Source organism: Streptomyces sp. NPDC002676 (genome assembly GCF_053592455.1).
The window spans coordinates 135923-247108 of record NZ_JBSFVT010000001.1 but is presented as its reverse complement, the minus strand read 5'-3'; the positions used below and the strand labels follow the sequence as shown (position 1 = coordinate 247108).

At 70.7% G+C, this 111186-nt stretch carries 106 protein-coding genes, 5 tRNA genes and 4 pseudogenes (1 of these 115 running past the window's edge); 60 read left to right on the top strand and 55 right to left on the bottom strand.

Features of this window, described 5'->3' with window-relative positions; all coding sequences use genetic code 11:
• Positions 1–1482, bottom strand: partial view of a purple acid phosphatase family protein gene (locus ACWD3E_RS01170; RefSeq protein ID WP_451385451.1) — the 5' portion only. Its footprint begins 87 nt before the window's first position; the window shows 1482 of its 1569 coding nt (coding positions 1–1482); the start codon lies at positions 1480–1482; its stop codon lies beyond the left edge, outside the window.
• 165 nt (positions 1483–1647) lie between these two features.
• On the opposite strand from ACWD3E_RS01170, the gene ACWD3E_RS01165 reads away from it, so the two are divergent.
• Both ACWD3E_RS01165 and glmS read left to right on the top strand, forming a co-directional pair.
• Positions 1648–1905, top strand: coding sequence for a hypothetical protein (locus ACWD3E_RS01165; RefSeq protein WP_451350429.1), 258 nt, complete (start codon positions 1648–1650; stop codon positions 1903–1905).
• 13 nt (positions 1906–1918) lie between these two features.
• Positions 1919–3736, top strand: a complete 1818-nt coding sequence (gene glmS / locus ACWD3E_RS01160) for a glutamine--fructose-6-phosphate transaminase (isomerizing) (RefSeq protein ID WP_451385450.1) — start codon at positions 1919–1921, stop codon at positions 3734–3736.
• A gap of 69 nt (positions 3737–3805) precedes the next feature.
• Here the strand turns inward: glmS and ACWD3E_RS01155 are convergent, their stop codons facing one another.
• Positions 3806–4366 carry a GPR1/FUN34/YaaH family transporter gene (locus ACWD3E_RS01155; RefSeq protein WP_451385449.1) on the bottom strand — a complete coding sequence of 187 codons (561 nt, stop codon included), beginning with the start codon at positions 4364–4366 and terminating at the stop codon, positions 3806–3808.
• 147 nt (positions 4367–4513) lie between these two features.
• Positions 4514–5041 (bottom strand): universal stress protein, encoded by a 528-nt coding sequence (locus tag ACWD3E_RS01150; RefSeq protein ID WP_451350228.1) that lies wholly within the window; start codon positions 5039–5041, stop codon positions 4514–4516.
• 317 nt (positions 5042–5358) lie between these two features.
• Here ACWD3E_RS01150 and ACWD3E_RS01145 point away from each other — a divergent pair, with 317 nt between their 5' ends.
• The 5 genes from ACWD3E_RS01145 to ACWD3E_RS01125 all read left to right on the top strand — a co-directional run bounded on the left by ACWD3E_RS01145 (position 5359) and on the right by ACWD3E_RS01125 (position 8767).
• Entirely contained in the window at positions 5359–5616 is a 258-nt protein-coding gene (locus ACWD3E_RS01145; RefSeq protein WP_451385448.1) for a hypothetical protein, read from the top strand.
• A 402-nt stretch (positions 5617–6018) separates the two neighbouring features.
• Positions 6019–7233, top strand: coding sequence for a helix-turn-helix domain-containing protein (locus ACWD3E_RS01140; protein WP_451385447.1), 1215 nt, complete (start codon positions 6019–6021; stop codon positions 7231–7233).
• Positions 7234–7383: 150 nt separating this feature from the next.
• Positions 7384–7986, top strand: a complete 603-nt coding sequence (gene orn, locus ACWD3E_RS01135) for an oligoribonuclease (RefSeq protein ID WP_451385446.1) — start codon at positions 7384–7386, stop codon at positions 7984–7986.
• A gap of 115 nt (positions 7987–8101) precedes the next feature.
• A tRNA-His gene (locus ACWD3E_RS01130) sits at positions 8102–8174 on the top strand.
• A 71-nt stretch (positions 8175–8245) separates the two neighbouring features.
• Positions 8246–8767 carry a GNAT family N-acetyltransferase gene (locus tag ACWD3E_RS01125; protein WP_451385445.1) on the top strand — a complete coding sequence of 174 codons (522 nt, stop codon included), beginning with the start codon at positions 8246–8248 and terminating at the stop codon, positions 8765–8767.
• Between the two features lie 15 nt (positions 8768–8782).
• On the opposite strand, the gene ACWD3E_RS01120 is transcribed toward ACWD3E_RS01125, so the two are convergent.
• Entirely contained in the window at positions 8783–9838 is a 1056-nt protein-coding gene (locus tag ACWD3E_RS01120) for a LacI family DNA-binding transcriptional regulator (protein WP_451385444.1), read from the bottom strand.
• 394 nt (positions 9839–10232) lie between these two features.
• Between ACWD3E_RS01120 and ACWD3E_RS01115 the strand changes: the two genes are divergently transcribed.
• The 4 genes from ACWD3E_RS01115 to ACWD3E_RS01100 are packed head-to-tail and all read left to right on the top strand — an operon-like array spanning position 10233 to position 14951.
• Complete coding sequence (locus ACWD3E_RS01115; protein ID WP_451385443.1) at positions 10233–11564, top strand: ABC transporter substrate-binding protein; 1332 nt, start codon at positions 10233–10235, stop codon at positions 11562–11564.
• Positions 11561–12586: a carbohydrate ABC transporter permease gene (locus ACWD3E_RS01110; protein ID WP_451385442.1), complete on the top strand. Its 1026-nt coding sequence runs from the start codon at positions 11561–11563 to the stop codon at positions 12584–12586. Before ACWD3E_RS01115 ends, ACWD3E_RS01110 begins: the two co-directional genes overlap by 4 nt.
• Positions 12583–13470 (top strand): carbohydrate ABC transporter permease, encoded by an 888-nt coding sequence (locus ACWD3E_RS01105; RefSeq protein ID WP_451385441.1) that lies wholly within the window; start codon positions 12583–12585, stop codon positions 13468–13470. Before ACWD3E_RS01110 ends, ACWD3E_RS01105 begins: the two co-directional genes overlap by 4 nt.
• 53 nt (positions 13471–13523) lie before the next feature.
• The gene (locus ACWD3E_RS01100) at positions 13524–14951 is read left to right on the top strand and encodes a GH1 family beta-glucosidase (RefSeq protein WP_451385440.1); all 1428 of its coding nucleotides are present in this window, start codon (positions 13524–13526) and stop codon (positions 14949–14951) included.
• 56 nt (positions 14952–15007) lie between these two features.
• Here ACWD3E_RS01100 and ACWD3E_RS01095 read toward each other — a convergent pair whose 3' ends face one another.
• The 4 genes from ACWD3E_RS01095 to ACWD3E_RS01080 all read right to left on the bottom strand — a co-directional run bounded on the left by ACWD3E_RS01095 (position 15008) and on the right by ACWD3E_RS01080 (position 19440).
• The gene (locus ACWD3E_RS01095) at positions 15008–15589 is read right to left on the bottom strand and encodes a hypothetical protein (RefSeq protein ID WP_451385439.1); all 582 of its coding nucleotides are present in this window, start codon (positions 15587–15589) and stop codon (positions 15008–15010) included.
• A 161-nt stretch (positions 15590–15750) separates the two neighbouring features.
• A complete protein-coding gene (locus tag ACWD3E_RS01090; RefSeq protein WP_451385438.1) occupies positions 15751–17223 on the bottom strand; it encodes a glycoside hydrolase family 18 protein in 1473 nt (490 codons plus the stop codon).
• 109 nt (positions 17224–17332) lie between these two features.
• Entirely contained in the window at positions 17333–18736 is a 1404-nt protein-coding gene (locus ACWD3E_RS01085) for a sensor histidine kinase (protein WP_451385437.1), read from the bottom strand.
• Complete coding sequence (locus ACWD3E_RS01080) at positions 18733–19440, bottom strand: response regulator transcription factor (RefSeq protein WP_451385436.1); 708 nt, start codon at positions 19438–19440, stop codon at positions 18733–18735. The genes ACWD3E_RS01085 and ACWD3E_RS01080 overlap by 4 nt, the downstream gene beginning before the upstream one ends.
• Positions 19441–19563: 123 nt before the next feature.
• On the opposite strand from ACWD3E_RS01080, the gene ACWD3E_RS01075 reads away from it, so the two are divergent.
• A complete protein-coding gene (locus tag ACWD3E_RS01075; RefSeq protein ID WP_451385435.1) occupies positions 19564–20088 on the top strand; it encodes a hypothetical protein in 525 nt (174 codons plus the stop codon).
• A 63-nt stretch (positions 20089–20151) separates the two neighbouring features.
• Here ACWD3E_RS01075 and ACWD3E_RS01070 read toward each other — a convergent pair whose 3' ends face one another.
• The 3 genes from ACWD3E_RS01070 to ACWD3E_RS01060 all read right to left on the bottom strand — a co-directional run bounded on the left by ACWD3E_RS01070 (position 20152) and on the right by ACWD3E_RS01060 (position 21953).
• A complete protein-coding gene (locus tag ACWD3E_RS01070; RefSeq protein WP_451385434.1) occupies positions 20152–20502 on the bottom strand; it encodes a hypothetical protein in 351 nt (116 codons plus the stop codon).
• A gap of 154 nt (positions 20503–20656) precedes the next feature.
• Positions 20657–21526, bottom strand: a complete 870-nt coding sequence (locus ACWD3E_RS01065; protein WP_451385433.1) for a spermidine synthase — start codon at positions 21524–21526, stop codon at positions 20657–20659.
• 55 nt (positions 21527–21581) lie between these two features.
• Entirely contained in the window at positions 21582–21953 is a 372-nt protein-coding gene (locus ACWD3E_RS01060; protein WP_451386470.1) for a hypothetical protein, read from the bottom strand.
• 265 nt (positions 21954–22218) lie between these two features.
• Between ACWD3E_RS01060 and ACWD3E_RS01055 the strand changes: the two genes are divergently transcribed.
• Positions 22219–23688, top strand: a complete 1470-nt coding sequence (locus ACWD3E_RS01055; RefSeq protein WP_451385432.1) for a hypothetical protein — start codon at positions 22219–22221, stop codon at positions 23686–23688.
• A gap of 28 nt (positions 23689–23716) precedes the next feature.
• On the opposite strand, the gene ACWD3E_RS01050 is transcribed toward ACWD3E_RS01055, so the two are convergent.
• A complete protein-coding gene (locus ACWD3E_RS01050) occupies positions 23717–24313 on the bottom strand; it encodes a histidine phosphatase family protein (protein WP_451385431.1) in 597 nt (198 codons plus the stop codon).
• A 202-nt stretch (positions 24314–24515) separates the two neighbouring features.
• Here ACWD3E_RS01050 and ACWD3E_RS01045 point away from each other — a divergent pair, with 202 nt between their 5' ends.
• From ACWD3E_RS01045 to ACWD3E_RS01015, 7 genes are all read left to right on the top strand, one after another.
• Complete coding sequence (locus ACWD3E_RS01045; RefSeq protein WP_451385430.1) at positions 24516–25481, top strand: phosphatase PAP2 family protein; 966 nt, start codon at positions 24516–24518, stop codon at positions 25479–25481.
• Positions 25366–26577: a hypothetical protein gene (locus ACWD3E_RS01040; RefSeq protein ID WP_451385429.1), complete on the top strand. Its 1212-nt coding sequence runs from the start codon at positions 25366–25368 to the stop codon at positions 26575–26577. The genes ACWD3E_RS01045 and ACWD3E_RS01040 overlap by 116 nt, the downstream gene beginning before the upstream one ends.
• The gene (locus ACWD3E_RS01035; RefSeq protein ID WP_451385428.1) at positions 26568–28175 is read left to right on the top strand and encodes a hypothetical protein; all 1608 of its coding nucleotides are present in this window, start codon (positions 26568–26570) and stop codon (positions 28173–28175) included. Before ACWD3E_RS01040 ends, ACWD3E_RS01035 begins: the two co-directional genes overlap by 10 nt.
• Positions 28172–29509 carry an AAA domain-containing protein gene (locus ACWD3E_RS01030; RefSeq protein ID WP_451385427.1) on the top strand — a complete coding sequence of 446 codons (1338 nt, stop codon included), beginning with the start codon at positions 28172–28174 and terminating at the stop codon, positions 29507–29509. Before ACWD3E_RS01035 ends, ACWD3E_RS01030 begins: the two co-directional genes overlap by 4 nt.
• 298 nt (positions 29510–29807) lie before the next feature.
• Positions 29808–30179: a hypothetical protein gene (locus tag ACWD3E_RS01025; RefSeq protein WP_451350251.1), complete on the top strand. Its 372-nt coding sequence runs from the start codon at positions 29808–29810 to the stop codon at positions 30177–30179.
• Positions 30180–30324: 145 nt separating this feature from the next.
• A complete protein-coding gene (locus ACWD3E_RS01020) occupies positions 30325–30903 on the top strand; it encodes a bifunctional DNA primase/polymerase (RefSeq protein ID WP_451385426.1) in 579 nt (192 codons plus the stop codon).
• Positions 30894–30967, top strand: a tRNA-Lys gene (locus ACWD3E_RS01015). The genes ACWD3E_RS01020 and ACWD3E_RS01015 overlap by 10 nt, the downstream gene beginning before the upstream one ends.
• A 139-nt stretch (positions 30968–31106) precedes the next feature.
• Here the strand turns inward: ACWD3E_RS01015 and ACWD3E_RS01010 are convergent.
• On the bottom strand, positions 31107–32315 hold the full coding sequence (locus ACWD3E_RS01010; protein WP_451386469.1) for a M6 family metalloprotease domain-containing protein: 1209 nt from the start codon (positions 32313–32315) through the stop codon (positions 31107–31109).
• Between the two features lie 376 nt (positions 32316–32691).
• Between ACWD3E_RS01010 and ACWD3E_RS01005 the strand changes: the two genes are divergently transcribed.
• Positions 32692–34530 (top strand): putative bifunctional diguanylate cyclase/phosphodiesterase, encoded by a 1839-nt coding sequence (locus ACWD3E_RS01005; protein WP_451385425.1) that lies wholly within the window; start codon positions 32692–32694, stop codon positions 34528–34530.
• On the opposite strand, the gene ACWD3E_RS01000 is transcribed toward ACWD3E_RS01005, so the two are convergent.
• The 3 genes from ACWD3E_RS01000 to ACWD3E_RS00990 all read right to left on the bottom strand — a co-directional run bounded on the left by ACWD3E_RS01000 (position 34509) and on the right by ACWD3E_RS00990 (position 37219).
• Positions 34509–35597, bottom strand: coding sequence for an LLM class flavin-dependent oxidoreductase (locus tag ACWD3E_RS01000; protein ID WP_451385424.1), 1089 nt, complete (start codon positions 35595–35597; stop codon positions 34509–34511). The two genes, ACWD3E_RS01005 and ACWD3E_RS01000, sit on opposite strands and share 22 nt — an antisense overlap.
• Before the next feature lie 96 nt (positions 35598–35693).
• Complete coding sequence (locus ACWD3E_RS00995; RefSeq protein WP_451385423.1) at positions 35694–36425, bottom strand: maleate cis-trans isomerase family protein; 732 nt, start codon at positions 36423–36425, stop codon at positions 35694–35696.
• Complete coding sequence (locus ACWD3E_RS00990) at positions 36422–37219, bottom strand: maleate cis-trans isomerase family protein (RefSeq protein WP_451385422.1); 798 nt, start codon at positions 37217–37219, stop codon at positions 36422–36424. The genes ACWD3E_RS00995 and ACWD3E_RS00990 overlap by 4 nt, the downstream gene beginning before the upstream one ends.
• 141 nt (positions 37220–37360) lie before the next feature.
• On the opposite strand from ACWD3E_RS00990, the gene ACWD3E_RS00985 reads away from it, so the two are divergent.
• Both ACWD3E_RS00985 and ACWD3E_RS00980 read left to right on the top strand, forming a co-directional pair.
• Complete coding sequence (locus ACWD3E_RS00985; RefSeq protein WP_451385421.1) at positions 37361–38332, top strand: D-2-hydroxyacid dehydrogenase; 972 nt, start codon at positions 37361–37363, stop codon at positions 38330–38332.
• Between the two features lie 16 nt (positions 38333–38348).
• Complete coding sequence (locus tag ACWD3E_RS00980) at positions 38349–39743, top strand: amidase (protein WP_451385420.1); 1395 nt, start codon at positions 38349–38351, stop codon at positions 39741–39743.
• A gap of 157 nt (positions 39744–39900) precedes the next feature.
• On the opposite strand, the gene ACWD3E_RS00975 is transcribed toward ACWD3E_RS00980, so the two are convergent.
• Complete coding sequence (locus tag ACWD3E_RS00975; protein WP_451385419.1) at positions 39901–40152, bottom strand: hypothetical protein; 252 nt, start codon at positions 40150–40152, stop codon at positions 39901–39903.
• Between ACWD3E_RS00975 and ACWD3E_RS00970 the strand changes: the two genes are divergently transcribed.
• Complete coding sequence (locus ACWD3E_RS00970; RefSeq protein ID WP_451385418.1) at positions 40142–40387, top strand: hypothetical protein; 246 nt, start codon at positions 40142–40144, stop codon at positions 40385–40387. The genes ACWD3E_RS00975 and ACWD3E_RS00970 overlap by 11 nt on opposite strands.
• A gap of 124 nt (positions 40388–40511) precedes the next feature.
• Here ACWD3E_RS00970 and ACWD3E_RS00965 read toward each other — a convergent pair whose 3' ends face one another.
• A complete protein-coding gene (locus tag ACWD3E_RS00965) occupies positions 40512–41006 on the bottom strand; it encodes a DUF3830 family protein (protein WP_451385417.1) in 495 nt (164 codons plus the stop codon).
• Positions 41007–41053: 47 nt separating this feature from the next.
• Here ACWD3E_RS00965 and ehuB point away from each other — a divergent pair, with 47 nt between their 5' ends.
• From ehuB to ACWD3E_RS00935, 6 genes are all read left to right on the top strand, one after another.
• Positions 41054–41980 carry an ectoine/hydroxyectoine ABC transporter substrate-binding protein EhuB gene (gene ehuB, locus ACWD3E_RS00960; RefSeq protein WP_451385416.1) on the top strand — a complete coding sequence of 309 codons (927 nt, stop codon included), beginning with the start codon at positions 41054–41056 and terminating at the stop codon, positions 41978–41980.
• Positions 41977–42699, top strand: coding sequence for an ectoine/hydroxyectoine ABC transporter permease subunit EhuC (ehuC, locus tag ACWD3E_RS00955; protein ID WP_451385415.1), 723 nt, complete (start codon positions 41977–41979; stop codon positions 42697–42699). The genes ehuB and ehuC overlap by 4 nt, the downstream gene beginning before the upstream one ends.
• Positions 42696–43346 carry an ectoine/hydroxyectoine ABC transporter permease subunit EhuD gene (ehuD, locus tag ACWD3E_RS00950; RefSeq protein WP_451385414.1) on the top strand — a complete coding sequence of 217 codons (651 nt, stop codon included), beginning with the start codon at positions 42696–42698 and terminating at the stop codon, positions 43344–43346. Before ehuC ends, ehuD begins: the two co-directional genes overlap by 4 nt.
• Positions 43336–44133, top strand: coding sequence for an ectoine/hydroxyectoine ABC transporter ATP-binding protein EhuA (gene ehuA, locus ACWD3E_RS00945; RefSeq protein WP_451385413.1), 798 nt, complete (start codon positions 43336–43338; stop codon positions 44131–44133). The genes ehuD and ehuA overlap by 11 nt, the downstream gene beginning before the upstream one ends.
• 190 nt (positions 44134–44323) lie before the next feature.
• Complete coding sequence (locus ACWD3E_RS00940) at positions 44324–45076, top strand: IclR family transcriptional regulator (RefSeq protein WP_451385412.1); 753 nt, start codon at positions 44324–44326, stop codon at positions 45074–45076.
• A gap of 106 nt (positions 45077–45182) precedes the next feature.
• Positions 45183–45256: transfer RNA gene (locus ACWD3E_RS00935), tRNA-Lys, on the top strand.
• Here ACWD3E_RS00935 and ACWD3E_RS00930 read toward each other — a convergent pair.
• The 6 genes and pseudogenes from ACWD3E_RS00930 to ACWD3E_RS00905 form a co-directional block, all read right to left on the bottom strand.
• A pseudogene (locus ACWD3E_RS00930) lies at positions 45222–46879 on the bottom strand (AMP-binding protein). The gene ACWD3E_RS00935 and the pseudogene ACWD3E_RS00930 sit on opposite strands and share 35 nt — an antisense overlap.
• 48 nt (positions 46880–46927) lie before the next feature.
• Positions 46928–47392, bottom strand: coding sequence for a DUF3592 domain-containing protein (locus ACWD3E_RS00925; protein WP_451385411.1), 465 nt, complete (start codon positions 47390–47392; stop codon positions 46928–46930).
• Between the two features lie 77 nt (positions 47393–47469).
• On the bottom strand, positions 47470–47727 hold the full coding sequence (locus tag ACWD3E_RS00920; RefSeq protein ID WP_451385410.1) for a hypothetical protein: 258 nt from the start codon (positions 47725–47727) through the stop codon (positions 47470–47472).
• 103 nt (positions 47728–47830) lie between these two features.
• Entirely contained in the window at positions 47831–48436 is a 606-nt protein-coding gene (locus ACWD3E_RS00915; protein ID WP_451385409.1) for a lytic polysaccharide monooxygenase auxiliary activity family 9 protein, read from the bottom strand.
• Between the two features lie 176 nt (positions 48437–48612).
• Positions 48613–49809, bottom strand: a complete 1197-nt coding sequence (locus tag ACWD3E_RS00910; RefSeq protein WP_451385408.1) for an SPFH domain-containing protein — start codon at positions 49807–49809, stop codon at positions 48613–48615.
• A 29-nt stretch (positions 49810–49838) separates the two neighbouring features.
• On the bottom strand, positions 49839–51161 hold the full coding sequence (locus tag ACWD3E_RS00905; protein WP_451385407.1) for a peptidoglycan-binding protein: 1323 nt from the start codon (positions 51159–51161) through the stop codon (positions 49839–49841).
• 187 nt (positions 51162–51348) lie between these two features.
• Here ACWD3E_RS00905 and ACWD3E_RS00900 point away from each other — a divergent pair.
• Together ACWD3E_RS00900 and ACWD3E_RS00895 are read left to right on the top strand one after the other, a co-directional pair.
• Positions 51349–51422 (top strand) — tRNA-Lys (locus ACWD3E_RS00900).
• An 87-nt stretch (positions 51423–51509) separates the two neighbouring features.
• Entirely contained in the window at positions 51510–52199 is a 690-nt protein-coding gene (locus ACWD3E_RS00895; RefSeq protein WP_451385406.1) for a FadR/GntR family transcriptional regulator, read from the top strand.
• On the opposite strand, the gene ACWD3E_RS00890 is transcribed toward ACWD3E_RS00895, so the two are convergent.
• The 3 genes from ACWD3E_RS00890 to ACWD3E_RS00880 form a co-directional block, all read right to left on the bottom strand.
• A complete protein-coding gene (locus ACWD3E_RS00890) occupies positions 52180–52848 on the bottom strand; it encodes a class F sortase (protein ID WP_451385405.1) in 669 nt (222 codons plus the stop codon). The genes ACWD3E_RS00895 and ACWD3E_RS00890 overlap by 20 nt on opposite strands.
• A gap of 11 nt (positions 52849–52859) precedes the next feature.
• Positions 52860–53660: a hypothetical protein gene (locus ACWD3E_RS00885; protein WP_451385404.1), complete on the bottom strand. Its 801-nt coding sequence runs from the start codon at positions 53658–53660 to the stop codon at positions 52860–52862.
• A 106-nt stretch (positions 53661–53766) separates the two neighbouring features.
• Positions 53767–54546 (bottom strand): HAD-IIA family hydrolase, encoded by a 780-nt coding sequence (locus ACWD3E_RS00880; RefSeq protein ID WP_451385403.1) that lies wholly within the window; start codon positions 54544–54546, stop codon positions 53767–53769.
• 782 nt (positions 54547–55328) lie between these two features.
• On the opposite strand from ACWD3E_RS00880, the gene ACWD3E_RS00875 reads away from it, so the two are divergent.
• The 6 genes from ACWD3E_RS00875 to ACWD3E_RS00850 all read left to right on the top strand — a co-directional run bounded on the left by ACWD3E_RS00875 (position 55329) and on the right by ACWD3E_RS00850 (position 64679).
• Positions 55329–57863, top strand: coding sequence for a lantibiotic dehydratase (locus ACWD3E_RS00875; RefSeq protein WP_451385402.1), 2535 nt, complete (start codon positions 55329–55331; stop codon positions 57861–57863).
• Positions 57864–58019: 156 nt separating this feature from the next.
• The gene (locus tag ACWD3E_RS00870; RefSeq protein ID WP_451385401.1) at positions 58020–60656 is read left to right on the top strand and encodes a lantibiotic dehydratase; all 2637 of its coding nucleotides are present in this window, start codon (positions 58020–58022) and stop codon (positions 60654–60656) included.
• Entirely contained in the window at positions 60653–61876 is a 1224-nt protein-coding gene (locus ACWD3E_RS00865) for an MFS transporter (protein ID WP_451385400.1), read from the top strand. The genes ACWD3E_RS00870 and ACWD3E_RS00865 overlap by 4 nt, the downstream gene beginning before the upstream one ends.
• A 45-nt stretch (positions 61877–61921) precedes the next feature.
• Positions 61922–63031, top strand: coding sequence for a hypothetical protein (locus ACWD3E_RS00860; protein WP_451385399.1), 1110 nt, complete (start codon positions 61922–61924; stop codon positions 63029–63031).
• Entirely contained in the window at positions 63028–63765 is a 738-nt protein-coding gene (locus ACWD3E_RS00855; protein ID WP_451385398.1) for an HAD family hydrolase, read from the top strand. The genes ACWD3E_RS00860 and ACWD3E_RS00855 overlap by 4 nt, the downstream gene beginning before the upstream one ends.
• Entirely contained in the window at positions 63762–64679 is a 918-nt protein-coding gene (locus ACWD3E_RS00850; protein ID WP_451385397.1) for an aminoglycoside phosphotransferase family protein, read from the top strand. The genes ACWD3E_RS00855 and ACWD3E_RS00850 overlap by 4 nt, the downstream gene beginning before the upstream one ends.
• Before the next feature lie 300 nt (positions 64680–64979).
• On the opposite strand, the gene ACWD3E_RS00845 is transcribed toward ACWD3E_RS00850, so the two are convergent.
• The 9 genes from ACWD3E_RS00845 to ACWD3E_RS00805 all read right to left on the bottom strand — a co-directional run bounded on the left by ACWD3E_RS00845 (position 64980) and on the right by ACWD3E_RS00805 (position 73733).
• On the bottom strand, positions 64980–66035 hold the full coding sequence (locus ACWD3E_RS00845) for a 2-aminoethylphosphonate ABC transporter substrate-binding protein (protein WP_451385396.1): 1056 nt from the start codon (positions 66033–66035) through the stop codon (positions 64980–64982).
• A gap of 85 nt (positions 66036–66120) precedes the next feature.
• Positions 66121–66918 (bottom strand): ABC transporter permease, encoded by a 798-nt coding sequence (locus tag ACWD3E_RS00840; protein WP_451385395.1) that lies wholly within the window; start codon positions 66916–66918, stop codon positions 66121–66123.
• On the bottom strand, positions 66905–67723 hold the full coding sequence (locus tag ACWD3E_RS00835) for a 2-aminoethylphosphonate ABC transporter permease subunit (protein ID WP_451385394.1): 819 nt from the start codon (positions 67721–67723) through the stop codon (positions 66905–66907). Before ACWD3E_RS00835 ends, ACWD3E_RS00840 begins: the two co-directional genes overlap by 14 nt.
• The gene (locus ACWD3E_RS00830) at positions 67716–68762 is read right to left on the bottom strand and encodes an ABC transporter ATP-binding protein (protein ID WP_451385393.1); all 1047 of its coding nucleotides are present in this window, start codon (positions 68760–68762) and stop codon (positions 67716–67718) included. Before ACWD3E_RS00830 ends, ACWD3E_RS00835 begins: the two co-directional genes overlap by 8 nt.
• A gap of 1 nt (position 68763) precedes the next feature.
• Positions 68764–69486 carry an HAD family hydrolase gene (locus ACWD3E_RS00825; RefSeq protein WP_451385392.1) on the bottom strand — a complete coding sequence of 241 codons (723 nt, stop codon included), beginning with the start codon at positions 69484–69486 and terminating at the stop codon, positions 68764–68766.
• 8 nt (positions 69487–69494) lie between these two features.
• The gene (locus ACWD3E_RS00820; protein ID WP_451386468.1) at positions 69495–70580 is read right to left on the bottom strand and encodes a TIGR03364 family FAD-dependent oxidoreductase; all 1086 of its coding nucleotides are present in this window, start codon (positions 70578–70580) and stop codon (positions 69495–69497) included.
• Between the two features lie 180 nt (positions 70581–70760).
• Entirely contained in the window at positions 70761–71516 is a 756-nt protein-coding gene (locus ACWD3E_RS00815) for a GntR family transcriptional regulator (RefSeq protein ID WP_451385391.1), read from the bottom strand.
• A gap of 50 nt (positions 71517–71566) precedes the next feature.
• Positions 71567–72445 carry a hypothetical protein gene (locus ACWD3E_RS00810; protein ID WP_451385390.1) on the bottom strand — a complete coding sequence of 293 codons (879 nt, stop codon included), beginning with the start codon at positions 72443–72445 and terminating at the stop codon, positions 71567–71569.
• 130 nt (positions 72446–72575) lie between these two features.
• Positions 72576–73733 (bottom strand): ROK family transcriptional regulator, encoded by a 1158-nt coding sequence (locus ACWD3E_RS00805; protein WP_451386467.1) that lies wholly within the window; start codon positions 73731–73733, stop codon positions 72576–72578.
• Positions 73734–73852: 119 nt separating this feature from the next.
• Between ACWD3E_RS00805 and ACWD3E_RS00800 the strand changes: the two genes are divergently transcribed.
• The 3 genes from ACWD3E_RS00800 to ACWD3E_RS00790 all read left to right on the top strand — a co-directional run bounded on the left by ACWD3E_RS00800 (position 73853) and on the right by ACWD3E_RS00790 (position 76406).
• Positions 73853–74920 (top strand): Gfo/Idh/MocA family protein, encoded by a 1068-nt coding sequence (locus ACWD3E_RS00800; protein WP_451385389.1) that lies wholly within the window; start codon positions 73853–73855, stop codon positions 74918–74920.
• Positions 74920–75420 (top strand): heme-degrading domain-containing protein, encoded by a 501-nt coding sequence (locus ACWD3E_RS00795; protein WP_451385388.1) that lies wholly within the window; start codon positions 74920–74922, stop codon positions 75418–75420. The genes ACWD3E_RS00800 and ACWD3E_RS00795 overlap by 1 nt, the downstream gene beginning before the upstream one ends.
• Before the next feature lie 116 nt (positions 75421–75536).
• Entirely contained in the window at positions 75537–76406 is an 870-nt protein-coding gene (locus ACWD3E_RS00790) for an LLM class F420-dependent oxidoreductase (protein ID WP_451385387.1), read from the top strand.
• A gap of 94 nt (positions 76407–76500) precedes the next feature.
• Here the strand turns inward: ACWD3E_RS00790 and ACWD3E_RS00785 are convergent, their stop codons facing one another.
• Positions 76501–77358 carry a fumarylacetoacetate hydrolase family protein gene (locus ACWD3E_RS00785; RefSeq protein ID WP_451385386.1) on the bottom strand — a complete coding sequence of 286 codons (858 nt, stop codon included), beginning with the start codon at positions 77356–77358 and terminating at the stop codon, positions 76501–76503.
• A 153-nt stretch (positions 77359–77511) separates the two neighbouring features.
• Positions 77512–78039 carry a winged helix-turn-helix transcriptional regulator gene (locus tag ACWD3E_RS00780; RefSeq protein ID WP_451385385.1) on the bottom strand — a complete coding sequence of 176 codons (528 nt, stop codon included), beginning with the start codon at positions 78037–78039 and terminating at the stop codon, positions 77512–77514.
• A gap of 68 nt (positions 78040–78107) precedes the next feature.
• On the opposite strand from ACWD3E_RS00780, the gene ACWD3E_RS00775 reads away from it, so the two are divergent.
• Positions 78108–79514, top strand: coding sequence for an MFS transporter (locus ACWD3E_RS00775; protein WP_451385384.1), 1407 nt, complete (start codon positions 78108–78110; stop codon positions 79512–79514).
• A gap of 19 nt (positions 79515–79533) precedes the next feature.
• Here the strand turns inward: ACWD3E_RS00775 and ACWD3E_RS00770 are convergent, their stop codons facing one another.
• On the bottom strand, positions 79534–80376 hold the full coding sequence (locus ACWD3E_RS00770; protein ID WP_451386466.1) for a class E sortase: 843 nt from the start codon (positions 80374–80376) through the stop codon (positions 79534–79536).
• A 166-nt stretch (positions 80377–80542) separates the two neighbouring features.
• Here ACWD3E_RS00770 and ACWD3E_RS00765 point away from each other — a divergent pair, with 166 nt between their 5' ends.
• On the top strand, positions 80543–81559 hold the full coding sequence (locus ACWD3E_RS00765; RefSeq protein WP_451385383.1) for a hypothetical protein: 1017 nt from the start codon (positions 80543–80545) through the stop codon (positions 81557–81559).
• Between the two features lie 389 nt (positions 81560–81948).
• The gene (locus ACWD3E_RS00760; protein WP_451385382.1) at positions 81949–82416 is read left to right on the top strand and encodes a very short patch repair endonuclease; all 468 of its coding nucleotides are present in this window, start codon (positions 81949–81951) and stop codon (positions 82414–82416) included.
• Here ACWD3E_RS00760 and ACWD3E_RS00755 read toward each other — a convergent pair.
• The 4 genes from ACWD3E_RS00755 to ACWD3E_RS00740 all read right to left on the bottom strand — a co-directional run bounded on the left by ACWD3E_RS00755 (position 82396) and on the right by ACWD3E_RS00740 (position 87825).
• Entirely contained in the window at positions 82396–83697 is a 1302-nt protein-coding gene (locus ACWD3E_RS00755; RefSeq protein ID WP_451385381.1) for a DNA cytosine methyltransferase, read from the bottom strand. The two genes, ACWD3E_RS00760 and ACWD3E_RS00755, sit on opposite strands and share 21 nt — an antisense overlap.
• 176 nt (positions 83698–83873) lie before the next feature.
• Complete coding sequence (locus tag ACWD3E_RS00750) at positions 83874–85691, bottom strand: DEAD/DEAH box helicase (protein WP_451385380.1); 1818 nt, start codon at positions 85689–85691, stop codon at positions 83874–83876.
• Positions 85688–87115, bottom strand: coding sequence for a hypothetical protein (locus ACWD3E_RS00745; protein ID WP_451385379.1), 1428 nt, complete (start codon positions 87113–87115; stop codon positions 85688–85690). The genes ACWD3E_RS00750 and ACWD3E_RS00745 overlap by 4 nt, the downstream gene beginning before the upstream one ends.
• Before the next feature lie 17 nt (positions 87116–87132).
• Complete coding sequence (locus tag ACWD3E_RS00740; RefSeq protein ID WP_451385378.1) at positions 87133–87825, bottom strand: hypothetical protein; 693 nt, start codon at positions 87823–87825, stop codon at positions 87133–87135.
• A gap of 235 nt (positions 87826–88060) precedes the next feature.
• Here ACWD3E_RS00740 and ACWD3E_RS00735 point away from each other — a divergent pair, with 235 nt between their 5' ends.
• The gene (locus ACWD3E_RS00735) at positions 88061–88936 is read left to right on the top strand and encodes a hypothetical protein (RefSeq protein ID WP_451385377.1); all 876 of its coding nucleotides are present in this window, start codon (positions 88061–88063) and stop codon (positions 88934–88936) included.
• A gap of 308 nt (positions 88937–89244) precedes the next feature.
• Here ACWD3E_RS00735 and ACWD3E_RS00730 read toward each other — a convergent pair whose 3' ends face one another.
• Positions 89245–89877 (bottom strand): ATP-binding protein, encoded by a 633-nt coding sequence (locus tag ACWD3E_RS00730; protein WP_451385376.1) that lies wholly within the window; start codon positions 89875–89877, stop codon positions 89245–89247.
• A 214-nt stretch (positions 89878–90091) separates the two neighbouring features.
• Here ACWD3E_RS00730 and ACWD3E_RS00725 point away from each other — a divergent pair, with 214 nt between their 5' ends.
• The 3 genes from ACWD3E_RS00725 (at position 90092) to ACWD3E_RS00715 (ending at position 92159) form a co-directional block, all read left to right on the top strand.
• Positions 90092–90937, top strand: a complete 846-nt coding sequence (locus ACWD3E_RS00725) for a helix-turn-helix domain-containing protein (RefSeq protein WP_451385375.1) — start codon at positions 90092–90094, stop codon at positions 90935–90937.
• The gene (locus ACWD3E_RS00720; protein ID WP_451385374.1) at positions 90938–91150 is read left to right on the top strand and encodes a DUF397 domain-containing protein; all 213 of its coding nucleotides are present in this window, start codon (positions 90938–90940) and stop codon (positions 91148–91150) included.
• A 154-nt stretch (positions 91151–91304) separates the two neighbouring features.
• A complete protein-coding gene (locus tag ACWD3E_RS00715) occupies positions 91305–92159 on the top strand; it encodes a hypothetical protein (RefSeq protein WP_451385373.1) in 855 nt (284 codons plus the stop codon).
• Here ACWD3E_RS00715 and ACWD3E_RS00710 read toward each other — a convergent pair.
• From ACWD3E_RS00710 to ACWD3E_RS00695, 4 genes are all read right to left on the bottom strand, one after another.
• Positions 92147–93004: an aldo/keto reductase gene (locus ACWD3E_RS00710; protein WP_451385372.1), complete on the bottom strand. Its 858-nt coding sequence runs from the start codon at positions 93002–93004 to the stop codon at positions 92147–92149. The genes ACWD3E_RS00715 and ACWD3E_RS00710 overlap by 13 nt on opposite strands.
• Complete coding sequence (locus ACWD3E_RS00705) at positions 92938–94134, bottom strand: JmjC domain-containing protein (protein WP_451385371.1); 1197 nt, start codon at positions 94132–94134, stop codon at positions 92938–92940. The genes ACWD3E_RS00710 and ACWD3E_RS00705 overlap by 67 nt, the downstream gene beginning before the upstream one ends.
• Before the next feature lie 87 nt (positions 94135–94221).
• Positions 94222–94389: a hypothetical protein gene (locus ACWD3E_RS00700; protein WP_451385370.1), complete on the bottom strand. Its 168-nt coding sequence runs from the start codon at positions 94387–94389 to the stop codon at positions 94222–94224.
• Between the two features lie 464 nt (positions 94390–94853).
• On the bottom strand, positions 94854–95345 hold the full coding sequence (locus ACWD3E_RS00695; RefSeq protein ID WP_451385369.1) for an ATP-binding protein: 492 nt from the start codon (positions 95343–95345) through the stop codon (positions 94854–94856).
• Positions 95346–95597: 252 nt separating this feature from the next.
• Between ACWD3E_RS00695 and ACWD3E_RS00690 the strand changes: the two genes are divergently transcribed.
• The 5 genes and pseudogenes from ACWD3E_RS00690 to ACWD3E_RS00670 all read left to right on the top strand — a co-directional run bounded on the left by ACWD3E_RS00690 (position 95598) and on the right by ACWD3E_RS00670 (position 99584).
• The gene (locus tag ACWD3E_RS00690; RefSeq protein ID WP_451385368.1) at positions 95598–96941 is read left to right on the top strand and encodes a transcriptional regulator; all 1344 of its coding nucleotides are present in this window, start codon (positions 95598–95600) and stop codon (positions 96939–96941) included.
• A 74-nt stretch (positions 96942–97015) separates the two neighbouring features.
• Positions 97016–98188, top strand: a complete 1173-nt coding sequence (locus ACWD3E_RS00685; RefSeq protein ID WP_451385367.1) for a serine hydrolase domain-containing protein — start codon at positions 97016–97018, stop codon at positions 98186–98188.
• 427 nt (positions 98189–98615) lie between these two features.
• On the top strand, positions 98616–98918 hold the full coding sequence (locus ACWD3E_RS00680) for a hypothetical protein (protein ID WP_451385366.1): 303 nt from the start codon (positions 98616–98618) through the stop codon (positions 98916–98918).
• Between the two features lie 73 nt (positions 98919–98991).
• Positions 98992–99381, top strand: a pseudogene (locus ACWD3E_RS00675) (DUF5753 domain-containing protein); the annotation flags it as partial.
• An 8-nt stretch (positions 99382–99389) separates the two neighbouring features.
• Positions 99390–99584, top strand: a complete 195-nt coding sequence (locus ACWD3E_RS00670; RefSeq protein WP_451385365.1) for a hypothetical protein — start codon at positions 99390–99392, stop codon at positions 99582–99584.
• Positions 99585–99642: 58 nt separating this feature from the next.
• Here ACWD3E_RS00670 and ACWD3E_RS00665 read toward each other — a convergent pair.
• Both ACWD3E_RS00665 and ACWD3E_RS00660 read right to left on the bottom strand, forming a co-directional pair.
• Positions 99643–99783, bottom strand: a pseudogene (locus ACWD3E_RS00665) (IS982 family transposase); the annotation flags it as partial.
• Between the two features lie 29 nt (positions 99784–99812).
• On the bottom strand, positions 99813–100337 hold the full coding sequence (locus ACWD3E_RS00660) for a MepB family protein (RefSeq protein WP_451385364.1): 525 nt from the start codon (positions 100335–100337) through the stop codon (positions 99813–99815).
• Positions 100338–100526: 189 nt separating this feature from the next.
• Between ACWD3E_RS00660 and ACWD3E_RS00655 the strand changes: the two are divergent.
• Both ACWD3E_RS00655 and ACWD3E_RS00650 read left to right on the top strand, forming a co-directional pair.
• Positions 100527–100799: pseudogene (locus ACWD3E_RS00655) on the top strand (IS982 family transposase); the annotation flags it as partial.
• A gap of 137 nt (positions 100800–100936) precedes the next feature.
• A complete protein-coding gene (locus ACWD3E_RS00650) occupies positions 100937–101239 on the top strand; it encodes a hypothetical protein (RefSeq protein WP_451385363.1) in 303 nt (100 codons plus the stop codon).
• 71 nt (positions 101240–101310) lie between these two features.
• On the opposite strand, the gene ACWD3E_RS00645 is transcribed toward ACWD3E_RS00650, so the two are convergent.
• Complete coding sequence (locus ACWD3E_RS00645) at positions 101311–102267, bottom strand: GlxA family transcriptional regulator (RefSeq protein ID WP_451385362.1); 957 nt, start codon at positions 102265–102267, stop codon at positions 101311–101313.
• A 157-nt stretch (positions 102268–102424) separates the two neighbouring features.
• Between ACWD3E_RS00645 and ACWD3E_RS00640 the strand changes: the two genes are divergently transcribed.
• Positions 102425–102907 (top strand): DUF2269 family protein, encoded by a 483-nt coding sequence (locus ACWD3E_RS00640; RefSeq protein WP_451385361.1) that lies wholly within the window; start codon positions 102425–102427, stop codon positions 102905–102907.
• A gap of 27 nt (positions 102908–102934) precedes the next feature.
• On the opposite strand, the gene ACWD3E_RS00635 is transcribed toward ACWD3E_RS00640, so the two are convergent.
• Positions 102935–104323: an SGNH/GDSL hydrolase family protein gene (locus ACWD3E_RS00635; RefSeq protein ID WP_451385360.1), complete on the bottom strand. Its 1389-nt coding sequence runs from the start codon at positions 104321–104323 to the stop codon at positions 102935–102937.
• A 290-nt stretch (positions 104324–104613) separates the two neighbouring features.
• Between ACWD3E_RS00635 and ACWD3E_RS00630 the strand changes: the two genes are divergently transcribed.
• Both ACWD3E_RS00630 and rdgB read left to right on the top strand, forming a co-directional pair.
• A complete protein-coding gene (locus ACWD3E_RS00630) occupies positions 104614–105927 on the top strand; it encodes a DUF445 domain-containing protein (RefSeq protein WP_451385359.1) in 1314 nt (437 codons plus the stop codon).
• 48 nt (positions 105928–105975) lie between these two features.
• Positions 105976–106578, top strand: a complete 603-nt coding sequence (gene rdgB, locus ACWD3E_RS00625; protein ID WP_451385358.1) for an RdgB/HAM1 family non-canonical purine NTP pyrophosphatase — start codon at positions 105976–105978, stop codon at positions 106576–106578.
• 4 nt (positions 106579–106582) lie between these two features.
• Here the strand turns inward: rdgB and ACWD3E_RS00620 are convergent.
• Both ACWD3E_RS00620 and bcp read right to left on the bottom strand, forming a co-directional pair.
• Positions 106583–106669, bottom strand: a tRNA-Leu gene (locus ACWD3E_RS00620).
• A 39-nt stretch (positions 106670–106708) separates the two neighbouring features.
• On the bottom strand, positions 106709–107176 hold the full coding sequence (bcp, locus tag ACWD3E_RS00615; protein WP_451385357.1) for a thioredoxin-dependent thiol peroxidase: 468 nt from the start codon (positions 107174–107176) through the stop codon (positions 106709–106711).
• 93 nt (positions 107177–107269) lie between these two features.
• Here bcp and ACWD3E_RS00610 point away from each other — a divergent pair, with 93 nt between their 5' ends.
• A complete protein-coding gene (locus tag ACWD3E_RS00610) occupies positions 107270–107602 on the top strand; it encodes a DUF3618 domain-containing protein (RefSeq protein ID WP_451385356.1) in 333 nt (110 codons plus the stop codon).
• 112 nt (positions 107603–107714) lie between these two features.
• Positions 107715–108017 (top strand): GroES family chaperonin, encoded by a 303-nt coding sequence (locus tag ACWD3E_RS00605; protein WP_076089203.1) that lies wholly within the window; start codon positions 107715–107717, stop codon positions 108015–108017.
• A gap of 85 nt (positions 108018–108102) precedes the next feature.
• On the opposite strand, the gene ACWD3E_RS00600 is transcribed toward ACWD3E_RS00605, so the two are convergent.
• The gene (locus ACWD3E_RS00600) at positions 108103–110808 is read right to left on the bottom strand and encodes a transglycosylase domain-containing protein (RefSeq protein ID WP_451385355.1); all 2706 of its coding nucleotides are present in this window, start codon (positions 110806–110808) and stop codon (positions 108103–108105) included.
• Positions 110809–111186 lie beyond the last annotated feature (378 nt).

Below are 111186 nucleotides of genomic sequence, written 5' to 3'. Positions count from 1 at the left end.
CGTGGGCGCGGGCGTGACGTCCACGCGCAGGAACGAGTAGTTGAGGTAGCGCACCCGGGACCACTCGACGGTCTCGGGCTGCCTGGCGCCGTCCTTGAGGCAGATGAACGAGGACACGGAGTCGACCTCGTTCTCGTGGCCCTCGTAGGAGTCCGGGGCGGTGAAGGCGTACAGGCTGCGGCCCGCCGCACCGGCCGTGACGTACACCACACCCTCGGTCTCGGGGTAGGCCGTGCCGCCGATCGGCAGCTTCTTGGTGACCTCGTTGCCCTTGATGACATCGGTGCGCTCGTACTGGTGGTTGTGGCCGTTGATGACGAGGTCGACCTGGTACTTGTCGAACAGCGGCACCCACTCCTGGCGCACACCCCCCTCCGAGGCGTGCGCCTTGGACGTGCAGTACGCGCAGTGGTGGAAGAACACGACGATGAAGTCGATGTCGTCGCAGGCCCGGAACTTCCTCAGCTGGCCCTCGAACCATGTGGTCTGGGTGCCGCCGGAGATGCCGAGGTTGGCCGGGATCTCGAAGGAGATGTCGTTGGGGTCCAGCGAGATGATCGCCGTGTTGCCGTAGACGAAGGAGTAGACGCCGGGCAGGTTCTCCGGGTCCGGGCCGTTGTCCGGGAGGGTCCAGCGGGCCTCCTCGCCGCCGTAGCCGTTGGGCGAGTACCAGGCCTCCATGTCGTGGTTGCCGTACGAGACCATCCACGGGATCTGCTTGGCCACCGACTCGGTCTGGTACAGGAACTGGTCCCAGGTGCGCGAGTCGAAGCCGGTGTCGGTGGTCTTGCCCTGGCCTGCCGGGTCGCCGTAGGCGATGTCGCCGGCGTGCAGGTGGAAGGCCGGGTTCTGGCCGAGGATCAGGCTGTCGTTGGCCAGCGCGTGGTAGCTGACGCCCTGGTCGCCGAAGGCCGTGAAGGTGAACGGCGCCTTGTGGGCGGGGGCGGTGGTGAAGGTGCCCAGGGTGCCGATCAGGTGCGGCTCGGCCGGGTCGAAGCCGTCATGGCCGACGCCGTAGTAGTACGTCCTGCCGGGGCGCAGGCGGGTGAGCTGGGCGTGCAGGTAGTACTGGGTGTGGTCGCCGCTCGCGCCGACGCCGGCCGGGGTGTAGAGGGTGCGGACCTCGGCCTCGATCTTGCGGGACAGGTCCCAGGGCGCGGCGCCGATGCGGATGAACGGGTTCTTCACGGCGACCGGGACCTGCCACGAGATGGTCATCTCGGTGCGCGGGTCGGCGCCGTAGGCGAGGTGGCGGCCGAAGGGCGCGACCATGGCGCCGTCGACGGTCTCGGTGGCGGCGGCAGTGCGCTGCGTCGGAACGGCGGCCTGGGCGGTGGCGCCCGTCACAAACGCGCCGCCGGTGACGGCGCCCAGCGTGACCGCGCCGCCTCTGATCATGGTGCGCCGAGAGAACTTGGCGCGCAGGTACTCATGCTGCTCAGCCATGCTCATGCGCTCGGCGAGCTTCTCCGGTACTCCCATACGAGGAATGTCCATGACGCCTGAAACTCGTCCTGTTGAGCAACAGCGCGCAAGACACAGGATGGACAGCTTGCAAACAAGATCCCAAAGGAGTCTCAATCTGCGCTTGCCCGGAATCGGGCAGGATTCTTGCGAAACTCGCTCCCGTACCTCAGGATCTACCGGGTGCACGACGAACTTGTTGATCATCTGACGCAGTCCACGCCCCTGAGCCGGGGCGAGGCGCTGCGGGTGGTCCAGGACGTGCTCGCGTACTTCGACGAGACGACCCAGGACTTCGTCCGTCGCCGCCACCGTGAGCTCCAGGCCCAGGGCCTGGTGAACTCGGAGATCTTCGAACGGATCGAGGCGGACCTGAAATACCGGGCGGTCGCACCGCCGGAGCTGACGCTCCGGCAGCTGCGCCGCATGGTCTACGGCTGAGGAATACCTATATATGTGCGGAATTGTCGGATACATCGGGAAGCGTGATGTGGCGCCGCTGCTCCTGGAGGGCCTGCAGCGCCTGGAGTACCGCGGGTACGACTCCGCGGGCATCGTCGTCACCTCCCCGAAGACGGCCGGCCTGAAGATGGTCAAGGCCAAGGGCCGGGTGCGCGACCTGGAGGCCAAGGTCCCCGCGCGCTTCAAGGGCACCACCGGCATCGCGCACACCCGCTGGGCCACCCACGGCGCCCCCTCCGACGTCAACGCCCACCCGCACATGTCGGCCGACAACAAGGTCGCCGTCGTGCACAACGGCATCATCGACAACGCCTCCGACCTGCGCCGCAAGCTGGAGGCCGACGGCGTCGAGTTCCTCTCCGAGACCGACACCGAGGTCCTCGTCCACCTGATCGCCCGCTCCCAGGCCGAGAAGCTGGAGGACAAGGTCCGCGAGACCCTCCGGGTCGTCGAGGGCACCTACGGCATCGCGGTGATGCACGCCGACTTCTCCGACCGCATCGTGGTGGCCCGCAACGGCTCCCCGGTCGTCCTCGGCATCGGCGAGAAGGAGATGTTCGTCGCCTCCGACGTGGCCGCGCTGGTCGCCCACACCCGCCAGATAGTCACGCTGGACGACGGCGAGATGGCGACGCTGAAGGCCGACGACTTCCGCACCTACACCACCGAGGGCACCCGCACCACCGCCGAGCCCACCACCGTGGAGTGGGAGGCGGAGTCGTACGACATGGGCGGCCACGACACCTACATGCACAAGGAGATCCACGAGCAGGCGGACGCCGTGGACCGCGTGCTGCGCGGGCGCATCGACGAGCGCTTCTCCACCGTGCGCCTCGGCGGCCTCAACCTGGACGCCCGCGAGGCGCGCCGGATCCGCCGCGTGAAGATCCTCGGCTGCGGCACCTCGTACCACGCGGGCATGATCGGCGCCCAGATGATCGAGGAGCTGGCCCGCATCCCCGCCGACGCCGAGCCGGCCTCCGAGTTCCGCTACCGCAACGCGGTCGTCGACCCCGACACGCTGTACGTCGCCGTCTCCCAGTCCGGTGAGACCTACGACGTCCTCGCCGCCGTGCAGGAGCTGAAGCGCAAGGGCGCCCGCGTCCTCGGCGTGGTCAACGTGGTGGGCTCGGCGATCGCCCGCGAGGCGGACGGCGGCATCTACGTGCACGCCGGCCCCGAGGTGTGCGTGGTCTCCACGAAGTGCTTCACCAACACCACGGTCGCCTTCGCGCTCCTCGCGCTGCACCTCGGCCGCACCCGCGACCTCTCGGTCAGCGACGGGAAGCGGATCATCGAGGGCCTGCGCAAGCTGCCCGAGCAGATCACCGAGATCCTCAAGCAGGAGGACGCGGTCAAGGAGCTGGCCGAGCAGTACGCCGACGCCCGCTCGATGCTCTTCATCGGCCGCGTCCGGGGCTACCCGGTCGCCCGCGAGGCCTCCCTCAAGCTGAAGGAGGTCTCCTACATCCACGCCGAGGCCTACCCGGCCTCCGAGCTGAAGCACGGCCCGCTGGCCCTCATCGAGCCCGCCCTGCCGACGGTCGCGATCGTCCCCGACGACGACCTGCTGGAGAAGAACCGCGCCGCCCTGGAGGAGATCAAGGCCCGCAGCGGCAAGATCCTCGCGGTGGCCCACCAGCACCAGGAGAAGGCCGACCAGACGATCATCGTCCCGAAGAACGAGGACGAACTGGACCCGATCCTGATGGGCATCCCGCTCCAGCTCCTCGCCTACCACACGGCGAAGGCCCTCGGCCGGGACATCGACAAGCCGCGGAACCTCGCGAAGTCCGTGACGGTGGAGTAGCCCACCTCGACAGAACAGACCCCCACGTGTGCCACCTTTCACGTGGGGGTCTCTTCAGTGCTGCACGTTTCAGCCGGCGGCCGTCACCCCCCGGCCGGCAGCACGCCGAGGAAGTACCGTCGGCCAGTGGGCCAGCGCGGCCGTCGCCGCGTACCAGGCCACCGCGCCGGAGGCGACGGCGACCCAGCCGCCGGTCTTGGTGAGACCGGAGCTGTCGGCGAACTGGGCGACCGCCAGCACCGCCATGGCCACGAACAGCAGCCCGTTCATGAGCTGCCCGAGGCTGTCGCCGCCCGCGAGGGTCAACGAGAGCGCCACGAGGGCGAACAGAAGCAGGAACAGTCCGGCCGCGTTGGCCGAGGTGTGTGCCGCGACGGCCCAGGTGAACCACAGGGCGCCGAGGGCCGCGAAGGACGTACCGGAGGCGGTGTCACCACCGCGGAAGGCCAGCAGGCCGACCAGGAACAGGGCGACGCCGCCCACGTAGTGAGCCAGCGACACGGCGTCGGAGGCCCCCACGCCGTCGATCACGCCGGTCGTACCGAGACCGAACGCCAACAGGGTTATCCCCAGGGCGAGTCGGCCCACGACGGTGGTGCTTCCGCTTCCCGCAGAGACGTCGGTGTCCACGGCGGGCTCCCTTCATGCATGTGCTGATGCGCAGTGACCGATATATGCCCTTCACAAGGGCACAAACACCTCTACGCGCGAGTAGTTTCCCGCTGTACAAAGGGAGTTGAGAGGGAGGCCGAGGACGGCTCGGAAGGCTCGGGAGACTCAGGGAATGACGACCACGGGCCGCTGCGCGCGCTTGGCGAGCCGGCCGGCGACGGAGCCGAAGATGCGTCCGACGATCCCGTGCGTGGACCCGACGACGATCGCGTCGGCCTCGTACTCCTTGCCCACCTCTTCGAGTTCGTGGCAGATGTCCCCGCCGCGCTCGACCAGGATCCAGGGCACCTCGGCCAGATAGTCCGCGCAGGCCAGTTCCAGACCGAGCACCTCGGTGCGGTGGTCCGGGACGTCCACGAACACGGGCGGCTCGCAGCCGGCCCACACGGTGGTGGGCAGCCGGTTGGCCACATGGACGATGATCAGACCCGAGTGGGAGCGGTGGGCCATGCCGATGGCGTACGCGAGGGCACGCTCACTGGACGTGGAGCCGTCGAAGCCGACCACGACTCCGTGCCGGAAGGCGGGATCGCAGGAAGGGCGTGTCTCTTCCGCCGCCTGCGGTTCTGCCGCCGTGGGATCGGCGACCGGCCGCTTGCGGTCCGCGGGGTCGAAGAATTCGTGACCGGCCATGGCTGTCTCGGCTTGGTGATCCTTGATCGGGTTCGGGACGACAGTGTGCGACGGAGCTGTGTCCGGGAAACATCTTCCCAAGCCCATACCCCCAAGGGTACGGCGGCACGCCTCCCTGGCCCAGATACCGCGCACGCTCCGTAAGCAGCCCCCCGGACTCCCGTAGGGGTTCACCGGAGCATGCACGAGCCGCGCCCGTAACGCAATGGTTGCTGCCCCGTACAGGCGGTTTGCACGGGATTCACAGGTGCACGGCCGGTGACCGAGTGATCGAACGGGCGTTGAACGGGGTGAGCCACCGCCACAGGGAGTACCCGATGCCCCGACCGCGATCCACGACCGAGCCGCAGCCCGCACCGGACACCGCGAGCGAAGTGATCCGCTGGGCCGCCTTCAGCTGCGTCCTCGTCCCCGTGGTACTCGTCTGGTACGGCACCTCACTGGCCGGCGCCGCCGGCGCCGCGCTCGGGCTCGCCGCCGTCACCGCCGTCTGCCGGATCCTGCTCCGCCGCTCCGAGCGTTGCGCGACGCAAAGAGGCGCACGTCACACAAAAGGGCAGTCAACGGTGGACTGACCGGCGCTGCACCGGTCAACTGACCGGTTTCCGCGCCCCTGAACGCTTGTTTTCGGCCAACTTATGGATGCCCTTCAGGAGGGGTCGGAACCACCCCCCAACCCCCGTTCCACCTGCACGGACAGGGTCCAGGCGGCCCTGCGCACCCTACGCGGATTGGCCACTGCGACGAGGCGCACTTCCCTGCACGCCCCACGAGTGCAACCCTTCGTGATCGAATGCTTCACGCCAAGTTGTCATGTCGACAATGCACCGCGTGCGGAACTGGACACCCGTGCCAGCGCGGGAACCAGTAGATTCGATCTTGACTTTTTACGGCGGGGGACTCGTGCAGGACCAAGGGGAAACGTGCAGGAGCGACACAACCGAGGAGCCGCGACCACCGAGGGGGGCTTAGCAGTAATGAGCCACGACTCCACTGCCGCGCCGGAAGCCGCGGCCCGGAAACTCTCCGGGCGACGTCGCAAGGAGATCGTCGCGGTGCTGCTGTTCAGCGGCGGCCCCATCTTCGAGAGTTCCATACCACTGTCGGTGTTCGGGATCGACCGCCAGGACGCCGGCGTGCCGCGCTACCGACTGCTGGTCTGCGCGGGCGAGGAAGGCGCGCTGCGGACCACGGGCGGCCTGGAACTCACCGCGCCACATGGGCTGGAGGCGATCTCACGCGCCGGCACGGTCGTCGTACCGGCCTGGCGTTCGATCACCTCGCCGCCGCCGGAAGAGGCGCTCGACGCGCTGCGCCGAGCACACGAGGAGGGCGCCCGCATCGTCGGGCTGTGCACCGGCGCCTTCGTGCTCGCGGCGGCAGGAATGCTGGACGGCCGCCCGGCCACCACCCACTGGATGTACGCACCGACGCTGGCCAAGCGCTATCCGTCGGTGCACGTCGATCCACGGGAGCTGTTCGTCGACGACGGCGACGTCCTCACGTCGGCGGGTACGGCGGCCGGGATCGATCTCTGTCTCCACATCGTGCGGACGGACCACGGCAGCGAGGCGGCCGGCGCGCTCGCCCGGCGCCTGGTGGTCCCGCCGCGCCGCAGCGGCGGTCAGGAGCGCTACCTCGACAGGTCTTTACCAGAGGAGATCGGCGCCGACCCGCTCGCCGAGGTCGTCGCCTGGGCGCTGGAACACCTCCACGAGCAGTTCGACGTGGAGACGCTGGCGGCACGCGCCTATATGAGCCGCCGTACGTTCGACCGCCGGTTCCGTTCGCTGACCGGCAGCGCTCCGCTGCAGTGGCTGATCACCCAGCGGGTGCTGCAGGCGCAGCGGCTGCTGGAGACGTCGGACTACTCCGTGGACGAGGTCGCGGGCCGGTGCGGGTTCCGCTCGCCGGTCGCGCTGCGCGGGCACTTCCGCCGCCAGCTCGGCTCGTCCCCCGCCGCCTACCGGGCCGCCTACCGGGCCCGCCGGCCGCAGGGCGACAAGCCGGGTGACCCGGAGCCGCCCATGCACCTGTCCGGCCCGGCCGGCGCCCCCGTCGGCCTGTCCGGTCCCGGCCCGATGGGCCCCGCGCACCCGGGCCTGCACCCGGACACCGGGGTACCGATGCAGAGCCGCCGCACGCCCGCGGGCGCGGTGGGCCTGCTGCCGGGGCCACGCGCGGGCAGCTGAGCGAGGCGCGAGAGCGTGGGAAAGGGGGACGGGGCTCACACCCGCCCCCCTTCTCTTTCTCTCTTCCACTGCCTCTTCCACCCAGGTCGGCCGCATGCGAGGCCCGTACCGGGGCACCCTAAAAGCCGACGTCAGCTTTAGGGTGGTCGCATGAACGATCGCATGGTGTGGATCGACTGCGAGATGACCGGCCTCTCGCTGTCCGACGACGCTCTCATCGAGGTGGCCGCCCTCGTCACCGACTCCGAGCTGAACGTGCTCGGCGAGGGGGTGGACATCGTCATCCGCCCGCCGGACGCGGCGCTGGAGACGATGCCGGAGGTGGTGCGCCAGATGCACACCGCGTCCGGGCTGCTGGACGAGCTGGCCGGCGGCACCACGCTGGCCGACGCCGAGGAACAGGTCCTCGCCTACGTCCGCGAGCACGTCAAGGAGCCCGGCAAGGCCCCGCTGTGCGGCAACTCCGTCGGCACCGACCGCGGCTTCCTGCTGCGTGACATGCCGACCCTGGAGGACTACCTCCACTACCGGATCGTCGACGTCTCCTCCATCAAGGAGCTGGCGCGGCGCTGGTACCCGCGGACGTACTTCAACAGCCCGGAGAAGAACGGCAACCACCGCGCCCTCGCCGACATCCGCGAGTCCATCGCCGAGCTGCGCTACTACCGCGAGGCCGTCTTCGTCCCGCAGCCGGGCCCGGATTCCGACACGGCGAAGGCGATCGCCGCCAAGTACGTCCTGCCCGCTCAGTAGGGCCCGCGGGTCCGTTCGGGGGCCCGCACGAAAACCCGTGCGCGAGCACCCCTTCGGACCCTGTAGACTTCTTCTCGGCCGGTCGGGGAAACGACAAGTTCAACCGCCGGTCGTGGTGGGTGTAGCTCAGCTGGCAGAGCACCTGGTTGTGGTCCAGGATGTCGCGGGTTCAAGTCCCGTCACTCACCCTGATGATCAGCCGGTGACCGCGTCGAAAGACGGGTCACCGGCTGATTCGTTTTCCCGTAATGTCACCGCGGTGACCCCAGCCCCGCTGCTCGCCGAGCCGATCACCACCGCCCGTCTGGAGCTGCTGCCGCTCGGCGCCGAGCACGCCCCCGAGATGGCCGCCGCCCTCGCCGACCCGGCCCTGCACACTTTCATCGGCGGCACCCCCGCGACCCCCGAGGCGCTGCGCGCCCGGTACGAACGTCTCGTCGCCGGTTCCCCCGACCCGGCCGTCTCCTGGTGCAACTGGGTCCTGCGCCCGCGCGAGGCGGGGCGGCTGATCGGCACCGTGCAGGCCACCGTCACCGGGGCGGGACGGGACCTCGCCGAGATCGCCTGGGTCGTCGGCACCCCCTGGCAGGGCAACGGGTACGCCACCGAGGCGGCCCGAGGGCTCGTGGGATGGCTGCGGGAGCGCGGGGTGCGTACGGTCCTGGCGCACATCCACCCCGGCCACCACGCCTCGGCCGCCGTCGCCGGTGCGGCCGGGCTGTCCCCGACCGGGGAGGAGCAGGAGGGCGAGATCCGCTGGCGGCTCACCACCGCCGAGTGACCCCCGGCACCCGCCCTACGACGACGCCCGCGTCACCAGTTCCGCCGGCAGCACCGCCTGCCGCCGCTCCAGGCCCCGGGAGGCGGCCGGACGGCGGTCGGCGATCTCCGTCAGCAGGAGGTCGATCATCGTGCGGCCCATCTCCTCGATGGGCTGGCGGACGCTGGTCAGCGGCGGATCCATGTGGCGGGCGATGACCGAGTCGTCGTAGCCGACCAGGGCCACGTCGTCCGGGATACGGCGGCCCGCCTCGCGCAGCACCTGGCGGGCGCCGGCCGCCGTCACGTCGGAGCCGGCGAAGACCGCGTCCAGGTCGGGGTGGCGGGCGAGCAGCGCCGACATCGCCCTCCGGCCGCCCTCCTCCGTGAAGTCGCCCTCTTCGATGAGGAGTTCGTCCACCTCCCGGCCCGCCTCGCGCAGCGCGTCGCGGTAGCCGTCGACGCGGCGCTGGGCGCCGTAGACGTCCGGGCGGCCGGTGATGTGGGCGATCCTGCGGCGGCCCCGGGCCAGCAGGTGCTCCACGGCCGAGCGGGCGCCGCCGTAGTTGTCCGAGTCCACCGAGGTGAGCGTCTCTGCGGCCGAGCGAGGGCCGCTGATCACCGCCGGGATCTCCAGCTGGGCCAGCAGGTCCGGGAGCGGGTCGTCGGCGTGCACCGAGACCAGCAGGACGCCGTCGACGCGATGGGCCGCCAGATACTGGGCGAGCCGCTGCCGCTTCTGGTCGCTGCCCGCGAAGATCAGCAGCAACTGCATCTCGGTGTCGGAGAGTTCGGCCCCGACCCCGCGCAGCATGTCGGAGAAGTACGGCTCGGCGAAGAAGCGGGTCTCCGGCTCGGGGACGACGAGCGCGATGGCGTCGGTGCGGTTGGCCGCGAGGGCGCGGGCCGCGGTGTTGGGGACGTAGCCCAGCTCCGCGACGGCGGCCTCGACCGCGGCGCGGGTCGCCTCGCTGACCCGGGGCGAGCCGTTGATCACCCGCGAGACCGTGCCCCGGCCGACCCCGGCCCGGGCGGCGACCTCCTCGAGCGTGGGCCGGCCACCGCTCCGGCCCCGCGCTCCGTGGCTTGCCATGGGCTCCGCCTCTCTCCGCCGCGAATCTAGGGTCTGTCCGGCGGATCTTGCCGCAGACGCGGGGCCCATGAGGTGCCGTCGATCTCCTGCGACCTGATCCGCCGGACAGACCCTAGCTGGCCTGGAATCCAACAGTGCCGCCGAGACCCGCCTCGGCCTTTGTCACCTGCGGCCGGCCAACGACCCAACAACCGAACGCGGTTGCCGCTGTCCGCTCCCTTGACACCCCGCCGCGAACCGACGACTCTTCAACACATCACTGGTGGGAGCGCTCCCACAGTACCTGACACCTACACATCCCGCACGTTCCCCGCCCGAGCCGCCGCGCGTACGAACGGGCCCAGATGCATGCAGATGGCCGGGGGTCGGCACGTCAGGCAACAGGAGGACGCACATGCGCACGAGCATCCGCCGGTCCCAGCGGCTGATGGCCCTCGCGGCCGTAGCCGCGCTGACCACGGGGCTGCTGGCCGGCTGCGCCAAGGACTCGGACGACGGCTCGTCGGACAACCCGGGCGGCGGCGACGGAGGCGGCAAGGGCAAGATCACGCTGACCGTCGGGACGTTCGGCGTCTTCGGCTACGAGCAGGCCGGCCTCTACGACGAGTACATGAGGCTCCACCCGGACATCCGCATCAAGGAGAACGTCACCACCCGCACCGACGTGTACTGGCCGAAGGTGCTCACCCGCCTCCAGGCCGGTTCCGGCACCGACGACGTCCAGGCCATCGAGGTCGGCAACATCACCGAGGCCGTGCAGACCCAGGCCGACAAGTTCGTCGACCTCGGCAAGGACGTCGACAAGTCCCAGTGGCTGGACTGGAAGCTCGCGCAGGCCACCACCAAGGACGGAAAGACCATCGGCCTGGGGACCGACATCGGGCCCATGGCCATCTGCTACCGCAAGGACCTGTTCGCGAAGGCCGGGCTGCCCACCGACCGGACCAAGCTCGCCGAGCAGTGGAAGGGCGACTGGTCCAAGTACGTCGACCTCGGCAAGCAGTACATGCAGAAGGCGCCCAAGGGCACCAGGTTCGTGGACTCCGCCTCCTCCGTCTACAACGCGGCGGTGGGCGGCGCGAGCGAGCGGTACTACGACCAGGACGGCAACGTCGTCTGGGACAGGTCCGCGGGCGTGAAGAAGGCCTGGGACGTCGCCATGACCGCCGCCACCAGCGACATGTCGGCCAAGCTGAAGCAGTTCGACCCGACGTGGGACCAGGGCTTCGCCAACGGCACCTTCGCCTCCCTCGCCTGCCCGGCCTGGATGATCGGCTACATCGAGCAGAAGTCCGGTGACTCCGGCAAGGGCAAATGGGACGTGGCGGCGGCGCCGGCGGCGTCCAACTGGGGCGGTTCCTTCCTCGGTGTGCCGACGGCGAGCAAGCACCAGAAGGAGGCGGTCGAGCTGGCCAAGTGGCTGACCGCGCCCGCGCAGCAGGCGAAGGTGTTCGCCAAGCAGGCCAGCTTCCCGTCGACCCCGTCGGCGTACGCGAGCCTGACGCCGCAGGCCGACACCACGGCGTACTTCTCCGGCGCGCCGCTCACCCGGATCTTCTCCGACGCGGCGAAGACCATCCCCTCGCAGCCTCTCGGCCCCAAGGACAAGCCGATCGACAACGCGATCAGCGACGTCGGCATCCTCCAGGTCGAGCAGAAGGGCAAGTCGCCCGCGCAGGGCTGGGACGCCGCGTCCAAGGAGATCAAGGACGTGCTCGGCCAGTGAGCGTCTCGAAGCAGGCTCTCGCGCACCCCGCGTCGAGCGCCGAAGCCGCGCCCGGCACCCCGCCGGGCGCGGCCCGGGGCGCTCACGGTCGCGGTACGCCGGCGGGCGGCGACTCCTGGCGCAGCCGGCTGTACCGCTGGGACATGAAGGCGTCGCCGTACGCGTTCGTGGCCCCCTTCTTCGTCCTGTTCGGGGCGTTCACGCTGGTCCCGCTGCTGTACACGGCCTGGTACTCGCTGCACCACGTGCAGCTGTCGGCCCTGGACCACCAGAGCTGGGCGGGCCTGGAGAACTACCAGAACCTGTGGTCCTCGGAGTTCTTCTGGAACGCCCTGGAGAACACGTTCAGCATCGGGCTGATCTCCACCGTCCCGCAGCTGCTGGCGGCGGTCTGGCTCGCGCATCTGCTGAACTACCGGCTGCGCGGCTCGACCGTGTGGCGGGTCGTGATGCTCACCCCGTACGCCACCTCGGTGGCCGCGGCGACCCTCGTCTTCACGCTGCTGTACTCGTGGGACGGCGGCATGGTCAACTGGATCCTGCACTTCTTCGGCGTGGATCCGGTCAACTGGCGTGAGTCGGACTGGGGTTCGCAGTTCGCCGTGTCGTCCATCGTGATCTGGCGGTGGACCGGGTACAACGCGCTGATCTATCTGGCGGCCATGCAGGCGATCCCGGCCGACCTGTACGAGTCGGCGGCGATCGACGGGGCCAACCGCTGGCAGCAGTTCCGGCACGTCACGGTCCCGCAGCTGCGGCCGACGATCCTGTTCACCGTCGTCGTCTCGACCATCGGCGCCACCCAGCTCTTCGGCGAGCCGCTGCTGTTCGGCGGGGTCAGCGGCTCCAAGGGCGGCTCGGAGCACCAGTACCAGACGCTCGGCCTGTACATGTACGACCAGGGCTGGATCATCGGCAACCTCGGCAAGGCGTCCGCGATCGCCTGGTCGATGTTCCTGATCCTGCTGATCATCGCCGCGGTCAATCTGCTGCTCACCCGACGGCTGAGGAAGTCCCCATGACGACCAGTGAACTGACGCTGCCCGCGACGAAGGGGAAGCGTCGCCCGCGGATGACCGGCGCGGGCAAGCAGCTGCACGCGGGCCCGGTGACGTACGTCGTGCTGACCGTCTTCGCGCTGGTCTCGCTGGCCCCGCTGGTGTGGACGGCGATCGCGGCCTCGCGCACCGACCGGCGGCTCGCCCAGACCCCGCCGCCGCTGTGGTTCGGCGGAAACCTGTTCAAGAACCTCCAGACGGCCTGGGACCAGGCCGGGCTCGGCACCGCGATGTTCAACTCGGTGCTCGTCGCGGGCACGATCACGGTGAGCACGGTGCTGTTCTCCACGCTGGCCGGGTTCGCCTTCGCCAAGCTGCGCTTCCGCTTCTCCGGCCTGCTGTTGCTGCTGACGATCGGCACGATGATGATCCCGCCGCAGCTCGCCGTCGTACCGCTGTACCTGTGGATGTCGGACCTCGGCTGGTCGAACCAGCTGCAGACGGTCGTCCTGCCGAGCCTCGTCACCGCCTTCGGCACGTTCTTCATGCGGCAGTACCTGGTGCAGGCGCTGCCGTCGGAGCTGATCGAGGCGGCCCGGGTGGACGGGGCGAGCAGCCTCCGGGTCGTCTGGCACGTGGTCTTCCCCGCCGCACGGCCCGCGATGGCCGTGCTCGGGCTGCTGACCTTCGTGTTCGCCTGGAACGACTTCCTGTGGCCGATCATCGCCCTGAACCAGCAGAACCCGACCGTGCAGGTGGCCCTGAACTCGCTCGGCACCGGTTATGTCCCGGACCAGGCGGTCATCATGGCGGGCGCCCTGCTCGGCACGCTGCCGCTGCTCCTCGCCTTCCTGCTGTTCGGCAAGCAGATCGTGGGCGGGATCATGCAGGGCGCGATCAAGGGCTGACACCCCCCTCATTCACTTCGCCGGTCTCCTACGACCCCTATGGGAGCGCTTCCATGCCTGACTCCGTTTCCTCCGTCACGTTTCCGCCCGCCTTTCTCTGGGGCGCGGCCACCTCCGCGTACCAGATCGAGGGGGCGGTGCGGGAGGACGGCCGTACCCCCTCCATCTGGGACACCTTCAGCCATACGCCGGGCAGGACGGCCGGCGGGGAGACCGGTGACATCGCCGTCGACCACTACCACCGGTACCGCGACGACGTGGCGCTCATGGCGGAGCTGGGCCTGAACACGTACCGGTTCTCGGTCTCCTGGCCGCGGGTGCAGCCGACGGGCCGGGGGCCCGCGGTCCAGGTGGGCCTGGACTTCTACCGGCGCCTGGTGGACGAACTCCTCGCCCACGGCATCAAGCCGGCCCTCACCCTCTACCACTGGGACCTGCCGCAGGAGCTGGAGGACGCGGGCGGCTGGCCGGAGCGGGACACCGCCGCGCGGTTCGCGGAGTACGCGCAGCTCGTCGGCGAGGCGCTGGGCGACCGGGTGGAGCACTGGATCACCCTCAACGAGCCCTGGTGCAGCGCGTTTCTCGGCTACGGCTCCGGTGTGCACGCGCCCGGCCGCACCGACCCGGTGGCCGCCCTGCGCGCCGCCCACCACCTCAACCTCGGGCACGGGCTGGCGGCTTCGGCCCTGCGCGCGGCACTTCCGGCCCGCGGCCAGATCGGGATCAGTCTCAACTCCGCGGTTGTACGGCCCCTTTCGCAGGACCCGGCCGATCTGGCCGCGGCCCGCCGGATCGACGACCTGGCCAACGGGATCTTCCACGGCCCGCTGCTGCGCGGGGCGTACCCGCAGACGCTGCTGCGCTCGACGGCAGCGCTGACCGACTGGTCGTACGTCCTCGACGGCGACCTGCGCACGATCCACGCGCCGCTGGACGCGCTGGGCCTGAACTACTACACGCCGGCGCTGGTGTCCGCCGCGTCCGGGGAGGTCAAGGGCCCGCGGGCGGACGGACACGGGGCGAGCGCGCACTCGCCCTGGCCGGGCGCCGACGACGTCCTGTTCCACCAGACGCCGGGTGAGCGCACGGAGATGGGCTGGACGATCGACCCGACGGGCCTGCACGAGCTGATCATGCGGTACACCCGGGAGGCACCCGGCCTGCCGCTGTACGTCACGGAGAACGGCGCGGCCTACGACGACAAGCCCGACCCGGACGGCCGGGTGCACGACCCCGAGCGCATCGCCTACCTGCACGGCCATCTCTCGGAGGTCCGCCGGGCCATCGCGGACGGCGCCGATGTGCGCGGCTACTACCTGTGGTCCCTGATGGACAACTTCGAGTGGGCGTACGGCTACGGCAAGCGGTTCGGGGCGGTGTACGTCGACTACGCCACGCAGGCGCGGACACCGAAGTCGAGCGCCCGCTGGTACGGCGAGGCGGCGCGGACGGGGACGTTGCCGGCGGTGACGGCCGGCTAGCAGGAACCGGCCCGCGGGCGGGCGCGGCACCCTGGGGGAGTGCCGCGCCCGTCCGGTCAGGAGCCGAACAGCTCGGTCATCTCGGTGATCTTGCCGTCGCTGCCCACAGCGATGTCGAAGAAGTTCTCGCCGTAGCAGTCGCTGGTGTCGGCCTTCTTCTCGGAGGTCTCCTGCGCGTAGCCGTTGACGCAGATGCGGATGTGCTCCAGGCCACCCTTGGCGGCGGTCATCTTCGCCGGGCCCTTCTCCTTCACGTGCAGGACCGTGATGGGGGTGTCACCGGACTCGACGAGGTACTCGTGCTCCTTGCCGTTCGCCTCGTAGAAGGCGCCCTCGTCGGGGTTGCAGTTCTGCGTGGCGTCCTTGACGGTGAGCGTGTTCATGGCGCCGGAGACGCTCTCGACCAGGACGTACTTGTGGCCCGGAGCGAGGGTGTGGCAGGCGCTCTTGGCGCTGGGGCTCGCCTTGGCGCTGGGGCTCGCCTTGCCGCCGGGGCTCGTGGAGGCGGCGGGCGCACCGGCGGTGGAGCTCGCGGAGGCCGAGGCGGCGGGAGGGGTGCTGGCGCCGTCGGCGGCGCCGTCGTCGCCGGGCTGGCAGGCGGTCAGGGTGAGTGCGGCGCAGCCCAGTACGGCGGTCACAAGGGCATGGCGGATGGACGGCATTGTTCCCCCGAAAATAGCGGCCCGGGGCGCGAACGGCCCGGGTGATGACAGATGAAGCGGGCCGAAGATCAACCCGGGCCGGAACTATATAGGCATGATCATGCCCAGTCAGAATGGGGCTCGCCGCGCCTGCACTCCTACTTGTACGCCCCGAACGCCTTCGAGAAGGCGGACTTGTCCTGGACGATCGAGCTGCACGTGGGGTCGGCGTAGCTCTTCGCGCCGCCGTCGCACTGCTTGTCGCGGGTGGCGGACCACATGGACAGGCCGCCGAGGCCCTTGGACTTGGCGAAGTTCACCAGCTGGGTGGCGTCGTCCACCTTGAAGACCTCGGCGGAGACGTCGTTGACGCCGATCATCGGGGTCACCGCCACGGCCTTCCAGGCGGCGGAGTCGGACAGCCCCAGCACGCTCTTGACCTGCGCCTGGGTGGCGGTGGCGGCCTGCTGGGCGTAGTCGCCCATGTCGCCGTTGTACGAGGCGCCGTAGTCCATCGCCATGATGTTGACGGTGCCGGTCTTCACCCCGTTCGCCTTGGCGTTGGCAAGGAGGTTCACGCCGTCCTGGGTCAGGCCCTCGGGCATCACCGGGAGGGTGAAGGAGACGTCCAGGCCCGGGTGCTGGGCCTGGAGCTTGGCGATGGCCTGCGCGCGGCGGGTGTTGGCGGCCGTGTTGGGCAGCGCGCCGCCCTCGACGTCGAAGTCGACCTTGGTGAGCTTGAAGGCGTCGACGACCTTGCCGTACGCCGCCGCCAGCGCGTCCGCCGAGGAGCAGGTGGTGGCCAGCTCGGAGCCGGAGGCGCCGCCGAAGGAGACCCGGACGTCGCCGCCCTTGGCGCGCAGGGAGCCGATCTGGGCGGCCACGCCGTCGCTGTTCAGGTCGGTGACACCGCCCCACTTGGGGGTGCAGCTCCCGCCGTCGGTGATGAAGGCGAGGTTGTAGTTCTTCACGCCGGTCGCGTCCGCGGCGGCGAGCAGGTCGAAGGCCGGGTAGAGGGAGGTGTCGACGTACGGGGCGAAGCCGGCGGAGGCGGTGCTGCCGCTGCCGGTGCCCGTGCTCTGGGAGGGCGTCGGGGTGGGGGTGGCGGTCGGGGTCGGCGACTGGGTCGCGGTCCGGGTCGGACTCGGGCTCGGGCTCGGCGACTGGGTCTGGGTCGGTCGCCCGCTGGGCTCGGGGGTGGCGCCGCCGTCCGCTGAACACTGGCTGCCGTCGATACGGCAACCCGTCGGATCGCCGCTGCCGTTGACGACGAAGCCAACGGTCACCGACTTGCCCGGGGCGAGGCCGTCCGTGTCCCAGGTCGCGGGCTTCACGGTGACATGCTGACCGCTGACGCTCGACTCGCCGTTCCACAGGGAGCTGAGCTTGGTGCCCGACGGGAGGTCGAACTCCAGCGTCCAGGTCTTCTCCGTCTCGCCGCTGTTGTTGGTGACGACGTACTGCGCGGTGTAGCCCGACGACCAGTCGCTGGTCTTGGTGTACGCGGCGTTCACCCCGGCCGCGTGCGCGGTGCCGGTGAGCAGGACCGCGCCACCACCGACCACGGCGGCGGCCACCAGGCCGCCTATCGCCTTGTTCCTGCCACTGATCCTGCGCCGGTGCGTACTCATGCGCGTGCCTGCCTTCGCTGCTCACGGGGTGGGGTGCGGCAGCACGCTAGCGATCCGGAACCGGACAAAAGGCCTGACAGGGACGGTGATCGGGGTTCTTGAGCTGCGCTTAAGGAAGGGATCGGGGACGGTTAAAGGTCGAGACCACCTTGCGCGATCGTCTCCGGCGTACGGCCCCCCGGTGCCCCCTGCCCTCCGGCTTCCGCCCGTCCAGCTGGAACCAGATCCGCACCTCGGTGCCGCCCAGTACGGAGGCGCCGATGCGGACGTCACCGCCGGTGGACTCGGCGAGGCGGCGGACGATGTCGAGGCCGAGGCCGGTCGAACCGTCGCTGCCGGAGCCGCGGCCCCGGGCCATCGCCGCCTCGGGGTCTGGTATGCCGGGGCCCGCGTCGGAGACCAGCACGATCACCGCGTCCTCCCCGTTGTGCACGTCGACCGCGAAGGCGGTGCCCTCGGCGGTGTGCCGGAAGACGTTGCCGAGCAGGGCGTCGAGCGCGGCGGCCAGGTCGGCGCGGGCCACCGGTATGCGCACCGGGCGGTCGACGCCGGCCACCCGCCACTTGCGGCTCTCGTCCTCGGCGAGCGCGGACCAGAACTCCATGCGCTCACGGACCACTTCGGCCGCGTCGCACCCGGCGCCGGGCCCGGCCGCGGCGGTCTGCGGCTTGGCCTCCCGGGCCGTACGGATGATCGTGTCCACCTCCCGCTCCAGCTGGGCCACCGCCGCCCGGGTCTGCTCGGCGACCGGACCGGCGCCGAGGGAGGCCGCGTTCAGCCGGAGCACGGTCAGCGGGGTGCGCAGGCGGTGGGAGAGGTCCGCGGCCAGCTCGCGTTCGTTGGCGAGGAGCTGGACGACCTGGTCGGCCATGGAGTTGAACGCGACCGCCGCGAGCCGCAGTTCGGTCGGCCCGTCCTCCGGCACCCGGGCGCCCAGCCTGCCCTCGCCCAGCTCGTGCGCGCCCTCGACCAGCCGCCGCGCGGGCCGCACCATGCGCACCCCGAGCCGGTCGGCGACCGCGACCGAGCCGACGATCAGCGCGAGACCGACGGCGGCGAGCACCGCCCAGGCCGTGCCCACGCCGTGGGTCACCTCGGACTCGGGGACGTACACCTCGACCACCGCGATCGACCCGGAGCCGAGCGCGACCGGCTGGAGCAGCGTGGAACCGCCGGCGACGGACGTGGTGGAGGCGCGGCCGAGTCTGCGCACGGTCTGGATGTCGCGGCCGGCGGCGCGCTGCCGGCCGAGGTCGAGCGCGGCCCGGCCGCCGTCGGCGGGCAGGTGCAGGGCCATCCCGGAGTCGGCACCGGCGGAGGCGACCACCCGCTCCAGCTGGTCCCGGTCGGTGGTGATGGACAGCGCGGGGGCCACCGCGGCGGCCTGCCGCTCGGCGTTGGAGAAGGCCCGGTCGCGGGCCATCTCCCGGACGACCAGGCCGAGCGGGACGGCGAAGGCGACCACGACCATCGTGGTGACCGCCAGGCAGACCTTGACCAGGGCCCATCTCATCGCGGCCCCTCCCCGTCCGCAGGAGGTTCGAGCTTCACCCCGACCCCGCGCAGGGTGTGCAGATAGCGGGGCCGGGCGGCCGTCTCCCCCAGTTTCCGGCGCAGCCAGGACAGATGGACGTCGATGGTCTGGTCGTCGCCGTACGACTGCTGCCAGACCTCGGCGAGGAGTTCCTTGCGCGCGACGACCACTCCGGGGCGGCCGGCGAGGAAGGCGAGCAGGTCGAACTCGCGGCGGGTGAGGTCGAGCCGGACGCCGTCCAGTTCGGCCTGGCGGCGCTGCGGGTCGACCGTCAGGCCGCCGACGCGGAGCACCGACGAGGGCGGGGCCTCACCTGCACCGGAGCGGGCCCGGCGCAGTACGGCCGCGATGCGCGCGGACAGGTGCGCGACGGAGAACGGCTTGGTCAGGTAGTCGTCCGCCCCGGCGTTCAACAGCCGCACGATCTCGGCCTCGTCGTCCCGGGCGGTGGCGATGATGACGGGCACGTCGGTGAGGCCGCGCAGCATCTTCAGGGCCTCGGAGCCGTCCAGGTCGGGCAGTCCGAGGTCCAGGATGACGACGTCGAAACGGAAATGGGCGACCTCGCGCAGCGCCTCCAGTGCCGTACCGACGCTGCGCACGGTGTGGGCGGCGTCGGTCAGATGCCGGATGAGCGCCGAGCGGACGAACTGGTCGTCCTCGACCACGAGCACACTTGCCATGCGCCGCACCGTACGCCATGCGGGCGATACGGATCCGGCGCCTGTGGACAAGTCCAGTCTTGTGGACAACTCATGGAAGACGAGCGGGACACGGGCGGGACACCTGGGGCAGGATGGCCCGCGATGCGCAGAGGACTCGTACACGTACTGGCGTGGCTGCTGGCGACCGGAGCGGCCGTCACGCTGTCGTGGTGGGGTGTGCACACGGTGCTGGCGGGGACGGTGTACGACCCGCCGCGTGCCCTTCCGGTCACGGCGGCCGACGCGACCGCACAGGGTTCGAAGGCGCTGGCGTCACCGACGCCGACTCCCCCCGCCCCGAGCCGGTCCGTCCACCGGTCGGCTTCGGCCACGCCCACCCCGTCGTGGACGCCCACGCGCACCCCGTCTCCGTCCCCCACCGCCGCTGACTCCGCGTCCGGCTCGGGCCGGATCAAGGCCTACGACACCGACGGTGGCCGGGCCGTCTTCGACCTGGGGCCCGCCGACGCCACGCTGGTCTCGGCGACGCCGGGGGCCGGCTGGTCGATGCAGGTGTGGAAGACGGAGTCGTGGATCCGGGTGGAGTTCAGCAGGAGCACGGACCGTGTGTCGGTGTTCTGCACCTGGCACGACGGCCCGCCGCACGTGGAGGTCGAGACGTACTGACGCCCGCTTCGGATCGGCGGGCGTCAGGGCACGTCAGTGAAGGTCAGGAGAGGTCGAGGGGCATCAGGATGCGCAGACGACGTAGATGCTGCCGCTCGCCGCTCCGCCGGTGGCCCGCTGCCGGATGTCGCCCTTCCAGCCGACCGGCTTGCCGGCGGAGTTCTTGATCGGCTCGGTGCGCGAGACGTACATGCTGTTCGGCCAGTCGACGCCGACGCCGCCGCCGGTGGCCGTCCAGCCGGACGGGCAGGAGATCGTGGTGGCGCCGGTCGTGAAGTACTTCGATCTGACGACGGAGTTGGTGACCGCGGCATCGGCCGGGGACGAGGTGAACGAGTTGAACGCGACCAGGGCGAGAAGGACCGCGGCGACCGCGCCAAGGGCGTAGGCGGTCCGTCGGACAGCAGCGCTCATGACCGTTTCCTTCCGGTGTGATGGGTCACCAGATCAGCACCAGTCACGAAAGGACACGCGAACGCCTCCTGAAATGGCCCAAGTTGAGCCAAAAGGGATCGTTCACGACAGATCCTGAACGGTCGGCGACCGGCTCGGATCGGGGCGCGCGGCCCTACTGGAACACCGAGGGCGGTGGGGCCGGGGAGGACACCGCCGCATCGTCCGTCACGGGTACCGCGCCGCCGGTGAAGTCGGTGAGCTGCCTGCCGTGTTCGACGCGGCCGGGGTGCGGGTCGGAGGCGGCCCGGCGGGTGAGTTCGGCGAGCGGGAGCGGGGCGTCGGAGGCGACCAGGATCGCGTTGCCGAAGCGCCTGCCGCGCAGCACGGCCGCGTCCGCGATCAGCGCGAGTTCGCCGAACCGCGCGGCGGCGGTGGCGATCTGGCCGCGCAGATGGGCGAGCGGCGGGCCGTCGGCGAGGTTGGCGGCGTAGACACCGGCAGGCTTCAGGGCCCGGCGGACCTCGTCCAGGAACTCGGTGGAGGTGAGGTGGGCGGGGGTCCGGGCGTCGCTGAAGACGTCGGCGATGACCAGGTCGGCCCAGCCGTCCGGCACCTTGGCGAGCCCCTCGCGGGCGTCCGCCGAGCGCACCCGGATCCGCGCGCTGGGGTCCAACGGCAGCTCGCGCCGGACCAGTTGGACGAGGGCCGCGTCCCGCTCGACGACCTGCTGGGTGGAGCGGGGGCGGGTGGCGGCGACGTAGCGGGCGAGGGTGAGCGCGCCCCCGCCGAGGTGCACGGCGTGCACGGGCCTGCCGGGCGGGGCGACGAGGTCGATGACATGGCCGAGGCGGCGCTGGTACTCGAAGGAGAGGTACGCCGGGTCGTCCAGGTCGACGTGCGACTGGGGAGCCCCGTCGATCAGCAGCGTCCAGGCCCGGCTGCGCTCCGGGTCGGGGACGAGCTGCGCCAGCCCGCCGTCGACCGCCTCCACGACCGCCTCGATGGCGGCGCCCCTGCGCCGCGTGCTCCTGGACCTGCCCACCGGTCCATTCTCGCAGGTGGCACGGGCACCCGCCGTACGGCGGCCCCGCGGCGGCTCACCGGCAGCTGTCCGCCGCCTCGATCAGCCGGGCCGCCTCCCCCAGGGCCCGGCGCAGCACCACCGGGTCGGTGGCGAGGTCGGCCTCGTCGGGCGGCAGCAGCCAGTCGGAGCCCTCGACGGGCGGATCGGGGTTCAGCCGCAGCCCGCGCCCGCTCGTCCGCGTGCAGGTGCTGCCCGGTACGTCCCAGCAGGCGGCGGTGCCCGCCGGCACCACGAAGCCGAGGGTGTCGCACCCGTCGTCGTGCAGTACGGGCCCCACCGCCTCCCCGGCGCCCCGCCGCAGGATGTCGACGGCCTCCAGCCCCTGCCGGGCCGGTACGGTCACCAGGTCGCATGCCGTGTCATCGTTGCTCTGGCTGGTCTCCATGCCGGCCTCCACCACGCTGCCCTGCCAGTCCGCTGACTCCAACGACGCGAGTTCGTCAACGGCTACGGCACAAGTGCGCCGCAAAGGATGGCAGTTCATGGCAGATCGTGGATGAGATATCCGGTTTGTAGCCAAACACAGCGTGGCGAGTCCAACACAGCAGGTACTTTCTTGCTCGCCGGAACCAGGGTGTCACACGGGCAACTCACCCCAAAACCGCCCCGGATCCGGCATGGTTCGACGGTTCGCACGAGAGGACCCGGCCATGGCGTCGTCAACCGAGACCGCGTCACAGCCCGAACGGCCACCCCGGCCGAACCTCGCTTTCCGGAGGCTGCGCGGCCCCCGCTCACCGGCCGAGTTCGCGGCGCTGGTGCGACGGGCGGCGCACGAGATCGGTGAGCGGGTGAGCTGTGACGCGCGCTACGTCGGCCGGGTGGAGGCGGGTGAGATCCGCTGCCCGAACTACGCGTACGAACGGGTGTTCCTGCATATGTTCCCCGGCCGCACCCTCACCGACCTCGGTTTCGCGCCCCGCTCGGCCGTCCGCGGACGCGCGGCGCGCGAGACCGCGGACGCACCCGGAGCCCCCGACTCCGGTGAGTCACAAGGCCCCCTCGAGCCGTATGAAACGCAGGACCTGTATGACACGCAATGCCCGTACGAACCCCACGAGCCGTACGCGAAAGACCCCCTGAACCACGAGGAGAGCGACGTGCTGCGTCGCGCATTCATGACCGGCGGAGGCGCCACGATGGCCGCCGTCACGCTGAGCCCGCTGGGGCTCACCATCGACGCCGCGGCGGCCGAACGCCCGCTGCACCGCCCCGGCATCCCCGAAGCCGTCGCCCTGGAGGAGGCCGTCCGCCGCATCCGGCTGCTCGACGACCGGCACGGCGCGGACGGCCTGTACCGGCGCGCGGCGGCCCCGCTGCGCGCCGCCTACGCGCTGCTGGATGCCGGCGCGACGCGGCAGACCACCGCGGACCGGCTGCACTCGGGTGCCGGTGAACTGGCCATCTCCGTGGGCTGGCTGGCCCACGATTCGGGCCGGTTCGACGACGCCCGCTCGCACTACGCGGAGGCGCTGGCCACCGCCCGGATGACCGGCGACCCGGCCCTTGAGGCGCACGCCTTCTGCAACACCTCGTTCCTGGCCCGCGACGCCGGCCGCCCCAGAGAGGCGGTCCGGGCGGCCCAGGCCGCGCAACGCGTCGGCCGCGCCCTCGGCTCCCCCCGCCTGCTGTCCCTGCTCTCCCTGCGCGAGGCGGGCGGCTGGGCCGGGCTCGCCGACCGGACCGGCTGTGAACAGGCGCTGGTCCGCGCGAAGACCCTCTTCGAGCGAGGCCACTCGGACGCCGACCCCGAGTGGATGAGCTTCTACGGAGAGGCCGAACTGGCGGGCCTGGAGGCCCAGTGCTGGTCCACGCTGGGCGACTGGCGCCGGGCCTCCCGGCACGCGCGCCTCGCCGCGCGCCTCCAGGACCCGCACTTCACCCGCAACATCGCGCTGTACATGGCGGAGCTGGCGGACGACCTGGCGCGCGAAGGCCGTCCCGATGAGGCTGCGGAGGCGGGGCTGCAGGTGCTGTCTCTGCTCAGCCAGGTCCAGTCCTCGCGCATCCAGACGATGCTGTCCGGGACCGCGAGGGTGCTGTTGCCTCACCGGCGGGCGTCGGGGGTGTCGGAGTTCCTTGACCGGCATGCGTCGATGCCGAGGATCGGAAGGGCGTAGTCGGAAGATCGTAGGGGTGCAGTGCGCGCTACCCCGCCAAGTGCCCCAGGTCGTTCCAGCTCTCGATCGCCGGCTCCCCGTACGCCCAGCCCAGCACCGACAGCGAGGTCGGGTTCAGCCGTATCCGCGCCGCGAAGTCCAGCGGCAGCCCGAGCCACCGCGCCCCGATGGACCGCAGGATGTGGCCGTGGGCGAAGACCAGGACGTCGCGGTCGGCCGAGCGCGCCCATGCGACGACCTCGTCCGCGCGTGCGGTCACGTCGGCCAGGCTCTCGCCCTCGGGGACGCCGTCCCGCCAGATCAGCCAGCCCGGCCGTACGGCCTGGATCTCGGCCGGCGTCATGCCTTCGTAGGCGCCGTAGTCCCACTCCATGAGCGTGTCCCAGGTCTCGGCGCGCTCACCGAACCCTGCCAGCTCGCACGTCTCACGCGCGCGGGACAGCGGGCTGGTCCGCACCTCGGCCCCCGGCAGCCCGTCCAGCGGAGCGCGATGCAGGCGCTCGCCGAGCAGCTTGGCCCCGCGCCGGCCCTCTTCGAGGAGGGGGACATCGGTCCTGCCGGTGTGCTTGCCGGACAGCGACCACTCGGTCTGTCCGTGCCGGGCCAGCAGGATGCGCGGTGCCATGGGGGGCCTTTCGAAGAGAGGTACGGGAGGCGCAAATGTGCCGCTCCCATCATCGCGCACCCCCTCGACGGGCAACCTGGTGGTCGACCTCGGCGTCTTTGAGGACCGGAGTGCCCGCATGAGCGATATGCGGACGCCGTAAAGTGGCACGGTCGCCCGGCCGGGCGTCGCACAGCAGAACCAGAAGGGGGAGGGCGATCGGATGCCGCAGACCGAGACACCGGGCACCGAGGTGGCCCCGCGTACCCGGCTGCGGTGGTGGACCGAGCTGCCACTGATCCTCCTGGTGTACGGCTGCTACTCGGCGGGCCGTCTGCTCGCGCGCGGGGACGTTCAGTCCGCCGTGGACCACGGCCTGGCGATCCTGCGCTTCGAGAAGGCCCTGCACATCGACGCCGAACACCCGCTCAACCGGCTGTTCCGGCACGAGGCGTGGCTCGGGGTGCCGGCCGACTTCTGGTACGCGTCGCTGCACTACCTGGTGACGCCCGCCCTGCTGATATGGCTGTTCCGGGCCCGCACCGAGCACTACCGGACGGCCCGCACCTGGCTGATGACGTCCACGTTCATAGGCCTGATCGGCTTCACGCTGCTGCCCACCTGTCCGCCCCGCCTGCTCCCCGGGGTCCACGGGTTCGTCGACACGATGGCCGAGTACAGCTCGTACGGCTGGTGGGGCGGCGAGGCCAGCGCGCCGCGCGGCATGGGCGGCATGACCAACCAGTACGCGGCGATGCCGAGCCTGCACGTGGGCTGGGCGCTGTGGTGCGGGGTCATGCTGTGGCGGTTCGGCGGCACGCGCCTCACGAAGGTGCTGGGCGTCGCCTACCCGCTGCTGACCGCCCTGGTGGTCATGGGCACCGCCAACCACTACTTCCTGGACGCGGCCGCGGGCGTCGTCGTCATGGGCGTCGGCCTGCTGCTCGCGCCCCGCGTGATGCGCGGTCTGGATCTGGTCCGGGCGCGCCTGCGGCCGGGTCGCACGACGGTCGTGGCGGGCTCGGGCGGCGACGGTTCCCCGATTGTCAGTGCCGGATGCCAGACTTCCGCGGGTGAGCGAATTCCACGGCAGCGCGAGTCCGGGCCGGACGCCGGGGCCGAACCGGACGCCCCCGACACCGACGCGGGCGAAGGGGCCGGCGAAGGGGCTTCGGCAGCGGCTCGCTGAGCTGCGCGGTCCCGAGGTACCGGCCAAGGCCCTGGACGCGCGCGCCCTCGCGGCACTCGCCGCGAACCCGGGGTGCCGCCGGCGGGCGATCCTGGACGGCGCCGGGGTGGACAAGGTGGCGCTGGCGAGCGCGCTGGGCGCGCCGTCGGGCTTCGGTCAGTCGCAGTTCGCACTGACCCGGGGCAACGCGTTCGAGGCGCGGGTCAAGGCCGACGGCGGCGCGGAGCTGCTGCGGCTGGTTCACTCCCGGCTCGACCCGGGCGCCGAGCCGCCCGCGGGGGCCGCCGTGCCCGACCTGTCCGCGCAGGGCCCCGAAGGGCGTACGGCCCGTACGGCGCTGGCGCTGCGCGAAGCCACGCACGCGGGCGGCTGGACGCTGCTGGACCACCCGATGCTGGCGCTGGACGTCGCGGGCTCGCTCGCGTTCCTGGAGCCGGACGCGGTGGTGGTGCACCCGGACGGCAGCTGGACGGTGGTGGAGATCAAGTCCTTCCCGATGCTGGACGGCTCGGCCGACCCGGCGAAGGTGGGCGCCGCCGCCCGGCAGGCGGCGGTCTACGTACTGGCCCTGGAGGCGGTCGCGGCCCGTCTCGCCGATGAGGGCGAGACCGCCCCCCGGGTACGGCACCGGGTGCTGCTGGTGTGTCCGAAGGACTTCTCCAACCTGGCCACCGCCTCGGCCGTCGACATCCGCAAGCAGCGCGCGGTCACCGCCCGCCAGCTGGCCCGGCTCACCCGCGTCGAGGAGATCGCCGACTCCCTGCCGGACGGCACCTGCTTCGCCCCCGACCGGCCGGCCGAGGAGCTGACGGCGGCCGTCGAGGCGGTCCCGGCGACCTACACGCCCGAGTGCCTGTCCGCGTGCGAACTGGCCTTCCACTGCCGGGAACGCTCCCGCGCGGCGGGCGCCGTGACCCGCCTCGGCCGCCCCGCGCGTGCCGAACTGGGCGGCCTGACCACGGTCGAGGACGTCCTGGCCGCGGCCCGCGGCGAGCACGGCGACCCGGACGACCCGGCGGTGCAGGCGCTGCGCCGCGCGGCGGCCCTGCGCACGGAGGCGCTGGCCGCCCGCCAGGAGGTGGCCCCTTGTCGCTGATCACCACGCTCGCCCGGCTGGAGGCGGTCAGCAGCGGCCGGGCCCAGCCCGCCGCGACCGTCCGGCACCGGCATCTGTCCGCCCGCCCGCTGGTGTTCGTGCCGCTCACCACCGCCGGCGAGGCGGGCGCCCCGCTCGGCGCGCTGGTCGGCACCGACCGGGACGCGCCCCGGCTGCTGGTCGTTCCGCAGCCCCGCGACCGCGACCTGCGCTTCGCGTTCCTCGCGGAACTCGCCGACGTGGTGCTGCCGTACGTCGACGCATACACGGAGTCGGTCGAGGCGGCCGAGCGCAGCGAGACCGACCCGGAGACCGGAAAGCGGGTCAAGGTCGAGGTGGAGCTGTGCGCGGACGCGCCCCAGCTGATCGTGCCGAGCCGCGCGGGCCTGGACTTCGTACGGCTGCTGGGCCGCTCGATGCGCTTTCGGCGCACCGCCGAGCAGGACCCTGAGGCGCCCTATCCGGCCCCGCCCCGGGTGCCGCTGCTGGGCCGCTGGCTGACCCACTTCGGGGAGCGGTCCCGGGTCCCCGGCTCCTCCCTGCTCCTCGCCCTGACCGACGTGCTGTCCCGGCACTGGGCGACCGGCCAGTCGAGCGTGGAGGACCAGCACCTGGGCGCGCTGCTCGCCTGGATAGACCCTCCCGAGGGCAGCGACGGCGCCGAGGCGGCCGTCCGCGCCGGGCTCGCCCGGGACGCCGGCGGGCAGCTGCTGTGCCCGCCCGCCGGTCCGGCCACCGACCCGGCGTTCGACAACAAGCTGCTCGCGCCCGCCATCGAGCGCTACGACCGCGCCCGCACCGCCCTCGCCGCCGCCGAGGACGCCCTGGAGGCGGACGACCGGATGGCCGCGCTCACCGCGGCCGAGCGGGAGCTCCGCGACCTGGTGGCGAGCGTCGCCCGGCCCACCTGGGACGCGGTGTGGCGGGGCCTGGACCTGCTGCGGGAGCTGCCGTCGGGCGCGCATGTCGAGGAGCGCTGGACCCGGGACCGCTGGTCGTTCACCGGCCACCGTGACCGGGTCCTGGCCGGCGAGCCCCCGCAGCCGCGCCGCGACGACGCGGTGACGGCGGCGAACAAGCTGGCCACGCGCGAGCGCGAACAGGCCCGTCTGGAGGCGCAGGAGGCGCTGGACGATCCGCTGGTGATGGCGGGGCGGCGGCTGGCCGGGGAGGCGTTCGCGGGCGAGGTCACCGATGTCGTCATGGCGTACAGCGAGGGCAAGCGGCCGAGCCCGCGCCCGCTGGTGACGGTCCGCACGGACGACCGGCCGCACCTCCCCGAGCGGGCGAAGGCGTGCCGCTCGCTGGGCGGCAAGCCGCAGACGGCGGAGTTCGTGGGCTACGAGGGCGCTCCGGAGGAAGGCGGCAGCCTCCTCGTCGTCCTGCGCGTCGTCGACAAGATGGGCCGGGGCAAGGAGCCGGAGCCCGGTTCGGTGCCGGAGAAGGGCGACGCGGTGGTCTTCACGCTCTTCGAGCACGAGCAGCGCGGCGGCGCGAAGCTGCCCGACCCGGAGGACACCCCGTGGACGCACGGCGGCCCGCCCGGGGAGGCCGCACCGGAAGCCCCCGACACCGTGACCGAGGAGGACGTGCTGTGACGACGGTCGACTTCGACCCCGGGACCGCCGCCGCCCGCGCCACCGACGCGATCCTGCACGACACCCTGCACGGCACCGAGCGGGGCGTGGTGGTCGACTCCCCGCCGGGCGCCGGCAAGTCCACGCTGGTGGTCCGGGCGGCCCTGGAACTGGCCGAGGCGGGGCGGCCGTTGATGGTGATCGCACAGACCAACGCGCAGGTGGACGACCTGGTCCTGCGGCTGGCCGAGAAGAACCCCGAGCTGCCGGTGGGCCGCCTGCACAGCAGCGACACGGACGCCTACGACAAGGCGCTCGACGACCTGTCGAACGTCCGTACGTCGGCGAAGGCGGCCGACCTGAACGGCCTCCCGGTGGTGTTGTCGACGGCCGCGAAGTGGGCGCACGTCAAGGTGGACGAGCCCTGGCGGCACGCGATCGTGGACGAGGCGTACCAGATGCGCTCGGACTCGCTGCTGGCCGTGGCCGGCCTGTTCGAGCGGGCGCTGTTCGTGGGCGACCCGGGCCAGCTGGACCCGTTCGCGATCGTCGGCAGCGAGCAGTGGGCGGGCCTGTCGTACGACCCCTCGGCCTCCGCGGTGACGACCCTGCTGGCGCACAACCCGGACCTCCCCCAGCACCGCCTCCCGGTCTCCTGGCGGCTGCCCGCCTCGGCGGCGCCCCTGGTCTCGGACGCCTTCTACCCCTACACCCCGTTCCGCAGCGGCACCGGCCACGGCGACCGCCGTCTCAGCTTCGCGATCCCGGCGGACGGCTCCGGCCCCGACCGGGTGATCGACGAGGCGGCGGAGTCCGGCTGGGGCCTGCTGGAACTGCCCGCCCGGCACACCCCGCGCACGGACCCCGAGGCGGTACGGGCGGTGGCGACGGTCGTCCGCCGCCTGCTGGACCGGGGCGGCGCGGCGGTCTCGGAACGCTCGCCGGACCCCGCCCCCCTCACCGCCGACCGCATCGCCGTCGGCACCGCCCACCGCGACCAGGCGGCGGCCGTACGCGCGGCGCTGGCCGACCTCGGCGTGGCGGACGTGACGGTCGACACGGCGAACCGCCTCCAGGGCCGCGAGTACGACGTCACGGTCGTCCTCCACCCCCTCTCCGGCCGCCCCGACGCCACCGCCTTCCACCTGGAGACCGGCCGCCTGTGCGTCCTGGCCTCCCGCCACCGCCACGCCTGCATCGTGGTCTGCCGAGAGGGCGTCGACGCCCTCCTGGACGACTACCCGTCCACGGAACCGGTCCAGCTGGGCACGCTGATGAAGTTTCCGGATGGCTGGGAGGCGAACCACGCTGTCCTGGCGCACTTGGCGGAGCACCGCGTGAGATGGAGACCATGACGGCAGCCCCCAGCTGAACCTCAGCCCGCCACCAGCCCCACCGCCCCAGGACGCGCCCCCCGGCGCGGCACCCCCCACCCGCCGGACGGAGTCCGGCACGCCGCCGCAGGCGGCCGATGAATACAGCCCCGACGGCTGGGAGGCCAACCACGCTGTCCTGGCGCACTTGGCGGAGCACCGCGTGAGATGGATGCCACAGTTTTGAGGGCCTCTTGCGGGGGCGCGGGACAATAGGGGGTGGCCCACCAGGAGGGTGGGTGCAGCGAAGCGTATGAGTCCGTACGAGGAGGATGAAGACATGGCGGAGCCCACGCCGCGTCGGAACGAACCGCGGCTACGCCCCGCGCCCTTGATCTTCGAGCCCGCGGAGGCCGCAGCCGATCCCGATCACTTCTTCGACCTGGAGTCCATAGAGGATCCGCGGGCGCTGCTGGCGCGCGCGACGGAGCTGGCCAAGGCATTCGCCGCCGCCGCCGACCGCGCCATGGAGTACCAGGCCGTCGCCGCCGCCCAGCTCGCCGACCCGCGCCGCTTCGACCGGCTGACCCCGGCGGACATCGCCGAGCAGGCCGAGTGGACCGAGGACTATGCCAAACGGATGGTCGAGTTCGGGCGGGACCTGATGCGGGGCCCCACGAGCGAGGGGTACACCTCCGTCGACCCGGTGTGAACCCGGGCCCCGTCCGAGGACCCGTGCCTCGCCCGGCGCACCTGGCATATGCCGAGCGGGCAAGATACTCCTCCGCGCCCGCCCCTGTCCCGGTTTTCCGCAACCCAGCGGAATCGCCTGCTCACCACCGGTACATGTAGACGTCATGAGCAGCGCACCGAGCGTCACCTCCGCCACCGCCGACGGCACCGCCTGGCTCGCGTCGGCAGGAACGTACCCGCGCAGCATGCTCGCCCTCTGGGAGGAGCGCCCGGACTCCCCGGTCGTCCTGCCTTGCGGCACCGTCTTCGACGTGGTGAGTGCCCCGGCGGCCTTCGGGCGCCGCATGCTGGACCGACTGTGGGACGAGGGGCCGGGCTCCGGCCCGGTCGCGGTGTTCCGGGGCCGCATGCTGCTGTTCGCCGCCCCGGGCACGGCCCAGCGGCTGCCCTCGCTGCTGAGCTGGGAGGAGTGGGGAGGCGGGCACGGCAGCCGTACGGAGGCCGTGCCGCCGCTGCTGTGCCACGGCACCGGCGACGCGGTGACCGTCCCCGCACCCACCGGAGCCGACCCCGCCGGCGCCTCCCGCTGGCTCGCCGCCCCGGACACCCGGCACCCCTGGCTGCCGGGGCCGGAGGTCGTGCTCTGGGCGGCGGTACGGGCGGCCCGCGCCGCCGTACGGATATCGATTTTTCCTCCTGCCGACCAGGGTGCTAATGTCTACGACGTCAGCAGGCGCCGCTAGCTCAGTTGGTTAGAGCAGCTGACTCTTAATCAGCGGGTCCGGGGTTCGAGTCCCTGGCGGCGCACGATGACGATGGCGAGCTATGTCCGCAGAAAGCGCGGACCTGGCTCGCCATCTCTGTTATTGCGCGGCTTCGCCGCGCGCTGTGGGGGCTCCGCCACCCACACCCCCGAGAGGTCGGCGCAGCGAGCGTTCTCCCAGAGTCACCCGGGCGTGATCTTCACCGTCCAGGCCCCCGACGCCGTCCGCCCCTGCACCTCCACCCGCACCCCGTCCCCCGGAACCGTGAAGCTCTCCCCGAGGGCGACCGGGGCGTCGGCCAGGCGTGGGTAGACCGAGTTCTCCCAGCACGCCTCGGTGTGCGGGTGGGCGTCCACCACCTCGACCGGGCCGCCGCCCGACTCCGGGCCGCCGCGCACCCGGTACACCAGGACGCCCTCCCGGCAGGCCGCCCGGTCGTTGCCGGCGCCGCCGCGGGCCTCGAAGGCGAGGACGCTGTCGGGGCCGGTGCGCACGAGGGCCAGCTTGGTGCCGTGGCCGAGACCGAAGGCGGGGGCGCCGGCCGCACCCTGCACCGGGACGCCGGGGCCGGCGGCCAGCGGTTCGAGCGTCAGCACGGTCGAGCGCTTGCTCCGTACGCACACCACCTGGCGCGGATCCAGCCAGCCCAGCTTCCACTTGTGCCAGGCGAACAGGTCGGGCGCGAGGCCGAACTGGCTGCCCATCAGGTCCCAGTCACCCACGTAGGTGTCCCAGTCGACGCCCTTGCCGCCGTCCGGGCGGTGGTAGAGGTCGGGCAGGTCGAAGACGTGGCCGGTCTCATGGGCCAGGACCAGGCGGTCCGGCGGGTGTTTCTCGAACACGGTGACGACCCGGCGGACGTCGGTGCCGTCCATGTGCACGGGCGTGTCGAGGTTGACGACCTTCGTGGCGTCCGAGTCCACGCCGGGCGCGTCCGGGTCGGCGACGAAGTACACGATGCCGTAGCGGGAGAAGTCGACCTCCTTGTCGGCCACGGCGAACGCGTCACGCAGGTAGGCGGACCGGTCCGCGGTTCTCCAGTCCCGCTTTATGGCGTACGACGTGGACGCCTGCGGCATGCGCAGCCAGTGCCCGAGCGGGTGCGGGCGGACCGTGAACCTGCCGTAGGAGGCCTGTTCGTAGAAGCGGCTGGTGGCCGGGAAGTGGTCGGCCGTCAGCTCGGCGGGCATGGCGTGCGGGGTGGCGTCCGGGAAGGAGAGGAAGACCAGGACCGCGTCGAGCGGTCCGGTCGGGCGGGTGTAGTCGGAGTTCCAGGTGTCCAGGCCCTCCGAGTGGTGGGCCTCGGTGCGGTGCAGGGCGCAGGGCGCCGTCGAGAAGGGCTCGGCGACCGACGGGCCGGTGAGGATCGAGGTCGCGGCGAGCGCCGACATCGTGGTGCACACGGCGGCGGTGCTGCGCAGCTTGAGCACGACGGGACCTCCGGACGCGGTTCACGGGACACCGCACCCAGCCTGTAATTGTTTGCTGCGCTATGCCCTGTTTGCCTGCACCAGAAGGGTGAGCACGCCCCCGGCTCGCTCCGGCGCGCCCCGGCGGGCGACACCCCGGGACACTTACGGAACGTCACAACTGGTCGCTGACTTGAAGAACCTGTCCAGACGCGGGCAGAAACGATCTGTCTAAACTGCCGACCGGTCCGGGACACTGGACAGTGGCTGGAAGGGCCCGGGGCCAACCTCTATGATCGGCACACTTTCCGGCACGGACAGGCACGGACACAGATCGAGTGCACTGCGGGAGCGAGCGGTGAGCGGAACGTCCGAAGGGCCGACGCCCGCGGCAGACCTCGACCGGTCAGCCGTCACAGACAGTGACCACACCACCTATCACCGTGTCTTCGCGGCTGCCCCGCTCGCCATGGCCGTCGTGGACCGCGAGGGACGCGTCGGCAGCGCCAACGCGGCCTTCGGCGAACTGCTCGGCACCGAACCGGACGCGCTCACCGGGCGGATCGCCGCCGACCTGGTGGACCTCTCCTCGGACACCCGCACCTGGCACGCCTACCGCGAGGTGCTGCTCGGCCGGGAGGCGCGCCTGCGCTGCACACGCCGGTTGAAGCACCCCGCGGGCCGGTCGGTGTGGGTGCAGGTCACCGTCGCCCCGCTGAGCGGCGGCGGGCCGGGCGTGCTGCTGTCGGTGGCCGACATCAGCGCCCGCCGCGAACTCCAGGCGCGGCTAAGGCACTTGCAGATGCACGATCCGGTGACCCGGCTGCCCAACCGGACGCTGTTCTTCGAGCGCCTGACGGCCGCCCTGGAGGCGGAGGCGTACGAAACGAGCGGCACCGGCCGGATCGGCCTGTGCTATCTGGACCTCGACGGCTTCAAGGCCGTCAACGACACCCTCGGCCACCGGGTCGGCGACCGGCTGCTCGCCGCGGTCGCCGAGCGCCTGACCCAGGTCGCCGAGGAGGCCGGGTACGCCCGCGCCGGCACGCCCCTGGTGGCCCGGCTCGGCGGCGACGAGTTCGCGCTGCTCGTCGAGGACTCCACCGGCACCGAGCAGGTCGCCGAGCTCGCCGAGTCCGCGCTGAAGGCCCTGGAGGACCCCTTCGACCTGGCCGGTCAGCGCCTGTCGCTGACGGCGTCCATCGGCGTCGTGGAACGGCTGGCGGCCGGGACCACCGCCACCGGCCTGATGCAGGCGGCCGATACGACGCTGTACTGGGCGAAGGCAGACGGCAAGGGCCGCTGGACCCTGTTCGACCCGGAGCGCAACGCACACCGGATCACCCGTCAGGCCCTGTCCTCCACCCTGCGCCCCGCCATCGAGCGCGGTGAATTCGTCCTCGAATACCAGCCGTTGGTCGGCATGGACGACGGACGGCTGAGCGGGGTCGAGGCGTTGGTGCGCTGGCACCACCCGCAGTTCGGCACACTGGCGCCGAATCGGTTCATCGGACTGGCCGAGGAGGACGGTTCGATCGTGCAGCTCGGCCGCTGGGCGCTGGCCACCGCCTGCCGCCAGGCCCGCCGCTGGCAGCTCGACCACCCCGGCGAGGCGCCCATCTTCGTCAGCGTGAACGTGGCCGTGCGCCAGGTGTGGGACTCCGACCTGGTCGCGGACGTGGCCGAGACCCTCGCCGAGACAGGACTCGCCCCGCATCTGCTCCAGCTGGAGCTGACCGAGTCCGCGGTGATGGGCTCGGCGGGCCGCCCTCTCCAAGCGCTCCAGGCCCTCAGCGACATGGGCGTACGCATCGCCATCGACGACTTCGGGACCGGCTACTCGAACCTGGCCTACCTGAGCCGGCTCCCGGTCTCCGCCCTGAAGTTGGACGGCTCCTTCGTGCGCGGCTTCCAGTACGAGGGTGACACGTACCAGAACGACGCGTACGAGGGCGAGAAGCCGCCGGCGATCACCCCGAACCCGGCCGACGAGGTCATCGTGGAGGCGATGATCCAGCTCGCTCACCGCCTGGGCCTCACGGTCACCGCCGAGTGCGTGGAGACCTCGGCGCAGGCGACGCGGCTGCGCCGGATCGGCTGCGACACCGGACAGGGCTGGCTGTACTCCCGCCCGGTGTCGCCGGATCGTATCTCCGAGCTGCTGGGGGCGCGGGCCTACGCGGTGGGCAAACCGTAGGCGTCGGCGATCAGTTCGTACGAGCGCAGGCGCAGCGCGCCCCGGTGGCTGTGCGAGGTGAGCATCAACTCGTCCGCGCCGGTGCGCTTCTGGAGGTCGTCCAGGCCGGAGCGGACCTCGTCGGCGGTGCCGTGCACGATGTTCCCGGTCCAGGAGGCGGCGAACTCCTCCTCCATGGGGCTGAATTCGTGCTTCGCGGCCTCCTCGGGGTCCGGGAAGAGCCCGGGACGCCCGGTCCTGAGCCTGATCATGCTCAGCGCCATCGCCCGCACCTGCCGTCGGGCCTCCCGCTCGTCCTCCGTGGCGAGGGCGGAGACGCCGATGAGGGCGTAGGGCTCGTCCAGCACCGCGGAGGGGCGGAAGGTCTGCCGGTACAGGTCGAGGGCCGGGACGGTGTTCTGCGCGGAGAAGTGGTGCGCGAAGGCGAAGGGCAGCCCGAGCAGCCCGGCGAGACGGGCGCTGAAGCCGGAGGAGCCGAGCAGCCAGATGGGCGGCCGGTGCGTGGACTGGACGCCGCCGGGGGCGGTGCCCTGCACCGGGCCGGGGATGGCGTGAATCCTCCGGTACGGATGCCCGTCCGGGAAGTCGTCGTCCAGGAAGCGGGTGAGTTCGGCGAGCTGCTCGGGGAAGTCGTCGGCGCCCTCGTTCAGGGTGTCGGTGCGGCGCAGCGCGGCGGCCGTGGCCCCGTCCGTGCCCGGTGCCCGCCCGAGGCCCAGATCGATCCGCCCCGGTGCCAGCGCCTCCAGCGTGCCGAACTGCTCGGCGATCACCAGCGGGGCGTGGTTGGGCAGCATGACGCCGCCCGAGCCGAGCCGGATGCGCTCGGTGTGGGCGGCGAGGTGGGCGAGGATCACGGCCGGCGAGGAGGAGGCGACGCCGGGCATGGAGTGGTGCTCGGCGACCCAGTACCGGTGGAAGCCGCGGGCCTCCGTGAGGCGGGACAGCGCGACGCTGGTGCGCAGGGCGTCGCCGGCGGTACTGCCCGCGCCGACGGTCACCAGGTCCAGTACGGAGAGGGGGACGGGCGCGGTGCCGTGCGTCGCGCCCCGGATCTCGTCTGCCGACACGGTGTGGGCCTCCTGTTTTCCGGCGTGGGCTGTCCTGCCTTGCGCTAACAGGAGACGGTCTCCGGTTATTCCGGTGGCTGCATCCGGATGATCCGGCTACATCTGGACGATCGGTTCCCTTGTGAACAGCGTCCCGAGGACGGGCGCGTTCACCCTGCGGTCGGCGAGCCTCAGTCCCTCCCACACCGACACCTGGTTGGCCGTGAGCACCGGCTTGGACAGCGCCTTCTCCAACAGCCGCAGATGCGCGGCCGTGTGCAACGCGGTGTCCGGCAGCAGCACGGCCTCCGCCCCGGAGCCGTCCGCCGACCGTGCCAGCGTCAGCACCTCCTCCTCCCCCCACGTGCCGACCTCCGCCGCCGTGACGATCCCCGACGCGCGGACCTCGGTCACCTCCAGCCCGCCGGCCCGCAGGAACTCCGCGAACAGCAGGGCCACGTCCTCCGGGTAGGTCGCGCCGACCGCCACCCGCCGCACCCCGAGCTCCCGGGCCGCGTGCACGAAGGCGAAGGACGTCGAGGAGGCCGGCATTCCGGCCACCCGGGCCAGGGTCCGCACCTGCTCCAGGGCGCCCTCCCAGCCGTAGACGAAGCTGCCGCTGGTGCAGGCCCACACCACCGTCTCCGCGCCGGACAGCCGCAGCACCTCCATGCCCTGGGCGAGCCGCTCGGCGGAGCCCATCTCGCGCAGCGCGTCCACCCGGTGCGCGTCCTCGCCGATGTCGGTGTGGACCACGTCCACCCGGATGTCGCTGCCCAGAAGCTGCTCGATGCGCGGATAGTCGTCCTCGGCGGAGTGGCCCGGATAGAGGAATCCGAGTGCGGTCATGTCGGCCCTTCCCACTGTTGCTGCGGTTCTTCGGGCAGTACGGGCGGCCAGTCACGCGCGGCCACGTCCAGCAGCGCCTGATACGGTCCCACGGCTCGGGTACCCAGCCGGCGCAGCGCCGCCCACATCGTGACCTGGTTGGCGGACAGGACGGGGATGCGCAGCTCGGCCTCCAGTTGCGGGATGACGTCGTACGTCGGCAGGTTGGTGCAGGAGATGAAGAGGGCTTCGGCGCTGCCCGGGCGGACGGCGCGGCGGGCCATCGCGACGACGTTCCGGTACGGCACCTGCCAGATGTGCCGGGTCAGATCCATGAAGGCGCAGCCGGTGACCCGTACGCCGGCCTCGGCGACGTACTCCCGCAGCGCGTCGGTCACCGAGACCGTGTACGGCGTGACCAGCGCGAGCCGTCGTATCCGCAGCTCCTCCAGGGCCTCCAGCAGGGCCCCGGAGGTGGTCACGGAGGGCAGGGCGCCGGCCCGGTGCATCGCCTCGCACAGCGCCCGCTCCCCCGCGATCCCGCCGACGAAGCTGCCGGAGGTGCAGGCATAGGCGACGACCTCGGGGGCGACGGCGGTCAGCGCGCGCACCGCCTCGCCCAGGGTCTCGTGCTCGCTGACCAGCCGGGCCAGGTCCAGGCTGACCTCGACCGGCACGAACGGGGTCCGGGTGAGGTGCAGCGACACCTCGTCGGGCACCCAGCGCCACAGCTCGCGGTCGAGGGCGAAGTCGAAGGGCGCCACGACCCCCACACCGCGCTGGGGGCGAGGACCGCCGAGAAAGGAGACGTCCATGGCAGGTACCCGTCTCACGCAGGGACACGAGGGGGCAACGCATCACGAGTGCGCCCTTGTTGACGACGGTAGGTTCGGGTGCGAGCGTGGTCAATCCACGCATGTCAGACGCTGCCTGTCAGACGTTCGGAGCCGCCGAGGATGACGCCGCCCCCGCCCGTCCCTGCCACCCCTCCCACGCTCCTGGTGCTGGACGCAGACCCGCCGCCCCGGCTGGGCCGGCTCACCGGCCGCGCCCGGATCGTGCACACGGACGCGGCGCACCTGGCCGAGCGGCTGCCGGCCGCGGATGTCCTCCTGGTCTGGGACTTCACCTCGCACGCGGTGCGCGAGGCCTGGCCGGGCGACGGGCCCCGCCCGCGCTGGGTGCACACCGCGAGCGCGGGCGTGGACCATCTGATGTGCCCGGAACTGGCCGCGTCCGACACCGTGGTGACCAACGCGCGCGGGATCTTCGACCAGCCGATCGCCGAGTACGTGGCCGCGCTGGTGCTGGCGGCGGCCAAGGATCTGCCGCGCACCCTGGAGTACCAGCGGGAGCGGGTGTGGCGGCACCGCGAGACCCGGCGGGTGGCAGGCACGCGTGCGTGCGTGGTGGGCTCGGGCCCGATCGGCCGGGCGATCGCCCGCACCCTGAAGGCCCTCGGTGTGACGACGGCGCTGGCCGGGCGGGTGCCGCGGACCGGCATCCACGGCCCGGCCGACCTGGACCGGCTGATCTCCCGCGCGGACTGGGTGATCGCGGCGGCCCCGCTCACCGAGCAGACGTACGGCATGTTCGACGCCCACCGCTTCGGCGTGATGCAGCCCTCGGCGTTCTTCGTGAACGTGGGCCGGGGCGCCCTGGTGGACGAGGAGGCCCTCGCCCAGGCCCTGACCCGCCGCTGGATCGCGGGCGCCGCGCTGGACGTCTTCACCAGCGAACCCCTCCCGCCGGACAGCCCGTTGTGGGGGCTGCCCGGGCTGGTCGTCTCCCCGCACATGAGCGGTGACACGGTCGGCTGGCGGGACGAACTGGGCGCCCAGTTCGTGGAGTTGTACGAGCGGTGGGCGGCGGGCAGATCGCTGGTGAACGTGGTCGACAAGAAGCGTGGATACGTCCCCGGCCACTGACCTACCAGGAGGGTGCATGCAGCTCACCGACCTGACCGCCGTACAACTCCTCGACGGCTACCGCAAGGGCGAGTTCAGTCCGGTGGAGGTGACCGAGCAGACCCTGGAGCGGGCCCGGCGGATCCAGCCGGAGGTGAACGCGTTCGTACGGCTCACCGAGGAGGACGCGCTGACCCGGGCCCGGGAGTCCACGGAGCGCTGGCGGCGTGGTGAGCCGGAGGGCCTGCTGGACGGGGTGCCGGTGACGGTGAAGGACATCCTGCTGCTGCGCGGCCACCCGACCCTGCGCGGCTCCAAGACCGTGCCGGAGCAGGGCAGTTGGGTCGAAGACGCACCGTCGGTGGCCCGGTTGCGCGAGCACGGCGCGGTGTTCCTCGGTAAGACGACAACCCCGGAGTTCGGCTGGAAGGGCGTCACGGACTCCCCCCTGTCCGGCGTGACCCGCAACCCGTACGACCCCTCGCGCACCGCGGGCGGCTCCAGCGGCGGCAGCGCGGCGGCGGTCGCGCTCGGTGCGGGCCCGCTGTCGCTGGGCACGGACGGCGGGGGCAGCGTCCGAATCCCGGCTGCGTTCTGCGGGATCTTCGGGCTGAAACCGACGTACGGCAGGGTGCCGCTGTACCCGGCGAGCCCGTTCGGCACGCTGTCGCACGCGGGCCCGATGACCCGCGACGCGGCGGACGCGGCCCTGCTGCTGGACGTCATCGCAGCCCCCGACGCCCGCGACTGGTCGGCGCTGCCCCCGGCACCGGGATCGTTCGTGGCGGCGCTGGACGGAGGCGTGTCCGGGCTGCGGGTGGCGTACTCACCCTCGCTGGGCGGGCAGGTGGCGGTGCGCCCGGCGGTCGCGGCGGCGGTACGCCGTGCGGTGGCGGCGCTGGCCGATCTGGGCGCGTACGTCGAGGAGACCGACCCCGACTTCTGCGACCCGGTGGAGGCGTTCCACACCCTGTGGTTCACCGGCGCGGCCCGCCTCACCGAGCGCTTCTCCCCGGACAAGCGCCGGCTGCTGGACCCCGGCCTGCGCGAGATCTGCGCGGAGGGCGCCCGGATGAGCGCCCTCGACCATCTGGCCGCGGTGGACGTCCGCATGGCCCTCGGGCGGCGCATGGGCCGCTTCCACGAGTCGTACGACCTGCTGGTCACGCCGACGTTGCCGATCACGGCGTTCGAGGCGGGCGAGGAGGTGCCGAAAGGCTCCGCACATCGCCGCTGGACCGGGTGGACGCCGTTCACCTACCCCTTCAACCTCACCCAGCAGCCCGCGGCGACCGTTCCGGTGGGGACGGACGAGGAAGGGCTGCCGGTGGGGATGCAGATCGTCGCCGCCCGGCATCGGGATGATGTCGTGCTGCGAGCTGCGCATGCCCTGTATGCGGCGGGGCCGGCGCATTCGAGAATTGCCTCATGAAATTCTCCCCGGAAGGCGAGGGCCATGGAGCGACTGGGAATTCGTCGAACCGTCGCCCAGAATTCAGTCGGCGTTTTTGACGGCTCCCGCCGGTGAACGTGCGAACGGGCCGGCCCGACGGCGCCAAAAGGCGCTCGCGGACCGGCCCGTCAGTGGCTCAGCTGGTGCAGGCCGAGATCAGCGCGCCCGGCGCGCCGGCGGTGATGGTCTCGGTCTTGGGGCCCACCGAGGTGCTGTACGGCCCGCCACTGGCGGTGGTGCCGGACACGGCGGCGCTGAGGGTGACACTGACCGTCTGGGTGGTCGTCACCCTCACCGCGGCACCCAGGCCGCCGTTCGGGCAGTCTTCCCTGGTCAGCACGAGCGGGGTGATCGAACCGTCGACCGTCGCCGTCGCCGTGAGCGTCACGCTGGCCAGCGTGGGCGTCGAGACGCAGGTGGTGTCGACGCAGGCGGAGACCGGAACCTGCGGAAGCGCGACCGGCCCGACCGTGAGGCTGGTGGAGGTCGGGGCGGCGAATGCCGGTGAAGCGGAAATGAGCGGAATGACACCGAAGGCAATCCCCGTCACACCCAGGGCAACTCGGTTACGCAGCCGTGAAATGGCCACTTTTTTCCCTCTCTCGAATCCGGTACCTGATTAGGCGGGGAGAAGCTATCTGCGCTCCAGAAAGGCGGTCAAGATCGCCTTCGCGTCTGCATCCCTTTCCGGCCACGCATCGCCGCCCGGGAAAGATCCACTGGAAGGCCGGAAACAGCCGTGGGCTCTCACGCCCGTCGGAAGCTGAGCGTCTCCCCCGCCGCCCCCGTGCGCCACAGGTCGTTGCAGGCCTCGGCCATCGCGTCCAGGCCCTCCACCAGCTGGCCCCACACGATCCCCGGCACCCACCCCACATCGCCGTTGAGCAGCAGGTTGTTGCGCTCGTAGAACAGGGCCAGGTCGACCACGGTGGTGCCGGGGCGCACCTCGCGGTCGTAGCCGTAGGCCCTGGTGCCCAGTTCGGTCCCGGCGAAGGAGAAGTAGCACAGGTCGCCGGGGATCGGGGTGACGGTCGGGTTCTCCAGTGGGGGTTCCGTGGAGGCGAAGGGCGGGAAGAGGGCGTAGATCTCGTTGCGCGCGTACTTGGCGTGGTAGACGTCGCCCGTCAGCGGCAGTGCCTCCCACACCGCCGCGCAGGTCAGGGGCGCACGTTCGTCCAGGAGTCGTGCCGTGCAGTGCACGTCCCGCTTGTCGAGCGAGACGGTGACGAATCGATCGGCCATGAAATCCATGGTGCATACGACGGATGCGCCTGGGTAGCCGCGCCGCCATGGCTCCACCACATGGGAACGACGTACACACGATCCGGTCGGAACACAGACGCTCCCGGCGCTCGCTGCTCGCGGGCCTCGCCGCGTTCGGCGCCCTGGGTGCGGCGGGCGCCGCGGGCTGTACGCGGGTGGCCTCGGCATCGGGCAAGGACGGCGGCGAACTGCTCGAACGGCTGAAAGCGCAGGGTGTCGTACGGCTCGGGATCGCCGGTGAGATCCCGTTCGGGTACATCGACAAGGATGGCCATCTCACCGGTGAGGCACCGGAGTTGGCGAAGGTGATCTTCAAGCGGCTCGGGGTGGACAAGGTGCAGCCCGTGCCGACCGAGTTCGGCTCGCTCATCCCGGGGCTGAACTCCCAGCAGTTCGATGTCGTGGCCGCCGGGATGTACGTCAATCCCGAGCGCTGCCAGCAGGTCATCTTCGCGGATCCGGACTACCAGATGCTGGATTCGTTCATCGTCCGCAAGGGCAACCCGATGGGGCTGCACTCGTACAAGGACATCGTCGCGAAGAAGGCCAAGTTCGCCACCGGCACCGGGTACGCGGAGATCCAGTACGCGGTGGAGGCCGGGTACAAGGAGAGCGACATCCTGATCGTCCCGGACCAGGTCGCGGGGCTGAACGCCGTAGAGGCAGGGCGTGTCGACGCGTTCGCCGGTACGGCGCTCACCACGCGCGAGGTGGTGAAGAAGTCGGGCAAGGCGGAGGCCACGGGGCCGTTCGCGCCGCTGGTCAAGGGCAAACCGCACGTCGACGGGGGCGCGTTCGCGTTCCGGCCGACCGAGACGAAGCTGCGGGACGCCTTCAACGCCGAGCTGCGCGGCCTGAAACAGAGCGGGGAGCTGTTCCGCATCCTCCGGCCCTTCGGTTTCACGAAGGCCGAGATGACGGACCTGACCGCGAAGGGGCTGTGTCACGGATGACCTCGGGCCTGTGGGAACTCGTACTGAAAGGCGTCTGGACCACCGTCCAGCTGCTGGTGTTCAGCGCGCTGCTGGCCGCGGCCGCCTCCTTCGCCGTCGGCATCGCGCGCACCCACCGGCGGTGGATCGTGCGCTTCCTCGCCGGCTTCTACACCGAGGTGTTCCGCGGCACCTCGGCGCTGGTGATGATCTTCTGGGTGTTCTTCGTACTGCCGGTCGCCTTCGGCTGGCAGCTGGTGCCGATGTGGGCGGGCACGCTGGCGCTCGGGCTGACGTACGGCGCGTACGGCTCGGAGATCGTGCGCGGCGCGCTGAACGCGGTCGACCCGGCGCAGAAGGAGGGCGGGATCGCGCTCAGCTTCACGCCCTGGCAGCGGCTTCGGCTGATCATGCTGCCGCAGGCGGTGCCGGAGATGATCCCCTCCTTCTGCAACCTGCTGGTCGAACTGCTCAAGGGCACCGCACTCGTGTCCGTCATGGGCATGGGTGATCTGACGTTCAGCGCCAACCTCGTACGGCTGGCGCTGCAGCAGAGCGCGGAGATCTACACGTACATCCTGCTCATCTACTTCGCGATCGCCTTCGTGCTGACGCGGCTGATGCGCGGGCTGGAGAAGCGGATGAAGGCCGGGATCGGCAAGGACACCGGCACGTTCTCGGCGTCGCGTGAGCTGAAGCGAGCGCAGACCACCGGTGTCGGAGGGGGTGGCATCGCATGAAGTGGGACTGGAACGCCGTGAGCGACTTCATGCCGGACTTCTGGCGCGGTCTGCTCGTCACGCTGGAGGCCCTGGCCCTCGGTTCGCTGCTGTCCTTCAGCCTGGGCCTGGTGTGGACGCTGCTGATGCGGACGCCGACCCGGTTCGTGCGCTGGCCGGTCGGGGTGGTCACGGAGTTCGTGCGCAACACCCCGCTGCTGGTGCAGCTGTTCTTCCTGTTCTACGTGCTGCCCGAGTGGGGCCTGACCTTCTCGGCGCTGGCCACCGGCATCTTCGCGATCGGCCTGCACTACTCGACGTACACCATGCAGGTCTACCGGGCCGGCATCGAGGCGGTGCCCGTCGGCCAGTGGGAGGCCGCGACGGCGCTGAACCTGCCCCGGCGCCGGACCTGGACGGCGGTGATCCTGCCGCAGGCGATCCGCCGGGTGGTCCCCGCCCTCGGCAACTACGTGATCGCGATGCTCAAGGACACGCCGATGCTGATGGTGATCACCGTGCTGGACATGCTCGGCCGGGCGCGGCTCTTCTCCCAGCAGCACTTCCAGTTCACCGAGCCCATCACCGTGATCGGTGTCGCCTTCATCCTCATCTCCTACCTGGCCTCCCTGCTTCTGCGAGCCCTGGAGCGACGTCTTGTCCGCTGACACTCCCCTGACAAACACACCCGAGCCCGGCGCGGGCACGGCGACGGCCGGCGGTGAGCTGGTCCGCCTGGCCGGCGTCACCAAGCGCTTCGGCGCGAACACCGTCCTGGACCAGCTGGACTTCTCCGTCCAGCCCGGCAAGCACGTGACCCTGATCGGCCCGTCCGGCTCCGGCAAGACGACGATCCTCCGGCTGCTGATGACCCTCACCAAGCCGGACGAGGGCACGATCACCGTCGACGGGCAGCGGCTGTTCCCGGCGCCGGAGAAGGAGATCCGGGAGGTCCGCAAGAAGATCGGGATGGTGTTCCAGCAGTTCAACCTGTTCCCGAACATGTCCGTGCTGCGGAACATCACCGAGGCGCCGGTGCAGGTGCTCGGCATGTCCAGGGACGAGGCGGAGCAGCGGGCCCGGGAGCTGCTGGACCTGGTGGGGCTCACCGACAAGTGCGACGCGCGGCCCACCCGGCTCTCCGGCGGGCAGCAGCAGCGGGTGGCGATCGCCCGCGCGCTGGCGATGCGGCCGGGGGTGCTGCTGCTGGACGAGGTGACCTCGGCGCTCGACCCGGAGCTGGTCGCGGGCGTCCTCGATCTGCTCAGGGACATCGCGCGCAGCACGGACATCACGATGCTGTGCGTGACCCACGAGATGGGTTTCGCCCGGGACATCTCCGACCAGGTCCTGATGTTCGACGCGGGCCGGGTGATCGAGGCGGGCCCGCCGGAGAAGATCTTCAGCGATCCGGAGCAGGAGCGGACCCGGGAATTCCTCAGCGCGGTTCTGTGACCACGCGCTGTGAACACGGGAAGTGCCGAGGTCCAGCCGTCGGCCCATGACCGAGGCATATGCCATTGAGCCTGAGCCGCAGTTGGGAGGGGGGTGGGGCGGGGCGCATTCTCGCCAACACCCTCTCCCAAAAGAGGCGTTGCCCGCTATCGTGGTATGGATCCGCCGACCGGACGCGAGGGGGACTGTCGTGAGGATCGAACCGACCGCCCCGTACCACTCGGCCCAGGACGCGCTGCGCGTGCTGGAGACCGTCGCCCGCCACGCCGCCGGCATCACCGACACCGAGCTGGCGCGCTGGACCGGCCTGGAGCCAGGGCGGCTGACCACCGTGCTGCTCATGCTGCGCCGCGAGGGCTACGTCGAGCAGATCACCGACGGGGCGTACGTCACCGGTGACACCCTGCGCCGGCTCACCTCGACGCACGACCGCGAGGAGGCCCTGCGCGAGAAGCTCCAGCGCACCCTGGACCGGCTGCGCGACTCGGTCGGAGCGGCCGTCTACATGAGCCGGTACGTGGACGGCGAGGTGAAGGTCACCCAGTGCGCCACCGGGCCCACCACCCCCGCGGTCAACGAATGGGTCGACTTCCGCTACTCCGCCCACGCCACCGCCATCGGCAAGAGCCTGCTGACCCAGCTGGACCACAACGGCCGCCGCGACCACCTCTCCCGGCACAAGATGCCCCGGCTCACCTCGCGCACCATCACCAGCGACAAGCTGCTCTTGTCCCGCCTGGAGTCCCAGCCGCCGACGGTGCCCGTCCTCGACCTCCAGGAGTACGCGATCGGCACGGTCTGCGCGGCCGTACCGATCACGGCGGGCTCGGCGGTCGGCTGCCTGGCGCTGTCGCTCCCGCTGGAGCACGCACACCGGCTGAAGCAGGCGGCGGACACGCTGAACCGCAGTGCGGCGCCTGTGCTCCTGTCGCTCACGATCTAGGTCCTGGACGGACGATCCAGGTGGTCACGAGCACCCCTCGGGACCGGGTAGTATTTTCTTCGTCGCCGACCGCGGAAATGAAAAATCCGCGAGAGGCGGGAGTCATGCGCCGCTAGCTCAGTTGGTTAGAGCAGCTGACTCTTAATCAGCGGGTCCGGGGTTCGAGTCCCTGGCGGCGCACGAGATCGAAGGGCCCTTCGCGCAAGCGAGGGGCCCTTCGGCGTCCTCCCTCGTCAGCGGCCTGTAGGCGGACTCCCCCGGTGGCCGCCACCAGACGGGATCCGCGCACCGGAACCCCTCCTGCCTGAGCAGCGCCCGGTGGATCTTGTTCGTCGCCGTCACCGGCATCCGGTCCACCACCCGCACGAACCGGGGCGCCATCTTCGTGCCGAGGTCCGGCTGGGCGCGCAGGAAGGCCTCGAAGGCCGCCGGGTCGAAGCTCCCGGCGATCGTCGCCATCACCTGGTCCCCGGTCACCGGGTCCGGCACCCCGTACACGGCGACGGCGAGCGCACCCTCGTACCGGGCGACGATGTTCTCGATCATCGCGGCGGCCAGGTTCTCGCCGTCGACGCGGATCCTGTCGTCGCCGCGGCCCGCGAAGTACAGATAGCCGTCGGCGTCCCGGTAGAAGAGGTCCCCGGTCCAGTACGCCCCCTCCCGGCGCCGCTCGGCCTCCGCCGCCGGGTTGCGCCAGTAGCCCTCGAAGGGGTTCGGGCCCCGGTTCACCAGCTCGCCGACCGCCTCGTCGCCGTTGAGCAGGCGTCCGGCAGTGTCGAAGGCGGCACGCGGGCACTCCCGCCCGGTGGCCGGATCGAGCACCACGAGCCCGGCTGCCGCGGGGCCCACCGCGCCCGGCGGCGTCCCCGGCGCCCACTGGATCGCCGCCCCGCCCTCGGACGAGCCGTAGCCCTCCACCAGCCGCACCCCGAAGCGCCGCTGGAAGGCCGCCGCGTCCACCGCGCCGGCCTCGGTGCCGAAGCCGAGGCGCAGCGGGTTGTCCCGGTCGTCCGGGCGCTCCTCGGTGGCGAGGAGGTACTGGATCGCCCGGCCGACATACGTGAAGTACGTCGCCCGGTAGCGGCGTACGTCGGTGAGGAACCCGGAGGCCGAGAAGCGCCGGCGCAGCGCCACCCCGGCCCCGGCGGCCAGCGCGGGCGCCCAGTCGGCGATCACGGCGTTGCCGTGGAACATCGGCATGCACACGTAGTGCACGTCGTCCGCGCGCACCCCGAACTGCCGGACCAGCGCGTACCCGGCGGCGGCCAGCCGGCCCTGGGAGCAGATGGCGGCCTTGGGCGCGCCGGTGGAGCCGGAGGTGAAGTAGAGCAGCAGCCGGTCGGCCGGGGCGGCACGGCCGGGGTCGGGCACGGCACCGGCGTACGGGGCGAGGAGCCCGGCGTACTCGGGGCCGTCGGTGACGAGGATCCGCACCCCGGGCAGGTCGAGACCGGCCAGCAGGGGCACGTGGGCCCGCTCGGTGACGACGAGCGGGCACTCGGTGTGCCGGAGGTCCCGGGCCAGCTCGGCGCCCCGCCGGGTCGGGTTGATCCCGGCGACGGCGGCCCCCGCAAGGGCTGCCGCACCGAGCCACAGCGGGAACTCCTCGGTGTTGTCGAGCAGCACCCCGACGTGCGGGACGGCGCCCGGTGGCAGCAGGTCCCCCAGCAGCGCCGCCCGCGCCGCCGCTCCCGCGGCCACCTCGTGGTGGCTGAGCCGCCGCTCCTCGCACCACAACCCCGGCCGGCGGTCCCCCCACCGCGCCGCCACCAGCTCGGCGACCGTCCGCCTCGTGGACTCCATGACGGAGCACGGTAACTGACGCAGCGTCAGAAGTGGAGGACTGTGCGGCTACGGCATCAGGCCGTCGGCCTCAGTGACCATCATGTGCGCCACGACGATGAAGACCACGCAGACGGTGGTGGCGAGACCGATGACGGTCAGCCCGAAGACCGTGCCGAAGGCGAGCCTGGCGCGCGAGGGCCGCAGCGCGGTGGCCAGCTCGGGGCACTCCGGCAGATAGCGCACGGTGACGTGGTCGCCGTCCACGACGGTCGAGGGGCCGTTCTCCTCGTCGAAGCGGACCGTGCGGCCCTCGCGGGTGGTGAACTCGTAGACGTGGTGCAGGGTGGTGTGCACCGACGAGTCCCCGCCGCCCCCGCTCGTCGTCGTGTACGACCTGAGGCAGCGGCCCTCGGCGGTCAGGCCGTGCGTCCAGGTCCGGCTGATGCGCCGGGCTCGCCGGACGAGCGCGTACGCCGCGAAGGCGAGGAAGCCGATCATCACGACCGGCACGATGTAGAGCAGCAGTTCCATGAGGTCCCCCGAGGTCGGTACGCCGCTCTCTTCGAAGGGCGTGGCGGGAAACTACCTCCGCGGCGGGCGAGTTGGCCTCAAGCGAAGCTCAGAACCGCGGGAGCGTCGCCCACTCGTGCGTGAGGACGATCGCCCTCGGCCCGGTGGCGCGGACCGCCGCTCTCCTTGAAGCGGACGGCGCGGCCGTCCACGGTGGTGTAGTCGTACTCGTGCCACTGCACGCGCTGGGGCACGTTGTTGACCGTCCGGGTGGTGGTCCAGGCCCGTATCGCCCGGGCCTGCGCGGTCAGTCCGCTCTCCCAGGCCGCACGCCGCTGCTGCGCGTCAGGACTCACGTGCGCCGGACGAGCAGGCGGAAGCATCCGTACCGGCGCACGCGGACCCTGTCCGAGCCGGAGTCGGAGGACGGCGGCCGGGATCGAACGGTTACGAACGCGATCAGAAGGTGACGTCCGAGCAGGCGTAGAACGCGTTGCCCGTGTCGGCGATCGTCCACACCGCGAGGATGACGTGGTGACCGCTCAGTCCGGTCGGCAGCGTGCCGCTGTGGGAGAGCGTCTGCGGCGGGCGCCGGCCGTCGTACGGCACCGTCAGGAACGGGGTGAGGTTGAGGTCCGAGCGGGACAGGGCGTGGTTCTGGTTCCAGCCCTGCCTGGTGACGTAGTACTTGAAATCCGTCGTGGCGTGCATGGCGGTGAACTGCCAGCGGAACGTGTACTGCTGACCTCCCGTCACCTTGGTGGTGGGCCAGGGCGCGCCGGACGGGGTGGTGGGCGAGCTGAGCTCGGCGAAGCGACTCAGGCCGCCGCTGCAGAGCTGGCCGTCGGCGGGTCCGGCGGCCGGGAAGCCCTTGGGGCCTTCGACGCTCTGCGGCTCCCACTGGATGTCGCCGCAGTCCGTCACGGTGCCGTTCTGGCAGAGCTTCTGCCTGCTGACGGGAAGGTCGGTGTAGCCGTGCCCGCTGGCGCCGCCGGTGGAGAGCGCGAAGGCTCCGGCGGTCACCACACCCAGCACGACTGCGGACAACTTGGTCTTTGTGCGCATGCTGCCGCTCCTGGAGAACGTGGGGAGTTCGGGGAGTTCGGTGAGCTGTGCAGATGTTAGGTCTAGACCAAGTCTCAGATTATTGCCGCGGCTTGAACATGTCCAGACCAATCGCGAGCCCTGTCATGAGCCTCGCCGCGATCCCGGCGCGATCCAAACGAGAGGCCCTAGAGCCCTCACCCCGGCTCCCCGCGCCCCGAGCAGAACGCCACCGTCAGGTCCCGCACGAGCACCTTCCGCTCGTAGTCGTCCAGTTCGACCAGGCCGCGCATGGTCAGCCGGGTCACCGTGTCCTCCACCGAGTCCACCACCGAGCTGAGCATGGTGGCCCGCTGCTGCGCGTCCAGCGTGGCGATCCGGCGCCGGTGCATCGCCGCCGCGACCTCCGGCGCGTACTCCACCCGGACCGGCTGCACCGAGAACACCTCCAGGCCCACCGGCGCGGTCTCCGCCGCCACCAGCCGGGTCAGCGCCTCCCCGGCCGCCTCCGCCCCGCCGCGCGCCCCGCCCGGCGGCTCCACGGGCACCCGGGCCAGCGCCGCCTCCACGCACTCGCGCAGGAACGCCTCGTGGTCCTCGATGCCGAGCAGGGCCCGCGCGGTGTCCCGCACCCGCCACACCACCAGGACGATCACCTGCTGCGCCACCCCGTTGCCGTCCGCCGCCGGCATCGCCTCGCTGCGCCAGTGCCGCAGCCGTACGTCGACCCGGCGGCGCAGCAGCAGCGGGTTCACCCAGAGCAGCCCGGTGCGCCGGACCGTCCCCCGGTAGCGGCCGAACAGGCCGAGCACCCAGGCCCGCCCGGTCGCCCCGCGGGCCAGCCCGCCGAAGCCGAGCACGCCGAGCGCCCCGGCCCCCGCGTACGCCGCCCACTGGGCCGGGCCGAGCCCCGCGCCCGTGTGCACCGGCAGGTGCAGCGCCTCCGCCGCGAGCGGCGGCAGCACCCCCGCCCACCACGAGGTGGCCAGGCAGCCGGAGAAGCCGCACGTCCCGGCGAGCACCCCGGCCGCCCCCGGCAGCACCCGTGCCGGGCGCTCGGCCAGCTCCGGGTCGACCTGCGGGAGCGTACGGCCCGGCACCGCCGCCGGGCGCCGCAACCGCGGCTGCTCGCCGGTGCCCTGACGGCTGCCCACCACGGCGGGCTTCAGCGGCACCGGGTCGGGGTCGTCACGGAAGAGCAGATGGACCGGGATCTCGGTGGTCGCCTCGTTCTGGATCAGCCGGGCCGGACGGGCGGCGGTGCCGGCCTCGCCCGCCTCGCCCGCCGCGCCTGTCGTACTCGCTGTGCCCTCCGCGCCCGCCGTGGCCTCCGCGCCCGCTGCGCCCTCCGCAGGCCCCTCGGACTCGGGCGTGTGTGACGTGGTCGTACTCATGCGTGCCTCCAGCCTCCGCGCCAGATGCCCTAACCGAACAGGCGGCGCCAGGTCTCCGGGCCCGGGTAGCCGTCCGCCGCGCCGCCCCGCCAGCCCTGGCTGCGCTGGAACGCCTCGACGGCCCGCCGGTCCGCCTCGCTCCAGCGCGGGCCCGGCCCGGTCTCGTAGAACCTGCCGAAACCTTTCTTCACCAGCTGCTTCCCCAGCTCGGTGACATAAGGGTTCTCCGCACCCGGCCGGAACCGGTTCCGGCCCGGATAGCCGGGCACACCGTGCGCGTCGGGGGGCAGCGACGGTCCGGCCGCGCCGCGCGCGATGCCCTTGCCCTTCCGGTTGACCAGCAGCTCCCAGGTGCGCGGGCCGGGCAGCCCGTCGGCGTCCGCACCGCTCCAGCCCTGGGCCAGCTGGAACGCCCGGGTGGCCCGCCGGTCCGCCTCGCCCCAGCGCGGACCCGGGCCCTGGGTGTAGTCGGGGCCGCCGCCCCGGGCGACGAGCATCTGCCCGAGCAGGGTGACGTACTTGTTGTTCGCCCCCGGGCCGAAGTACCCGGCCCCCGGGAACGGCACCGGGTCCGTCTTCTGCCCGGCCGGCTCCGCGCCCGCGGCGCCGGGGGGCACGCCCTTGTAGCGGTAGGGGACGTACTTGTCGGCGTGGCTCCAGTAGGGGTACGGGGTGGACTGACGGCGGGTGTGCGGGGGTGTCTGCTCGTAGGCCGTGTAGTAGGTGCGCGTGTAGTCGGTCCAGCCGCCGAAGATCACGACGTGGGAGCCGCGCTGGGGGTCGTCGGGGTTGTGGTGGAGCAGCATGTCGCCGGGCTGGAGGTCCTCCTTGGCGATCCGGTCCGCGAACCCCCCGAGGCTGCCCGTCCATTCGTTTCCGGGCAGGCCCCAGGCCATGGAGACGAAGCCCGAGCAGTCCTGCCGGTAGCCGTCGGACCAGTACGTGTCCATGCTGTACGGCACCTGCGCGGCCACCCAGACCTTGGCCCGCTTGACGATGTCGGTCCTGGTGGTGGCCGGGAAGCGGACGGCCGCGGGCTTCGCCGTGCCGCCCGCCGGACCGTGCAGCGGGGCCTCGGCGCCCTGCGGGGTGTCGGGCTCGCCGTCGTCCGGCGAGGCGTCGGGGCGGTGGGGTCCGGACGGGAGGTGCGGGGCGACGAGGGCAGCGGCCGGGGAGGCCGCACCGAGGGCCGCGGACGCGACGGCGGCCACGGCCAGCACTCCCCGGGCCGCCGGGTGATGGCCGCCGAGGCGGCCGGCCAGGAGGCGGGGGCTGATCCGCCGCCACCGGACGCAGCCGGGGCAGTCGCAGTCGCTCGCGGGGTCGAGTTCCTCGAACGCCGGAGCGGCCATGCGATCTGCCTCACATCTGGGGTGGTTCCGTCCGCGAGGGTGCACATTGATCAGTCTCACAACTGTCTTCCGGACACGCATGTTGACGGTCCGAATGATGTACGGGGCCCCGCCCGCGGCCTCCCCCGCCACCTCAGGGTGGTCGGGAGCACTCCTCGAGGTCGGGTAGAGTTCTCTTTGTCAGCAGGCGCCGCTAGCTCAGTTGGTTAGAGCAGCTGACTCTTAATCAGCGGGTCCGGGGTTCGAGTCCCTGGCGGCGCACCGACCGGAAGGCCCCTCGCGCGAGCGGGGGGCCTTTCGCATACCCGGACGGGGTCCCGCCGCCGATTGGCCGGATACTCTCTCGCCATGGCGGCCCGGGACCTTCAGGAGCGGATCAAGAAGCTGATCGTCGATCGGCGGCTGCCCTCGGGCGCCCCGCTGCCGACCGAGCCGGAACTGATGGAGTTCCTCGGGGCGAGCCGGAACTCGGTGCGCGAGGCGCTGAAGGCGCTCCAGGCGATGGGGATCGTGGAGATCCGGCACGGCTTCGGGACGTACGTCGGCTCGATGTCGTTCGCACCGATGATCGAGGGGCTGGCCTTCCGGACCGTCACCGGTCACTACCGCGGCGAGGACTCCCTGCTGCAGCTGCTGGAGCTGCGCGAGGCCGTCGAGACCGGGCTGGTGTCACGGCTGGCCGGGCGGCTGCCGGAGGCCGACCTCGGCGAGCTGGAGGCCCTGGTCGGGCGCATGGAGCGGGAGGCCGCCGAAGGGGCGGGCCTCGCCGAGACCGACCGCGCGTTCCACGCCGCCCTCTACCGGGGGCTGGACAACGTCCTGCTGAGCGAGGTGCTGGAGGCGTTCTGGGACGCCTTCCACCGGGTCCAGCGGGACCTGGTGGACATGCCGCAGGACCCGCGGATCACCTGCCGGCAGCACCGGGAGATCCTGGACGCGGTCCGCTCCGGCGACTCGCTCCGGGCGGAGGAAGCCATACGGGACCACTTCGGGCATGTGCGCGCCCGGCTCGGCGCGGTCAGGGACCGGTGCCTGTGAGGTACGCGGAGACCACCACGTTCGCGGTGTAGCTCTGGCTGGCGCGGTCGTAGGGGCCGCCGCAGGTGATCAGGCGGAGTTCGGCGCGGCCCTGCTTGCGGGGGCCGTAGGCCTGCCGGGCGTCGAAGCGGTCGCGGGGCAGGACGCTGACGTCGTCGATGGTGAACGCGGCGACCTTGCCGTCCGCGCGGAACACCCGGACCGTCTCGCCGGGCTTGAGGGTGCTGAGCTTGTAGAAGACGGCGGGCCGGGTCTTGGTGTCGACGTGTCCGACCAGCAGCGCGGTGCCCGGCGCGCCGGGCTGGGTGCCGCCGCGGTACCAGCCGACCACGCCCGGCTGGTCGAAGGGCGGCGGGTCGACGGCGCCGCGGCTGTCGAGGCCGCGGGCGACCACCGGGGCCTGCACGCCCAGTTCGGGGATGTCGACGCGCTGCGGCACCGAGCCCGCCAGCGGCTGGGCGGCGGGCGGTAGGTCCGCCCCGGCCGGGCGGCCCACGGCGGCGATGTCACCGGTGGTGGGGCCGTCCGGGCTGGGCCGTACGTCGGTGATGCCACGGCCCCACAGCCACAGCCCGACCAGCAGCACCGCCCAGGCCAGGCCGGTGATCAGGCGTCCGGTGCCGGAGGAGCGGACGCCGTCGTCGGACATCGCGCCCGCCCTCAGCGCGAGCCGCGGCCCCGGCGGGCGCGCAGCCCGACGGTGACCGCTGCCAGCCCTGCCAGCACCATGCCCGTCACCGTCTGCGCGGTGCCGGGTCCGGCGTCCCGGGCGTCCCGGGCGTCCACGGAGGCGAAGTGCGCGGTGCCACCGCCGCCGGCGTGCACGGGGGCGACGGGCGAGGCGGACCCGCCGGGCTGGTCGTTCCGGCCGAGCGGGTCGGTACGGCCGGACTGGTCGGACTGACCGGTCTGGTCACTACGGTCGGACTGACCGGACTGATCGGACTGACCGGACTGATCGGACTGGCCGGACTGATCGGTACGACCGGACTGGCCGGAGGACGACGAGTGGTCGGACTGGCCGGACTGGTCACGACCGGACTGGCCGGACTGGTCGTTACGACCGGACTGGTCGGAGTGGCCCGAGTGCTGCCCGGACTGCCCGGACGGCCCGGACGGCCCGGAGTCCCGGTCCACCACGGTGATCCTGCGGGTGAGCGTGAAGTCGACGCAGCTGACCTTCACGTCGTAGGAGCCGGGCTTGAGCGAGGAGCGGACGCGGGTCTCGCCGGACAGGCTGCCCTGGCTGCCGCTCAGCCGTGCGTCGGAGACGAAGGCGCCCGAGACGGCGGTGCCCTGTGAGCCCGTGCAGCCGCGCACCCCGAGGGAGACGTCGGAGCCGGGGAACGGGGACTCCGGGGTGACGGAGACTCCGTGGCTGCCGTCGGCAGCGTACGCCGCCGGGGTGAGTGCGGTGAGGGTGAAGAGTCCGGTGCAGAGAGTGAGGCGTAGTGAGCCCATCGTGAACCTCCAGTTATCTGGAGGCTCCCCCGGCGGGGGCGCCCCCGCATCCTCGGGGGGCGCCATCTTGCTCCGACCGGGTGATACCGGGTTTCGGACGCCCCGCTCAGACCAGGTCGACCAGGTCCGCGACGGAGTCGACGACCTGTGAGGCGCGGAAGGGGTAGCGGTCGATGTCGTCGGGCTGGGTGACGCCGGACAGCACCAGGAAGGTGCGCATCCCGGCCTCCAGCCCCGCGAGGACGTCGGTGTCCATGCGGTCGCCGATCATCGCCGAGGTCTCCGAGTGGGCGCCGATCGCGTTGAGCCCGGCGCGCATCATCAGCGGGTTGGGCTTGCCGACGAAGTACGGCTCCTTGCCGGTCGCGGCGGTGATCAGGGCGGCGACGGAGCCCGTGGCGGGCAGCGCGCCCTCCGTGGAGGGGCCGATGTTGTCGGGGTTGGTGGCGATGAACCGGGCGCCGTCGTTGATGAGACGTACGGCCTTGGTCATGGCCTCGAAGGAGTAGGTGCGGGTCTCGCCGAGGATCACGAAGTCCGGGTCGTGGTCGGTGAGGACGTAGCCGACGTCGTGCAGGGCGGTGGTCAGGCCGGCCTCGCCGATGACGTACGCGCTGCCGCCGGGCCGCTGGTCATTGAGGAACTGGGCGGTGGCCAGCGCCGAGGTCCAGATGTTCTCCGCGGGGATGTCGAGTCCCATCCGGGCGAGCCGGGCGTGGAGGTCACGCTGGGTGTAGATCGAATTGTTGGTCAGCACCAGGAACGGCTTGCCGGATTCCCGCAACTTGCGGATGAACTCGTCAGCCCCCGGGATCGGGATGCCCTCGTGGATGAGGACTCCGTCCATGTCGGTCAGCCACGCCTCGATGGGTTTGCGCTCTGCCACGTAGGCGTCTCCTCGGTCGTGCGAAGGCTCTGAACGATCTTGCGTATCACTCCGGACCGGACACCCTCGGCCGGCCGGGCACCACTGGCTGCCCCAGCGCAGACCAGCGTAGTCCGGCAATGCATATTTGAAGGCTGCAGAGCAGCCACCGCTGCTTGAGCCCGTCCCGATTCGTTGGATATGTCTCACACATTGTTCGGTGTTCGCTCCCGCTTCTGACGAGCAGGCCCCAGGGCACGCTGTCGAAAAACTTCCGGATGTCGAGTTCGACCACCTTCTTCCAGCAACGCTCCCGGCACCTTTCCACTGCATCAAGGGCAGGTCATCCGGGCCGGTATCCGCAGCTGTCCGGATGGAAAGTCGGCTCCACCCCTCGCATCAGATGCCGGGCCACGAGCCCGACGACATCCGATTCCAGACCTTGTGCAGATTTCCCTGGAGACCCTTCTCGAAATCAACAATTCCCGGCACCGCGCTCCGGGCCTACTCAGCGCCACCGCGGAGTCCCGACCCGCACATCGGCCGGTGTGACGACATCCATAGTCGACCCGGGACTTGGAAGGGTGTGATCGACTGAGTACGATCTTGAATGAACAATCCGGGAGGGTTTCACGGGGAGTGGATCAACCGTCGTTCGTCGTGGTAGCGCGCCACACGACGGTAGTTGACGGGCCGCCACCCAGTACCCTTCAAGGGGCGGTAACGCGGCATCGGCCTCACACGCATGACCGGCGGTGACTCGATGCCCGGTGGAAATCCGTGCGTTATGGGGGAAAAGAGTCATGACTGAATCCTGGACCGCGATGAGCCACGCGCTCCTCCGGCAGGCCGGCTTTGCATTGGACACGCTGGATCCACTGGCGCACGACCTCACAGCCGAGCTCTCGGCTGTGCTGGTCGCGACCGACCGCGCCACCAAACTGGCCGACCAGTTAGCGAAGCTATTGCGCCAGGGCGACGCGGGCGGCCGACAGCGAGCGCTGTCCCGGCTCGGCCTGCTGCGTGAGCTCCCCGAGGAGGACGCCGCCGGGCTGCCAGCGGATTTCGGAGCGGCCCTCACGGACTATCAGGGCGCGGTGCAGGCCCTGGAGAGAAGTGTTTCCGCTCTTGAGGAACGGTATGCGGCCGCGCTGGAGGACTCACGGCGTCACGTCGCCCGGCTGTTCCGCGAGGACCCTGCGCTGAGGCAGGTGCTCCTGCTCTCCAACGAGGCCCACTTCCCGCGCTTCGAGGCGTGGCTGGACCGGGACGGCGCGATGTCCGACCGGACCGCCCGCCGGATGACCGACCTGCTCGCCATGTACCTGCAGCGAGTCACGTCGAAGAACGAGACCACCTCCCATTTCGGGCCGGTGAGCGTGGGCGCCATCCAGACCGAAGGAGGGGACCGGAGCGTAGGCGACGGCCTCGCCTGGACGGACACACCGATCGAGCGCGTCGCCTTCCTCAGCCATTGGGCGGCGGAGCGCCTGGCAGAGATCTTCAGCGCCGACCCGCGGCTCCACGGCCGCATCCGCCCCCGCCTACGCCCGCTGGCGTTTCGAGACGGCGAGCGCATCGACCTGTTCGCGTTCCGCACCGAGACTGGCATGCCCGGCGACTGGCGGTTCGTGGTGGTCGGCAGCTCCCCCGTGGACGAAGCGGCCGACTGGCTGTGGCGCCACTGCGACGCACGGCGCACCGTCGACGACCTCCACCGGGACTGGGCGGCGAGCACCGCGCGCTCCGGCGCCGAGCTCGACGAGGCGCTCCGCAGGGCCGCGGCGGACGGCTGGCTGGTGACGGTGGCAGAGATCCCCATCGGGGCCGTCCAACCGCTCGCGGCGCTCCGAGAGCTGGTGGCAGAGGCCGACGGCGAGGCGGCAGACCTCGGCACGGCCCTGGACCGGTTCGACCGGTTCCTCACGGAGTTCCCGCTCGCCCCAGCGGCCGATCGGCCCGCTCTCGTCGCCTCGCTCAAGGCCGACTTCGAAGCACTCACCGGCGGTTCCGCTGAGCGTCCCGGAGGCACCCACTACGCCGACCGCTCCCTCTTCTACGAGGAGGCGCACGGCCCGCAGCACGACCTGACGATCGGCCCCGGCTTGGCCGGGTTCCTCACCGGCGAGCTGACGCCCGTCTACGGCGTCGTCCTGCTCGCCCCGCGCCTGCGGATGCGGCGTGAGCGCGTGATCCTGACGCAGTGGGCGCAGACCCGCTTCGGCGTCGGAGCCGACGTCCCGTTGCACCACTTCTACCAGGCGTTCTTCGCCGACCGCCAACAGCTGGAGACCGCCTGCGCGGACGTGGACGCTGAGATCGCCACCGTGGAGAGTGAACTCAGGGAGGTCCTGCTCGGCGGCGTGGACCCCGCCCGGCGCGAGGTCCAGGTCGACCGAGCGCGTCTCGAAGAGCTGATCGCCCGGCACTCGGGCGACGTGCCCGCCCTCTGCAGTCCCGACGTGATGCTCGCGGCGCGAGACCTCCAGGCCCTGAACGACGGGGACTTCACGGCAGTAGTCGGCGATTGCCACGCGCTGCGCGACCCCCTGACGCACTCGAGTCTCGCCCCGCTGCTCGCCGCGCGCGCCGACGGCATCGTGACCGAGGCGCAGCAGCGCTACGACGGCCTGCTGGACAATGACGAGGTCCTCGTCGACCTGGCGCGCGCTCACATCGACAAGACCGGCGCACAACTCACCTATCCCTGCATCGACATCGAGGTCCACGGGCGGTCCGGCAAGCCGCGCGACCAGGTCGTCCAGCCGGCGCAGCTGTCGGTGACGGTAGCGCCCGAGCGCCTGGAACTGCGCGCCCGCGGGGTGTCCGGCCGGCTGCGGCTCAAGGCCCCCTTCGCGGGCGGGCCCGGCATCCGGCACGATCCGCTGGCGGTGTTCGCGTTCCCCCGTCACTTCGGCGGCATCGGCATCCGCACCGACGACCTGGCGCACGTGCCACGGATCCGCTGCGGACGGGTCGTCCTGCGGCGCGAGAGCTGGCGGGTGCCCGTCGCGGACCTGCAGCCGTGGACGCCCGGAGGCCGCTCCGTGGCTGCGGACGCGGCGGCGCACCTGGGGGCAGTACGGCTTCGTGAGCGGCTCGGACTACCTCGGCACTGCTTCGTGAAGATCCCCGGCGAGCCCAAGCCGGTCTTCCTGGACTGGGAGGCGCCGCTGCTGGTGCGCCAGCTCGTCCGACTCGCCAAGGGAGTCGAGGGGGCACTGGAGTTCAGTGAGATGCTGCCCGGGCCCGACGAGCTCTGGCTCGACGTGGCCGGCCGCCGCCACACCAGCGAGCTGCGCTGCACAGTCTTCTCCCGTACGGACGCGCCCGCGTAGTCCGTCGTCCCTCCTGGCGCGGTCCGATCCACCCGTCGGTCGCCATCCCCTTCACCACCCGCACCCGCCCACGCCCATCCATCGGTGGGCCCGCGGACGGTCGATGCACCCTGCCCGCACGGGCCCCAAACCCTCCCAGAGCCGAGAGGTTCCCTTATGGTGACTACGGACAGCCCGGGCCCGCTGACGCGAACCCATACCCTCCGCGCGTCGATTCCACCGCGGTGGTCGCTGGCTCCGACCGCACTCGTCCGCCAGGCCGGGTTCCCGCTCGAACTGCTATCGGACCTGGTCGACGAGGGCGCCGACGCCGACGCCCGCGCTCTGCTCGGCCGACACGCCGAACTGCGGGAGGCGGCGGCCTCGGCGAAGGAGGTGCTGAAGCAGTCCCCAGTGACCGCCGGCGGGACCATCAGCAACGCGATCGGCATGCTGCGACCGCTGCCCGAGCCGGACCTGGCGTCGGCGATGCGCGAACTCGGTCCGCTTGGGCGGGCGTTGGCCACGTACCAGGAAGCCGCCACGGAGCTCCGGCGTACCTGCCAGGAGTTCACCGAAGCCCACGCGGAGCGGCTGCGGACGGGCCGCCTGGCCGTCGTGAAGGCCTTCGCCGACGAGCGGCTCCGGGACGTCCTGCTGCTGTCGAACGACGCCAACGCGCCTCAGTTCCTCGCGTGGCTGGACGCCTTCGACCCCGACGCGACCGGGCGCCGGCGCACCCACGCCCAGAAGATGACCGACCTGCTGACGATGTACCTCCAGCGCGTCACGGCGAAGAACGAGACCCACTCCCACTTCGGGCCACTGAACGTCGCCCGCGTCGGCGGCGACGGGATGCTCGACTGGACGAGTGGATCCGCCGTCCGGCGCCGCGCCTACGTCAGCCACTGGGCCGCGGCCCGACTGGCCCGGAAGCTCGGCGAGGACCCCGGGCTCCGCCTGCTCGTCCGACCCCGTCGTCTGCCGCTCGTGTTCCTCGACCAGGGGGGCGTCGACCTCTACTCGTGCGGAGTGGACGCGGCCCCGGGCGTCGACTGGCGGTTCGACCGGGTTGGACGGTTCGCCACCGAGCCGCCGCAGGAGTGGCTGCTGCGCCAGTGCGACGGCGTTCGGACGCTGGGAGAGCTGGTCACCGAGTGGACCAGGAGGTTCGGCTCCGCCTCCGGTTTCGACGAGGCGCTCGCGGACCTTGTCGACCGCGGCCTGGTCACGGCCTGGCCGGAGGTGCCCGTCGGCGACCCACGGCCGCTCGCCGCCCTGCGCGGACAACTCGTCGCGGGCGGAGCCGGCGACCACCCCGCGATGGAGTGGATCTCCAGCCTGGAGGCGGCCGTCGCCACCTTCGCCGAGGCCCCGTACCACGAGCGGCCGACCGCGCTGCGCGACTTGAAGGCCCGCTTCGAGGAGCTCACGGCCGGCCCGGCGAACCGGTTCGGCGGCCACCACTACGCGGACCGCAGCGTGGTGTGGGAGGAGGCCCACGGCGAGCTCGACGACCTGCGGATCGGCTCGGACCTCGTCACCGTCCTCAGCGAGGAGCTGGCGGTCGTCTACGAGATCGCACTCGCGGCCCCTCGCTTGCGGCTGCGGCTGGAGACGGACATCCTCACCCGTTGGTTCCGAGGCCGCTTCGGGCAGGGACGGCCCGTGCCGCTGGCCGACTTCTACCGCGCGTTCGTCGAGGACCGCGAGCAACTCGCCCTGCTCTGCGTCGAGGTCACCAGGGAGGTGGACCAGCTCCGGGCCACCGTGGTCCGGCACCTGATCGGCAACGCCGCCCCCGGAACCCGCGAGGTCGTCGTGCCCGACCACCGCATCCGCGAGCTGAGGAGCTCACTGCCTCAGGGGCCCGCGGCCTTCTGCAACCCGGACGTGCTGCTGGCCGCAGACGGGCCCGAGGCACTGTCCGCAGGCGAATTCCTGGCCGTCGTCGGCGAGTTGCACGCGGGCCGTGACCTGCTGACCCACAGCAGCCTCTCAGTCCAGGCCGCCGAGCGCGCACCCCAGCTGGCCGAGGAGGTTCACACGCACTACCGGACCCTCCTGGACGAGGACGAACTCCTCGTGGACGTGCTGCGTGGCCACCAGGACAAGACCGCATCCCAGCAGCGCTTCCCCGGCCCGGACCTGGAGATCCTCGGCCGCTCGCCGAAGGACCGCGCCGACGTACTGCACCCCTCGGACCTCCACCTGCTCCTGAACGGCACCAGGCTGGAGCTGCGCGCCGAGGGGCGACCCGAACGGCTCCGGCTGCTCGCACCCCCCGCCGGCGGTTACACCCTCATGGACGACCCTCTGGCACCCTTCGCGTTCCCGCGTCTGCACGGCGGCAACGGCCTCGACCTCGGCGAGCTCTCGCACGTGCCGCGCATCCGCCACCGGCGCACCGTCCTGCAGCGCGAGCTGTGGCGAGTGCCGGCTTCCGAGCTGCGCGGCTGGTCGCTCACCGGGAGTCCGGTGAAGGCCGACGACACGGCCGAGTACCTCACCGCCTGCCGGCTGCGCGCCCGATACGGGTGGCCCCGCCGGGTGTTCGCGAAGCTGCCCGGTCAGCCCAAACCCGTCTACGTGGACTGGGACGCCCCCTTGATCGTCCGGCAGTTCTTCCGGCTGGTGCGCGGGGTCGAGGGGGCGGTGGTGATCTCCGAGCTGCTGCCGTCTGCGGAGCAGCGCTGGCTGCGGGTGAACGAGGCGTCGTACACGAGCGAGCTGCGCTACGCCGTCTTCAGCGGACCCGCAGCAGTCGGATCCCCTGCAGTCAGCGCCGAGGCTGCCGACGGGCAGTCGGAATGAGGCGGTCCGGGGGGACGGAAACCGCCTACCGGCGGCTACTCGCGGCCTCGACCATCTCCGCGCTGGGCGACGGCGTGCGGTTCTCGGCACTGCCCCTGCTCTCCGCGGCTCTGCTCGGTTCCCCCTTCGCGGTGAGCCTGGTGACGGCCGCTTCCACCCTGCCCTGGCTGCTGCTCAGCCTCCCGGCAGGCGCCCTCGCGGACCGCTGGGACCGTCGAGCGCTGATGGTCGCGGCCGACCTGCTCCGGGCGGGCGCGCTCGCGGTCGCCGTGGTCCTGCTGCTGAGCGACTCACTGCATCTGTGGCCCCTGGTGGCAGTCGCGTTGACGCTCGGCATCGGGGAGGTCCTCTTCGACTGCGCGTCGTTCGCCGTACTGCCCGCGCTGGTCACCGCCGAACGCCTGCCGGCCGCGAACGGCCGACTGTTCACCTCCCAGACGCTCAGCCGGGACATGGTCGGCCACGTCGTCGGCGGCTGGCTCTTCGGGGTCGGTCAGTACGTGCCTCTGCTGGTGAACGCCGTCTCGTTCCTGCTGTCCGCCGGCTTCCTGAGCGGTCTCCCGGCGAGCCGGTCGAGCCGGTCGGACGCTCCCCCCCGGCTGCTCAAGGAGATCGCCGAGGGGGTCTCCTTCGTCGCGCGGGACCGCCTGATGCGGGCGCTCACGCTCGCAGCGGGGCTCGTCAACGCGGTCTATCTCGGGCAGATCGCGGTCTTCGTCCTGCTGATCCGGGAGGTCCTCGGCCTCCCCGCGTCCACCTACGGTCTGTTCGTCGCTGCCTCGGCGCTCGGCGGCGTGCTGGGTGGCGCGATGGCCGAGCGGCTCACTCGCCGGCTGGGTCGCGCCCGCGCGCTCGCCACCGCCCTCGCGGTGGTCAGCGCCTGTGGACCGGCCATCGCGGCCACCACCAGCCCGTGGGCCGTCGGTGCCGCCAACTTCGCCTGCGGAGCCGCCATCATGATCTGGAACGTCGTCGCCGTCTCCGTGCGCCAATCCCTCGTGCCCGAAGCCCTGTTGGGGCGCTCTATCGGCGTCTACCGGCTCTTCGCCTGGGGCACGATGCCGCTCGGCGCCGCCCTCTACGGCCTGCTCGCCGACTTCTGGGGAACGCGCGCCGCGTTCCTCGCGGGCGGTCTCCTGGCAGTGGCGGCCCTGGTCCTGGTCGTACCCGCACTGCTGGCCGAGGCGCGGCTCACCCGTACCCCGACCGCTCTCACCTGACCATCCGAAGCCCTAGCCCGCGATGAAGGGACAGTTGTGATTGCTGTGGAGAATGAGGCCGCACTGGTCGGCATGGCGGTGTTCCGCGCCGCCGCTGCGGTGCGACACCAAACCGTCCTCACCGTCGCTGGGGAGCGCCACCCCGTCTCCCCGGTGTCGGGCGGGTTCGTCGCGCTGAGGACGCGCGGATTTGAGCAGGACCTGACCGCCTCGCTCGGAGTACTCGGCTGGGGGCGTCCCGTTGCCTTCGTCGGGGACCAGTGGGGGCTGGCCCGGTTCGCCGCCGCGGCCACCGACTCCGACCTGCTGGAGGCGCCGCCCACATCCGGCCCGACGGAGGTGTCCTTCGTGGTACCCGACGCCTTCCTCTCCCGTCGGGAAGCGGCCATCCAGCGCCGACTGCAACGATGTCGCCCGAGGCCGCGCGGCGCCGTCCAGACCGTCCACGCCGTCGGCGTCGGCCCCTGGACCGTCACCGACACCGGCGACGTCGTCCGAGCGCTGGAAGGCGTCGAAGACGTCGTCATGTCGGACTGGACGTACGCAAACACCCTTCCGCTGCTGCCGAACCACGACCGACTCACCGCGCACGTCCTGCCGTACGAGTTCGGCGATTTCGACGCCAACATCCACCACGTCGACGACGCGCTGCGCGACCTCCACGAGAAGGGCGTCCACCACGTCGGCCTGCTCATCGAGGGGAACCCGGACACCTACGACGTCCTGGACGGCCTGCCTCTCACGAACCGGGAGATCCAGGTGACCCCTGGCGTCCCGATCGGTTTGCTCGCCGCCTCCCGCAACGCCGCGCGCTTCCGCACCGACCCGTTCGAGCGCTCCTTCGCCTACTTCTCCGGCCTGCACAGCCGCCACAAGCTCCCCGCCGAGCAGTTCCTCGGCGAACTCACCTGCTACCTCGCCGCCGGAATCACCTGCGTGCTGGTCGAGATGTACAAGGGGGACGTCGAACTCGCCCTGCGCGCCATGCGGTTGAGCGGACGACCGGCCACCGCCCTGCTGATGAGCGACTACTTCTCCGGCTCGGAGAACACACTCGTCCTGAATCAACCCGACGTCGAAGCGGCCCGCAGCGCCGTCGAGGCCACCAGGGGCGGCCTGTGCACCATGCTCATCACCGACGAGGACCTGCGATGACCCCCGCGCCGACGCCCGGCTCCGCCATGCCCGCCGTCCTTTTCGACGCGGCCGACACCCTCATCGAGCTCACGCCCGCGATACCCGAACTCCTCTCCACCGCCTGGCTGGGCGACGCCGGAGCCCCCTCCGCCGACGCCGTGCGCCGAGCGCTGTGGGACATCGGCGCCGAAGGGAACTGGCCGGACGACGAACCCGACTCCCGGCGGCGTCTGTCGATGTGGACCCGGTTCTGCCGTGAGGCACTGCGCAGAGCCGGGGGCGGCGACTCGGCCGAAGCGGCCGGCCGCGCAGCGGAGCACATCCTGGATCCGATGCAGTACCGCAGCTACACCGACGCAGTGCCGTGCCTGCGGAACCTGCGCGACGCCGGTCACCCGCTCGCCCTCGTCTCCAACTTCGACCAGTGGCTGCGCAACATCCTCGACAACACCGGCCTCAGCGGGCTCTTCGACACCATCGTCATCAGCAGCGAAGTCGGCCTGGGCAAGCCCGAACCGGAGATCTTCGTTCTCGCCTGCGAGCGCCTCGGCCGACCGCCGGAGGAGTGCGTCTTCGTCGGCGACTCGATCGCCGTCGACGTTCAGGGGGCCCTGGGGGCGGGCCTGCACCCCGTCCTGCTCGACCGCTACACACGGTTCCCCGACTTCGCCGGCCCTCGCATCACAACCCTGCACGGCTTCGCAACACTCGCCGCACAGCTCCCGATCCGCGCCGGAAGGACCGCCCAGTGACGCCCGAACCCCAGTACGGAGAGCTGGACACCCGGCAGGTGGCCGTCCAGGTGACCGAGGAGCGGGGGCTGCAACTCCTCGGCCTCGCCGGTCAGGGCGTGGACTTCGCCGTCTACCGCGCCCGCAGCGCCGCCCACGGCGACGTTGCCCTGCGCGTCCCCAGGCACCGGGTCTACTCCGCGCCCTACGGACAGGTGGACGCCGGCGACCTGGTCCGCCAGGAGCACGAGATCGCCGGACTCCTCACCCGCCAGGGTCTCCCTGCCGCGGCCTCGCTCGAACTGATCGCCCGGGAGGACGGTCTCGTCGTCTCCCTCGCGAGCTACGTGGAGCATGACCAACTCCCCGTGGCTGCCGCGGACATCGGCGGCTTCCTGGCGGCCCTCCACCAGTTGAACCCGCCCTCGATGAAGCTCGCCTACCAGGGGGCCGGAGACTTCCCGACCTTCCTCACGGACAGGCTGACAACCCGTCACGCGACACTGCGCGGTTTCGCCGCCGACCTGCCCGAACTGCCCGGCCCCGGCGAGATCCGCACGGTACTCGAAGCCGAGCCGGACGAACCACGCCTGCTGCACCTCGACATCCGCCGACAGAACCTCCTGGGCAGCGCCGGACGGCTCACCGCCGTCGTCGACTGGTCCAACGCCCTGGTCGGCCCCGTCCTGATGGAGCTCGCGCGTGTCGCCGAGTACGCCAGGCTGGCAGACAACGGCATTGATGCGGACGGCATCCTCGCCGGCTACGCGGCGTCCGCCGCCCTGCCCGATCTGCAGTCCCGGGCCGCCCTCCTGCACCGGCTCGACACCACCATCATGCTGGCCCTGGTCTTCCACTCGGTGGCCCCCGACCCGGCCCGCGCCGCCGACCTCGTCGCCCGCACCCGCCACCTGCTGGAGCTCCTCCGGGCCTGAGCCCGGATCTGGCCCGGGCGGCCCGACCGCCCGGCTCTCCACAGCTCCTTCAACACCCCACCCCATGCCCGCGGACGGCCCCGTTCGCGGGCACGGCGCGTTCGGAGGCGGGAAGTGACGCGACGGGGCATCGACGTGCGCCCAGCTCGGCTGGGGGCGCCGGAACCGCGGCGTACCGACGCCCCCAGCCTGGTCAGAGGGACCTGATCCCGGCCCTGGTCAGGACTGGCTGATCTCGACCGCTTCGATCACCCAGTGCCGGTTGTTCCCGCCGGTGCCTGGTCCAGAACTCGTCGTTGGTCAGCTGCCGGTGGCGGACTTCCAGTCCTCGACGTACGACGTCAGGTTCTTGTCGATGTCGTTCCAGTCCGGCGTGAAGATGTCCACGCCGTCCATCAGCTTGGTGAGCGCGACGGCGTTGGGGTCGGTGGCCTTGACGTCCTGGCGGGCGCTGAAGCCGCCGCCGATCTCGCTGACCTCCTGCTGCTGCTTCTGCGCGAGCATGAAGTCGAGCAGCTTCTTGCCGTTCTCGCTGTGCGGGGCCTTGGTGACGAGGCCGGCCGCGTAGGGCAGCGCGAAGGTGGTGGGCTTGCCGTCCTTGCCGGCCGGGAACCAGATGCCGAGGCCCGGCATGTCCTTGGACTGGGCGTAGTTCATCTGCACATCGCCGTTGGCGACGAGCAGTTCGCCCTTGTCGACCTTGGGCGCGAGCTTGCCGGTGGAGGCGGACGGGCCGACGTTGTTGGCCTGGAGCTTCTTCAGGTAGGCGAGTGCCTGTTCCTTGCCGCCGAAGTCGTGCATGGCCTTGATCAGTACGGCGGTTCCGTCACCGGCGACACCGGGGGTGGAGTACTGGAGCCTGTTCTTGTACTTGCCGCCCAGCAGTTCGTCCCAGGTCCTGGGGGCCTGCTTCAGCTCCTTCTTGTTGTAGACGAAGCCGAAGTAGTTGTTGACGACGGAGGTCCAGGTGCTGTCGACGGCCTTGTCGCCGCCGCTGACCTGCTCGGAGTCCTTCGGCTCGTACTTCTCCAGGAGGCCCTTGCTGTCGGCCTGCTGGATGAACGGGGGCAGGGTGACCAGCACGTCGGCCTGCGGGTTGCTCTTCTCGCGCAGGGCGCGCTGCACCATCTCGCCGGAGCCGCCCTCGACGTACTTGACCTTGATGCCGGTCTGCTTGGTGAAGTCCGCGAAGAGCTTGTCGTACCAGCCGTCGCCGTTCTCGCCCTTGAGGCCGTCGGCGCTGTAGACGGTGACGGCCTTGGCGTCGGAGGAGGACGAGGAGCCGCCGCAGGCGGTGAGCAGCGGGGTGGCGAGGAGCGAGACGGCGACGGCGAGCTTGAGGGTGTTTCTGGGCATGGCGGGATGAACTCCTGGCGGTGAAAGGGGTGGTGAGGGAGGGGGAGTGTCACGGATTCAGCGCTGCGGGATCAGCGCTGTGGGTTCATCGGTACGAGGCTTTGGTGCGGACCCGGGAGACGGCGAACAGGACGAGCAGGGTCGCGGCCATGAGGACCACCGCGACGGCGGACCCGGCGAACAGGGCGCCGCGGTCGGTGGCCGAGTAGATCAGGACGGGAAGCGGGGTCCAGTCGGGCGGGTAGAGCATCATCGTGGCGCTCAGCTCGCCCATGGACAGGGCGAAGCAGAGGCCGGCTGCGGCGGTGAGCGAGGGCAGCAGGAGCGGCAGCCGCACCCGCCACAGGACGTACGCGGGCCGGGCGCCGAGGGAGGCGGCGGCCTGTTCGTACGCCGGGTCGAGGCGGGTGATCGCCGCCGACACGGACTGGTGGGCGAAGGCGGTCACCAGCACGGTGTGGGCGAGGATCACGATCCACCGGGTGCCGTTGAGCAGCATCGGCGGCTTGGAGAAGGCCACCAGGACCGACAGTCCGACCACCACCGACGGCACGGCGACCGGCAGCACGAACAGCGCGTCGAGGACCCGGCGGTAGCGCTTCTTCAGGGCGGCCCCGGCCAGCGCGGCCCAGGTGCCGACGGCCAGGGCGAGCAGGCTCGCGGTGGCGGCCGTGACCAGGCTGGTGGTGAGGGCCTGGAGGGCCTCGCCGCGGGTGGCGGAGCGGTAGTTGGCCGTCGTCAGGCCCGAGGGCAGGACGCTGGACCAGTGGGTGGCGAAGGAGGCGCCGAGGACGACGAGGAGGGGCAGGGCGAACAGCGGCACGAAGAGGACGAGAAACACCGCCCACACGGCCCACTTGGCCTTGCGGCTATGCACCAGCACGACGGCTCACCACCCGGTAGAGGCCGTACAGCCCCACGGAGATCAGGACGTTGACGACGGCGACCACGCACGCGCCCGGATAGTCGGACTCCAGGATCGCCTTGCTGTAGACGAGCATCGGCAGGGTCGTGACCCCTTTCGCGCCGGTGAAGAGCACGATTCCGAACTCGTTGAGACACAGCACCAGGACGAGGCTCCCGCCGGCCGCGAGCGCGGGCAGCGCCTCCGGCAGGATCACCTGCCGCACGATGCGGGGCGCACGGGCGCCGAGCGAACTGGCCGCCTCCAGCGACGCGGTGTCGAGCTGGGAGAAGGCGGCGACCAGGGTCCGCATCACGAAGGGCGTGAAGTAGGTGACCTCCGCCAGCAGCACCCCCCAGGGCGTGGTCAGGAACTGGAAGGGCCCGTCCGCCGCGCCCGTGACGTCCGTCCACAGCCCGTTGGCCATGCCGACGGTGCCGTAGATGAACAGCAGCGCCAGCGTGATCAGGAAGGACGGGAAGGACAGGAAGACGTCGACGAACCGCGCCACCGCCTTCGCCCCGGGGAACGGTACGAACGCGATGACCAGCGCCAGCAGGAACCCGAGGACCAAGCAGCCGGCCGTGGAGGCCAGCGCCAGCCAGACGGTGGTCCACAGCGCGTGCCAAAACGCCTCCGAGGCGAAGACGTCGGTGTACGGCTTCAGGGAGGTGCCGCCGGTGTCCGGCTGGAAGGACTGCTGGACGACGAGGGCGAGGGGGTAGAGGAAGAAGAGTGCGAGCAGGGCTACTGGGGGCAGGGCCCACAACAGGCGCCTACTCATGGGTGACTCCGGCGGGCAGCAACACCGCATCCTCGGACTCGAAATGCAGGGTCACCGATTCCCCGTGACCGGGGGGATCCTTGAGCTCACGTACGTCCGCCATGACCGTGTGCCCACCGACCTCGACGTACAGCCGGTGCGTGGCCCCGCGCCACTGGATCTCTCGTACGACACCAACGAGCTGGTTCGGCCCCTGCCCCAGCCCGACGACGTGCGGCCGTACACACAGCGTGGCCCGCGCCCCCGCGATCACGCCCTCCGTATCGACCTTCATCTCCGTGCCCGCGAAGGACACACCCCCGGACCCCACGGTCACCGGCACCAGGTTCGCGCCGCCCACAAAAGAAGCCGTGAACTCGGTCTTCGGCGCCCGATACAGCTCGCGGGGCGTCCCGCACTGCTGAAGCCGCGCAGCGTCCATCACCGCGATCCGGTCGGCCAGGGTCAGCGCCTCGACCTGGTCGTGGGTGACGTACAGCATCGACACGTCGGGCAGCTCGCGGTGCAGCCGGGCGAGTTCGGCGAGCATCCCGGAGCGCAGCTGGGCGTCCAGCGCGGACAGCGGCTCGTCCAGGAGCAGCACGTCCGGCCGGATGGCGAGCGCACGGGCGATGGCGACGCGCTGCTGCTGTCCGCCGGACAGCTCGCGCGGGTGGCGGCGGGCGTAGGCGGCCATGCCGGTCATCTCCAGCGCCTCGGCGACCCGCCCGCGTATCTCGCCCTTGGCCGTCCTGCGGGCCTTGAGTCCGAACGCCACGTTCTCGTCGACCCGCATGTGCGGGAAGAGCGCGTACTGCTGCACCACCATGCCGATGCCCCGTCGGTACGGCGGCAGGTCCGTCACGTCCCGGCCGCCGAGGAGCACCCGCCCGGACGCGGGCCGTACGAATCCGGCGACCGCCCGCAGCGCGGTGGTCTTGCCGGAGCCGGACGGCCCGAGCAGCGCCATGACCTCGCCGGGCTCGACGGTCAGGTCGAGCGAGTCGAGGACGACGTTGCCGTCGTAGGCGACGGTGACGGAGTCGAAGCGGATGCCCATTTCAGTGCGCTCCCGACAGCAGGGCGGGCAGAGCGGCGACGGAGTCGAGGACGTGGGTGGCACCGGCCGCGCGGAACGCGTCGTCTCCGTGGGCGCCGGTGCGGACGCCCGCGACGAGGCCCGCTGCGGCGCGTACACCGCTGAGCACGTCGTACGAGGTGTCGCCGACGACGGCCACCTGTCGTACGTCCTCGGCGGCCTTCGTGCGGACGAAGGCCTCCAGGACCATGTCCGGGTACGGCCGCCCGCGCCCGCCCGCGTCGGCCGGGCACAGGGTGAGCGGCACGAGGTCCTTCCAGCCGAGGGCGTCCAGGATCGCGTCCTGGGTGACGCGCGCGAAGCCGGTGGTCAGGACGACGGTACGGCCGCCGGCGGTGAGTTCCTCGATGGCCTCGCGGGCGCCGGGGACCGGGGCGATGAGGCCTGCGTCGACCAGATCGCCGTACGCCTTCTCGAAGGCGGTGTTGGCGCGCTGGGCGAGGTCCTCGGCACCGAACAGGTGCCGGAAGACGGAGATCTTGGACTCGCCCATGGTGGCGCGGACGTAGTCCAGCTTCTCGGCGTGGTCGGCGGAGCCGGGCTCGACGCCCAGTTCGGCGGCGGCTGCCTCGAAGGCGCGCTCGACCAGTCCGCCGTCGGCGACGGTGGTGCCGGCCATGTCGAGGACGACGAGACGGATGTCGGTCAGGGAGGTCATGGGGTTCATGGGGGTCACGGGGGTCATGGGGGTGCTCACCAGCCCAGTTCGTTCGCGGTGGTTTCGGCTATCGCGGGCGAGCAGGTCATGCCGCGCCCGCCGGGCCCGGTGACCAGCCACACACCGTCGCTCACCTGCTGCCGGTGGACGACCCGGCTCTTGTCGGTGCACTGCGCGTACACCCCGGCCCAGCGGCGCCGGATGCGCGGCAGCGGGCGGCCGAGAAGGGACTCGACCACCTCGGTGAGGTGCTCGTACGGCTCCTCGACGGTGTCGAAGGCGAAGGGGTGCTCGTACTCGTGGGTGTCGCCGATGGTCAGGCCGCCGTCGGCGCGCTGCACCATGAGCAGCTGCATCTTGTGCTCGGCGGCGGTCGCCGGCTGCGGCCGGCCGGCGTTGAGCGCGTCCAGCGCCGGGGAGGCGTAGGCCGGGTAGTAGCGGAAGCTGTCGGCGTCCGCGACGGAGGTCGGCAGGGCCTCGCCCAGCGGATCGGTCTGCATCATCTGGAGGCGCACGCGGCGCACGGGCAGGCCTGGCCCGGCCAGCTCTCGGACGAGCCCGCCGAGCCAGGCGCCGGTGCACAGCACGACCGCCTCGGCCTCGTGCACGTCCCCGTGGTCGTCGCGCACCGTTCCGGCGCCGACCACCTCGCGGACCTCACGGCCCGGCAGGAAGGTGTAGTTCGGGGACTTCAGCAGCTCTTCGCGCAGGGCGAGCTGGGCCGTCCGCGGCTCGACGGCGGCGTCGCGCTCGCAGTGGAGGGCGGCGGTGAACTCGCCGCGCAGGGCGGGGTTGAGGGCACGGGCCTCGGAGGGCAGCAACAGCTTGTAGCCGCGCTCGGCGGCGTCGGGGCGGGCCACGGCGGCCTCGGCGACGGCGAGTTCGAGGTCCCCGCGCACCGGGGTCAGCGACCCGTTGGCCCGGAAGCCGAGCCCGGGCACCTGCCCGCCGATCTCCTCCCACAGCTCCCGCGCCCGCAGCGCGGTCTCCAGCTCTTCTCCACCGGCACGGCCACTGACCCAGATCTGCCCGAAGTTGCGCAGCGAGGCGCCGCGCGCCTCCGCCTCACGCTCGATCTGGACGACCTGGTGGCCGCGCTTCACTGCTTGCCAGGCGTGCATGGTGCCCACCACGCCTGCTCCGACGACTGTCACTCTCACGGCGGCAACGCTCCTCGCGATCGGGGAACCGGAAGGGTCCGGCTGACAACGAGAGCGTGAACGACCCATCACGTTTGGGCTAGACCCGTTATCTTCTCGTGATAATCAAGCGAGGGAATTATGGATGACTTTGGGTGCTTTTCAGCCCTTCAGGTGTGTGGTGAAGGAGAACCGGTCGCCCCGGTACAGGGAACGCACGCGCTCCAGCGGCTGTCCGTCGGTGTCCCTGGAGACCCGGTGGATCAGGAGCATCGGCAGGGCGGGCGGGGTGCCGATGAGCAGGGCCTCGCGAGGCGTGGCCAGCACGGTCTCGACCCGCTCGTCGGCGTCGCCGAAGGCGATGTCCTGGGCCTTGAGGTAGGCGTAGAAGGAGGAGTCGGGATCGAAGTCACGGTCGAGGTGGGGAACCCTGGCCACGGCGACGTACGTGCTCTCCAGCCCGACCCGCTCGTCGTCGGCGAGCAGCACCCGCTCCAGATGCCAGACGGGCTCGCCGCGCGTCAGCCCGGTCTCGGCCGCGAGGGCGGGCGGGCACGGGAAGCGGTCGAGCGTGACGAGCGTACGACCGGGCGTACGGCCCTGGCGGCGCACGCCCTCGGTGTAGCTCGCGAGGGACAGCGGCTGCGCCAGCTTGGGCCCGGCGACGACGGTCCCCCGCCCCCGACGCATCAGGCGCCCCTCCAGCACCAGCTCCCGCACAGCCTGCCGCACGGTCTCGCGGGCGACGTCGTACCGCTCGGCGAGATCCCGCTCGGTGGGGATGAGGCTGCCCTCCCCCAGTTCGTCGAGCAGGGCGGCGATCTGCGCCTTGACCGCGTAGTACTTGGGGATGCGCCCGTGCTCGGGAATGCCGGAGCGGACGGGGGCGCCGGGGTCTTGATCGTTCGGGTAGTCCACGCAGGGATCGTCGCAGACGGGGGCGGCTCTGTCGCAGGGCGGTCCGTGCGTCAGCGGCGACGCCGGCGGGTCAGCAGGAAGGCGCCCGCGCCGACGGCGAGGAGGGCGCTGGTGGCCGCGAGCAGTCCGTAGGCGAGCTCGGGTCCGGTCTCGGCGAGTTCCCGGGCCCGCTCCTCGGCTTCCTGGGCATCCTGGGCGAAGGGGAGGGAGGTGCTTTCACTCGGGTCGGCGCTGCCGGGGGTGGCCTGAGGGGTGCCGGCCGGGCTCGCCCCACTCTCCTCCTCGCCCTTGCCCCTGTCCTTGCCCTTGCCCCTGTCCTTGCCCCTGCCCCTGTCCTTGCCCCTGCCCTTGCCCTTGCCCCTGCCCTTGTCCTTGTCCTCCGCGATCTCGAACCGGTAGTCGTTGGACTCTCCGACCCAGTCCCCGTCCTGGCCCCGGCGCTGGACGACGGCGGCGTTGACGGTCACCTGGTCCGTGGCGGCGTCCGGGGTGACGGCGAGCCTGACCTTGACGCTGACGGTCCGGCCGGGCGGCACGCTGAACCCGCGGAACCCGTCCCCGTCGAGCACGCCGACCAGCTCCTGCTCGTCCGTGCGCGCGAACGACACCGGCCGGGCGCGGGGGCCGTCGTAGAAGTCCAGCCTGGGCTGCGACGGTTTCAGGGCGCGTCTGCTGTCGGTGAGGACGACGACGGGGTGGATGTCGGCGCAGGTCTTGTGGGTGGTGTTGGTGAGGTCGATGTACCAGGTGCCGTACTCCCCGCCCGGCGCATAGGAGCCGGGCCCGCCACGGATCCGCGTGGCCAGCGGAAAGGCCCGCTCGTCGGCACCCGCACAGGAGGAGACGTCCGCGCGAGCCGTCTGCGCCGGCACGAGCACGAGCACGGCGGCTGCGGTGAGACAGAAGGACAGGGGCGTGCACAGTCGCATGAACACATGACCTTCCCGGACCGACACCGGGCTCCGGGACTGCCACTCCGAGGGCGGGGGGAAGTCCGCTCGATCGGAGTTATCCGTCTACGGGCAGTCGCGCCTCCCCCCGGAGGCGACCCAAACCCGCTCAGCCCCCCGCCCGCCCGAACACCGGAGCCAGCAGCAGCTGCGCAGCCCCCTCGGCCACAACCCGCTCCCCGCCGGGAGCCACCCGCACCGGCACCGTCCCCCCGAGCACCCCCTCCCGACGCGCCCGAGCGCCCAGCACCTCCGCGACCCCCGAGACGAACACCTCCGGCGCCTCCCCGACCGTCCGCCCCCCGAGCAGCACCAGGTCGATGTCCAGCAGCCCGACCAGATTCCCGGCCCCCACCCCCAGCACCCGAGCCGCCTCCTCCGCGTCCCCGCGCCGTACGGCCCCCAGGCACAGCACCTCCACGCACCCCCGGTTCCCGCACTCGCACAACGGCCCGTCCAGCTGGATCACCTGGTGCCCGAACTCCCCGGCCCCGGTCCGCGCCCCCCGGTGCACGCTCCCGCCGATCACCAGCCCGGCCCCCAGCCCCGTACCGAGGTGCAGATAGGCGAACGACCCGCCCTCACCCCCGCTGTCCCCCTCGCCCCGCACCGACAGCCCGAGCGCCGCCGCGTTCGTGTCCTTGTCCACCACGACCGGCACCCCCAGCCGCTCCCCCAGCGTGTCCCGCAGCGGAAACCCCTCCCACTCCGGGAATCCGGTCACCCGGTGCAGCACCCCATGGGCATGATCGAGCGGACCCGGCAGTGCGACCCCGACCCCGAGCAGCGACCCGACCGCGCCGAGCTCGCGGCCCTCGGGAAGCCCCAGCGCCTCACCCACCAGCCCGGCCGCCTCCTCGGCGACCAACCCGAGCACGGCCTCCGCCCCGCCCCCGAGGTCCACCACCCCGCGCCGCTCCCCCACCACGGTCCCGTCGAGATCCACCAGTACGGCCCGCAGCTCGTCGCGGTCCAGATGAACCCCCACCGCGTGCCCCGCCTCCGGCACCAGCCGCAGCACGGTGCGCGGCTTGCCCCCGGTGGACGCCCGCCGTCCGGCCTCCGCCGCGAAGCCTTCCTCCCGCAGCCGCGCGGTGATCTTGCTGACGGCCTGCGGGGTCAGCCCGGTCCGTTCGGCCAGTTCGAGCCGGCTGATGCCCTCCGCCCCGGCCGCCCGCAGCAGATCCAGCACCAGCGCGGTGTTGTGGCTGCGCACCGCGAGCAGATTCGCCCCCACCGCCCCGCCGCCGCTCTTCGCCCTGCTCACCGCACTCGAACCGCTCGAACCGCTCGAACCGCTCACACCGCTGACACCGCTCACGCCACTCACACCTCCATTGTCCCCACCGCTTGCACTTTGGCAACAGCGTTGCGAAAGTAGGAGGCATGACTGGTACCCCCCTCCGCGTCGGCCTGATCGGCTACGGCCTCGCAGGCTCCGTCTTCCATGCCCCGCTGATCGCCGCCACCGAGGGCCTCGTCCTGGACACGGTGTTCACCTCGAACCCCGAGCGGCAGGAGCTGGCCCGCGCCGAGTTCCCGGAGGTCCGCCTCGCCGCCACCTCCGACGAGCTGTTCGACCGCGCCGGCGAGCTGGACCTGATCGTTATCGCCTCCCCGAACCGGACGCACGTCCCGCTCGCCACCGCCGCCCTCAAGGCGGGCCTGCCGGTGGTCGTGGACAAGCCGGTGGCGGGTACGGCGGCCGAGGCGCGCGAGCTGGCCGCCCTCGCCGACGAGCGCGGCCTCCTCCTCTCCGTCTTCCAGAACCGCCGCTGGGACAACGACTTCCTGACCCTCCGCAAGCTGCTGGCAGAGGGCGCGCTGGGCGACGTATGGCGCTTCGAGTCCCGCTTCGAGCGCTGGCGCCCGCAGCCCAAGGGCGGCTGGCGCGAGTCCGGCGACCCGGCGGAGTTCGGCGGTCTGCTCTACGACCTCGGCAGCCACGTCGTCGACCAGGCCCTGGTCCTCTTCGGCCCGGCCACCGAGGTGTATGCCGAGACCGACCTCCGCCGCCCCGGCGCCGAGACGGACGACGACACCTTCATCGCGCTCACGCACGCGAACGGCGTCCGCTCCCACCTCTACGTCTCCGCGACCACGTCCCAACTCGGCCCGCGTTTCCGGGTGCTGGGCTCGCAGGCGGGCTATGTGAAGTACGGCCTCGACCCCCAGGAGGCGGCGCTGCGGGAAGGCCTGCGGCCGGGCCCGGCCTGGGGTGCCGAGCCCGACGCCCTGTGGGGCCGGCTCGGCGCCGGCGAGTCCCCGCTGACCGGCGGTGGCACCCCCGTACCGACCGTCGCGGGCGACTACCCCGCCTACTACGCGGCCGTCGCAAAGGCCCTCACCGGCGACGGCCCCAACCCGGTGACCGCCCTGGAGGCGGCCTCGGCCCTCGACGTACTGGAGGCGGCCCGCCGGTCCGCCCGCGACAAGATGACGGTGACCCTCTGATGCACCACCCGCAGATCACCCCCAGGACCAAGCCCGAACTCACCCCGAGCATCGAGGAGTTGGAGGCGCAGGAACGCCGTCTGGTCTTCCCCCGGTTCACGTACGACGACGCCTGGGCCCTCGGCTCGCTCCTGGTGGAGCTGGCCCGGGAGCGCCAGGCCCCGCTCGCCATCGACATCCACCGCGCCGGCCAGCAGCTCTTCCACGCGGCCCTGCCCGGCTCCACCCCCGACAACGACGCCTGGATCGCCCGCAAGCGCCGGGTGGTCGAGCGCTACGGCGCCTCCTCCTACCTGGTCGGCGCCCGCTTCCGCGCCAAGGGCACGACGTTCGAGGACTCCTCCCGCCTCGACCCCGACGTGTACGCGGCCCACGGCGGCTCGTTCCCCATCCACGTCGAGAACGTCGGCGTCGTAGGAGCGGTGACGGTGTCGGGCCTGCCCCAACTCCAGGACCACCGCTTCGTGGTGGAGGCGCTGGAGCAGTTCCTGAGCGAATGACCGGCGAATCCTCGGCGAGTGATCACCGGCGGGATTAACCCGGGGCTCCCTCCGGTTGGGTCTGTCGTACGCGCCAGCGATCATGAAGCGACTCCCACCCGGAGGGAACGGAACCCATGAGCACCGCCCTGAAGGAATTGGTCGGCCGGTACGGCGTCTGGAGCCCCGGTCTCCGCTCGGAGGATCCGGCCCGGCGCGGCGCCATCGCCGAGGCCGCCGCGGAACTGGAGGAACTCGGGTACGGAGCCGCCTGGCTGGGCAGCAGCCCCGCCCCCGCGCACGCCGCCCCGCTCCTGGAGGCCACGTCCCGTCTCGCTGTCGGCACGAGCATCCAGAGCATCTGGCAGCACGAGGCCGAAGCGAGCGCGGCTGCGTTCGCCGAGCTGGAGTCGGCCCACCCCGGCCGCTTCGTGCTCGGCCTCGGCGTGAGCCACGCCAAGCTCGCTGAGCAGTACCGCCGCCCGTACTCCGCGCTCGTCGCCTACCTGGACGCGCTCGACGCGGCCGGCGTCCCGGCAGGGCGCCGCGTCCTGGCGGCCCTCAGCCCGAAGACCCTGGAGCTGTCCCGGGACCGGGCGGCCGGCGCGATCCCGTACCTCACCACGCCGGAGCACACCGCCCAGGCCCGCGAGCTCCTGGGCGAAGAGCCGCTGCTGGCTCCGGAGTTCGCAGTCGTACTGGAGAGCGACCCGTCCCGCGCCCGCGCCCTGGCCCGGCAGCACTTCGCGGTCTACCTCCAGCTCCCCAACTACACCAACAGCTTCCAGCGGCTCGGCTTCACCGAGGACGACCTGGCCGACGGCGGCAGCGACCGCCTGATCGACAAGCTGTACGCGTGGGGCGAGGAGGACCTGATCCGGGACCGCATCAACGAGTTCCACGAGGCGGGCGCGGACCACGTGGCGATCCAGGCGGTGCACGACGGCGAGCGCGACGCCCTGCCGCGAGAGGCGTGGAGGAGGCTTGCCGCCATTTTGGCGGCGTAGCCGACAAATAGGGGCGCGGGGAACTGCGCGACCAGCCACGACGAACCCGCAGTCGCCGTACGACCGCAGTTCCCCGGCGCTCTCAGCGGAGCGCCTACGCGTTCTTCAACTCCTGCCGCTGACGCCCGAGCCCGTCGATCTCCAGCTCGACGACATCCCCGGCCCTGAGGAACGGCTTGGGCTCGGGCTGCCCCAGCGCAACCCCCGCCGGCGTCCCCGTGTTGATGACGTCGCCGGGGTACAGCGTCATGAACTGGCTGACGTACCGCACGACTTCACCCACCGGGAAGATCTGGTCGGCCGTACTGCCGTCCTGCTTCAGCTCCCCGTTGACCCACAGTTTCAGCGACAGCTTCTGCGGGTCGGCGACCTCGTCCCTGGTCACCAGCCAGGGTCCCAGCGGGTTGAACGTCTCGCAGTTCTTCCCCTTGTCCCAGGTCCCGCCGCGCTCGATCTGGAACTCCCGCTCGGAGACGTCGTGGGCGAGGGCGTACCCGGCGACATGGGCGAGCGCGTCCTCGGCCGACTCCAGGTAGCGGGCCGTACGTCCGATGACGACGGCCAGCTCGACCTCCCAGTCGGTCTTCACCGACCCGCGCGGCACGAGCACGGTGTCGTTCGGCCCGACGACCGTGTCCGGCGCCTTGAAGAAGACGACCGGCTCGGCGGGCGGCTCCGCCCCGGTCTCGCGGGCGTGGTCGTGGTAGTTGAGCCCGATGCACACGACCTTGCCGATCCGCCCGAGCGGCGGCCCGATACGCAGCCCGGTCGCGTCCAGCGCGGGCAGCTCGCCCGACTCGGCCGCCGTACGCACCCTGGCGAGCGCGGAGTCGTCGGCCAGCAGGGCACCGTCGATGTCGTCCACGACACCCGACAGGTCCCGCAGGGTCCCCTCGGCGTCGAGCAGCGCGGGCCGCTCCGCACCCGCCGTACCTACGCGCAGCAGCTTCATGGTCACCGTCTCCCTCGATCGCGGGCGCCCGACCGATGGGTGCGGCCATCGCAGGACTGGACGATCCTCCAAGCCTGCCGTCCACTCCGCAAGACCCTGTTCACGTACTGGACCGTAGCCACCCCCGGTTACCCGGTTACCCGGTCACCCCGGTTACGCGGGCTCGGTCTCCAGCGGCTCCAGCAGCCGCTTCGGCTTCAGCAGCGCCCGGCTGACCGGATCCGCGGGCGCGGGATCGAGTCCCGGTCCCGGCACCATCACGAGATCCGGCACGGGTACCACGATCCCGCAGGCGGGACACTCGCCGTACGGCCCGATCTCGGTGCCGCAGTCGGCATGCCGGAAGGACCGCAGCGGGGCGCCGTGGAGCTGCTCGCGCCCCCAGCGGCCGAGGGCCCGCAGCGTCGGCCACAGCGCGATCCCGCGCTCGGTGACGACGTACTCGTCACGCGGCGGCGCGTCCTGGTAGCGGCGCTTCTCCAGGATCCCCTCCTCGGTGAGCGCGCGCAGGCGGGCGGAGAGCACGGCGCGCGGGATGCCGAGGTGGACCAGGAAGTCGTTGTAGCGCCGGACGCCGTAGATCGCATCGCGGACGACGAGGAGCGTCCAGCGCTCACCGACGATCTCCAGCGCGCTGGCGATCGAGCATTCCTGCGTCGCGTAGTCCTTGCCCAGTGCCATGCGGTCCACTGTAGCCATTTTCCGGCGGTTGGTTCATTGACCGAACCGAGGATGCTACGGTTCGAGGCATGACAAGGTTCAATGAACGAACCATGGACGTTCAGGCGGCAGAGAAGGCCACCGGCGGCTCCACACCCCCGCACCCTCAAGCCACACCAGCCCTGACCCTGGCCCTGACCAGCGCGGCGACGGCGGTCGCCCTGATGACGTACACCGCCCCGATGGTCACCCTCCCGGCCACGGCGGCTGCCCTGCACACCCCGCTCTCCGCCCAGGCCTGGCTCCTGAACGGCGCCCCGCTCGGCCTCGCCGCCCTCCTCCTGGTGGCCGGCAGCCTCGCCGACGACTACGGCCGCCGCCGGGTCTTCCTCGCCGGCACGCTGGCCCTCGGCCTGACGACGGCGCTCGGCGCCTTCACGACCTCGACCTGGCTGTTCACCCTGGCCCGCATCGCGCAGGGCGCGGCGAGCGCGGCGATCCTGGCGAGCAGCCTGGGCCTGCTGGTGAAGGCGTACCCGACCCCACGCGGCCGGCTGCACGCGACCGGCGTATGGGGCGCGTTCGTGAGCGGCGGCATAGCGGTAGGCCCGCTGCTGTCCGGCGCACTGCCGACCTGGCGGGTGGCGTACGGCGTACTGGGCGCGGCGGCCCTTCTCCTGACGGCCCTGTCCGTAAAGCCTCTCGTGGAGTCCCGAGCACCCCGCGGCGGCCGTCCCGACGTGACAGGCGCGGTGACCTTCGGCCTGGCACTGGTGTCCCTGGTGGCGGCCCTGACCCTGGGCCGGGACGGCTGGCTGCGCGCGCCGGTGGGCCTGTTGCTGCTGGCGGCGGCGGTGCTGGTGGGCGTCTTCGCCCGGGTGGAACTCCGCAACCGCACCCCCATGATCGACCTGGGCCTGCTCCGCCGCCCCCGCTTCCTGGCCTCCTCGGCGGGCGGCCTGTTCACGGGCCTGGCGGTGATCGGCCTGTTCAGCTTCCTGCCGACGCTGCTCCAGCAGACGCTCGGGCTGTCGCCGATGGACACGGCATGGCTGTTCCTGCTGTGGTCCGGCCTGTCCTTCGTGGTGGCCCTGCAGGCGAAGCGCCTGGCGGGCCGGGTATCGCCGCGCCACCAACTGGCCCTCGGCTTCCTGCTGCACGCGGTCGGCGTACTCGCCCTGCTCGGCGCCCCGGACTCCGGCTCCTGGCCCCGCCTGCTGCCGGGCATGGTGATCGCCGGGATCGGCAGCGGCCTGCTGAACGCCGCGCTGCCGCTGCTCGCGGTGGAGTCGGTACCGACGGAGCGGGCGGCCATGGGCTCCGGGGCCCAGCAGACCTTCCGCTACATCGGCTCCTGCGCCGGGGTGGCCCTGACGATCGCCATCGCCACGTCGACGGGCGGCGGCCTGGCGAAGGGCTCGGATGTCGCGATGATGGTCTCGGCGGGCCTGGCGGTGGTGGCGGCGGTAAGTGTGCTGACGCTGAAGGACCGTTGAGCGACGGGTGGTTGAGCCGCTACCCCCGGGGCCGGGGCCGCATGGAGACCAGCTTCCCCCACACGGCCATCCGGTACCGGGAGGTGAACTCGGGTGTGCAGGTGGTCAGGGTGATGTAGTAGCCGGGCTCGCCGTACCCGTACCCCGGCCGGACAAGGGACCGCGGAACGGGCCGTACGACCCCCGAGTCACGGGCGGAGGTCTGCGGCAGAACCTTGTCGACGGCGTAGGTGTAGACCGCGTCCCGCGTATCGACCTCCACGGTGTCCCCGGGCCGCAGCCGCGGCAGATACCGGAACGGCTCCCCGTGCGTGTTCCGATGCCCGGCAAGCGCGAAGTTGCCCGCCTGCCCCGGCTGTTGCGTCCCGGGGTAGTGCCCGACGTACCCCTTGTTGAGGACGTCCGCCTTACTGACACCTTCGGCGACGGGGACGCGGAGCCCGAGCCGGGGGATGACGAGGATGGCGTAGGCCTGCGAGCGGCGGGGCGGGAAGGAGACGGGGACGGACCGGTACGAGCGCGACGGCGCGGAACTCCGTGGGGTAGGCCCGGAAGAGGCACCCATACCGTCGGAACCGGAACCGGAACCGGAACCGGAGCCAGAGCCGGAGCCGGTGGTGCCCCCGCCGGAGTCACCGCCGGCGACGCCGCTCCCCCACTCCCGCTCCAGCGCCTCCACCTTCCGCTCGGCGCCGCGCCGGGCCTCCCGGTTGGTCCACCACAGCTGGTGCACGACCAGGAGCATGAGCACGACCCCGACGGTGACGAGCACCTCGGCCCCACCGAACACCACCCGCCGACGCCGGGCACGCCGGCGCCAGTCCCGGTGCCGTACGACCGGCACGCCCGCCGAAGCCCGCATGCGCACGCCCACCACCTCCACCGGAGCCGCCCGCGCACGATAGGTCCAACCTCGCCAACTCACCAGTGCCAGAAGGGCGTGACGGTGTAAACGCAGATCCCCGGAACACCCGCGCAGGGGGGACACACTCCTCCCCCGCGCTCCCCTCGGCAGTACGGTGTCCCCCATGCGCCCCGACACGCCTGCCGAGAACGTCGACCACACCGCCGAAGCAGCACGCCTGGAGCGAACCGCCGGCCTGTATCCCGAGGACGCCGAGGCCCTGCTCCTGCGCGCCGCCGCCCACCTGGAACTCTCCGGCGACCGCCCCGCCGCGACAGCGCTCTACGACCGCCTGCTGTCCACCCCGGACACCCTGGAGAACCCTTCTCTCGTGCGAGCCCTGAAGGCCTCGAACCTCTGGGAGTACGACCACGAGGCGGAGGCAAGAGCGATCATCGAGGGCATCCGGGTAGCCGCCCCCCGCGACCCGGCCCCCTGGGTGATCGTGGCCGAGTCCCTGGAGTCCCACGACGAGCTGGAGGCGGCGGCGGAAACCTTCACGGAGGCGGCGATGCTGCTGCTGCCGACCTCTTCCTCCCCTGAGCCCCCGTACTCCACCCACCCCGTCCTCTACGGCCGCCACCGCGTCCGCCGCATGCTGGGCCTGCCGCACGACGACTGGGACACGCTGGCCGACACCCTCCACACGTCCCCGGTCTCCCTGGACGAACTGCACGACCCGAAACGCGTATGGTCCCTGGGCTCGGACAACCCAGCAGAACTGAAGGCCGAAATCTCCCGCCTCCACGCCGAACTGGGCGCCTACCGAGAGGCCCTCTCCCGCCCCTTCCCGGTGGCGGTCCTGCACTGGCCGGCCCCCGAACTGACAGAACTCCTCACGGCGTACCCGACCCTGTCGACGGAGTACCCCTCCCACGCCGACCACCTCTCGACCATAGAGTCCTCCCTCCGCGAACTCTCGTTGTCCGGCACCCCCAACCTCGGCATCGTCACAGGAACGGTCCCCTCGTACGAGGCCTTCGCCGCCTCGGAGGGCACGTCCCCGGAGGACACGACACTGCTCCCGCAGTACGCGACGACGCTGGCGGCACGGGGGCGGGCTGTGGCTTGGCCTCCGCAGAGGGGGGCGGAGTGTTGGTGTGGGTCCGTTCAGGCCTACGGCGGATGCCACGGGGCGTAGGGATACGGCCGCACTGACTCCCCCAACTGCCACGCGCCGCAAGCCGCCCCCATCGGGCATGCCCCACCGCTGACGCGCTTCGCCCCGTCCGGCTCTGCAGCCGACCAAGCCCCCACCCACCTGGACCCCGCTTTCCCCGGGCCGCCCGCTCACTTCTTACCTGCGCTGAAGCGGCCCGGGTCAGGGGTGGCCCGGAGGACCATCGCCGTCAGGCGGCGCGGGAGTGGAGCGCAGCGGAACGGGGGTGTCCTTAAGGCGGGCCGCGGAAGCGCAACAATGCCGAGAAGCGGGCGGCCGACTACTCTCGCCTGCTCCGCCGAGGCCAGCAGCGACCGCTGGCGGGTATGCCCATGCCACTCTGCGGGGCGCGCCGGACTACCCTCTTCAGTGTGCCCGAAGATGAAGATCCCGAGTGGAGAGCACCAGAAGGTTCCTGGGCCTCATCGGCAGCGCGTCGGCGCAATATGCAGGCGATCCGCAGCCGTGACACCAAGCCTGAAAGGCTGATCCGGCGGCTGGTCCACGCGCAGGGCCTGCGCTACCGCGTATCGGCGCGCCCTCTCCCGGATCTGCGCCGGACAGCGGACATGGTCTTCCGCCCGGCGAAAGTGGCCGTATTTATCGACGGCTGCTATTGGCATGGATGTCCGGAACATTACATCCCGCCGAGGACAAATTCAGGCTACTGGTCCGAGAAAGTACTGAAGAACGTGCAGCGAGACCGCGAGACGGACCAGCACCTAAAGGATGCGGGATGGCTCGTGCTCCGTTTCTGGGAGCACGAGCCATCAGAAGTATGCGCTCAGCACATCGCAGCCGTAGTGACTGAACGGCGATCAGGATTGCGGAAGTCCTGAAACCGGCAGCGCCGTCTGCTCCGAGACTTTCCGCTCAGGTTCACTGTCACCGGTATCCATTGCGTACCCATTCAGCAACTGGTCACGGTATTCCGGGCGCAGCGCCGCGGCAATTGCCCGGCCGACCGCTTCAGCAACCGGCGGCGGGAAGGCATTACCGACCTGCCGATAACGAGCAGTCTTCCTGCCTTGAAACTTCCAGCCATCCGGGAACCCCTGGATCATGGCTGCCTGCTGAACGGTCAGCATCGGCCCGGCAGGCCTGAAGAGGTCGCGCTCCGGATCGCATTCATGCGGATCGTTCGCAACGCCCATCGCGTCCACGCCAAGCGCGGCCCAGGCACGCTTGGCTCTGGTAGGACCGAGGTCGGCGCCACCATGCTTGCGAGACCCGCCTACGAGAGTAGGCGCGACGCCTCGCCCCGCTTCCTTGGCCTCCAGGGCAGCCCTGTGCCAGTCGCGGTAGATGGCCTCACCCGTCCGCTGGCCGTTCTTAGCGCGCTTCCCTTCCCAGTTCTTGTCCCAGAATTCCTTACAGCGCTCCTCCATGCTCTTTTCAAGCTTGTCGAACACCGTCACCTCTTCACCTTCGAGCCGAAGAGGCCACTCGAATTCAGTACCACCAGACTTCAGGACATCCTCATGAATTGCGACAAGAATGGCGCGGGGGCGGAGCTGCGGGACGCCGAAAAATTTGGCATCGATTCTCCGCCATGCGCTCCGCATGACGAGGTCCTGCTTCTCCGCCGACCAGTATTCTTTGATTTCAGGGACAACATAACCAAAGGAGCGCAGCGTGTTCAGAATGTCCCTGCGATAGTCAATGAAAACCTCCGGAGGCTCAAGGATGCCACGGACGTTCTCAATCATGACCGCGCGAGGGCGCAACTCTTTTATGATATTCAGCGCATCAGGAAAAAGATCCCGCTCATCGTCCCGCCCCAGCCTTTTCCCAGCAAGGGAAAAGGGAGGACACGGAACACCGCCGGCAAGCAGATCAAGCCGTTCCTCGCCGACCGGAAGACTCTTGTGAACCTGCGAGCCAAGGAATTTTCTCACATCCATCGGAGTAATCCCCTGGGCGCGCTCCCGGTTCCACCCCGGCCAGCCGCCGACATTCGCCTTCAGCGTTTCGACGGCATGCGCGTCCCACTCCACGAGAGCCAAGTGATCAAAGCCTGCCTGATGCAACCCGACAGCTTGCCCGCCCGCCCCCGCGCAGATCTCGACGGAGGTCAGAGGCGAGGTGAACTGCGGACGCTCGCGGCCGCTGGGGCGCATGGCGCTCCTCCCGGAAGTGACTCAAAACCGATCCCAAGTGTTCCAGAGTCACTGCGCCTGCAAGGCGGTACTCCGGTTTCCCTTGGCACACAGAGTCTCGCACTCCACTGACAACCTCCTCGTCCCTCCTGGTACGGCCAGTACGGTCCGGCACCAGGAAGGACGATCGGCGCAGGTCAGCGGGTGGCCATGTGATGAAGCAAGGCCTCCATGTCACTCGGTGCCAGACCAGCCGCGACCGCAGGCTCTTCCTCAAGATCAGCAAGCTGCTGGACTGTGGGGTCGTCCAGGATCTTCCCCATGAACTCGAGCTTCTGGTCGAGACGCACCTCCACCACCTCATCAATGGTGTTCCGGGCAGCCAGAACGGTCACACGCGTGACCGTGTCCGGTGCAAGGCCGAGGCGGTGGATCCGGTCCAGACTCTGGAGGAAACGGCCGGCCATGAAGTCGCGGTCCACATAGACGGCGTCGTGGCAGTCGTGATGCAGGTTGATCCCCTCTCCCAGCGTCGCGGGGTTGGAGATCAGCACCATGCACGCCGGGTCCTCCCGGAAGCGCCGCAGCTGCTCATCCCGGTCCGGCGTCCCGCCATACACCACCGCGGGACTGTATTTCTCGAGCATGTGGGCCAGCGTCGTCAGACTCCGGACGAACGTCGTCCAGACCAGCGTCTTACGGCCCTGCCGGGCGTTCTCCGCCACGATCGCCACGGCCTCTTTGTACTTCGGAGACAACTCGTAGTCGGGCAGATCATGCATGAGCTGGTACAGCGAGCTGCCCTGCGGGATCTCCAGCGGAGGCAGCTGGTAGGCCAGCGGTTCGTACTTCGTCGCCCCTTCCAGGAGCAGCGCCGGACTCGTCGCCGCCATAAGAAGCCGCAGGGCCGTCTTGCCCAGCGAACTGAGGTCTTCCCGAGCCGCGCCAGTCCGCATGCCCCCCACCAGCGAGCTGTAGATCTCATTGTGCAGGGGCGGCATGTCGACGTATCTCATGCGCAGCTGCATCGGAGGCAGACCGAGTTCCTGCTTGGTCGTCCTCGTGAACAGGGGCCTCAGTACGGAACTCGCGTAAGCAAGATCTCCGCCGGCCACCGCCTGGACCACGGTGCGCTGTCCGTGTCCGGGCCAGACGAAGCCAAGCAGGTTCTCAAGATCCTTGGAGCCGTTCGGAGCCGGTGTCCCGGTGAGGATCAGCCGCCTCCGTGCGAGCGGGCCTAGCGCCATACAAGCGGCCCCGTACGTACCGCGCGCCCCGAGCTTCATCCGGTGCGCCTCATCGAGGATGATCATCGACGGGGCCGACTGCAACCAGCCGGCCAGCGTCCCCAGCGAGCGGTCAAGACGCTCGTAGTTGACGATCAGCACCTCAGCCCACTGGTCCAGGGATCCGTCGAGCACGTGGGTGCGAAGCGGGTAGCTGAAACAGACAGCGGTCTCATACCGCCAGGACTCATACGCCGACTTGGGGCAGACAACCAGGAGGCGGCTGACGTTTCCCTTGGCCTTCTGGGCGGCGTACACCGCGAGCGCGACGCGTGTCTTGCCCGCTCCGGGCACGCTGAAGTTCGCCCCGTGCCGAAGAGAGAGCAGTTTGGCGATGTCACGCCGCTGGAACGCGTTGAGTTCCGCTTCCCAGGAGTCTCCGAGCAGGCCTGTTACGTCGTCAGGTTCGACTTCTCCCGTTGCGGCCGCATCGGAGAGGCGCTGCTGGACGGTGTTCGCGTCCTGGACGACGCCGGCCACCAGATCACGGAGCTCCGGAGCCCACTCGACTCCGGCATGGTCGGGCCAGTGACTGAGGACGCCGAGGTCCGCGAGAAGCTCGTCCAGTGCCACCGACGCGGACAGGGGGCCCAGCTGGCCGCCGGTACGGAACCGGGCGGCCAACTGAACGAGATCCTGGCGGTACTGGTCCGTCGTACGTAGCACCACACGCGTCCGCGACTCGTCGAACCCGAGACGCAGAGACGTTTCACTGGTGGTCTCGGTCACTGCGTGCCTTCCACCGCAGCGGCCGCCAGCAGCCAGGACACGCCGTCCCCGGGGTTGGGGATACCCCGGCCCGACTGCTGAGCCAGCTTCCGCAGACTCTCCCGCAGCTTGAGCACGGCCTCGTCGAAGGCCTCCTCGTCGAAGCTCTGCGAGGTACGTGCCTGGACGATCTCGATCACGCACTGGTCGATACTGGCGCAGGCATCTGCCAGCCGGGCGGGAGCGAGCTGCTTGCGCTTACGCACGCGCCCGTCGCGGCCCGCCTGGTCGATGGCTTCGTTGAAGGCGGACTGCGCCTCGTCGAAGAGCTCCTGCGCCTTCGCCCTTTCGCTGTCGGTCAGATCGGGCGCCTTCGTCCTGGCAGCGGCACGCAGAATCTGGTCGTTCAGCGCCCGGGCCGCAGACACTCCCGCCGACGCCGCAGGCACATCGAGCCCAAGTCCCGGAACTGAGACCGCCTGGGGTCCGGCAGCCGCGCCGCCCTCCGTAAGGTGCGACGGCAGCGTCTGCCCCAAATAGTCGTTCTTCAGGAAGTCCTCGTCGATGTGCCGGATGTCTGTCTTGGAGAAGTCCAGGAGGATGGCGGCCAGCCGCCACTCCTTCAGAATCTCGGCCTGGTCCCGGTCAAGAGACTGAAGCTTGACGTACAGGCGCTGCAACTCCTTGAGACTCTCCTGGGCCGCCTCCCAGTCGACGAGCCTGAGCGTGGCACCCCCACCGCTCTTGCTCCGGTCGTTCAGGTCCTTGATCGTGCGCAGGATCCACCGGGCCTGGTCGTACGTGGCGGGCTTGATCCGGAACTCCTTGGCGATCTGCTCGCGCGTCTTCCCAAGCGCAGCCTGCTCTTCCATCGCCAGCAGCCGGTTGATGAAGGTGTAGTCGCGGCGCTGGTCCTGGCGGAGCTGCAGGGACAGCTCGACGGCGTAGATGTCCGCCCAGGTGAACGACTCGGGCAGCACACCCACACGCATCGACTGCACGCCGAGCTCGCTCAGCGCCACCGCACGGGTGTTGCCGTTGACCAGGACGCCGTGGTGCGTCACAAGGCCGGGTTCGTTCTGGCCGAACGCCTTCAGGTCGTCCTTGAGCTTGTCGAACTCGACGTCGCGGACGTCCGGGTTCGTCGGCCGCGCCTGGAGCAGGTACCGGAGGTAGTCCTGGCTCTCAGCACTCCAGGGGTCCTTCTCCAACAGCTCGTCGCGGACCGCGTCGTGGCTGCGCTGCGCCCGGATCCGGTGCGTGCCCGGGTTGAAGTAGAGGCCGCTCAGCGGGAGGTCAATGACCTCGACATGGGCCTGCTGACCATTCCAGTCGACGGTGACCGTCTCGCGCGTGCCGCCGCCCGACCTGACCTCCTCGAGGCGCTTCTTGATCAGTTCACTGAACTCTGCCGCGCGCGGGGGCGCCGGGAACTCGCGAAGCATGTCTCTCCCCGTTCTTCCTACTTGTCCATGTCGTCGATCGCCTCGGCGACCGCCTCGCGGCTCGCCGCGGGCAGCGTCCGGTAAATGCCCCACAGCTTGTCGAGCGGGCTCAGGGACCGCCGGTCGGCCGCGGCCCAGCCGGCGAAGGCGCGCCGCTCCATAGGAGAGAGGTTCTCAACGAGCTCCAGCAGAGCGCCAAGGTCCACCTCGCGGTCCGCGCCCCCACCCGTCACGCACTTCTTGCACTCGGTGACGAACTGGTACTCGGTCTCGCCGTCATCCAGCAGCACCTTGCGGCGAGCCACATTCAGCACCGCAAGCTCGATACCGTCCTCGTAGGCCTCGCCAGCGCCGATACCGCACGTCCTGCACAGGTGGTTGTCGGCCTGAAGAACCTTCGCGCGCTGCGTCGCGGTGAGGCTGTTCTTGTGCTTCGGCACCTTCGCCTGGCCGGGAATCCAGACGTCCGCACCCCGGGCCACGAAGCGCTGCTCCTCCTGCTTCAGGCTGGCGTCCTCACGGCTGGTGTCGATCTTCCAGCCGTGGGCCCGGAGCTCGCGGACGCGCCGGTCGATCTGGGCGACATCCGAAAAGGCGGTCCGCAGTTCCCCCTTGGTGAAGAGGTTTCCCTCCCCCACCACGCCGACCAGCCAAAGCGCCGCCCGCGCCTTGCTTCCCATGTTCTTGTCCTGCCACGACGGCAGCGTCATCTAGCGCCTCCGGTCAAGTCGAACAGCACACCACTTCACGCCACGCAGATGCTCCGCAAACGCATCTGCCGCAGCTCCCCCCACCTGTCGGGCGGTATCTCAAGTCTTGCACCAGAGACCGAATGGAAGTCCAGCAAAAGAACGCTTGCTCGCAAAAGAGCAAGCGCCAACAAGCTTGCATGCGTGCACAATTGCTGGATCTGGCATCAAGTCGGGTCTTTGGAGGGGAACAGACATGGTGGTCGGCGCTGGCATGACGGTTGGCAACAACAAGTGGGCGACAAAGCAGCTCAGCAGTGACGTTCCGCCTGGTTGGCGCGCGTTCGCCCTGACCTTGCAGGGCCTCTGCCAGCACCTTCTGCCAGACCCACCGGCAGCCGGATTGCCACATAAGCGCCTTACTCAGGCGATGGCGGCCAAAAGACTGCATAGCAACACAAGTTCACTCTCACGGTTTCTCAGCGCCCGTACAGTTCCCAGCTGGGAGTTCGCTGAGTACCTGCATAAGGAGGCTTGCGTCGACGCGGGCGGCGAAGACCGTGTCGGCATCGGCCTTGACAAGCTGAGGGAGTACCACGGCAAGGCCGAAGCTGAAAGACGCTGCTCCGACTGCCCCATCCTGCGGACCCGCATGGAGCCCTCCCAGCAAACGGCGGAAGACCTTGCTCTCCTGCGTCAGGAGGTGTCGAAACTTCGGGCGTCAGTCGCCGATTTGAAGGCGTCCCGGGCCGGCTTGCGCGCTCGTCTCGCCGTCCGGGCGTCATCAACTCCGCTGCCGGTCCCCCGCCGCAGGGGGGACCGGCAGCGGCTAGACAACGACAAGGCAGCCGTACGCCAGCTGGCCAGCCGCGCACAGGATGTTCATGCCGCCGACAGCGCGTCTGCGGCCCTCATCATGCTGTGTCAGACAACGGAGTCGTTGAGCCCGCTGGAAATGGCCGGACTCCTGCTACTGCTCAGGAAGCAGCAGCAGGACGACCTCGCGGACAACCTGATCCGCATCTACGGCCGGGACCAGGACATACACGAGGTGATGCACGCGGCACTGTCGCTGCACGAGCACGGTGCGGTAGACGATGCCGGCGAACTCCTGCGTGCGGCTGTTGCCTGAGGTGCCGGCAGGGTTCAGGTCCCGCGATCGCTAGGTGTGGGCATCGCCCCACGCTTATCGGACGCCGCGCGGTCATCCCACCACCTCCTGCGCGCGGGCAACAGATGCATGCCCACGCCGGCCGCCAGACCGGCGATCCCGAGGTAACCGGTCTCGTGGATGGGCTCCTGCCCGAAGCGTGCAGTTCAGCTGACTGCGGGAACGCCACGCCGAGCGCACCGAGCCGACGCTGCTGCCGCTACTGGTGGTCCGCACCCAGCGCCTGTACGGGCTCAGCCGGAAGAGAAGTTGCGACCTGTCACATCAGCTCAGGCCGCGCCCGCTTCTGCCTCGTAGTGCATCTGAGCGCGATCCAGGATGTCGTCTGGATCATGGCCTCGGGCGGCGGACCAATGGAGCAGGTCCGCAATCAGTTCGACGGCGGACTCTTCCAGGACGGTGACCCACCCGAACCCCGTCAGCGCAGCCGCACTGGCTGGACCGTTGTAGTACTGCAGCGCCTCCGCCGCCCGCTCAATACGCACGCAGTCCCGACTGGAACCCACCGCCACTTCACACCAGACCGCTTTGCCGACGGCGGTCAGCACCGTTCCCCAGTCAGTCGCGAGGGACGCCAGAAGATGCAGACCCCGGCCACATTCGTCATCGCAGCCCGAAGTATTCAGCGTCGGCAGGGTGCTCCCCTTGTCGTGCACTTCAAGTCGCAGCCGCTCACCTCTGCGTTCAAGGATCAGCGTCGCTGAGACACCCTCGCCGACGTGCTTGACGACGTTGGTCGCCAGCTCGGTGACAAGCAGGGCGGCCTCATCCACGTCAACCGGGGTTCCCCACTGGATCAGCTGTCTGACGGCAGCGCTCCTGAGCAGACGCACTTCCGCCGGCGCTGCCTCGAAGGGCAACACGCAGCGGAATCGAGGTTCGGTGTCGTCGTAGCCAGGCACGGTCACTCCTCCCTCCCGGGCCACGCGCGCGCTGCGCCTGCCGTGTCTGCACGGCTGCGCTGCGTAGCGAACTGGTTTGAGCATGGCATAGAGAAGTCTTGCCATGTAACTTCTCACGAGAACCCATCGGGTGAATCTGGTGGCTGTCGCGCCTCGCCCTGCCTAGCCTGGCGAGGATTTCACCGGCCATAGACCCGCGGGGAAGAGGAGCCGAATGTCGGAACGGACCACAACGCGTCGGCGCCAACTGGGCGCCATGATGCGTAAGTTGCGTGCCCGCAAGGGGTTGACTCTTGAGGAGGCCGGGCGGCTTGTCGGCGTCTCGAAGGCGACGGTCAGCCGCTACGAAACCCAAGCGGGACCGGTCAAGTGGATCGTCATTGAGGCGCTGTGCCGTGAGTACGGAGCAACTGAGGTCGAACGAAAAAGCGTTGTCGGTCTAGCGAAGGACGCAAAGCAGCAAGGCTGGTGGAACTCGTTCGCAGACTCCATCCCCGAGAGCATGAACCTGTTGCTCACCCTTGAGGACGAAGCCGTGCGCGAGAGTCACTTCTCCTGTGTCTACGTCCCCGGCCTCCTCCAGACGCGGGCCTACAGCACGGCACTACAGAAGGCCAACGAAGTACCCCTGGAGCAGGCGGAGATCGACCGTCTGGTCGACATCCGTATGAAGCGGCAGGAGATCCTCACCCGCTCGAAGCCGCCGCGTCTGTGGGCGATCCTCGACGAGTCCGTCATCCGCCGCGTAGTCGGGTCACCTCAGACCATGAAGGATCAGCTCGATCGACTGCTCGAAGCGAACGAGTCCCCTCACATCACGCTCCAAGTGCTGCCCTTCTCGAAGGGAGCCCATGCCGCCGCACTGGGCAGCTTCGTCATCATCGGCGGCCCCGAGCCAACCCTTGATGTGGTGTACGTCGACTTCCATACAGGCTCCCTCTTCCTGGAGAAGGACGAGGAACTGGGCCGATACAGACTTGCGTTCGAGTACCTCCAGGCACAAGCGTTGGACATGGAGGCCTCCTCCGCCGTGATCCATCGCGCCCTGAAGGAGCTGTGAATGTCCGCCGGCCCTCAGCCCGCCCCCGAGCCAAGGTGGTTCAAGTCGTCGTACAGCGGCGGCAACGCGACAGAGTGCGTGGAGGCTGCCCACATCCCGTATGGCGTCCTCGTGCGCGACTCGAAGAACGGCAACGGGCCCGTCATCACCGTCCGGCGCCCGGCCTGGCACACGTTCTCGGAGGCCTTGCGGAAGGGTCAGTTCGAAGGCTGAAGTGCGGACATGATTGGCGCATCGTCTTCGACGTCGGTGAATGCCTCGCAGATGAGACCCGGGAGTACGGCACCTTTGTCTCTGTTGGGTCAACAACTGCTCGGCTTGCCAAGCGGCGCCCTCGGCGAAGCGTCCCGCTGCTACGGTCGCCCTTATGACGCTCTCGGCATCAGCTCGATCTGTCGACCTTCGGGTCGAAACGGTTGATCAAGTGCTCGATCATGTAGAGCGGTCGCTTCAGACTGCCCTGGATCGCAACACGATGGTGCGTAAGCGCCGCACAGTCGGAGCGCGAACCGATCGCGGCACGTGGGTACGTGTCGAGAGACGGCCGATCGACAGCATCGGGGTCCAGGGCTGGAACGGCACGGAGTGTGCCGCGCGCCTTGGGGGCATCATGCAGCCCGCATGGCTCGGGTGCGTGGTCTGGCAGGACTCGGAGGAGCCCGTGATGTGGCGGGCCGACGAGACGGAACTCCTACCTGGAACGCCGATCGGAACCGCTGTGCTCAGCGAAACCCCGGTTCTGCTGGATGAATGGTGGCGAGCACTCAACACCTCGTTGGACGCCCTCGCGGCCCAGGACACAAAGCGAGTCGCCACGCCGGACACCGTCACCATCACCCAGGCACTCGTCACCGAGTCCATCTGCGGTGTCTTCTCTGGCGACGTCGATACGACCGTCGAGCAGTGGGTACCTGCCCACGCAGACCTGAACTGGGCCAATGTGACAGCGCCGACATTCAGCCTTTTCGATTGGGAGGACTGGGGGATTGCGCCCCTGGGGCTGGACTCCGCTTCGCTGTGGGCAAGTTCCCTTGCCATCCCGGCTCTGGCCGATCGCGTACGGCACGAGCGCCGGTCCGACTTCGGGAGCCGGGACGGCAAGCTGATGACGCTGTTCGTCTGCTCAAAGATCCTCGGGCCGTACGCGCATCCGGAGGATCCCCGGCTGGATCCCGCGCAGCGCATGGCCGAGCAGGTCATCAAGGACCTTCAGGCAGGCTGACCGCGCGAGCGCTCCCGAAGGAGAATCCGGTACTCCTGGATGGCCCGCTCCTCGACCTCGCCGGCCAGGGCGCCTACGAGTTCGCCCAGATGGGCGGGCTCATCGCTGCCCACGGCGACGGAGTCGACCCGCGGGAGGTGATATGCGGCTCTGAACGCCGCCTGCACGCGGGTGAGCCGACTGCCGTCCCGGAGGAAGACGCGTGGGTCGATCCTGGCCCACACCGGCGCGCCAGTGTTGCCTCCGAACGGGCTCATCCCCCACACCTCGCCGTCGCCCAGGTCCCATGCCTTGGTGAGGGCGTCTGAGGCATCCAGCGTTCTGGCTCCGACAAGCAAACCGGCGCGGACCATGAGGACCGATGGTCTCGGTGCGGTCGTGTCGATCAGGGTCGGCAGTGGCGACGGATCCCAGGACGCGACGCCCCAGGCGGCGCACAGACCCTTCGCTGTCGCGTCGTCGAGGGCGGTGCACGCCTGCGCCAGTACGTCCTGGTGGTGAGAAGCGGCTTCACGGAGCGAGTGTTCCGGGTTGTGCAGGAATACCAGGTTCGGCTCCCGTCCAAGGTCCTCGGCCGCCTGTTCCACAGCCGCGTGCAGCCGTACGGGATCCAGGGAGTGCTCCACCCCCTCCGGCCCCGGGAAATAGCCGACCTTCGTGGAGACCGTGAACTTCGGCAGCAGGTCACCGGCTGTCCGCGCCAGGATCTGATGCGAGCGGAAGCCGAGGTAGTTGGTGCTGGTATCGAGCGCGGTGACACCGAGGTCCAGCGCTCCGGTCAGGAGACGGCGTTCGTGACGAGACCGGTGTAGCCCGAGGACAACTCGGGGGTCAGCACCGCGCACAGGTCCTCCTCCACCAGGATCTCGGCGAGCACCGTCACTTCGGCCCCGGCAACGGCTGCGGCCCGCTCCAACGGGACCGGCTTGCCGCTCAGCAGCAAACGCAGTGCGGGCAGGGCCTTTGCCGTGAGGGTGAGCTTCTTCCCTGAGGCCACGACGTCGACGGTCTCCCCGTTCTCCTGGATCCACGGAGGGAAGTGGGTGGTGCACACCACGACGTCGAGCGGCCCGAGCATGTCGAGGAACGGCACATGCCGAGGCAGCGCGGTCTCCTGCTCGTACGCGGCCAGGAAGTCGGCCGGGGAGCGTTCGCCGACCAGTTGGGCGGCGGCCTCGGCCAGGGCTTCGCCGCCGGTTCCCTGCCAGCGGTCCAGGTCGTGCCGAAAAACCTCTCGCTCGCGGCACCAGTCGGCCAGCCACGCCAACCAGCTCGCTCCCGTGCGCTTGGTAATGCCGAACGTGACGTGAAGGCTCTTGCCGGAGCCCCTGCCGGTCCGTGTGGCCTGGTGCCAGTGGCCTCGGGGGATGTGCATGACGTCACCGGTCCGCATGACCCCGGACCAGATGATCTCGTCGCCCGGAGTGTTGTTGGGGTCGGAATCCCGGTACATCGGGACCTTGCGGGAGGCCGCGCGCACCTCCCACTCCTTCTCACCTGCGAGCTGGACGATCACCACGTCGTGGTCGTCCCAGTGCAGAGGGAAGCCAGCGGCGTCGTTCGTCGTCAGGTACGCGTTGACCTGGACTCGCTCGTGGGTCCACCACTGCAAGGCTCGGCAGGCGACCTCCATCGTCGGATCGAAGACGTTGGCCTGATCCAGGATCAGCGTCGCGCCTTCCCGTAAGAGCCTTCCCAGGCTGCGCATGTTGACGATGGGGATGCTCTGGCCGCGAGGACTGACGCTGTCGGTGTAGTAGATGGCCGGGTGGACTTCCTGGCCCTTCTGGAAGCACCGGAACTGCGGGCGGTTCAGGCTCCTGCGCATCGCGATGTCGAGCAGGCGGTTCGGAGTCATGATGCGGGAAACGAGTGCGGGGTCATCCAAGCTGCCGCGTACGAAGCCCTTGCCCAGCCCGTCCGCTCCGCTCCATCCGAGCGCTGTCTCGATGGCGCTGATCAACTGATGTTCCATCGCTGCGTCCTCCATGGGTTCGACCACGTGATTCGGACACGGTGGGGGCCGACACGGCCGGTCGTGCCGGCCCCCGCCGCTTGGTGCCTACTCGCTGTCGTGCAGGTTGCCGTCGCCGCCCGGCCACGGCGCGTCGCCGGAACTCCCGGCATTGTCCGACCGGAGGCTGTCGTAGCGGTCGTGGACGACGGTCAGCTCTTCCACCGCCACCAGGAGGCCACTGCGGGCCGGAGGCGGTGCCATGCGCTCTTCCACCTCGTACTCCTTCCTCTTCGGGTCTCCCGCCAGGGATCTGGCGGGAGGTCGTGGCCGCCCCACGGCCGTGGGAGAGATGGAATTCCGTGGGGCGGCGGTCATCGAGTGGCGCGATGAGCCGCAGTGCTGGGCCTACGGCCGGACAGGTCGGCGGTTCATCGGCAGGACGGCCGTGTCCTGGCGCATGTTGGTCTCCAGGACGCGCTGGTCCAGTGCGTAAAGACACGCGCGGCAAGAGAAGAGATCCGCGTGCATACCGCTCGACCGGACCGGCCCGATCCACGTCACCTCGACGTCATCACGTCCGCACCACAGCCAGCACTCGCCACGCACCTGCCACTCATGGCGGTCCCACAGCGCGTATGCAGTGGGCTCCCCTGTGACGGGGTCGATGTCGCGGCGGGTGGGCCGGAACACCACATCGGGATCAGGAGGCGGAGCGGCTCGTAATGCGTGCCGTCCCATCACGCGACTGCCAGGTTGAGCGTCTCGGGCTCGGCTACGACCCTGCGCTTCTGCCGCGGCACGAATAGCCGGCGCAGAAGGGCGGCTCGGATGGCGGGCGCCGTTATGGGGAGAGCGATCTCCGCCCATACGTGCTTTCCGCGGCCGGATGGCTCCCAGGCACACCGCGAAGCGAGGCATCTCACCAGCGCCAGACCGCGCCCGCTCTCGTCGTCGGCCTGCGCACAACTCGTTGTCGGAGCCGATGGGTTGTCATCAAGAACGTCGATCACCACGCGGCCGGGCCGGTGGTACAGCGCGACGGTGACGGCCCCCTCCCCATGGACCACCGCGTTGGTGATCAGCTCGGAGGCAACGAGACGGATGACGTCAGCCGTCTCGTCGTCCAACGGCACGCCCCACGTACGCACCTTGTCGACGACCTTGCGCCGGGCGAGGGGCACGTCCCTTTCCGTACCCGCGAGGACGAATCGATGGACGAGCGTGGGCATGACGGACGCCTCCGAAGGGCTGGAGAGCGGCTCCGCCTCCGACGGGGAAACGGGGACGGAGCCGCCGATCTGAGGAACCGTTCCGGGAGTGGACGACCTGTGCGTTCTCCGTGAGCGGCTGATACTCAGTCAACGGCCCCAGCGGCCAAGGCGGAACGTTTCTAGGGGGTTCCTCGTGGGGACGCCCTCCCCGTATGCGGACACGCGAAGTAGCCTCGCCACTACTCCGTGAGGGGATGAGGGAGTGATGACGTGCCTGGTGACCCGTTAGCAGTCCACCCGCTGAGCTTCCTCCGCCAGACGCGCGGATGGGGGAAGGCCGAGTTCGCCCGACTCATGCAGGCGCACGGGCGGTCACTCGGAATCCCGCTCGCGACCAACCGGACGACCGTATGGAAGTGGGAGCAGGGACAGGAGCCGGACGCGGACGCCCAGCGCGTACTCGCCGACCTGCTGCACGTCCCGTATGAGCAGGTACGGGAGCAAGGGTGGCCCCGGTGGCTTCCAGTCTGGGAGGTGACAGGGCTCACCGCCCCGTGGACCGAGGCCGGTACCGTTGAGGCGTTGTCCGAACTCGTGGGAAGTGGCCGCATGGACCGCCGGGGCTTTCTCACGATCACCGGCGCCGCCCTGACGGGCCTCGCGGCGAGTTGGGTGGACGCTCCCTCCGTCTTCGCCTCGGTCCTCAACGGAGACCGGGTCACAGACACGATGGTCTCGACGATCGAGCAGCGCATCAGCACGCTCCGCACCCTCGACGACCAGCTCGGAGGGGCCAGGCTCCTGGAGCAGGCACGCGGCGATCTCGCCCTGGTCACCGGTCTCCTGAGCGCGGGCAGGTACACGGAGAACATCCGAATCCGCCTCTACGCCCTTGCGGCCCGGGCGTCGCACCTGACCGGCTGGATGGCTTACGACGCAGGGCTGCGGTCCGCCGGCCAGCGGTACTACGTCGGGGCCCTCCGCAGCGCCCGTACCGCTGGAGACGATGCCTTCGGCGCCTTCATCCTCGCGGAGATGGGCGTTCACGTTTCCGAGGCCGGACGGACCGCCGAACGCGTCGACCTCATCTCGACCGCCATCGACAACGCCCCTCGAACGCTGGCGCCGTACACGCAGTCCTTCCTCTACCTGCACAAGGCCGAGGCACTGTCACGCGACGGTGACCACCAGAAAGCCGGAAAGGCGCTCAACCGCGCCGTGTCCCTCTGGGAGCGCCACACAGCGGAGGAGAACCCGGACTGGCTCGAATGGTTCGGCGAGGCCCAACTGAAGTCGACCGAGGGTAAAGTCCTGCTGCGGTCAGGGCAGGTGGAGCGCGCAACGGGTGCCCTGGAGACCTCCGTGAAGAGCGCGGCTCCCCGGGACAAGGCCGTACGCTCCAGCCGCCTGGCCGAGGCCCGGCTCGCCGGCGGCGACCTGGAGGGGGCACTGGACGCCGCGAACTACGGTGCCGGGCTCCTGGAGAGCAGTGTCAGCTCCGTACGGGCTCTGGAGCGCTTGAAGGAGTTCTCCGCACGGCTCGAACCACGCAAGTCCGTCCCCGCTGTCCGTGAGTTCCGCGAGCGCCTTCAAGCACTGCCCGTCGCGGCGTGACAGTCACCGGCCTCAGATTTCGAGGGTGAGCCCGCCCTCTCGGAGCAGGCGGTCCCAGTGCCAGGATGGACGGCATGACGACGATCGACGGTGAGGTCGCGGCTGGGTTCGAACCGGTGCGTGAGGCGTTCGCGGCGAACTTCGCCCGGCACGGGGACATCGGCGCGGCAGTGTGCGTGTACCGGTACGGCCGACCGGTGGTGGACCTGTGGGGTGGCGTCGCTGATGCCGAGACCGGTCGTCCTTGGGCGCGGGACACGCTGCAACTGGTCTACTCGGCTACCAAGGGGGCGACCGCGACCGCGGCGCACATGCTGGCCCAGCGCGGTGCGTTGGACTTGGACGCGCCGGTGGCCAGGTACTGGCCGGAGTTCGCTGCGAACGGCAAGGCGGACATCCCGGTGCGCTGGCTCCTGTCCCACCAGGCTGGCTTGATCGCACTGGATCGACCGGTCCCGCTGAACGAGGCGTTGGCCTGGCATCCGATGGCGGCCGCGCTGGCTGCTCAGCGCCCTCTGTGGGCTCCGGGCACGGCGCACGGGTATCACGGTCGGACCTGGGGCTGGCTTGTCGGCGAGGTGATCCGCCGAGTGTCCGGCCGCACGCCGGGCCGCTTCTTCGCCGACGAGATCGCCGCCCCCCTCGGGCTGGACTTCTTCATCGGACTGCCAGCGCGTGAACGCGACCGGGTCAGCCGCATGGTGTACCAGCGGCCTGACGTTGACCTCACCACTGTGCCCGCCGAGTCGGTTCCCGAAGAACTCCGCGAACGGGTTGCCGCGTGGCGCGACCCGAACTCGTTCAGCAACAGAGCGTACGCGGTCACCGACCCTCCCGAGATCGACTTTGACTCGCCTGAGGCGCAGGCCGCGGAACTCCCTGCCTCCAATGGCATCGGCACCGCACGCGGCGTGGCGCGCATGTACGCAGCACTGATCGGCGACGTGGACGGCGTGCGCCTGCTGAGCCCGCAAACTCTGGAATCGGCGTCCAAAGAGCAGGCCAGCGGAATGGACCAGGTGATGCTGATCCCCAGCCGATTCAGCTCCGGATACATGCTGCCTACCGAGACCAACCCCATGATCGGGCGGAACTCCTTCGGCCACACCGGTCGAGGCGGCTCGCTCGGCTTTGCCGACCCGGAGCACGGCATCGCGTTCGGCTATGCGATGAACAACATCATCGGGGGCCCCAACGATATGCGTGCGACGTCACTGGTCGACGCGTTGCGAAGGTCGCTGGCGTAGCTGACCGAGGACGGCGCCAGAACACGGCAGCGGGCCCGTCGTCGCAGTCCGAGGCACGGCCTGGCTCGCGTTCTCGCGGGCACTGCGGAGGGGCCAGTTCGAACGCTGAAGTCTCAGATGATTCGCTCAGTCGCGCAGTCCTGAGACCAGAACGCTGCCGACCTTCCGCGGTGAGAGCCTGCCCCGTTCACCGCCCTTCTCCTTCACCGCTGGGCTCATGCTCAGGCGGTCCCCGCGTCCACCCGGTAGACGATCTTGCCGTCGAACTCCGCGAAGCCGAGGGACTTGTAGAAGGCCCGAGCGCTCGGGTTGTCGCGGTCCGTCATCCACTCGACGCGAGGGCCCAACCGAAGGCGGTGTCTAGCTGCGCGTTAGCCTCGGGCGAGAATCACGACAGCACAGGCAACAGGGACACGAGGAGGCACTCATGGCCAAGGTTCCCAGCGCGGTGGTCGCCGCCAGTGGGCTCGTCGGGGGTTACGGGGTCGCCCGTTGGACCAAGAAGCGGCAGCTCGGCGGGGCCGTGCTGGCCGTCGCGGGGGTCGCCGCCGCGCAGCAGTGGCGAAAGCAGGCCGGAGGGAAGGCCGCGGGGGCGCTGACCGCCGCGTACGTCGCCGCCTTCGCCGGGTCCCATCCGCTGGCCAAGAAGGTCGGTGCCTGGCCGTCCGTGTTCGGTGTCGCCGGGGCTGTGGCCCTTGCCTCCTGGGCCGTCGCCGACCGCAAGGCCTGAGCACACTCAGGGGCGCCGTCGGCCCCAGGGCGCCCGTGCGGGCTTACGGCGCCCCCTCCCGGAACGCCCTCACCAGCGCCAAGACGTACTCACTGCTGACGCTGCCCCGACCTTCACCGGCATCGTGCACGAAGCAGCGCTACGCATGCAGTTCGGAGGGCCTCGGGTCTCCCGCGAACAGCTCGAATACTTGCTCGCTCAGTCTGAGAAGGACGGCGTGACCATTTTGGTCGTCCCGTCTGCCCAGGGCGCGTTTCCCGGGGCAGGGCAGACGGTCCTGTACGCCGAAGGGCCGACAAAGCAGCTAGACACCGTGCAGATCGACAACTCTCACGGCCCTGACTTCCTGTACGCAGAGGCCGAACTAGCCAAGTACCGGGCCCACTTGGACCGAATGGAGGACTTGGCGCTGCCTCCCGACGGTTCAAGGGACTTCATCCAAGCCATCGCACGCGAACTGTAGGAGACGCTATGCCCGAGATCCAGTGGGAAGATCCGTTCTGCGGCGAAGGGAACTCGTGCTTCCGGCTGGGAGTCGATGGGGCTGGCAATGCGTACATAGCGGTGAGTGGCCAGGAGGACCATTTCATCATGGACAGCCGAGACGCCCTGCAGACCATGATCCTGGACATCAAGGCCGGTAAGGCGGACCACCTGCTTCAGTGAGGCGGTCCAGGGAAACCGGCCGCATGGCTCAGTAACTAGACGAGTCATTCCGATGTGATCAGTGGTCGTAGGCGATCAGGGATCGCATGACAGGCTGCCGGATCTTGTGGTTGTGCCAGACCGCTGCGGCCAGCGCGAGGACGCGCTGGGCGACGCGGGCGGCAACGCCCTCGAAGGTCCGGCCGCCATGCTGTTCCAGGTCGCCGGACGCCGTCGCGCAGCGGGCACCTATGGGTGGTAGAGGGCGTGGGCGAGAGTCAGGTCGGCAAGCCCGTCCTGACCGAGGTTGAAGAAGTAGTTCACCTGCCATGCCTGCGTGCTGCGGGCCTGCCGGTTGGTCGTGGTCACCCACGGCGGGTAGACGCGGAATCCGCGCTTCCCGCCGGAGCCGTCACAGGAGACGATGTTGCGCTCGCACAACACCTCGCGCGGGAACACGAACTGTCCGAAGCCGTCGTCGTCGCAGCTGCTGATGACGAAGAGGTCCACTCCGTCGTCGGCGTCGAAGGGCCGGATCGGCCCCTCTTCAGACCGCTGCCACACGGTGACGAACTGGCCCACCTTCGACGGGGTGGTCTTGGCCACGCGGAACCGAACCGAGCGGTCATCGAGCGTGAACGCGCACGCCGCGTACTCGGCACTCTCCAGTTCGGGAACCGGCAGCGAGCAGACGAAACCGCTCGGGTCGTACACCAATGCCTTCGCTGCCAGCAGGTCACCGTGAAACCCCGTCCACGGCTGATTCGAAACCATGCCGTCATCCTGCCATCGCACCCGTGCGCACTGCTTTGGCCCCTCATGCCGCCAGCCGTGCACCGCCACCCTCGAACCCGAGGTGCATCCTCCGGGCAGAGCCCATGCGAGCCGCTCCGAACGCTGACGGTGTGTCCGGGAACACGGACAGGGCATCCAAGATCGATCTGTGATGAATGACCTGAAGGCCTGCTCACCGCGCTGTGCGTGAAGATCGACGATGAGATCGGAGATACCCGATGGCTGGGTCGCCCGCCGCGGTTGACGGACTCCGGGCTCATCTGCCTCGCGGTTGCCCAGGCGATGCTGCGCCTTGCCTCGGAGTCCAGGTGGCTGCGGTTCGTCCGCTCCCGCCTCGGCTCGATGTTCCCGTGCGTGCCGGAGCAGCCTGACTGGAACAAGCGGCTGCGGGCCGCGCTACCGCTGGTCAAGCGGACGATACGACTCCTCGCCATTGACACCAAGGTCAAGCTTCCTGAGGGAGCGCATCGGCCGCTCGGACGGGTCTGAGGGGCCCGACCGAAGGCGGTGCCTGGCTGCGCGTTAGCCTCGGGCGAGAATCACGACAGCACAGACAACAGGGACACGAGGAGGCACTCATGGCCAAGGTTCCCAGCGCGGTGGTCGCCGCCACTGGGCTCGTCGGGGGTTACGGCGTCGCCCGTTGGACGAAGAAGCGGCAGCTCGGCGGGGCCGTGCTGGCCGTCGCGGGGGTCGCCGCCGCGCAGCAGTGGCGGCAGCAGGCCGGGGGGAAGGCCGCGGGGGCGCTGACCGCCGCGTACGTCGCCGCCTTCGCCGGGTCCCATCCGCTGGCCAAGAAGGTCGGTGCCTGGCCGTCCGTGTTCGGTGTCGCCGGGGCTGTGGCCCTTGCCTCCTGGGCCGTCGCCGACCGCAAGGCCTGAGCACGCCTGAGCACACCCAGGGGCACCGTCGGACCCAGGGCGCAGCCAGCCCCAGGGGCGCCCGTGCGGGCTTACGGCGCCCCCTCCCGGAACGCCCTCCGGTAGGCCTGTGGGCTCGTCCCCACCACCCTTCGGAAGCGTTCCCGGAATGCCGTCGGTGAGCCGAAACCCGCCTGGGTGGCGATCCGCTCCACCGGGTGCGGTGTCGTCTCCAGGAGGTACTGGGCGCGTCGTATCCGTGCCCGGTGCAGCCACTGCACCGGTGTCGTGCCGGTCTGTTCGCGGAAGCGGCGGTTCAGGGTGCGGCTGCTCATCCTTGCCCGCGCCGCGATCTCGTCCAGTGTGAGGTCGCGGTCGCAGTTGTCCTGCAGCCAGGTCAGGAGGGGTTCGAGGGTCGCGCCCGCCGGGGCCGGGGGCAGGTCGTGGACGATGAACTGGGACTGGCCGCCCTCTCGTTCAAGGGGCATGACCGACATGCGGGCCGCGTGCGCCGCCACCGCCGAGCCGTGGTCCTTGCGGATCATGTGCAGGCACATGTCCAGGGCCGCGGCGGCGCCCGCCGAGGTGAGGAACTGGCCGTTGTCGACGTAGAGGACGTTCGGGTCGACCTCGATCCTCGGATACCTCGCCGCCAACTCCGCCGCCGCATGCCAGTGAGTCGTCGCGCGCAGGCCGTCCAGCAGGCCGGTGGCCGCGAACACGAACGCGCCGACGCAGATCGACGCGATACGCGTGCCGTCGGCAGCCGCCGCGCGCAGCGCCTCCGCCACGCCCGGCGGCAGCGGCACGGAGAGGTCCGCCACCCCCGGCAGGATGATCGTGTCCGCGTCCGTCAGCGCCTCCAGGCCGTACGACGCCCGCACCGCGAAGGCGCCGGCAGCCGCCCCCACCTCCGGCTCCGGGGCGCAGACCCGCACCCGGTACGCGGGGCGGCCGTCCGGCAGTCTCGCCCAGCCGAAGGTGTCGATCGGCACGGAGAGGTCGAACGGGATCACCTGGTCAAGCGCCAGGACGGCCACGGTGTGCATGGCAGGAAGGTAGCCGGGCGGCGGAATGTCGCCAAGCGGGGGGATGGCAGGAAGCCGTGTCAGGCGGTATTCGTGGCGACCTGGCTGGCGGGAATCCGTTGAGTGATGGCAATCTCGCCACTTCTGTGTGATCCCCTTCCCCGCCTACCGTCCCCCCGTGACCAAGTTCCTCCTCGCCGTCCACGTCCTCGCCGCGATCGTCGCCATCGGGCCCGTCACCGTCGCCGCCAGCATGTTTCCGCCCGCCGCGCGGCGGGCCCTCGCCGAGCCGGGTGACCTGCGCGCCGCCGCGACACTCCAGCTCCTGCACCGGATCTGCCGGGTCTACGCCGTCGCCGGTGTCGTCGTCCCCGTCTTCGGGTTCGCCACCGCCGGTCAGATGGGCGTGCTCGGGAGCGGGTGGCTCATCGCCTCGATCGTGCTGACGGGTCTCGCCGCCGTCGTCATGGCCGCGCTGGTGCTGCCCGCCCAGACAGCCCTCGTGAGCGGCACCGGGAGCGAGGCCATGGGGAGCGACGGCACCGTCGGCAGCCGGGCGCAGACCGTGCGACTCGCCATGGTCACCGGGCTGTTCAACCTGTTGTGGGCCGCCGTGACGGTCCTGATGATCGTCCGGCCGGGGTCCACGACGGGAGCCTGACCGGACACCGGCAGGAACCGGAACCGTCTACAGCTCCGCCCGCCCCGCGCCCTCCAGCGACCACAGGTCGAAGGTCTCCGCCATCTTGCGGAAGCCCAGGTCGCTGGGGTGCAGGTGGTCGCCGGAGTCGTACTCGGGGCGCAGGCTGCGCGGGTCGTAGGGGTCCCGGAGGGCCTTGTCGAAGTCGACCACCTCGTCGTACACCCGCCCCGCCCTGATCTGGGCGTTGACCTGCTGGCGTACCGCCTCCCTCGGCTTCGTCCAGCCTCGGTGGCCCTTGAAGGGCATCAGGGTGGCGCCCACGACCTTCAGACCGCGGGCGTGGGCCTGGCGGACCAGGGTGCGCAGGCCCGCGGTGATGCGGTTCGGGTCGGCGAGGCGGGGGTTGCGGAGGATGTCGTTGATCCCCAGGTCGATGACCACGACCTTTACGTTCGGGCGGGAGAGCGCGTCGCGCGTGAAGCGGGTCACGCCGCTCTCGTTCTCGGCGGGGCGGCCCAGGCCGTTCGCCAGGACCTGGTTGCCGCTGATGCCCTCGTTCACGACGCTGTAGCGCGGCAGTTGCTCGCCGCCCGTGACCGCCGTGCGCAGCCGGCCCCACAGGACGTCCGGCCAGCGGTGGTTGGCGCCGACGGTGGACGTGATGCCGTCGGTGATGGAGTCGCCGAAGACCACGACCGTGCCGGTGGACTCGTTGCTCAGCACGTCCAGGGCCGTCAAGTAGCGCCAGTACGGGGTCTGTTCGGTGTACGGGGTGCCGGTGGCGTCCTCGGTGCGGTCGCCGTCGGCGACGTACGACAGCTGGCGGGCGCGGAGGTGGTACGTGACCGGGCCCGAGGGGGTGGGCGAGTACGAGGTGACCAGGACGTTCGTGTCGTGCGGGATGGCAAGGCGGACGGGGTCGCTCACCGTCTGGGCGCCGGGCGGGATGACGACGGTGGTGCTGCCGTTGAAGGTCAGCCGGCGCATCGTTTCCGCAGCGGCAGCGGCGGTGTCTTCGCCCGCCGCCAGGGCGATGGACGCGTGCGTGATCGTCAGCGGCGACTGGCCGTAGAGGTTGGAGAGGGTGACCCGGGCGGCCGTCCCGCCCGTGCTCGCGTGGACGACGTTGCGCACCGAGTGGCCCGCCAGGCCCGCCGTCTCGGTGCCCGGCTCGCCGCCCACCGGAGCGGTCGCCCAGGAACCGACCCAGGCGCCGGTGGAGGCGGGGGCGGCGGAGGAGTCGTGGTGCGGGCGGTTGCCGGCGATGGTGTTCTGCGGGGTGCCGTCGTCGGCCGCCACGACGACGTAGATGACCGCCGACAGGGCCACGACCAGCGCGACGAGCGCGCTCAGGACCGCACGGTGCTTCGCGGGGGCGCCGGCCTTCGGCGGCTTGGCAGCGGGCGCCGCACCCCCGTCATGACGCCTGGTCACGCTGTTGTTGTTCTCCTCGGGCAGAGTGGAGCCCGAGGCTCCGGTCTGATCAGCCCATGATGCGTCATGGGCTGAAGAGGGATGGCAGCGGCCTGCCGGAAACACCTGGTCGGCCCTGGCGGCCCGGTCCGTCGGTCCCCGTCAGTCCTCGTCAGTCCTCGTAAGAAGGCTGCCCGCCCCATGTCACACAGACGCCGGGAACTTCCGTTCCGTTCCGGTAGTCGGTCATGCAGGGACAATTGTCTGCGGGATCACCGAACGCCGAGCGGTGGAGCTGAACGGTGGAGCTGATGGAACCTACCGAGACCGGAACACCGGCCCGGGTCGCGTCGTACCGGACCATGACCGCCTTCACCCCCGCCGACGAGGAGCGCCGGCGCGGGGTACGGCACATGAAGCTGACGGCGACCGGGATGTTGCTGTTCGTGGCGGTGGTGTACGTCCTGGCCAAATGGGCCGACCAGGCGGGCGCCGGGCCCTGGGCCGGATACGTGGCCGCGGCGTCCGAGGCCGGCATGGTCGGCGCGCTGGCCGACTGGTTCGCCGTCACCGCCCTCTTCCGCCACCCCCTCGGCCTGCCCATCCCGCACACCGCGATCATCCCCACCAAGAAGGACCAGCTCGGGGTCTCCCTCGGCGAGTTCGTCGGCGAGAACTTCCTCTCCGAGGACGTCGTACGGCAACGGCTGCGCGCCGTCGGCATCGGCAGCCGCCTCGGCGCCTGGCTCGCCGTACCCGAACACGCGGACCGGGTGACCGCCGAGCTGGCGACCGCCCTCCGCGGCGCGCTGGCCGTACTGCGCGACTCCGACGTCCAGGCCGTCGTCGGCGAGGCGATCACCCGGCGCGCCGACGCCCAGGAGATCGCGCCCGGCCTCGGCAAGATGCTGGAGAAGATCGTCGCCGACGGCGGCCACAAACGGGCCGTCGACCTGATCGTCTCCCGCGCCCACGACTGGCTCGTCCTGCACGGCGACAGCGTGATGGACGCCGTCGAGGGCGGCGCCCCCGGCTGGACCCCGCGCTTCGTGGACCGGAAGATCGGCGAACGCGTCTACAAGGAGCTGCTGCGCTTCTGCGCCGAGATGCGCGACATGCCCTCCCACCCCGCCCGCGGCGCCCTCGACCGCTTCCTCATCGACTTCGCCTCCGACCTCCAGTCCGACACGGACACGCGCGCACGGGTGGAACGGCTCAAGGGCGAGGTGCTCGGGCGGGGCGAGGTGCAGGACCTCATCGCCTCCGCGTGGACCGCCGTACGGTCGATGATCGTCGCGGCGGCCGAGGACGAGCGCAGCGAGCTGCGGCTGCGGGTACGGGCCGCGCTGCTGTCCCTGGGCACGCGGATGGCGAGCGAGCCGAAGGTGCAGGAGAAGGTCGACAACTGGGTGGAGGGCGCGGCGGTGCACATCGTCACCACCTACCGCAGGGAGATCACCTCGCTGATCACCGACACCGTGGCCGGCTGGGACGCGGAGCACACCACCCGCAAGATCGAGGCGCACATCGGGCGCGACCTCCAGTTCATCCGGATCAACGGCACGGTGGTGGGTTCGCTCGCGGGTCTGCTGATCTACGTCATCTCGCAGGCCGTGGGGGCCTGAAGCGGGCGCGCTTCGGGGGCGGGGGCGGGGCCAGGAATACTGGCCTCCATGACGCGCTTGATCCTCGCCACCCGCAACGCCGGAAAGATCACCGAGCTGAGGGCGATCCTCGCCGACGCCGGACTCCCCCACGAACTGGTCGGCGCCGACGCCTACCCGGACATCCCCGACGTCAAGGAAACCGGCGTCACCTTCGCCGAGAACGCCCTGCTCAAGGCCCACGCCCTCGCCCAGGCCACGGGGCTCCCGGCGGTCGCGGACGACTCCGGGCTGTGCGTCGACGTCCTGAACGGCGCCCCGGGCATCTTCTCCGCCCGCTGGGCGGGCAAGCACGGCGACGACAAGGCCAACCTGGAGCTGCTGCTGGCCCAGCTCGCCGACATCGCGGACGTGCACCGGGGCGCGCACTTCGCCTGCGCGGCGGCGCTGGCGCTGCCGGACGGGACGGAGCGGGTGGTCGAGGGGCGGCTGGTGGGTGCGCTGCGGCATGCTCCGTCCGGCACGAACGGGTTCGGCTACGACCCGATCCTCCAGCCGGAGGGCGAGACCCGGACCTGCGCCGAGCTGAGCCCCGAGGAGAAGAACGCGATCAGCCACCGGGGGAAGGCGTTCCGGGCGTTGGTGCCGGTGGTGCGGGAGCTGTTGGGCTGAGCCCTGGTGCGGCCGGAGGGACTCGAACCCTCACGGGAGTTACCCCACTGGGACCTAAACCCAGCGTGACTGCCAATTCCACCACGGCCGCGTGGTGTTGCCCGGCCATGCTAGCGGCCGGGCAACATCGTCAGATCCCCAGGTCCTTGATGATCTTGGCCACGTGGCCGGTGGCGCGGACGTTGTACAGGGCCCGTTCGACCTTGCCCTGCTCGTCCACGATCACCGTGGAGCGGATGACGCCGAGGTACTTCTTGCCGTAGTTCATCTTCTCGCCGAAGGCGCCGTACGCCTGAAGGACCTGCTTGTCGGGGTCGGCGAGGAGGGTGACCTTGAGGGACTCCTTCTCGCGGAACTTCGCCAGCTTCTCCGGCTTGTCGGGGGAGATGCCGATGACGTCGTAGCCGGCGTCGGCCAGCAGGGAGAGGTTGTCCGTGAAGTCGCAGGCCTGCTTGGTGCAGCCGGGGGTCAGGGCCGCCGGGTAGAAGTAGATGATCACCTTGCGGCCCTTGCGGGCGGACAGGGAGACCTCGTTGCCGTCGGCGTCGGGGAGGGTGAAGGCGGGGGCAACGTCCCCGGGCTGGAGTCGCTCGCTCATCGGAACAGCGTAACCGGGGGGCCTTGCCGTGCGGCGAAGCCGGGAGCTGACAGACTGTCCAGAACAGCATCAGGAGACTTCGGAGGCCGTACGGTGGCGGACACGTCGGACACGAGAACCCCGGCGCAGATCGAGGCGGACATCAAGCGCCGCCGTGAAGTGCTGGCGGAGACGCTCGACGAGATCGGGATGCGGGTGCACCCGTCGACGATCGTCGGGGACGCGAAGGCCAAGGTCGTCGCTCATATCGATCACACCGTCGGACGGGCCTACGTTCAGGTGAACCGCCTGGTCAGTGATGTGCGGGCGCAGTTCGTGGACGAGGAGGGCGCGCCCCGGATGGAGCGGGTCGTGCCCGCCGCGCTCGTCGTCGTGGGGGTCGTGGGGCTGCTCGCCCTAGGGTCGCGGCGGCGTGACAAGGACTGAGTGAGGCGGTGCCCCGGGCGGGCACCGGAGTGGTCGAGGCAGGTAGGTTCGAGGCGTGAGCGCCAACAGAAACGAGCACAGGACCCCCCATCACGACAAGCTCCCCATCCGGATGCTGCACGACCGCGTGCTGGTCAAGCAGGACACCGGTGAGGGCGAGCGCCGGTCGGGGGGCGGGATCCTGATTCCGGCCACGGCGGCCGTCGGGCGGCGGCTGGCCTGGGCCGAGGTCGTCGCGGTCGGGCAGAACGTCCGGACCGTGGAGCCCGGGGACCGGGTCCTGTACGACCCGGAGGACCGGGCCGAGGTCGAGGTGCGGGGCGTGGCGTACGTGCTGATGCGGGAACGTGATCTGCACGCCGTGGCCGCGGACCGCTTTGAGGGGTCGGAGGACTCCACGGGGCTTTATCTCTGATCCACGGGGATGTATCTCTGATACAGACGCTGAGGGCCGGTGACTGTTGTCACCGGCCCTCTTTGTCGTTGCTTTGCTATCGGTCCTACAGTGCTCCGCCGCCTGTCGTCGGGCCTCCGGGGCCGCCACCTGTCGTCGGGCCGCCGGTGCCGCCGCCGTCGGTGCCGCCGCCGTCGGTGGCACCGCCTGTGGTGGTGCCTCCGGTGGTCGTACCGCCGCCGTCCGTGGTGGTGCCGGTGGTGCCGCCGCCGTCCGTCGTCGTACCGCCGCCGTCGGTGGTGGTGCCGGTGGTGCCGCCGCCGTCCGTCGTCGTGCCGCCGTCGGTGGGGTTGCCGTTGGTGGTGCCGTCGGTCGGGGTGCCGGTCGTGCCGCCGTTGTCCTGGTTGTCGCCGGTGGTGCCGCCGCCGTTGTCCTGGCCGCCGTTGGTGCCGGGCTCGGTCGAGGGGTCGGCGGTGGGCGGTGCGACCTGGTCGGCGCCCTGCTGGAGCTGGAGGTCGAAGTCGGCCGCCGGCTTGCCCTGGAGCGCGTCGCGCGTGTACTGGGCCCAGATCTGGGTGGGCGGGCCGCCGCCGTTCATGCGGGGCTGGCCGAGGGCGCCGTAGAGGGACACGTGCTTCGCCGTCACCGGGTCCTGGCCCATGACGGCGACGACGGTGGCCAGGTCGGGGGTGTAGCCCGCGAACCAGGCGGCCTTGTCCTCCTCGGCGGTACCGGTCTTGCCGGCCGCCGGGCGGCCCGCGGCCTGCGCGGCGACCGCCGTGCCGTTGTCGACGACGCTCTGCAGGACGGAGGTGGTGGTGTCGGCGGCCTCGCGGGTGACGGCCTGCTTGACCGTCTGCCCGGGCAGCTTGACCTCTGTGCCCTCCTTGGTGATCTTCTCGACCATGGTGTACGTGCCGTGCTTGCCGTGGTTGGCGAGGGTCGCGTACGACTCGGCCATGTCCAGCACGCTGGCGTTGGCGGTGCCGAGGGCGATGGACGGGTACGGGTTGAGGTCCGGGGTGCCGGAGGGGATGCCCAGGTCGATCGCGGTCTGCTTGACCTTGGCGGGGCCGACGTCGACGGCCATCTGGGCGTACACCGCGTTCACCGACAGGTCGGTGGCCTTGCGGACGGTGATCTGGCCGTACGACTTCTGGTCCTCGTTCTCGGGGGCGTAGGCGCCGCCGGCCCAGCCCTCCACGGGGCGCTGGTTGGTGCCGTCGTAGTAGGTGTTCGGGGTGATGGGGCGGCCGTCCTGGGTGGTCGAGCCGTTCTGCACCGCGGAGGTGAACACGAACGGCTTGAAGGTCGAGCCGACCTGGAAGTCACCGCGGGTGGCGCCGTTGGTGTACTGCTTCACGTAGTCGATGCCGCCGTACATGGCGACGACCTTGCCGGTCTTGGGGTCGACGGAGGCGCCGCCGGCGCGGACGTAGGTGTCGGCCTTGTTGTTCTTCTTGTCCAGCTTGGAGATCAGCTGGTCGTTCACCGCCTTGACGAAGGAGTCCTGCCTGTCCTTCTGGATGGTGGTGGTGATGCGGTAGCCGCCGGCCGCGAGTTCCTCGGCGCTGATGATGTTGTTGGTGATCAGGTAGTGCTTGACCGCGTCCACGAGGTAGCCGCGCTGGCCGGACATGCCGGTGGAGACGGTCTGCTCCTTCGGCATCGGGAACTTCATGCCGGCGCGCTTGGCCTCGCTGAGCCAGCCCTTCTTGACCATGCCGTTGAGGACGTAGTTCCAGCGGGCGACGGCCGCGGACTTGTTCTCGGGGTGGGCTACGACGTCGTACTCGCTGGGCGCGTTGACGAGCGCGGCGAGGTAGGCGGCGCGGGCCGGGTCGAGGTCGGTGGCGTCCATGCCGTAGTAGGCCTGGGCGGCGGCCTGGATGCCGTAGGCGTTGCGGCCGAAGTAGCTGGTGTTGAGGTAGCCCTCGAAGATCTCGTTCTTGGTCTTGTTGCGGTCCAGCTTGATCGCGATGAAGAACTCCTTGGCCTTGCGGGTGAGCGTCTGCTCCTGGGCCAGGTAGTAGTTCTTCACGTACTGCTGGGTGATGGTCGAACCGGACTGGGTGCCCTTGCCGGTCGCCGTGTTCCAGGCGGCGCGCAGCATCGCCTTCGGGTCGACGCCGGACTCGGAGTAGAAGTCGCGGTCCTCGGCGGCCAGTACGGCGTGCTGAGCGTCCTTGGAGACCTCGGCGAGGCTGACGTTCTCGCGGTTGACCTGGCTGTCGCGTGTGTCGCGGGCGATCTGGGAGCCGTCGGCGTAGAGGTAGACGTTGGCCTGCTTGGTGGCGAGGGCGTTGGCCGGCGGGATCTTCACGAGGGAGTAGCCGAGGAAGAACAGGCCGATGAGCAGCAGCACGCCGACGATGAAGGTGCTGAGCACCATGCGCCAGGTGGGGATGATCCGCCGCCAGCCGGTGCGCTTGGGCCGCTTGGGCTTCTTGCCCTTGCCACCGCCGGCTCCGCCGTCGGCGGAGGGGGTGGGGGTCGCCGCGTCGGCGGAGGCCGACTTGGTGGCGGCGCCGATTACGGCTCCACGCGCGGCCTCGGCACCGGCCGCGGCGGGGTTCGGGCGGGGGGTACGGGCAGCAGCGGGGTTCACCCCGGCGGACGCGGAGGCCGCGGTGGCCGCACCCTCGCCGCCGGGCTGGCCGGGCGCGGGCTTCCGGGGTGCGTTGACACGCCGGAGGACCTGAGTGCTCTCGGCGGGACGGTCCCCGGCGCCCTGAGCAGCGGGGCCGGCCTTGCCGGAGGGGGCGGGCGACTGGGACGACTGGGGCGACTGCGGTGCCCTGGGCGCATTCACGCGCCGGAGGACCTGAGTGCTCTCCGGCGACTGAGGCTGCTCGGCGTCAGAACGCCCTGCGGAGCCGGCGGACCCAGGGGCAGCCGAGGCCTCCCGGGAGCCGGCGGACTCACCGGCAGCCGGGGTCTGCCCGGAAGCGGCGGAACCACCGGCACCGCGAGTCTCCCGAGGAGCCGCGGACCCACCGGCAGCCGAGGCCGCCTGAGAACCAGCGGACCCACCAGCACCCCGGACCTCCCGGGAAGCAGCAGCCCCACCCGCAGCCGAAGCCTGCCCCGAAGCGGCGGAACCACCGGCACCGCGAGTCTCCCGAGGAGCCGCGGACCCACCGGCAGCCGAGGCCGCCTGAGAACCAGCGGACCCACCAGCACCCCGGAC

Bases quoted from the DNA above. Each gene is read 5' to 3' on its own strand.
- ACWD3E_RS00705 (WP_451385371.1), bottom strand. From the start codon at position 94,134: ATGGAACATCAGTTGATCAGCGCCATCGAGACAGCGCTCGGATGGAGC.
- ACWD3E_RS01025 (WP_451350251.1), top strand. From the start codon at position 29,808: ATGGCGGAGCCCACGCCGCGTCGGAACGAACCGCGGCTACGCCCCGCG.
- ACWD3E_RS00830 (WP_451385393.1), bottom strand. From the start codon at position 68,762: ATGGGCATCCGCTTCGACTCCGTCACCGTCGCCTACGACGGCAACGTC.
- ACWD3E_RS01050 (WP_451385431.1), bottom strand. From the start codon at position 24,313: ATGGCACCGCGCATCCTGCTGGCCCGGCACGGACAGACCGAGTGGTCG.
- ACWD3E_RS00820 (WP_451386468.1), bottom strand. From the start codon at position 70,580: ATGCACGCCTGGCAAGCAGTGAAGCGCGGCCACCAGGTCGTCCAGATC.
- orn (WP_451385446.1), top strand. From the start codon at position 7,384: ATGAACGATCGCATGGTGTGGATCGACTGCGAGATGACCGGCCTCTCG.
- ACWD3E_RS00905 (WP_451385407.1), bottom strand. From the start codon at position 51,161: ATGGCCGCTCCGGCGTTCGAGGAACTCGACCCCGCGAGCGACTGCGAC.
- ACWD3E_RS00995 (WP_451385423.1), bottom strand. From the start codon at position 36,425: ATGACCGCACTCGGATTCCTCTATCCGGGCCACTCCGCCGAGGACGAC.
- ACWD3E_RS00795 (WP_451385388.1), top strand. From the start codon at position 74,920: ATGCACCACCCGCAGATCACCCCCAGGACCAAGCCCGAACTCACCCCG.
- ACWD3E_RS01090 (WP_451385438.1), bottom strand. From the start codon at position 17,223: ATGAGTACGCACCGGCGCAGGATCAGTGGCAGGAACAAGGCGATAGGC.
- ACWD3E_RS00650 (WP_451385363.1), top strand. From the start codon at position 100,937: ATGGCCAAGGTTCCCAGCGCGGTGGTCGCCGCCACTGGGCTCGTCGGG.
- ACWD3E_RS01075 (WP_451385435.1), top strand. From the start codon at position 19,564: ATGCGCAGAGGACTCGTACACGTACTGGCGTGGCTGCTGGCGACCGGA.
- ACWD3E_RS00790 (WP_451385387.1), top strand. From the start codon at position 75,537: ATGAGCACCGCCCTGAAGGAATTGGTCGGCCGGTACGGCGTCTGGAGC.
- ACWD3E_RS00870 (WP_451385401.1), top strand. From the start codon at position 58,020: ATGGTGACTACGGACAGCCCGGGCCCGCTGACGCGAACCCATACCCTC.
- ACWD3E_RS01045 (WP_451385430.1), top strand. From the start codon at position 24,516: ATGCCGCAGACCGAGACACCGGGCACCGAGGTGGCCCCGCGTACCCGG.
- ACWD3E_RS00745 (WP_451385379.1), bottom strand. From the start codon at position 87,115: ATGCTTCGCGAGTTCCCGGCGCCCCCGCGCGCGGCAGAGTTCAGTGAA.
- ehuB (WP_451385416.1), top strand. From the start codon at position 41,054: ATGGCTCCACCACATGGGAACGACGTACACACGATCCGGTCGGAACAC.
- ACWD3E_RS00825 (WP_451385392.1), bottom strand. From the start codon at position 69,486: ATGACCCCCGTGACCCCCATGAACCCCATGACCTCCCTGACCGACATC.
- ACWD3E_RS00780 (WP_451385385.1), bottom strand. From the start codon at position 78,039: ATGGCACTGGGCAAGGACTACGCGACGCAGGAATGCTCGATCGCCAGC.
- ACWD3E_RS00845 (WP_451385396.1), bottom strand. From the start codon at position 66,035: ATGCCCAGAAACACCCTCAAGCTCGCCGTCGCCGTCTCGCTCCTCGCC.
- ACWD3E_RS00725 (WP_451385375.1), top strand. From the start codon at position 90,092: ATGTCGGAACGGACCACAACGCGTCGGCGCCAACTGGGCGCCATGATG.
- ACWD3E_RS00735 (WP_451385377.1), top strand. From the start codon at position 88,061: ATGGTGGTCGGCGCTGGCATGACGGTTGGCAACAACAAGTGGGCGACA.
- ACWD3E_RS00720 (WP_451385374.1), top strand. From the start codon at position 90,938: ATGTCCGCCGGCCCTCAGCCCGCCCCCGAGCCAAGGTGGTTCAAGTCG.
- ACWD3E_RS01140 (WP_451385447.1), top strand. From the start codon at position 6,019: ATGAGCCACGACTCCACTGCCGCGCCGGAAGCCGCGGCCCGGAAACTC.
- ACWD3E_RS00630 (WP_451385359.1), top strand. From the start codon at position 104,614: ATGGAACCTACCGAGACCGGAACACCGGCCCGGGTCGCGTCGTACCGG.
- ACWD3E_RS00685 (WP_451385367.1), top strand. From the start codon at position 97,016: ATGACGACGATCGACGGTGAGGTCGCGGCTGGGTTCGAACCGGTGCGT.
- ACWD3E_RS01150 (WP_451350228.1), bottom strand. From the start codon at position 5,041: ATGGCCGGTCACGAATTCTTCGACCCCGCGGACCGCAAGCGGCCGGTC.
- ACWD3E_RS00715 (WP_451385373.1), top strand. From the start codon at position 91,305: ATGACGCTCTCGGCATCAGCTCGATCTGTCGACCTTCGGGTCGAAACG.
- ACWD3E_RS00895 (WP_451385406.1), top strand. From the start codon at position 51,510: ATGGCGGCCCGGGACCTTCAGGAGCGGATCAAGAAGCTGATCGTCGAT.
- ACWD3E_RS00785 (WP_451385386.1), bottom strand. From the start codon at position 77,358: ATGAAGCTGCTGCGCGTAGGTACGGCGGGTGCGGAGCGGCCCGCGCTG.
- ACWD3E_RS00980 (WP_451385420.1), top strand. From the start codon at position 38,349: ATGCAGCTCACCGACCTGACCGCCGTACAACTCCTCGACGGCTACCGC.
- ACWD3E_RS01105 (WP_451385441.1), top strand. From the start codon at position 12,583: ATGACGACCAGTGAACTGACGCTGCCCGCGACGAAGGGGAAGCGTCGC.
- ACWD3E_RS00990 (WP_451385422.1), bottom strand. From the start codon at position 37,219: ATGGACGTCTCCTTTCTCGGCGGTCCTCGCCCCCAGCGCGGTGTGGGG.
- ACWD3E_RS01080 (WP_451385436.1), bottom strand. From the start codon at position 19,440: ATGGCAAGTGTGCTCGTGGTCGAGGACGACCAGTTCGTCCGCTCGGCG.
- ACWD3E_RS01060 (WP_451386470.1), bottom strand. From the start codon at position 21,953: ATGGAGACCAGCCAGAGCAACGATGACACGGCATGCGACCTGGTGACC.
- ACWD3E_RS00680 (WP_451385366.1), top strand. From the start codon at position 98,616: ATGGCCAAGGTTCCCAGCGCGGTGGTCGCCGCCAGTGGGCTCGTCGGG.
- ACWD3E_RS00915 (WP_451385409.1), bottom strand. From the start codon at position 48,436: ATGCGCACAAAGACCAAGTTGTCCGCAGTCGTGCTGGGTGTGGTGACC.
- ACWD3E_RS00605 (WP_076089203.1), top strand. From the start codon at position 107,715: ATGCTGCACGACCGCGTGCTGGTCAAGCAGGACACCGGTGAGGGCGAG.
- ACWD3E_RS00770 (WP_451386466.1), bottom strand. From the start codon at position 80,376: ATGCGGGCTTCGGCGGGCGTGCCGGTCGTACGGCACCGGGACTGGCGC.
- ACWD3E_RS00670 (WP_451385365.1), top strand. From the start codon at position 99,390: ATGCCCGAGATCCAGTGGGAAGATCCGTTCTGCGGCGAAGGGAACTCG.
- ACWD3E_RS01010 (WP_451386469.1), bottom strand. From the start codon at position 32,315: ATGTCGGCGCTCGCCGCGACCTCGATCCTCACCGGCCCGTCGGTCGCC.
- ACWD3E_RS00645 (WP_451385362.1), bottom strand. From the start codon at position 102,267: ATGCACACCGTGGCCGTCCTGGCGCTTGACCAGGTGATCCCGTTCGAC.
- ACWD3E_RS01115 (WP_451385443.1), top strand. From the start codon at position 10,233: ATGCGCACGAGCATCCGCCGGTCCCAGCGGCTGATGGCCCTCGCGGCC.
- rdgB (WP_451385358.1), top strand. From the start codon at position 105,976: ATGACGCGCTTGATCCTCGCCACCCGCAACGCCGGAAAGATCACCGAG.
- ACWD3E_RS01145 (WP_451385448.1), top strand. From the start codon at position 5,359: ATGCCCCGACCGCGATCCACGACCGAGCCGCAGCCCGCACCGGACACC.
- ACWD3E_RS00740 (WP_451385378.1), bottom strand. From the start codon at position 87,825: ATGACGCTGCCGTCGTGGCAGGACAAGAACATGGGAAGCAAGGCGCGG.
- ACWD3E_RS00765 (WP_451385383.1), top strand. From the start codon at position 80,543: ATGCGCCCCGACACGCCTGCCGAGAACGTCGACCACACCGCCGAAGCA.
- ACWD3E_RS01085 (WP_451385437.1), bottom strand. From the start codon at position 18,736: ATGAGATGGGCCCTGGTCAAGGTCTGCCTGGCGGTCACCACGATGGTC.
- ACWD3E_RS00925 (WP_451385411.1), bottom strand. From the start codon at position 47,392: ATGGAACTGCTGCTCTACATCGTGCCGGTCGTGATGATCGGCTTCCTC.
- ACWD3E_RS00885 (WP_451385404.1), bottom strand. From the start codon at position 53,660: ATGGGCTCACTACGCCTCACTCTCTGCACCGGACTCTTCACCCTCACC.
- glmS (WP_451385450.1), top strand. From the start codon at position 1,919: ATGTGCGGAATTGTCGGATACATCGGGAAGCGTGATGTGGCGCCGCTG.
- ACWD3E_RS01055 (WP_451385432.1), top strand. From the start codon at position 22,219: ATGGCGTCGTCAACCGAGACCGCGTCACAGCCCGAACGGCCACCCCGG.
- ACWD3E_RS00985 (WP_451385421.1), top strand. From the start codon at position 37,361: ATGACGCCGCCCCCGCCCGTCCCTGCCACCCCTCCCACGCTCCTGGTG.
- ACWD3E_RS01070 (WP_451385434.1), bottom strand. From the start codon at position 20,502: ATGAGCGCTGCTGTCCGACGGACCGCCTACGCCCTTGGCGCGGTCGCC.
- ACWD3E_RS00695 (WP_451385369.1), bottom strand. From the start codon at position 95,345: ATGCCCACGCTCGTCCATCGATTCGTCCTCGCGGGTACGGAAAGGGAC.
- ACWD3E_RS00835 (WP_451385394.1), bottom strand. From the start codon at position 67,723: ATGAGTAGGCGCCTGTTGTGGGCCCTGCCCCCAGTAGCCCTGCTCGCA.
- ACWD3E_RS00865 (WP_451385400.1), top strand. From the start codon at position 60,653: ATGAGGCGGTCCGGGGGGACGGAAACCGCCTACCGGCGGCTACTCGCG.
- ACWD3E_RS00890 (WP_451385405.1), bottom strand. From the start codon at position 52,848: ATGTCCGACGACGGCGTCCGCTCCTCCGGCACCGGACGCCTGATCACC.
- ACWD3E_RS01120 (WP_451385444.1), bottom strand. From the start codon at position 9,838: ATGGCAAGCCACGGAGCGCGGGGCCGGAGCGGTGGCCGGCCCACGCTC.
- ehuD (WP_451385414.1), top strand. From the start codon at position 42,696: ATGAAGTGGGACTGGAACGCCGTGAGCGACTTCATGCCGGACTTCTGG.
- ACWD3E_RS01020 (WP_451385426.1), top strand. From the start codon at position 30,325: ATGAGCAGCGCACCGAGCGTCACCTCCGCCACCGCCGACGGCACCGCC.
- ACWD3E_RS00910 (WP_451385408.1), bottom strand. From the start codon at position 49,809: ATGAGTACGACCACGTCACACACGCCCGAGTCCGAGGGGCCTGCGGAG.
- ACWD3E_RS00810 (WP_451385390.1), bottom strand. From the start codon at position 72,445: ATGCGACTGTGCACGCCCCTGTCCTTCTGTCTCACCGCAGCCGCCGTG.
- bcp (WP_451385357.1), bottom strand. From the start codon at position 107,176: ATGAGCGAGCGACTCCAGCCCGGGGACGTTGCCCCCGCCTTCACCCTC.
- ehuC (WP_451385415.1), top strand. From the start codon at position 41,977: ATGACCTCGGGCCTGTGGGAACTCGTACTGAAAGGCGTCTGGACCACC.
- ACWD3E_RS00660 (WP_451385364.1), bottom strand. From the start codon at position 100,337: ATGGTTTCGAATCAGCCGTGGACGGGGTTTCACGGTGACCTGCTGGCA.
- ACWD3E_RS00875 (WP_451385402.1), top strand. From the start codon at position 55,329: ATGACTGAATCCTGGACCGCGATGAGCCACGCGCTCCTCCGGCAGGCC.
- ACWD3E_RS00855 (WP_451385398.1), top strand. From the start codon at position 63,028: ATGACCCCCGCGCCGACGCCCGGCTCCGCCATGCCCGCCGTCCTTTTC.
- ACWD3E_RS00775 (WP_451385384.1), top strand. From the start codon at position 78,108: ATGACAAGGTTCAATGAACGAACCATGGACGTTCAGGCGGCAGAGAAG.
- ACWD3E_RS01100 (WP_451385440.1), top strand. From the start codon at position 13,524: ATGCCTGACTCCGTTTCCTCCGTCACGTTTCCGCCCGCCTTTCTCTGG.
- ACWD3E_RS00965 (WP_451385417.1), bottom strand. From the start codon at position 41,006: ATGGCCGATCGATTCGTCACCGTCTCGCTCGACAAGCGGGACGTGCAC.
- ACWD3E_RS00755 (WP_451385381.1), bottom strand. From the start codon at position 83,697: ATGCGCCCCAGCGGCCGCGAGCGTCCGCAGTTCACCTCGCCTCTGACC.
- ACWD3E_RS00800 (WP_451385389.1), top strand. From the start codon at position 73,853: ATGACTGGTACCCCCCTCCGCGTCGGCCTGATCGGCTACGGCCTCGCA.